The 115,343-nt window shown below is 72.8% G+C and carries 88 protein-coding genes and 1 other RNA gene (2 of these 89 cut by a window edge); 33 read left to right on the top strand and 56 right to left on the bottom strand.

The window, feature by feature from the left end; translation table 11 throughout:
* From HNP84_RS22680 to HNP84_RS22655, 6 genes are all read left to right on the top strand, one after another.
* Positions 1-854, top strand: the 3' portion of a protein-coding gene (locus tag HNP84_RS22680; protein WP_185051786.1) for a carbohydrate ABC transporter permease. 1 nt of this gene lie to the left of the window's left edge; only the last 854 of its 855 coding nucleotides appear in the window; only part of the start codon is in view: it crosses the left edge, with 2 bases visible at positions 1-2; it ends in the stop codon at positions 852-854.
* A gap of 89 nt (positions 855-943) precedes the next feature.
* Entirely contained in the window at positions 944-2,551 is a 1,608-nt protein-coding gene (locus HNP84_RS22675; RefSeq protein ID WP_185051785.1) for a serine/threonine-protein kinase, read from the top strand.
* Between the two features lie 37 nt (positions 2,552-2,588).
* On the top strand, positions 2,589-4,208 hold the full coding sequence (locus HNP84_RS22670; protein ID WP_185051784.1) for a serine/threonine-protein kinase: 1,620 nt from the start codon (positions 2,589-2,591) through the stop codon (positions 4,206-4,208).
* Positions 4,201-5,745 carry a serine/threonine-protein kinase gene (locus tag HNP84_RS22665; RefSeq protein ID WP_185051783.1) on the top strand — a complete coding sequence of 515 codons (1,545 nt, stop codon included), beginning with the start codon at positions 4,201-4,203 and terminating at the stop codon, positions 5,743-5,745. The genes HNP84_RS22670 and HNP84_RS22665 overlap by 8 nt, the downstream gene beginning before the upstream one ends.
* Entirely contained in the window at positions 5,738-7,168 is a 1,431-nt protein-coding gene (locus tag HNP84_RS22660) for a protein kinase family protein (RefSeq protein ID WP_185051782.1), read from the top strand. The genes HNP84_RS22665 and HNP84_RS22660 overlap by 8 nt, the downstream gene beginning before the upstream one ends.
* A 210-nt stretch (positions 7,169-7,378) precedes the next feature.
* On the top strand, positions 7,379-7,573 hold the full coding sequence (locus HNP84_RS22655; RefSeq protein WP_185051781.1) for a tail-anchor membrane protein: 195 nt from the start codon (positions 7,379-7,381) through the stop codon (positions 7,571-7,573).
* A 21-nt stretch (positions 7,574-7,594) separates the two neighbouring features.
* Here HNP84_RS22655 and HNP84_RS22650 read toward each other — a convergent pair whose 3' ends face one another.
* Both HNP84_RS22650 and HNP84_RS22645 read right to left on the bottom strand, forming a co-directional pair.
* Positions 7,595-7,927: a DUF3817 domain-containing protein gene (locus HNP84_RS22650; protein ID WP_185051780.1), complete on the bottom strand. Its 333-nt coding sequence runs from the start codon at positions 7,925-7,927 to the stop codon at positions 7,595-7,597.
* Positions 7,928-7,934: 7 nt separating this feature from the next.
* The gene (locus HNP84_RS22645) at positions 7,935-8,798 is read right to left on the bottom strand and encodes an SURF1 family protein (RefSeq protein WP_185051779.1); all 864 of its coding nucleotides are present in this window, start codon (positions 8,796-8,798) and stop codon (positions 7,935-7,937) included.
* Between the two features lie 112 nt (positions 8,799-8,910).
* Here HNP84_RS22645 and HNP84_RS22640 point away from each other — a divergent pair, with 112 nt between their 5' ends.
* Positions 8,911-9,081 carry a hypothetical protein gene (locus HNP84_RS22640; RefSeq protein WP_185051778.1) on the top strand — a complete coding sequence of 57 codons (171 nt, stop codon included), beginning with the start codon at positions 8,911-8,913 and terminating at the stop codon, positions 9,079-9,081.
* 959 nt (positions 9,082-10,040) lie between these two features.
* Positions 10,041-11,501, top strand: a complete 1,461-nt coding sequence (locus HNP84_RS22635) for a flavin-containing monooxygenase (protein WP_185051777.1) — start codon at positions 10,041-10,043, stop codon at positions 11,499-11,501.
* Here the strand turns inward: HNP84_RS22635 and ggt are convergent, their stop codons facing one another.
* Entirely contained in the window at positions 11,502-13,346 is a 1,845-nt protein-coding gene (gene ggt, locus HNP84_RS22630) for a gamma-glutamyltransferase (protein ID WP_246518487.1), read from the bottom strand.
* A gap of 115 nt (positions 13,347-13,461) precedes the next feature.
* Here ggt and HNP84_RS22625 point away from each other — a divergent pair, with 115 nt between their 5' ends.
* From HNP84_RS22625 to HNP84_RS22615, 3 genes are all read left to right on the top strand, one after another.
* Entirely contained in the window at positions 13,462-14,580 is a 1,119-nt protein-coding gene (locus tag HNP84_RS22625) for a sensor histidine kinase (RefSeq protein ID WP_185051776.1), read from the top strand.
* Entirely contained in the window at positions 14,577-15,239 is a 663-nt protein-coding gene (locus HNP84_RS22620; RefSeq protein ID WP_185051775.1) for a response regulator, read from the top strand. Before HNP84_RS22625 ends, HNP84_RS22620 begins: the two co-directional genes overlap by 4 nt.
* A 112-nt stretch (positions 15,240-15,351) precedes the next feature.
* Positions 15,352-16,704 (top strand): tetratricopeptide repeat protein, encoded by a 1,353-nt coding sequence (locus HNP84_RS22615; protein WP_185051774.1) that lies wholly within the window; start codon positions 15,352-15,354, stop codon positions 16,702-16,704.
* A 48-nt stretch (positions 16,705-16,752) separates the two neighbouring features.
* Here HNP84_RS22615 and HNP84_RS22610 read toward each other — a convergent pair whose 3' ends face one another.
* Complete coding sequence (locus tag HNP84_RS22610) at positions 16,753-18,096, bottom strand: M20/M25/M40 family metallo-hydrolase (RefSeq protein WP_185051773.1); 1,344 nt, start codon at positions 18,094-18,096, stop codon at positions 16,753-16,755.
* Between the two features lie 238 nt (positions 18,097-18,334).
* On the opposite strand from HNP84_RS22610, the gene HNP84_RS22605 reads away from it, so the two are divergent.
* Positions 18,335-19,729, top strand: coding sequence for an aspartate aminotransferase family protein (locus HNP84_RS22605; protein ID WP_185051772.1), 1,395 nt, complete (start codon positions 18,335-18,337; stop codon positions 19,727-19,729).
* A gap of 19 nt (positions 19,730-19,748) precedes the next feature.
* Positions 19,749-20,861 carry an alanine dehydrogenase gene (ald, locus tag HNP84_RS22600; protein WP_185051771.1) on the top strand — a complete coding sequence of 371 codons (1,113 nt, stop codon included), beginning with the start codon at positions 19,749-19,751 and terminating at the stop codon, positions 20,859-20,861.
* A gap of 15 nt (positions 20,862-20,876) precedes the next feature.
* On the opposite strand, the gene HNP84_RS22595 is transcribed toward ald, so the two are convergent.
* Positions 20,877-21,410, bottom strand: a complete 534-nt coding sequence (locus HNP84_RS22595; protein WP_185051770.1) for a cysteine dioxygenase family protein — start codon at positions 21,408-21,410, stop codon at positions 20,877-20,879.
* 75 nt (positions 21,411-21,485) lie between these two features.
* Between HNP84_RS22595 and HNP84_RS22590 the strand changes: the two genes are divergently transcribed.
* The gene (locus HNP84_RS22590; protein ID WP_185051769.1) at positions 21,486-22,406 is read left to right on the top strand and encodes a LysR family transcriptional regulator; all 921 of its coding nucleotides are present in this window, start codon (positions 21,486-21,488) and stop codon (positions 22,404-22,406) included.
* Here HNP84_RS22590 and HNP84_RS22585 read toward each other — a convergent pair.
* The 5 genes from HNP84_RS22585 to HNP84_RS22565 are packed head-to-tail and all read right to left on the bottom strand — an operon-like array spanning position 22,355 to position 28,583.
* The gene (locus tag HNP84_RS22585) at positions 22,355-23,950 is read right to left on the bottom strand and encodes an acyl-CoA synthetase (RefSeq protein WP_185051768.1); all 1,596 of its coding nucleotides are present in this window, start codon (positions 23,948-23,950) and stop codon (positions 22,355-22,357) included. The two genes, HNP84_RS22590 and HNP84_RS22585, sit on opposite strands and share 52 nt — an antisense overlap.
* 21 nt (positions 23,951-23,971) lie before the next feature.
* Positions 23,972-25,120 carry a thiolase family protein gene (locus HNP84_RS22580; RefSeq protein WP_185051767.1) on the bottom strand — a complete coding sequence of 383 codons (1,149 nt, stop codon included), beginning with the start codon at positions 25,118-25,120 and terminating at the stop codon, positions 23,972-23,974.
* The gene (locus HNP84_RS22575) at positions 25,121-26,143 is read right to left on the bottom strand and encodes a thiolase family protein (RefSeq protein WP_185051766.1); all 1,023 of its coding nucleotides are present in this window, start codon (positions 26,141-26,143) and stop codon (positions 25,121-25,123) included. It abuts the gene before it with no gap.
* A 3-nt stretch (positions 26,144-26,146) separates the two neighbouring features.
* On the bottom strand, positions 26,147-27,049 hold the full coding sequence (locus tag HNP84_RS22570) for a Zn-ribbon domain-containing OB-fold protein (RefSeq protein ID WP_312925493.1): 903 nt from the start codon (positions 27,047-27,049) through the stop codon (positions 26,147-26,149).
* Positions 27,039-28,583, bottom strand: a complete 1,545-nt coding sequence (locus HNP84_RS22565; protein WP_185051764.1) for an acyl-CoA synthetase — start codon at positions 28,581-28,583, stop codon at positions 27,039-27,041. Before HNP84_RS22565 ends, HNP84_RS22570 begins: the two co-directional genes overlap by 11 nt.
* A gap of 170 nt (positions 28,584-28,753) precedes the next feature.
* Between HNP84_RS22565 and HNP84_RS22560 the strand changes: the two genes are divergently transcribed.
* On the top strand, positions 28,754-29,569 hold the full coding sequence (locus HNP84_RS22560; protein ID WP_185051944.1) for a crotonase/enoyl-CoA hydratase family protein: 816 nt from the start codon (positions 28,754-28,756) through the stop codon (positions 29,567-29,569).
* 30 nt (positions 29,570-29,599) lie between these two features.
* Here HNP84_RS22560 and HNP84_RS22555 read toward each other — a convergent pair whose 3' ends face one another.
* The 6 genes from HNP84_RS22555 to pgfA (HNP84_RS22530) form a co-directional block, all read right to left on the bottom strand.
* Complete coding sequence (locus HNP84_RS22555; protein WP_185051763.1) at positions 29,600-30,715, bottom strand: NAD(P)H-dependent flavin oxidoreductase; 1,116 nt, start codon at positions 30,713-30,715, stop codon at positions 29,600-29,602.
* 956 nt (positions 30,716-31,671) lie between these two features.
* The gene (gene dprE2 / locus HNP84_RS22550) at positions 31,672-32,415 is read right to left on the bottom strand and encodes a decaprenylphospho-beta-D-erythro-pentofuranosid-2-ulose 2-reductase (protein WP_185051762.1); all 744 of its coding nucleotides are present in this window, start codon (positions 32,413-32,415) and stop codon (positions 31,672-31,674) included.
* Positions 32,412-33,740: an FAD-binding oxidoreductase gene (dprE1, locus tag HNP84_RS22545; protein WP_185051761.1), complete on the bottom strand. Its 1,329-nt coding sequence runs from the start codon at positions 33,738-33,740 to the stop codon at positions 32,412-32,414. Before dprE1 ends, dprE2 begins: the two co-directional genes overlap by 4 nt.
* Positions 33,737-34,702, bottom strand: a complete 966-nt coding sequence (locus tag HNP84_RS22540; RefSeq protein ID WP_376771936.1) for a decaprenyl-phosphate phosphoribosyltransferase — start codon at positions 34,700-34,702, stop codon at positions 33,737-33,739. The genes dprE1 and HNP84_RS22540 overlap by 4 nt, the downstream gene beginning before the upstream one ends.
* A complete protein-coding gene (locus HNP84_RS22535; protein WP_185051760.1) occupies positions 34,699-36,558 on the bottom strand; it encodes a hypothetical protein in 1,860 nt (619 codons plus the stop codon). The genes HNP84_RS22540 and HNP84_RS22535 overlap by 4 nt, the downstream gene beginning before the upstream one ends.
* A gap of 171 nt (positions 36,559-36,729) precedes the next feature.
* Complete coding sequence (gene pgfA, locus HNP84_RS22530; protein WP_185051759.1) at positions 36,730-37,644, bottom strand: cell envelope lipid trafficking protein PgfA; 915 nt, start codon at positions 37,642-37,644, stop codon at positions 36,730-36,732.
* Positions 37,645-37,917: 273 nt separating this feature from the next.
* Here pgfA (HNP84_RS22530) and HNP84_RS22525 point away from each other — a divergent pair, with 273 nt between their 5' ends.
* The gene (locus tag HNP84_RS22525; protein WP_185051758.1) at positions 37,918-39,123 is read left to right on the top strand and encodes an acyltransferase family protein; all 1,206 of its coding nucleotides are present in this window, start codon (positions 37,918-37,920) and stop codon (positions 39,121-39,123) included.
* Here the strand turns inward: HNP84_RS22525 and pgfA (HNP84_RS22520) are convergent.
* From pgfA (HNP84_RS22520) to HNP84_RS55140, 8 genes are all read right to left on the bottom strand, one after another.
* Positions 39,054-40,025 carry a cell envelope lipid trafficking protein PgfA gene (gene pgfA / locus HNP84_RS22520; protein WP_185051757.1) on the bottom strand — a complete coding sequence of 324 codons (972 nt, stop codon included), beginning with the start codon at positions 40,023-40,025 and terminating at the stop codon, positions 39,054-39,056. The genes HNP84_RS22525 and pgfA (HNP84_RS22520) overlap by 70 nt on opposite strands.
* On the bottom strand, positions 40,022-44,239 hold the full coding sequence (locus HNP84_RS22515; protein WP_185051756.1) for an alpha-(1->3)-arabinofuranosyltransferase domain-containing protein: 4,218 nt from the start codon (positions 44,237-44,239) through the stop codon (positions 40,022-40,024). Before HNP84_RS22515 ends, pgfA (HNP84_RS22520) begins: the two co-directional genes overlap by 4 nt.
* A 12-nt stretch (positions 44,240-44,251) precedes the next feature.
* Entirely contained in the window at positions 44,252-45,547 is a 1,296-nt protein-coding gene (locus HNP84_RS22510; RefSeq protein WP_376771935.1) for a glycosyltransferase family 4 protein, read from the bottom strand.
* Positions 45,548-45,654: 107 nt separating this feature from the next.
* Entirely contained in the window at positions 45,655-45,786 is a 132-nt protein-coding gene (locus HNP84_RS55145; RefSeq protein ID WP_281396233.1) for a hypothetical protein, read from the bottom strand.
* Between the two features lie 140 nt (positions 45,787-45,926).
* Positions 45,927-47,561 carry an MmpA family trehalose lipid delivery protein gene (locus tag HNP84_RS22505; RefSeq protein ID WP_312925490.1) on the bottom strand — a complete coding sequence of 545 codons (1,635 nt, stop codon included), beginning with the start codon at positions 47,559-47,561 and terminating at the stop codon, positions 45,927-45,929.
* A 34-nt stretch (positions 47,562-47,595) separates the two neighbouring features.
* On the bottom strand, positions 47,596-48,345 hold the full coding sequence (locus HNP84_RS22500) for an FkbM family methyltransferase (protein WP_185051754.1): 750 nt from the start codon (positions 48,343-48,345) through the stop codon (positions 47,596-47,598).
* Between the two features lie 61 nt (positions 48,346-48,406).
* On the bottom strand, positions 48,407-50,605 hold the full coding sequence (locus tag HNP84_RS22495; RefSeq protein ID WP_185051753.1) for an acyl-CoA dehydrogenase family protein: 2,199 nt from the start codon (positions 50,603-50,605) through the stop codon (positions 48,407-48,409).
* A gap of 82 nt (positions 50,606-50,687) precedes the next feature.
* Positions 50,688-51,824: a hypothetical protein gene (locus tag HNP84_RS55140; protein WP_185051752.1), complete on the bottom strand. Its 1,137-nt coding sequence runs from the start codon at positions 51,822-51,824 to the stop codon at positions 50,688-50,690.
* Positions 51,825-53,047: 1,223 nt separating this feature from the next.
* On the opposite strand from HNP84_RS55140, the gene HNP84_RS22485 reads away from it, so the two are divergent.
* Entirely contained in the window at positions 53,048-54,526 is a 1,479-nt protein-coding gene (locus HNP84_RS22485) for an AMP-binding protein (RefSeq protein ID WP_185051751.1), read from the top strand.
* Between the two features lie 132 nt (positions 54,527-54,658).
* A complete protein-coding gene (locus HNP84_RS22480; RefSeq protein ID WP_185051750.1) occupies positions 54,659-55,819 on the top strand; it encodes a S1C family serine protease in 1,161 nt (386 codons plus the stop codon).
* A 139-nt stretch (positions 55,820-55,958) separates the two neighbouring features.
* On the opposite strand, the gene HNP84_RS22475 is transcribed toward HNP84_RS22480, so the two are convergent.
* The 3 genes from HNP84_RS22475 to HNP84_RS22465 form a co-directional block, all read right to left on the bottom strand.
* Positions 55,959-57,830: an ABC transporter ATP-binding protein gene (locus HNP84_RS22475; protein ID WP_185051749.1), complete on the bottom strand. Its 1,872-nt coding sequence runs from the start codon at positions 57,828-57,830 to the stop codon at positions 55,959-55,961.
* Entirely contained in the window at positions 57,827-59,506 is a 1,680-nt protein-coding gene (locus tag HNP84_RS22470) for an ABC transporter ATP-binding protein (RefSeq protein WP_312925486.1), read from the bottom strand. The genes HNP84_RS22475 and HNP84_RS22470 overlap by 4 nt, the downstream gene beginning before the upstream one ends.
* A gap of 305 nt (positions 59,507-59,811) precedes the next feature.
* On the bottom strand, positions 59,812-60,363 hold the full coding sequence (locus HNP84_RS22465) for a GntR family transcriptional regulator (RefSeq protein WP_246518484.1): 552 nt from the start codon (positions 60,361-60,363) through the stop codon (positions 59,812-59,814).
* Positions 60,364-60,573: 210 nt separating this feature from the next.
* On the opposite strand from HNP84_RS22465, the gene HNP84_RS22460 reads away from it, so the two are divergent.
* The 5 genes from HNP84_RS22460 (at position 60,574) to fxsT (ending at position 69,107) form a co-directional block, all read left to right on the top strand.
* On the top strand, positions 60,574-60,804 hold the full coding sequence (locus HNP84_RS22460) for a hypothetical protein (RefSeq protein WP_185051746.1): 231 nt from the start codon (positions 60,574-60,576) through the stop codon (positions 60,802-60,804).
* A gap of 35 nt (positions 60,805-60,839) precedes the next feature.
* Entirely contained in the window at positions 60,840-63,074 is a 2,235-nt protein-coding gene (locus HNP84_RS22455; RefSeq protein ID WP_185051745.1) for an FxsB family cyclophane-forming radical SAM/SPASM peptide maturase, read from the top strand.
* 3 nt (positions 63,075-63,077) lie between these two features.
* A complete protein-coding gene (locus HNP84_RS22450; RefSeq protein ID WP_312925483.1) occupies positions 63,078-63,878 on the top strand; it encodes an AAC(3) family N-acetyltransferase in 801 nt (266 codons plus the stop codon).
* Positions 63,879-63,946: 68 nt separating this feature from the next.
* On the top strand, positions 63,947-65,218 hold the full coding sequence (locus HNP84_RS22445) for a TIR-like protein FxsC (RefSeq protein WP_185051744.1): 1,272 nt from the start codon (positions 63,947-63,949) through the stop codon (positions 65,216-65,218).
* Positions 65,202-69,107, top strand: a complete 3,906-nt coding sequence (fxsT, locus tag HNP84_RS22440) for an FxSxx-COOH system tetratricopeptide repeat protein (protein ID WP_185051743.1) — start codon at positions 65,202-65,204, stop codon at positions 69,105-69,107. The genes HNP84_RS22445 and fxsT overlap by 17 nt, the downstream gene beginning before the upstream one ends.
* Here the strand turns inward: fxsT and HNP84_RS22435 are convergent.
* Positions 69,076-69,978 carry an alpha/beta fold hydrolase gene (locus HNP84_RS22435; protein WP_185051742.1) on the bottom strand — a complete coding sequence of 301 codons (903 nt, stop codon included), beginning with the start codon at positions 69,976-69,978 and terminating at the stop codon, positions 69,076-69,078. The two genes, fxsT and HNP84_RS22435, sit on opposite strands and share 32 nt — an antisense overlap.
* 129 nt (positions 69,979-70,107) lie before the next feature.
* Here HNP84_RS22435 and HNP84_RS22430 point away from each other — a divergent pair, with 129 nt between their 5' ends.
* Entirely contained in the window at positions 70,108-71,082 is a 975-nt protein-coding gene (locus HNP84_RS22430) for an aldo/keto reductase (protein ID WP_185051741.1), read from the top strand.
* Positions 71,083-71,135: 53 nt separating this feature from the next.
* Here the strand turns inward: HNP84_RS22430 and HNP84_RS22425 are convergent, their stop codons facing one another.
* The 6 genes from HNP84_RS22425 to ftsE form a co-directional block, all read right to left on the bottom strand.
* A complete protein-coding gene (locus HNP84_RS22425; protein WP_185051740.1) occupies positions 71,136-71,978 on the bottom strand; it encodes a phosphatidylinositol-specific phospholipase C/glycerophosphodiester phosphodiesterase family protein in 843 nt (280 codons plus the stop codon).
* Between the two features lie 220 nt (positions 71,979-72,198).
* Positions 72,199-72,587: a transfer-messenger RNA gene (gene ssrA, locus HNP84_RS22420) on the bottom strand.
* 682 nt (positions 72,588-73,269) lie between these two features.
* On the bottom strand, positions 73,270-75,288 hold the full coding sequence (locus tag HNP84_RS22415) for a penicillin-binding transpeptidase domain-containing protein (protein WP_312925479.1): 2,019 nt from the start codon (positions 75,286-75,288) through the stop codon (positions 73,270-73,272).
* On the bottom strand, positions 75,285-75,752 hold the full coding sequence (gene smpB, locus HNP84_RS22410) for an SsrA-binding protein SmpB (protein WP_185051739.1): 468 nt from the start codon (positions 75,750-75,752) through the stop codon (positions 75,285-75,287). The genes HNP84_RS22415 and smpB overlap by 4 nt, the downstream gene beginning before the upstream one ends.
* 53 nt (positions 75,753-75,805) lie before the next feature.
* On the bottom strand, positions 75,806-76,714 hold the full coding sequence (gene ftsX, locus HNP84_RS22405) for a permease-like cell division protein FtsX (protein ID WP_185051738.1): 909 nt from the start codon (positions 76,712-76,714) through the stop codon (positions 75,806-75,808).
* 36 nt (positions 76,715-76,750) lie between these two features.
* Entirely contained in the window at positions 76,751-77,440 is a 690-nt protein-coding gene (ftsE, locus tag HNP84_RS22400) for a cell division ATP-binding protein FtsE (RefSeq protein ID WP_185051737.1), read from the bottom strand.
* A 220-nt stretch (positions 77,441-77,660) separates the two neighbouring features.
* On the opposite strand from ftsE, the gene HNP84_RS22395 reads away from it, so the two are divergent.
* Positions 77,661-77,852, top strand: coding sequence for an RING finger protein (locus HNP84_RS22395; RefSeq protein WP_185051736.1), 192 nt, complete (start codon positions 77,661-77,663; stop codon positions 77,850-77,852).
* 658 nt (positions 77,853-78,510) lie between these two features.
* Here the strand turns inward: HNP84_RS22395 and prfB are convergent.
* Complete coding sequence (gene prfB / locus HNP84_RS22390; RefSeq protein ID WP_185051735.1) at positions 78,511-79,626, bottom strand: peptide chain release factor 2; 1,116 nt, start codon at positions 79,624-79,626, stop codon at positions 78,511-78,513.
* Positions 79,627-79,788: 162 nt separating this feature from the next.
* Between prfB and HNP84_RS22385 the strand changes: the two genes are divergently transcribed.
* Positions 79,789-80,883, top strand: a complete 1,095-nt coding sequence (locus HNP84_RS22385; protein WP_185051734.1) for a DUF8094 domain-containing protein — start codon at positions 79,789-79,791, stop codon at positions 80,881-80,883.
* A 50-nt stretch (positions 80,884-80,933) separates the two neighbouring features.
* Here HNP84_RS22385 and HNP84_RS22380 read toward each other — a convergent pair whose 3' ends face one another.
* On the bottom strand, positions 80,934-85,802 hold the full coding sequence (locus HNP84_RS22380; protein ID WP_185051733.1) for an NAD-glutamate dehydrogenase: 4,869 nt from the start codon (positions 85,800-85,802) through the stop codon (positions 80,934-80,936).
* Between the two features lie 323 nt (positions 85,803-86,125).
* Here HNP84_RS22380 and HNP84_RS55135 point away from each other — a divergent pair, with 323 nt between their 5' ends.
* A complete protein-coding gene (locus HNP84_RS55135) occupies positions 86,126-87,601 on the top strand; it encodes an FAD-binding oxidoreductase (protein WP_185051732.1) in 1,476 nt (491 codons plus the stop codon).
* Positions 87,602-87,604: 3 nt separating this feature from the next.
* Here the strand turns inward: HNP84_RS55135 and HNP84_RS22370 are convergent, their stop codons facing one another.
* From HNP84_RS22370 to HNP84_RS22305, 14 genes are all read right to left on the bottom strand, one after another.
* Entirely contained in the window at positions 87,605-89,524 is a 1,920-nt protein-coding gene (locus HNP84_RS22370; RefSeq protein ID WP_185051731.1) for an acetoacetate--CoA ligase, read from the bottom strand.
* 55 nt (positions 89,525-89,579) lie between these two features.
* Positions 89,580-90,443: a serine hydrolase gene (locus HNP84_RS22365; protein WP_312925476.1), complete on the bottom strand. Its 864-nt coding sequence runs from the start codon at positions 90,441-90,443 to the stop codon at positions 89,580-89,582.
* An 86-nt stretch (positions 90,444-90,529) separates the two neighbouring features.
* Positions 90,530-91,459 (bottom strand): LysR family transcriptional regulator, encoded by a 930-nt coding sequence (locus tag HNP84_RS22360; protein ID WP_185051729.1) that lies wholly within the window; start codon positions 91,457-91,459, stop codon positions 90,530-90,532.
* 26 nt (positions 91,460-91,485) lie between these two features.
* Complete coding sequence (locus HNP84_RS22355; protein WP_312925474.1) at positions 91,486-92,262, bottom strand: HAD family hydrolase; 777 nt, start codon at positions 92,260-92,262, stop codon at positions 91,486-91,488.
* 53 nt (positions 92,263-92,315) lie between these two features.
* Complete coding sequence (locus HNP84_RS22350) at positions 92,316-92,948, bottom strand: HAD family hydrolase (RefSeq protein WP_185051728.1); 633 nt, start codon at positions 92,946-92,948, stop codon at positions 92,316-92,318.
* A gap of 50 nt (positions 92,949-92,998) precedes the next feature.
* Entirely contained in the window at positions 92,999-93,505 is a 507-nt protein-coding gene (locus HNP84_RS22345) for a DUF6912 family protein (RefSeq protein ID WP_185051727.1), read from the bottom strand.
* Positions 93,506-93,551: 46 nt separating this feature from the next.
* On the bottom strand, positions 93,552-94,202 hold the full coding sequence (locus tag HNP84_RS22340) for an HAD family hydrolase (RefSeq protein ID WP_185051726.1): 651 nt from the start codon (positions 94,200-94,202) through the stop codon (positions 93,552-93,554).
* Positions 94,203-94,275: 73 nt separating this feature from the next.
* Entirely contained in the window at positions 94,276-95,595 is a 1,320-nt protein-coding gene (gene nagZ, locus HNP84_RS22335; RefSeq protein WP_246518483.1) for a beta-N-acetylhexosaminidase, read from the bottom strand.
* 107 nt (positions 95,596-95,702) lie between these two features.
* Positions 95,703-97,385 carry a phosphoenolpyruvate--protein phosphotransferase gene (gene ptsP / locus HNP84_RS22330; RefSeq protein ID WP_185051725.1) on the bottom strand — a complete coding sequence of 561 codons (1,683 nt, stop codon included), beginning with the start codon at positions 97,383-97,385 and terminating at the stop codon, positions 95,703-95,705.
* A gap of 1 nt (position 97,386) precedes the next feature.
* Positions 97,387-97,644: an HPr family phosphocarrier protein gene (locus tag HNP84_RS22325; protein ID WP_185051724.1), complete on the bottom strand. Its 258-nt coding sequence runs from the start codon at positions 97,642-97,644 to the stop codon at positions 97,387-97,389.
* A gap of 22 nt (positions 97,645-97,666) precedes the next feature.
* On the bottom strand, positions 97,667-98,380 hold the full coding sequence (locus HNP84_RS22320; protein WP_185051723.1) for an HAD family hydrolase: 714 nt from the start codon (positions 98,378-98,380) through the stop codon (positions 97,667-97,669).
* Positions 98,381-98,394: 14 nt separating this feature from the next.
* Positions 98,395-98,844 (bottom strand): PTS sugar transporter subunit IIA, encoded by a 450-nt coding sequence (locus HNP84_RS22315; RefSeq protein WP_185051722.1) that lies wholly within the window; start codon positions 98,842-98,844, stop codon positions 98,395-98,397.
* Positions 98,845-98,905: 61 nt separating this feature from the next.
* A complete protein-coding gene (locus tag HNP84_RS22310; protein WP_185051721.1) occupies positions 98,906-99,142 on the bottom strand; it encodes a PTS sugar transporter subunit IIB in 237 nt (78 codons plus the stop codon).
* 56 nt (positions 99,143-99,198) lie between these two features.
* Positions 99,199-100,233 (bottom strand): SIS domain-containing protein, encoded by a 1,035-nt coding sequence (locus tag HNP84_RS22305; RefSeq protein ID WP_185051720.1) that lies wholly within the window; start codon positions 100,231-100,233, stop codon positions 99,199-99,201.
* A gap of 170 nt (positions 100,234-100,403) precedes the next feature.
* Between HNP84_RS22305 and HNP84_RS22300 the strand changes: the two genes are divergently transcribed.
* The 4 genes from HNP84_RS22300 to HNP84_RS53280 all read left to right on the top strand — a co-directional run bounded on the left by HNP84_RS22300 (position 100,404) and on the right by HNP84_RS53280 (position 105,065).
* Positions 100,404-101,144, top strand: coding sequence for a GntR family transcriptional regulator (locus tag HNP84_RS22300; protein ID WP_185051719.1), 741 nt, complete (start codon positions 100,404-100,406; stop codon positions 101,142-101,144).
* A 34-nt stretch (positions 101,145-101,178) separates the two neighbouring features.
* The gene (locus HNP84_RS22295) at positions 101,179-102,522 is read left to right on the top strand and encodes a PTS transporter subunit EIIC (protein WP_185051718.1); all 1,344 of its coding nucleotides are present in this window, start codon (positions 101,179-101,181) and stop codon (positions 102,520-102,522) included.
* A 111-nt stretch (positions 102,523-102,633) separates the two neighbouring features.
* Positions 102,634-104,046 (top strand): PTS transporter subunit EIIC, encoded by a 1,413-nt coding sequence (locus HNP84_RS22290; RefSeq protein ID WP_185051717.1) that lies wholly within the window; start codon positions 102,634-102,636, stop codon positions 104,044-104,046.
* 131 nt (positions 104,047-104,177) lie between these two features.
* Positions 104,178-105,065 carry an Rv3235 family protein gene (locus HNP84_RS53280; protein ID WP_312925470.1) on the top strand — a complete coding sequence of 296 codons (888 nt, stop codon included), beginning with the start codon at positions 104,178-104,180 and terminating at the stop codon, positions 105,063-105,065.
* A gap of 83 nt (positions 105,066-105,148) precedes the next feature.
* Here HNP84_RS53280 and secA read toward each other — a convergent pair whose 3' ends face one another.
* Positions 105,149-107,959 (bottom strand): preprotein translocase subunit SecA, encoded by a 2,811-nt coding sequence (gene secA, locus HNP84_RS22280; RefSeq protein ID WP_185051716.1) that lies wholly within the window; start codon positions 107,957-107,959, stop codon positions 105,149-105,151.
* A 272-nt stretch (positions 107,960-108,231) separates the two neighbouring features.
* Here secA and HNP84_RS22275 point away from each other — a divergent pair, with 272 nt between their 5' ends.
* Both HNP84_RS22275 and HNP84_RS22270 read left to right on the top strand, forming a co-directional pair.
* Positions 108,232-108,522 (top strand): HGxxPAAW family protein, encoded by a 291-nt coding sequence (locus HNP84_RS22275; RefSeq protein ID WP_185051715.1) that lies wholly within the window; start codon positions 108,232-108,234, stop codon positions 108,520-108,522.
* 173 nt (positions 108,523-108,695) lie between these two features.
* Positions 108,696-109,925, top strand: a complete 1,230-nt coding sequence (locus HNP84_RS22270; protein ID WP_185051714.1) for a winged helix-turn-helix domain-containing protein — start codon at positions 108,696-108,698, stop codon at positions 109,923-109,925.
* A 47-nt stretch (positions 109,926-109,972) separates the two neighbouring features.
* On the opposite strand, the gene HNP84_RS22265 is transcribed toward HNP84_RS22270, so the two are convergent.
* The 5 genes from HNP84_RS22265 to HNP84_RS22245 form a co-directional block, all read right to left on the bottom strand.
* Positions 109,973-110,677 (bottom strand): response regulator, encoded by a 705-nt coding sequence (locus tag HNP84_RS22265; protein WP_185051713.1) that lies wholly within the window; start codon positions 110,675-110,677, stop codon positions 109,973-109,975.
* A 152-nt stretch (positions 110,678-110,829) separates the two neighbouring features.
* Entirely contained in the window at positions 110,830-111,492 is a 663-nt protein-coding gene (gene hpf / locus HNP84_RS22260; RefSeq protein WP_185051712.1) for a ribosome hibernation-promoting factor, HPF/YfiA family, read from the bottom strand.
* Between the two features lie 1,050 nt (positions 111,493-112,542).
* The gene (locus HNP84_RS55130; protein WP_221336606.1) at positions 112,543-112,704 is read right to left on the bottom strand and encodes a helix-turn-helix domain-containing protein; all 162 of its coding nucleotides are present in this window, start codon (positions 112,702-112,704) and stop codon (positions 112,543-112,545) included.
* A 106-nt stretch (positions 112,705-112,810) separates the two neighbouring features.
* On the bottom strand, positions 112,811-113,548 hold the full coding sequence (locus HNP84_RS22250; RefSeq protein WP_185051711.1) for a ComF family protein: 738 nt from the start codon (positions 113,546-113,548) through the stop codon (positions 112,811-112,813).
* Between the two features lie 93 nt (positions 113,549-113,641).
* Positions 113,642-115,343 carry the 3' portion of an LpqB family beta-propeller domain-containing protein gene (locus HNP84_RS22245; RefSeq protein ID WP_185051710.1) on the bottom strand. The gene runs 104 nt beyond the window's last position, so 1,702 of the gene's 1,806 nt are visible here — the last part of the coding sequence; its start codon lies beyond the right edge, outside the window; its stop codon occupies positions 113,642-113,644.

Raw genomic sequence — 115,343 nt, 5'->3', positions numbered from 1 at the left:
TGACCCGGCCGGACCGCACCGGGCCGCGGGCCGTGGCGAGCACGTTCGCCGGGTACGCGGTGCTGGTCTTCTTCGCCCTGGTCTTCCTCTACCCGTTCGTCATCCAGGTGGCGAACTCCTTCAAGACCGAGGCCGACGCGGCGGCCAACGCGCTGTCGCCCATACCGTCGCCCCTCTCCCTGGCCGGCTACGAGCGGATCTTCGCCGGCACCGGCATGCCGGTCTGGCTGGCCAACTCGGTGCTGGTGGCCCTCCTGGTCACCGCGGGCCGGGTGTTCTTCGACTCCCTCGCCGGGTACGCCCTGGCGCGGCTGCGCTTCACCGGCCGCCGCGGCGTCTTCGCCGCGATCGTCGCGATCATGGCGGTGCCCGGCGTGGTGCTGCTGATCCCGAAGTTCCTGGTGCTCAACCAGCTCGGGATCTACGACAGCTACGTCGCGCTGATCGTGCCGCTGCTCGCCGACGCGACGGGCGTGTTCATCATGAAGCAGTTCTTCGAGTCGATCCCGGTCAGCGTCGAGGAGGCGGCGCGCATCGACGGCGCGGGCGCGTTCCGCACGTTCTGGTCGGTGGTGCTGCCGCTGGCCAGACCGGCGCTGATCACGCTGACGATCCTGTCCTTCCAGGGCTCGTGGAACGAGTTCCCGCACACGCTGGTCGCGGTCCAGGACCCCGCCCTGTTCACGCTCCCGCGCGGCCTGGCCGACCTGGTCAGCGGCTCCCTCGGGGCGGGCACGCAGTACCCGCTGAAGCTGGGCGCGGCCCTGCTCGCCACGATCCCGGTGGCGATCATCTTCGTGGTGTTCCAGCGCCACTTCGTACGCGGCGCGAACGAGGGAAGTGAGAAGGGCTGATCGTCCCCCTCCCACGATCCAGGTAGCCGTTGCATCGGCAAGGGACTATTTTGCTAGGCGCCGGTGGCCGACGACGAGGGGGGAGCGCTTTGATCGGCTCTCGACGTCTCGCGGGACGTTACCGGCTGCTCAACCCGCTGGGCGAGGGCGACTCCGGCACGATCTGGCTGGCCGCCGACGACGTGCTCGGCCGCGACGTGGCGGTCAAGGAGGTGCGCCTCGCGCCCGGCCTGGACGAGGCGCGCAGGCGCGAGCTGTGCGAGGCGACGGTCCGCGAGGCCAACGTCGCCGCCCGGCTCAAGCACCCCTCGATCGTCACCATCCACGACGTGATCGTCGAGGGCGGCCGTCCCTGGGTGGTCATGGAGCGGCTGAGCGGGTCGTCCCTGGAGGAGCTGGTACGCCGTCGCGGCCCGCTCCCGCCGCACCAGATCGCCCGGGTGGGCGTGAGCGTGCTGGCCGCGCTCGCCGTGGCGCACGCGGCCGGGGTCGTGCACCGCGACATCAAACCCGGCAACGTGATCCTCACCCGGACGGGCCGGGCGGTGCTCACCGACTTCGGCATCGCCGCGATCGAGGGCGAGGCGACGCTCGACCGGACGGTGCACCTGGTGGGGGCGCCGGAGTACATCGCGCCGGAACGTCTGCGCGGCGAGCCCGGCGGCCCGGCGTCCGACCTGTGGTCGCTCGGCGCCACGCTGTACTTCGGCGTGGAGGGCAGGCCGCCGCACCACGCCGACACGCCGGTGGCGGTGCTGAGCAAGGTCCTCGTGGAGCCGCCCCGGCCGCCCGAGCGCGCGGGCGCGCTCGGGCCGGCGCTGCTGCGCCTGCTCGCCCCCGAGCCCGGCGACCGCCCCGCCCTCGCCGAGGCGGCCCGGGAGCTGGAGCCCCTGACCGCCGAGCCGGTCGCCGTGCCGCAGCAGGCCCCGCCGCCCGAGCCCGTGCCCGGCGCGCCCTTCGGCCCCACCCGCACCACCGGCGCCACCGCCCCCGTTCCCGCGCGCCCGCCGCGCACCTGGCCGATCGCGGCCGGCATCGTGCTGCTGCTCGCCGTGATCGCGGCGGGCTCCGCGCTGACCGTGAACGTGGCCGCCGCCCTGACCGCCCCCGAGCCGCCCCGGCCCCGGGCCACCCCCACCCCGACCCGGCTCAGCGAGAGCCCCGGCCGCTTCGGCCTGCCCGTACGCGTGTGCGACCTGCTGACGGCCGAGCAGGTACGCCGCATGCTCCCCGGAATCGAGGACGTCAAGGGCGGGGCCACCAACCGCGAGGGCTGCTCGTGGGAGGCCGAGGGCATGGGCATCGAGGCCAACCCCGTCACGCTGCTGTCCGGCGAGGAGCACTGGGGGTCGAGCCCGCGCCGCGCCCACGAGCGTTTCGTCAACCAGCGCAACGCCACGATCCCCAGCGGCACCTTGGTGTGGTCCTGGGACGACATCGGCGCCCGGCTCCGCTCCGCGCGCAACACCGGGCCCGAACCGGTGACCGGCGTCGGCGACGAGGCGTTCGCCTACCAGGTCTACGACAACCGCAGCCACCTGAAACCGGAACAGAGCTACATCGTCTTCCGCCTGGACAACCTGGTGATGGAGGTCGGCTATACCGCGATCGACGGCAAGCTCGATGAGAAGGCCCTGCGCGACGGCGCCAGGACGATCGCCGACTGGATGGTCGCGGCGCTGAAGCGAACCGGATGAACGGGACCGACCCGACCCCCATGGACCGGAAGCACCGATGAAGGACACCTCCCTCCACGAGATCATCAGCCGGTCGGGGCCGCTGCCGCCCCGGCGGGTGGCGGCCATCGGCCTGCGGGTGCTGGCCGAGATGGCCGCGGCGCGCGACGGCACGACGGGACTCCGCGACGTCCGTCCCGACATGATCATGATGGGCGAGGACGGCCGCATCTCCGTCGCGGCGGGCCGGGCCGCCCCGGGGCCCGTCCCCGGCTTCGTCCCGCCCGAGGGCATGGCGGGCCCCGCCTCCGACCTGTGGACCCTCGGCGCCACCCTGTTCACCGCCGTCGAGGGCCACCCGCCCGCGCCCGGGTCCGTCCCCGTGCAGGCGGGCCCGCTCGCCCCGATCCTTGGCCGCCTGCTCGCCCCCGACCCGTCCGCCCGCCCCGACGCCGCCTCCCTCCGCACCCAGCTCCAGGACATCGCCCACCCCATGCACGCAGAGCCGTACCGGCCCTCCTCCACCCCCGACCACGCGGCGGAGGTCACCGCGCCCCACCCCGCCCGCGGCAGCGCCCCGCCCTGGCGCGGCCCCGCCTCGTCGCCGTTCAGCCCGAACTTCCCCGCCCCGGCCCCCGACACCCCGGCGGGCGGCGTCCCGGCCCACGCCGCCAAGCCCGCACCCGGCGCCGCCGCCCTCCAGAGCGAGGCGACCCCACCGTCGGCCCCCGCGCAGCCGCCCGCGCCGCCCTACGTCACCCCACCGCCCCATGGGGCCCCGCAGGGACAGCACGCGGCACCACAGGCCCAACAAGCGGCGCCACAGGCGCAACACATGGGGCCGCAGGGACAGCACACGCCGCCGCAGGGGCAGCACATGGCCGCGCCCCAGCCGCCGTACGGGAGCCCTCGCCCCCACGCCGCCGGTCCCGTCCCGGCCCGTCCCGAGGGCTGGGACACCACGCCGGTGGGCGCGCCTCCCGCCGGCGAGGGGCGGCCACGCGGGGTCTTCGTGCCGCGGTCGGTGATCGTCTTCGCCGGTGTGCTCGGGGTTGCCATGGCGGTGGCGATCGGGGTGCTGGCCGCGCCGCTGTTCCGCGACCCGTCCCCGGCCGCGGCGGGCGCGACGGCGAGCCCCACCCCCACGCCGTCCGGGGCGGGGGCGAAGGGCCGGTTCGCGACCACGCCGCGCGCGTGCAGCCTGCTGAGCGACGAGCTGGCCGCCGAGCTGGTGCCCTCGCTGCGCAGCTCGGAGGTCTCGACCGGCGAGTGCAACTGGCTGACCCAGGACTACCGGCTGGCCAACGCGCAGAAGTACGACCTGCGCCTGCGCATCACGGCGTACAAGCAGGACGGCACCGAGATCACCAAGGCCAAGGAGCACCTCAGCGGCAAGAAGGCCGACTTCGCCGCCAAGCTCCGGTACGCCACCCCCACCCCGGCGCCGCCGCGCGATCTGAGCGGCATCGGCGAGGAGTCCTTCTCCTTCCTGGACTACAGCAGCATCAACATCTACGGCGGCTCCGCCAAGATCATTATGGTCACCCGGGTGAGCAACCTGGTCTTCGAGATCGAGTACGAGCGCGGCGGGGCGAAGGACGACGCCGACGGCCGGCTCCTCGCCGGGGCCCAGAAGGCCGCCCGCGAGGTCGTGGAGGCGCTGAAGACCTATGGATGACCCCCGCTCGCTCCCCCTCCTCGCCGGCCGTTACCGCGCCGTCGAGCGCCTCGGCGCGGGCGGCATGGGCGTGGTGTGGCGGGCCCGCGACGAACTGCTGCACCGCGAGGTGGCGATCAAGGAGGTACGCCTCGACGCGCACCTCCCCCAGGCCCAGCGCGCGGAGGCCCACGAGCGGACGATGCGCGAGGCCCGCGCCGCCGCCCGGCTCGGCCACCCGGCCATCGTCGCGGTGCACGACGTGGTGGCCCAGGAGGGCCGGCCGTGGATCGTCATGGACTACGTACGCGGCCGGTCGCTGGACAAACTGGTCAAGGACGAGGGCCCGCTTCCCCCCGAGCGGGTGGCCGCGATCGGCCTGGCCGTCCTCGACGCCCTCGCGCTCGCGCACCGCCACGGCGTCATGCACCGCGACGTCAAGCCGCCGAACATCATGATCGCCCACGACGGCGCGGTGCTGCTGACCGACTTCGGCATCGCCACCATGGACGGCGACGGCGAGCTGACCAAGCCCGGCAAGCTCGTCGGCTCCCCCGGCTACATCGCGCCCGAGCGCCTGCGCGGCGAGGAGGACGGCCCCGCCGCCGACCTGTGGTCCCTGGGCGCGACCCTCTACGCCGCGGTGGAGGGCCAGGCCCCGTTCCACCGCGACATGCCGATGGCCACGCTGGGCGCGGTCCTCACCCAGGACACGCCCCCGCCGTCCCGCGCGGGTCACCTCGGCCCGGTGCTGCTGGCCATGCTCCGCAAGGACCCGCGCGCCCGTCCGGGGGTTCCGGAGCTGCGCGCCGCCCTGCAACGGGTCGCCCAGGGCCTGCCCGCCCCGGTGGCCCCGCCGCCCCAGGCGGCCCCGCCGCCCCAGGCGGCCCCGCAGGCCCCCGCCGCGCCCTCCAGGCGCCGTACGCCGCTGATCGCCGCGGCCGTCGCCGCACTCGCGGTGGCCGGGGCGGCGACGGCGTACGCGCTGACCCGTGACGGGGCAGACCCCGAGCCGACGACGACGCCGGTGGCCGCCGCCCCGACCCCGACCGCCGCCACCGCCGGCGCGGGCCGCTTCCCCACACCGCCCGACCCCTGCGAGCTGCTGACCGCCGAGCAGAGCGGGGCGCTGGTGCCCGGGGTCGCCCCCGAGCTCGACAGCAAGGAGGGCGCCTTCTGCGACTGGGGCGGCTCCTCCGACCCGGGCTGGCTGCGGGTCACGCTGGTCCACTACGCCCCGCGGCAGGGCCGCGCCGCGCCCGAGGTCGCCCAGGCGTTCCTGCTCGCCCGCCGCGAGAAGCTGAACGCCGACACGGGCACGAGCCCGTGGGGCCGGGTGGACCCGGTGCGCCCCGTCAGCGGCGTCGGCAAGGACGCCTTCACCTACGACTCCACCAGCCTGAGCGACAGGGCCTACAACACGATCGTGTTCCGGTCGAGCAACCTGCTGGTGACCGTGGAGTACTCCGAAAAGGCGAAGCGGACCGACCAGAAGATCAGGACCACCGCGCTCACCGCCGCCCGGTACGTCGCCGAGGAGCTCAACAGCCGTGGCTGACCCGCGAGGCGCGCACCTGCTGGGCGGGCGCTACCGGCTGCTGGAGCGCCTCGGCACGGCGGGGTCCTCATGGCGGGCCCGTGACGAGCTGCTGCACCGCGAGGTGGCCGTCACCGAGGTCCCGCTGCCGCCGCCGGGACCGTACCGGGAGCCGGTCGTCCGGGTCGTACGCGCGGCGGCGGCGCTGCGGCACGCGGCCGTCCCCACGACCCACGACGTGATCGCCGCGGGCGACCGCATGTGGATGGTGCAGGAGCTGGTCGAAGGCCCGACGCTGGCCCAGGTCCTCCGTACCCGGGGCCCGCAGCCCCACGAGCGCGTGGCCGCCATCGGCCTGCGGGTGCTCGCCGCCCTCACCCACGCCCACGCGCACGGCGCCTGGCACGGCGCGCTCGGCCCCGAGTCGGTCGTCCTCGGCGCCGGCGACCGCATCGTGGTGACCGGCTTCGGCACCGGCCTGTTCACCGGCGAGCCCCCGAGCATGGCCCAGGAGCTGCGCGACCTGGGGGTCGTGCTCTACACCGCCCTGGAGGGCCACGCGCCCGGCCAGCAGGGCCGGCCGGTGTCCATGGGCGGCATGCCGCTCAGCGCGCCGGAGACGGCCGAGACTCCGTCGGGCCCCCTCGCGCCGCTGCTGTCCGGGCTGCTCGACGACGACCCGGCCCACCGGCCCGCCCCGGAGGCGGTGGCGATCACGCTGGAACGGCTCATGCCGCTCCCCTCGCGCCCCCGCCGTCGCCGCCGGCTCGCACTGGTGACGGCGGGCGTCACCGTCGTCGCGCTCGCCGCCGCGGCGACCGTGACCGCGGTGCTGTCCCGCGGCTCCGCCGAGCCCGCGCCCTCACCCACGGCCACGACGGCGGCCCGGTCAACGCCCCCGTCCGCGCCGCCGTCCTCGCGCCCGTCCCCGCTGCCGACCGCGTTCGCCACCGCACCGGACCCGTGCAAGCTGATCACCCCCGAGCAGGCCGCCACGCTGAGCCTCGCAGCGATCCCCTCCCCCACCTCCCAGGGCATCTGCCACTGGGGCGAGGCCGACGACAACGCCCCGACCAATCTGAAGTACACCCTCAACGTCCAGGTGGTGCGCTACGTCCCCAAGTTCGGCGACACGGCGGTCGAGCGGGCCGAGGCCAACTTCGCGCGCTGGCGCGCACAGGACGAGAAGGCCGACGAGACGGCAGCGGGCGTGCCACTGATCAAGACCGTGCCGCCGCGCGACCTGCCCGGCCTGGGCGACGAGGCGTACACGCTGGAGCAGACCAACGGCCTCACGTACCTCACCCAGATCGTGATGCGGGTGGCCAACCTCAACATCGCCGTGCAGTACCAGCGCCAGATCCCCGTGGACCGCGAGGGCCGCGCCCGCGCGGGCGGCCACATGGCCGCGCGGTACGTCCTGGACGCGCTCCGCAGCCGGTGACGCGCAACCAGAACCCGCCGCCCAGACCAAGCCGACCAACCCCACCAAGCACCCCAACCCCGGAGAACGCCCCGCACGAGACCCCGCTCACCACCCCCGCCATGACGGGCCGGGACAGGACATGGAACCGGGAGCGGGTGCTCGCGCGTTCTCCTGGCGACGCAGAATGACCGTACGGGGCGCGTGCTCCGTAGGACGAAAGGCCCCACCATGTCGCCACTCGGCAAGTACTACATCGGCGCGGCTGTCGTTTCCGTGGTCGCCCTGCTGCTCCCGATCCCGTCGCTCCTCTCCTGGCTGATCGTGCTCGGCGTGCTGGGTGCGCCGGTGGTGGCGTACTTCATGCTCGACGAGTCGCAGCGCAAGCGCCTGAAGCGGGTGCGGCGCCGCGGGATCGGCCGCTGACCCGCGGGGCGGGGCGAACGGTCAGGCCGGGGCGGTCTGGCCCTCGCCCTGCTGGGCGGCGATCTGGTCGCGCACGCGCTGGGTGACCTTGCGCTCGATGAAGAACGACAGGAACGGCACCGTGCCCGCCAGCAGCACGCCCAGCGTGTACGGCCACGTCCAGCGGGCCTTGAGGCCGAGGTTGAGCGCGGCGACCAGATAGATCATGTAGAGGAACCCGTGGGTCGGCGAGATGATCGACCCCGGCTCGGGGATGTCGAAGCCGTACCTGAGCACCATGCCGACGATGAGCAGCAGCAGCATGACGCCCACGATGTAGGCGAGCACCCGGAAGGGCTTCAGAGCGGATTCCACGGTTGACTTACCTCGTCTGGGATGGGGACAGGGCTACGTTATCCGGCGCCGGCGACTGCTCGGGCTCGCCGGCTCCTGGGCCGCCTTCCGAGCCGCCCCCGGAGCCGCCGTCGAGACCGCCTTTCGAGCCGCCTTCCGGCTCGTTCCGGCCGGCGCGAGCGGTCGTGACCGCGTCGCGCACGAAGTGGAACCACATGAACACCGCGAACGCCGCGAAGATCCACCACTGTGCGGCGTAGGCGAGGTTGCGCCAGGTGAACCCCCCGGGCACGGTCGGCGGATCGACGTGTACGGGCGTGAGCGGCGCGGCGTCGGGCGGGTTCTGCCCGGTGGCCACCACGTAGCCGTCGCGCAGCCGCAGCCCGGACCACACGTTGATCAGCTCCGCCGTGGACACCGTGAGCACCTGCCCCTCGGGGAGCGAGCGCACGCGCCGCGGCACGCCGTCCACCTGCTCTGAGGGCCGCAGCCTGCCCGTGACCGTGACCTTGCCCTGCGGCGCCGCCTTGGCGGCGGGGTCGGCGGCGTCGGTGATCCGGCCGCGCACCACCGGGATCGCGGTGCCGTCGCCGAGGTCGAGCGGGGCCAGCACCCAGAACCCGCCGTCGCGGCCGGCGACGAGGAGCTGCCTGCCGAGGTCGTAGGTGCCCTCGGCGGTCACCCGGCGGCTCACCGCGTCGGTGGTCATGTGCCGCCCGGCCTGGGTCAGGGTGCTCACCGCGACCGGTGCCGGGTCGGCGGCGACCCGTGGCCGCCCGGAGTCCTCGAACACGCCGAGCTGCCACCGCCCGAGCAGCCCGAAGGACACCAGCACCACGACGAGCAGCAGGTGCAGGGCGACCAGCCGGGGCGAGAACACGGTCCGCAGCATGCCTCCACGCTATCCGCCCGGTGGCGCGGTCCCTTCCCCGGCCATACCCGTCACCCTTCAAATAGGACAAAGAGGTGTCGGGGACAGATCGGGACTCGTTAGAGTCGTCACCATGTCTGAACACCAGATCGACCCGGCGGGCAACACCCAGCAGTTCAAGGCCTTCGCCCAGCAGAACGAGCAGGCCGCCGCCGAGCAGAAGCGCTCCTACGCCCTGCCGATCACCATCGCGGTGGTCCTCGTCGCGATCGTGGCGGTCGCCGCCTACCTCCTGCTCCGCTAGAGGCCGGCCCGCACCTCGCCCCACCACCGGACGACGCCGCTCCCCCCGGCGGCGCCCTTCCGGGGGCCGGCAGCCCCACTCTGCCCGCCCAACACCCCCTCCCCCCAGCGCCGCCGCGCCCCCGCCGCGGCGCTCCCCGCGCATCCGGGATCTCCCCCCGCCCTCCCGCCCCCGCACATGCACCCCACCGCCGTCGCGCGCCGTTCACGGGCTGAGCAGTGCACCGCAAGCGGCGCAGGAGCACCGGTCGTGGTGATCGGCGCCAGACCGGCAGGCTTGACCACCGCCGCACACCCCGGCCCGGCACCACCCCCATCACCGCCACGCACCCCCCGGCACCATCCCCATCACCGCCACGCACCCCCCGGCACCATCCCCATCACCGCCAGGCACCTCAGGTGGCACCACCGCTCATCGCCGCCAAGCGCCGCTCGCCACCACCTGCTCTGGGCGGGGTGTGCGGGGGGAGGTGTGTCACCGTTCGGGAGGAGGCGGCCGGAGGGCGTCGCGTTTCCGAAAGTTCCGGCATCCACCCCCATCCCGTCGGGCGCAAGATCCACCGTTGCCCGGATACTCCCCGGGGGGAGTCTTCGCCCGTCGCCGGAGAGGGGGGTGTGTCCCCGTTCGCGCGGAGATGGCGGGAGGGGGTCGCGTTTCCACAGGCTCTGGCATCCACCACCATCCCGCTTTGCGGAAGATTCACCGTTGCCCGGACACACCCGAGAGGGGCCGGGTGAGGCCGGGTGAGGCCGGGTAGGGCCGGGTGAGGCCGGGTAGGGCCGGGTGAGGCCGGGTAGGGCCGGGCACGCGTTCGGCTTGGTGGGGTCGGGCTGGGCTGTGGCGGGGGGGCCGGGCCTGGGGCCGTTGCATTCCAACCGGTCGGTATTACGCTGCACAACTATGGACCGCGCAAGGGCCGGTCACTACATTGGACCGCGAATCCAATACAGGGGATCGAGGTGGCGCCGGTGCCGGGGATCGTGGTGATTGGGGCGGGGTTCGCCGGGTTGTGTATGGGGATCAAGCTCAAGGAGGCCGGCTACCACGACTTCGTGATCCTGGAGCAGGCGGACGATCTCGGCGGGACCTGGCGGGACAACACCTATCCCGGGTGCGCCTGTGATGTGCCCTCGCCGCTCTACTCCTTCTCCTTCGCGCTCAACCCCGGGTGGACTCGGTTGTTCGCGCCGCATGCGGAGATCTTGGACTACCTGCGGCGGTGTGCGGACGCGTACGGGCTGGGGCCGCATCTCCGGTTCGGGAAGCGGGTCGTGGGGCTGGAGTACGACGATGAGGCGGTGCGGTGGGCGGTCTCGACCTCGGACGGGGAGACGCTGCGGGCGCACGCCGTGGTGTCGGGGATGGGGGCCCTGCATGTGCCGAAATTTCCGGGGATAGTGGGGAGAGAGGGGTTTCGCGGGGCCTCGTGGCACTCGGCCGAGTGGGACCACTCCTACGATCTGACCGGCAAGCGCGTGGCCGTGATCGGGACCGGGGCCTCGGCGGCGCAGTTCGTGCCGCGGATCGCGGAGCGGGTGGAGCGGCTGTACGTGGTGCAGCGCACGCCGCCGTGGGTGCAGTCCAAGCCCGACGTCGAGATCCCCGACGGGCTGCGGCGCACCCTGCGTGCCTTCCCGCCCGCCCGGCGTGCCCTCCGCGGCGCCGTGTACTGGTTGCTGGAGACGCGGGCGCTCGGGTTCGCGGTGCACCCGCGGCTGATGCGGGGGCACCAGGAGGCCGCGCTGCGCCACCTGCGGCGGCAGGTGCCCGATCCGGAGCTGCGCGCCAAGCTGACCCCGGACTACACCATCGGCTGCAAGCGCATCCTGCTGGCCGACGACTACTACCCCGCGCTCTGCCGCGACAACGTGGAGCTGGTGACCGACCCGCTGACCCGGATCACCGAGACCGCGATCGTGGACGCCACCGGGCGGGAGCGCGAGGTGGACGCGATCGTCTACGGCACCGGGTTCAAGGTGGTGGACGCGCTCCAGGAGTGGCGGATCACCGGCAGGAAGGGGCTCACGCTCGCCGACGCGTGGCGGGACGGTGTGGAGGCGTACCTCGGGGTCGCCACGGCCGGGTTCCCGAACCTGTTCTTCCTGCTCGGGCCGAACACGGGGCTGGCGCACACCTCGGTGGTGTTCATGATCGAGGCCCAGGTCCGGTACGTCATGGACTGCCTGCGCCTGCTGTCGCGCACCGGGGCCCGTGGCCTGGACGTGCGGGCGGAGGCGCAGCGGGAGTTCAACCGGGGGCTCCAGCGGCGGCTGGGCAGGCGGGTGTGGTCCGAGGGCGGCTGCGATAGCTGGTACCTGGACGCGCACGGCGTGAACCGCACGATCTGGCCCGGTTTCACCTTCGAGTACTGGGCCCGTACGCGGCACGCCCGGCGCACCGCGTACGAGCTGATCTACTGATCACTTCGCCGGAGCGACCACCAGGGCGCTGCCGCCCCCGCGCCGGACCGGTTCGGCGACCGCCTGCACCTTGCCACCGCCCAGGAACTCCAGCGCGGTGGCCGCGCCGATCTCCGCGATCGGCGCGAACTGGTGCCCCAGGGCCGTCAGCTCCGCGCCGTACCGGTTCAGGAAGCCCTGCTCCGCCTGGGTCTGCGCGGTGTTGCGCTGGGTGGCGCGGGGCGCGGCCAGGGCCTCGGGGAGCGGCATGCCGAACTCGTAGCGGTTGACCAGGATCTGCAGCACCGTCGTGATGATCGTCGAGCCGCCCGGGGAGCCGACCGCCAGCACCGGCCGGCCGTCGTCGAAGACCAGCGTCGGGGCCATGGACGAGCGCGGGCGCTTGCCCGGCGCGGGCAGGTTGGGGTCACCGGGGGCGGGGCCGAAGGTGAAGTCGGTCAGCTCGTTGTTGAGCAGGAAGCCACGCCCCGGCACCACGATGCCGTTGCCGCCGGTGGACTCGATGGTGATGTTGTAGGCCACCACGTTGCCCCAGCGGTCGGCCACGACGAGGTGGGTGGTCTCGGGGCCCTCCTTCGCCGGGCCGGCCTCGGGCGAGGACGGCGGCGGGGTGGCGGCGCAGGGGGCGTAGTCGCCGTCGGGCGAGCCGGGCGCGGCCGGGTGGGGCATCGCGCGCTCGCCGACCAGGCAGGCCCGCTCCTTGGCGAACCCGTCGGACAGCAGCTCGCGCAGCGGCACGTCCACGTAGCGGGGGTCGCCGACGTACTTGCCCCGGTCGGCGAAGGCCAGCCTGGACGCCTCAAGGTACTCGTGCAGGCCGGGGTCGGGCAGCGCGTCGATGATGTTCAGCGCCTCGCCGACGGTGGACCCGCCGGAGGACGGCGGCGCCATGCCGTAGACGTCGAGGCCGCGGTAGCCGACCTTGGCCGGCGGGCGCTCGACCGCGCGGTAGGCGCGCAGGTCGTCCAGGCTCATCAGGCCGGGCCTGACGTTGCGGGTGGCGCCGGGCGCGACCGGCGGGCGTTTGACCGTGGCCACGACCTCCTCGCCCAGCCTGCCGCCGTAGAGCCAGGACGGGCCGCGCCTGCCCAGCTCGCGGTAGGTACGGGCGAGGTCGGGGTTGCGGAAGGTCGAGCCGACCGGCGGGGGCGCGCCCCCGGGCAGGAACAGCGCGGCCGTGGAGGAGATGTCCTTGAACCGGGCGGCGTTGGCGGCGGTCTGGTCGTGGAAGGTCTGATCGACGGTGAACCCGCGCTCGGCCACCTCGGCGGCCGGGCGCAGCGCCTGCTTCAGGCTCAGCGTGCCGAACCGGCGCAGCGCGAGCTCCCACTGCGCGACGCTGCCCGGCACCCCGGCGGACAGCCCGCTGGTGACGGCCTCGTCGAACGGGATCGCGGCGCCGTTCTCCTGGAGGGAGGTCTCGGTCATCGCGGCCGGGGCCTTCTCGCGGCCGTCGATGGTGAACACCTTGCGCCGCTCGGCGTCGTAGTAGACCAGGAAGCCGCCCCCGGCCAGGCCCGCGGAGTAGGGCTCGGTCACGCCCAGGGTGGCCGCGGCGGCGACGGCGGCGTCGATGGCGTTGCCGCCGCGGCGCAGCACCTCGACGGCCACCTTGCTCGCGTCGAGGTCGACGGTGGCGACCGCGCCGCCGTAGCCCTCGGCGACCGGCGCCTTGACCGGCTCGGGCGCGGGCCCCGGCCGCGCGTACGCGGGCGGGACCAGCAGCGACGCGCCCAGGACGGCCGTCGCGAACGCGGCGAGCGTGAGGCGGGCGCGCCTCATGGAGTTCCCCGTGGTCATCGTCATCGCGACCTCCCGGCACTCGATCATCCCAGCATGACTCATCGAGTTGACCTTCTCAACAGCCGGGCGTGCGCCGCGGCGTACACCGGCAGGGGTACGCGCGGATGCGCCGGGGGGACGACGCGGGCGCGGGCGGCGTGGCATACGGTTTCCTCCCGTGAGGACGCGGTGCGGACGGGCCGATCTAGTGACGTCCGGGGTGGCGGCGCTGTTGCAACTCGGCATCACCCAGTCCGCCTCGAACGGCCAGGGCGACCGGCTGCCGCCCGACGCGTTCTCGATCTCCCTGCTGCTCATCGGCCCGGCCCTGCTGCTGGTACGCAGGCGGTGGCCGGTGCCGGCGCTGCTGGGCACGGTGCTGGTGACGTGCGTGTACATCGTCGCCGGATACGCGTACGGGCCGCCGTTCCTGAGCGCGATCATCATGCTCTACACCGCGATCAACGCCGGGCACCGGCTGGTGGCCTGGCTGACGAGCGCGGGCTTCTTCGCGTTCATCGTGATCTACATGACCTGGATGGCGCCGGTGGCCTCGCCCGGCGCCTTCCACAACCTGGCCGTCGGCGCGATGATCCTGGTCGTCCTGACCATCTCGGAGGTCGTGCGGGCACAGCGCGAGCGGGCCGCCGAGCGCCGCCGCGTCGCCGAGGAGGAGGAGCGGCGCCAGGCCAGCGAGGAGCGTCTGACCATGGCGCAGGAGCTGCACGACGTGCTGGCGCACAACATCTCGCTGATCCACGTGCAGGCGTCCACGGCGCTGCACCTGATCGACGACCATCCGGAGCAGGCGCGTACGGCGCTGGCCACCATCAAGCAGGCCAGCAAGGACGTCCTCGGCGAGATGCGCTCGGTGCTCAACGTGCTGCGCGAGGGCGCCCCCCGCTCCCCCACCGCCGGGCTGGACCGGCTGGACGACCTGGTCGAGCGCACCGGCCTGCCGGTCACCAGGCGTACGACCGGCCGGGTCAGGCCGCTGCCGCCGGGGGTCGAGCGGGCGGTCTACCGGATCATCCAGGAGAGCCTGACGAACGTGGCCAGGCACGCGCCGGGCGCGGCGGTGACCCTTGCGACCCACTACGGCGAGGCGGAGCTGAGGCTGACCGTCACCGACGAGGGCTCGCCCGAGCGGGGCTCCCTGGCCGACGCCGGGGGCGGCAACGGCATCCCCGGCATGCGCGAGCGCGCCACCGCCCTGGGCGGCACGCTCACCGCAGGTCCCCGCGGCCGGGGCTTCCAGGTGGAGGCCCGGCTGCCCCTACCCGAGGAGAACGCGTGATCGACGTGGTGCTCGCCGACGACCAGGCCCTCGTACGCGGCGGGTTCCGCGCGCTGCTGGACGCGCAGGAGGGCATGCGCGTGGTGGCCGAGGCCGCCGACGGCGCCGAGGCCGAGCGGCTGGCCCACGAGCACCGCCCCCACGTCGTGCTGATGGACGTCCGCATGCCGGGCACCGACGGCCTGACCGCCACCCGCCGCATCGCCGCCGACCCCGGCCTGCGCGACGTCCGGATCATCATCCTGACCACGTTCGAGCTGGACGAGTACGTCTTCGAGGCGCTGCGCGGCGGCGCGAGCGGGTTCCTGGTCAAGGACACCGAGCCGGCCGAGCTGATCCAGGCGGTCCGGGTGGTCGCGGCGGGCGAGGCGCTGCTGTCGCCCAGCGTCACCCGCCGCCTGATCGCCGAGTTCGCCTCCCGGGCCAAGGAGCCGGTGCTCGCCCGCGAGCTGGACCTGCTGACCGAACGCGAGCGCGAGGTCCTGTCGCTGGTCGGCACCGGCATGACCAACGAGGAGATCGCCCAGCGCCTGTTCATGTCACCCGCCACCGCCAAGACCCACGTCAGCCGCACGATGATGAAGCTGCGCGCCCGCGACCGCGCCCAGCTCGTGGTCATCGCCTACGAGTCGGGCCTGGTCAAGCCGGGCTGGACCTGACGCCTCGGCGGGGATGTCCACCGGGGTCATCGATTTCACCCGACTGATCCGGCGGAAGGCCCGGCAAGGACTACGCTCCGTTGTCGTACGGTCACGCGGTCAAGGAGGGTCCATGCGGTGGTGGCAGGAGGACGCCGGCGTCGCCCCGCGCAGCAAGCACAGTGAGGCCGATCTCGCCGCCGCGGCGCGGGCCGGCGACGTGAACGCCGCGCACCAGCTCGGCAGGCTGCGCGCCCAGCGGGGCGACCGCGAGGGCGCGCGGCACTGGTGGGAGCGGGCCGCGGCGGCGGGCAACCTCGACAGCGTGTTCAACCTCGGGGTCTGGCACGAGAAGCACGGCGGCCTCGACGACGCCGTGCGGTGGTATGAGCTGGCGGCGGGCCTGGGCGATCTGGAGGCGGCGATCAGCCTGGCCACGCTGCTGCTGGACCGGCGCGGCGACCGCGCGCGGGCGCGGTGGTGGTTCGAGCAGGCGGCGCGCGGGGGCGCGCACCGGGCGGCCCGGCCGCTGGCGCTGCTGTACGAGGACGCCGCGGAGCTGAAGTGCGCCCGCGAGTGGCACCGCAGGGCCGCCGCGAGCGGGGATCTGTGCTCGGCCGACGACCTGGGCTTCCTCGCCTACGCGGCGGGCGAGGAGGAGGAGACCCTGCACTGGTGGGAGTTCGGGGCGCGGGGCGGCCATCCGGGCTCGGCGTACCACCTGGGGCTGCTGCTCCAGGCCGGCCGCGACCCGGAGGGGGCCGAGGCGTACTACCGGCTGGCGGCCAAGGCGGAGCATCCGGGGGCGGCGTCGTGGCTGGGCGCGATCGCGCTGTCGCGGCGCGACCTGCGCGGGGCGCGGGCGTGGTTCGAGCGGGCGGGCGAGGCGGGGCGGCTGGGCGACCAGCGGATGGCCGGGTTCGTCTGCGTGGAGCTGGGCGACCCGGGGGCGGCGGCCCGCTGGTGGGAGCGGGCCGCGCGCGGCGGTGACACTGAGGCGGCCTACCACCTGGGGCTGCTGCTGATCGCCGAGCGGGGCGACCTCGACGCGGGCCGCCGCTGGTTCGAGGAGGCGGCCCGCCGGGGGCATCGGCGGGCCGCCGAGGAGCTGGGCACGCTGCTCGGCCGCGAGCCGGCCGCCGAGCCCGCGGCCGAGGAGGTCCCCGGGGTGCCCGCCGAGCCCGAGCTGCTGGCGCGGGCCGAGCTGACCGCCGCCGCGACCGGGCGGCGGGGCGAGCCCGGCCTCGACGCCGACGCGCTGGCCGAGATCCTGGGCACCTGGGATCTGGTCACCCGCCCGCTGCTGGACCGCGGCGACGTCGTCGGCTGGCTCACCGAGCGCAGCGGCATGCCGCGGCCCTCGATCGAGCACCTCGCCTCGGTGCGCGCGGCCATCCTCCGCCCGGGGACGACCCCGTGGCCGAGCACCACCGAGACGCTGCTGGTCCGGGGCACCGCGCGCACCCTGCGCTCGCGCCTGTGCTGACCCGCCTCACGCGCCGATACAGCCGTGAGCCGATACAGCCGTGCGCCGTTACAGCGCGGTGGCGTACTCGTGCAGGAACAGCGCCTCGGTGGTGGCGGTGCGGCGGAGCTCTTCGAGGTTGACCCGCTCGTTGGGGGCGTGGATGGCGGCGGCGTCGTCCTCCGCGCCGAACAGCAGGATCTCGGCGGCGGGGAACTGGCGGACCAGGGTGGAGACGAGCGGGATCGAGCCGCCGGCGCCGATGTCGCGCGGCGGGCGGCCGTAGGCGCGCTCCATGGCGCGGTTGAGCGAGGCGCGGGCGATGCCGCCGGAGGCCGCCAGGAAGCCGGAGCCGACCACGATGTCGGTCACGGCGATCCGGACGTTCCAGGGGGCGACCTGGTGCAGGAAGGTGATCACGGCGTCCAGGGTGGACTTGGGGTCGCCGGCGGGGGGCACCCGGACCGTGACCCGGGCGCGCGCCACGGGCTGCACCGCGTTGACGGCGCCGGAGACGGTCGGCACGTCGAGGCCGGTGACCGTGATGGCGTACGACGCCCACAGGCGGTCGGCGATGGAGCCCGAGCCGGTGAGCGACACGCCGTCCAGCACGCCGGCGCTCGCGCGGAACTCGTCCTCCGTCGGGCCGGTGCCCAGGAAGGCGCCGCGGGGCAGGCCGGGCACCCGCAGGTCGCCGTTGTCGTCGTGCAGCGCGGCGAGCATGCGGATCAGCGCGGCCAGGGCGTCGGGGGCCGGGCCGCCGAACTGGCCGCTGTGCACGGCCTCCTTCAGGGTGCGCACCTCGATGGTGAAGCCGCCCATGCCGCGCAGCGAGGTGGTCACGGAGGGGTCGCCGACGCGCGGGTTGCCGGTGTCGGCCACGACGATCGCGTCGGCGCGCAGCAGTTCGGGGTTGCGCTCGACGAACTCCTCCAGGCGCTCGCCCGCGTACTCCTCCTGGCCCTCGATGATCACCTTGACGCCGACCGGCGGACGGCCGCGGAAGGCGCGCAGCGCGGTCACGTGCGAGATGACGCCCGACTTGTCGTCGGCGGCCCCGCGGCCGAATAGGTGGCCGTCGATGAGGGTGGGCTCGAACGGGTGGGTGCGCCACAGGGAGAGGTCGCCGGGCGGCTGCACGTCGTAGTGGGCGTACAGCAGCACGGTGGGGGCTCCGGGGGGCGCGGGGGCCTCGGCGTACACGGCGGGGAAACTGCCTGGTACGGGGATCTGCCGCACGTGCGGCAGGCCGGTGCTGCGCAGCAGTTCCTCGGTCAGCGCCGCGGCGGCGAGCACCGGCTCGTCGGGGTGCCCGGGGAAGGCCACCGACGGGATCGCGACGAGCCGTCTGAGGTCCTCCACCGCCTGAGGCATGGCCGCCGCGACGGCGCTCTCTATCTGGTCAGGAGTCACGTCGTCCCCCGCCTCTCCACATGCTGGTGTTCGTGCATCTAAGGCGCACAGGCTACCGTGCCGGGGATTTCCGGGGCCGAGTGCCGTCCGTCCCCCGAAAGTGGGCACGGATTTCGTCGGCGTTACATATCGATATCGCGGATTCCGAAGTTCTGTCACTGTGCAACCACGCTTTCACTTGGCAGCGGCGGGCAGGTGTGTGCACACTGTGGGGAGCCGACGAGCGAGGAAGACAGCGATGACGCACCAGGAAGACACCGACGTGACCTCGGTCCTCAAGGCCGCTCAGGACAACCTGTGGTTGCACTTCACCCGCCACAGCGCGCACGAGGGCGGCGAGGTGCCCACGATCGTGCGGGGCGAGGGCGCCTACATCTACGACATCCACGGCAAGCGCTACCTCGACGGGCTGGCGGGCCTGTTCGTGGTGCAGGCCGGCCACGGGCGCAGCGAGCTGGCCGAGGCCGCCGCCAAGCAGGCGCAGGAGCTGGCGTTCTTCCCGCTGTGGTCCTACGCCCACCCCAAGGCCGCCGAGCTGGCCGCGCGCCTGGCCTCGCTCACGCCGGGAGACCTGAACCGCGTCTTCTTCACCACCGGCGGCGGCGAGGCGGTCGAGAGCGCCTGGAAGCTCGCCAAGCAGTACTTCAAGGCCGTCGGCAAGCCGCTCAAGCACAAGGTGATCAGCCGCCAGATCGCCTACCACGGCACGCCGCAGGGCGCGCTGTCGATCACCGGCATCCCGGCGTTCAAGGCGCCGTTCGAGCCGCTGGTGCCCGGCTCGATCCGGGTGCCCAACACCAACTACTACCGCGCCGAGGAGATCAGCGGCGTGGCCGGCATGACGCCGGAGCAGTACGGCCGCTGGGCCGCCGACCGGGTGGCACAGGCCATCGAGATGGAGGGCCCCGAGACCGTGGCCGCCGTCTTCGTGGAGCCGGTGCAGAACGCCGGCGGCTGCTTCCCGCCGCCGCCCGGCTACTTCCAGCGGCTGCGCGAGATCTGCGACGAGTACGACGTGCTGCTGGTCTCCGACGAGGTGATCTGCGCCTACGGCCGGCTGGGCACCATGTTCGGCGCGCAGAAGTTCGACTACGTGCCCGACATCATCACCTGCGCCAAGGGCCTGACCAGCGGCTACTCCCCCATAGGGGCGATGATCGCGCAGGAGCGGCTGTTCGAGCCGTTCAGGTCCGGCACCGAGATGTTCGCCCACGGCTACACCTTCGGCGGCCACCCGGTCTCGGCGGCGGTGGCGCTGGCCAACCTGGACATCTTCGAGCGTGAGAACCTGCTCGGCCACGTGACCGAGAACGAGCCGGTCTTCCGCGCGACGCTGGAGAAGCTGCTCGACCTGCCGATCGTCGGCGACGTGCGGGGCGCGGGCTACTTCTACGGCATCGAGCTGGTCAAGGACAAGGCCACCAAGGAGACGTTCAACGAGGAGGAGTCGGAGCGGCTGCTGCGGGGCTTCCTGTCCAAGGCCCTGTACGACGCCGGGCTCTACTGCCGCGCCGACGACCGCGGCGACCCGGTGATCCAGCTCGCGCCGCCGCTGATCGCCGGTCCCAGGGAGTTCGACGAGATCGAGTCCATCCTGCGCTCGGTGCTCACCGAGGCGGGGAAGCGCCTGTAATCCCAGGAAGGAACCCACCATGAAGATCGGCGTGCCCGCCGAGGTCAAGAACCACGAGTACCGCGTGGCCGCCACGCCCGCGGGAGTGCACGAGTTGGTCCGCCACGGCCACGACGTGTACGTCCAGCGCGGCGCGGGCCTCGGCTCGCACATCACCGACGAGGACTACCTGGGCGCCGGCGCCAAGATGCTGGACGGCGCCGAGGCCGTGTGGGCCGAGGCCGAGATGATCCTCAAGGTGAAGGAGCCGATCGCCGAGGAGTACGACCGGATGCGCGAGGGGCAGGTGCTGTTCACCTACCTGCACCTCGCCGCGTCCCGTCCGTGCACCGACGCGCTGCTGGAGCGCAAGGTGACGGGCATCGCGTACGAGACCGTGCAGGTGGGCCGGTCGCTGCCGTTGCTGGCCCCGATGTCGGAGGTGGCCGGGCGGCTGGCCCCGCAGGTGGGCGCCTACAGCCTGATGCGCTCCAACGGCGGGCGGGGCGTACTGCCGGGCGGCGTGCCCGGCGTGCCGCCGGCCAGGGTGGTGGTGATCGGCGGCGGCGTGTCGGGGCTGAACGCGGCGCAGATCGCGGTGGGCATGGGCGCCGACGTGACGATCCTCGACGTCAACGTCGACCGGCTGCGCCAGATCGACGCGATCTACCAGGGCCGGCTGAAGACCGTGGTCTCCACGGCGTACGCGATCGAGCAGGAGGTCCTGGGGGCCGACCTGGTGATCGGCGCGGTGCTGATCCCGGGCGCGAAGGCGCCGACTCTGGTCTCCAACGACCTGGTGGCGCGGATGAGGCCGGGCTCGGTGCTGGTGGACATCGCGATCGACCAGGGCGGCTGCTTCGAGGACTCCCGGCCGACCACGCACGACGACCCGACGTTCACCGTGCACGACTCGATCTTCTACTGCGTGGCGAACATGCCGGGCTCGGTGGCCAACACCTCGACGTACGCGCTGACCAACGCGACCCTGCCGTACGCGGTGAAGCTGGCCGGGCTGGGCTGGCGGGAGGCGCTGCGCGCCGACGCCGGGCTGGCGCTGGGGCTCAACACCCACGACGGCGCGCTGACCAGCGAGCCGGTCGCCGAGGCGCACGGCCTGCCGTACGTGCCGGTCGCGCAGGTGCTCGGCTAGCGAACAGCCACTCCGCTAGCGCACCGGCAGCGTGTACGCCCGGCGCACGCTGCTGCCCAGGCGGGCCAGGTCGGCGCCGTAGACGTGCAGCGACACGCCGGTCTCGCCGCTGGTGTTCCTGACGCTGTGGATGTCGCCGGGCGGGGCGAAGCCGCTCACCTCGCCGGGCCGGTTGGCCACCCGGCCGATCTCGGTGAGGTGGGTGCCGTCGGGGGCCAGCCGGTACAGGGTCTCGTACTCGATGCCGCTCAGGACGCCGAACACGCACCAGGCCACGTGGTCGTGGATGGCGGTCTCCTGGCCGGGCCGCCACACGACGGCGGCGATCGAGAAGGACTCCTCGGTGTGCAGCACGTGCACCACGTAGCCGTCGGGGCTGCCGAGCCGTTCCTCCTCGCTCAGGATGTCCGGGCCGGGCAGGTTGGCCCGCAGGTGGCCGGCCACGGCCCTGGCCGTGTCGGCCGGCGGGGTGCCGAGCCCGGCGAGGGCGCGGATGCCGGTGACGAGCGGCGCGAGCCCGGGGCGGGCGATCGTGGTCGTCTGGTTCATGCTTCCAGCCTGGGTCAGCGCCTCTTATCACGTCCAATGCCTATGTTCGGGGACATCCATAGATACGATTGATATGTGCTGGATGTCGTGCGGCTTCGGGTCCTGGTCGCGGTCGCGCGCACCCGGTCGGTGACGGCCGCGGCGCGCGAGCTGCACTACTCGCAGCCCTCGGTGAGCCACCACCTGGCCAGGCTGGAGGCCGAGACCGGGGCCAAGCTGGTGCAGCGCGCCGGGCGGGGCATCCGGCTGACCGAGGCCGGGCGGCTGCTCGCCGAGCGGGCCACCGAGATCATCGGCCGGCTGGACGCGGCGGAGACCGAGCTGGCCGCGCACGTCGGCCTGCGCGCGGGCCGGGTGCGGCTGGCCGCGTTCCCCTCCGCGCTGGGCACGTTCGTCCCGGCCGCCGCGGCGCGGCTGGCGCGGGAGCGGCCCGGCCTGGATCTGCGGCTGTCGGAGGCCGAGCCGCCCGAGGCCGTACGCATGCTGCGCGCCGGCTACGTGGACATGGCGGTGATCTTCCGCTACGACGACACGCCCGACGAGGAGAACGGCGTGCGGATGACCCCGCTGCTGGACGACCCGAGCCACCTCGTCACCCCGCCGGACGTGCCGCCGGGCGCCCTGGCCGGCCACCGCGACGCCCCCTGGATCGCGGGGTGCGACCGCTGCCGCAGCCACCTGCTCGACCTGTGCCAGGCGGCCGGGTTCGAGCCGCGCGTCGCCTTCACCAGCGACGACTACGTGGCGGTGCAGAAGATGGTGGCCGCGGGCATGGGCGTGACCGTGCTGCCCGCGCTGGCCCTGGCCGCCCACCGCGACCCGGCCGTGCGCACCGTGCCGCTGCCCGGCTCGACCCGGCACGTCCTCGCCGCGGTGTACGGCGACCCGCCCGACCCGCCCGCCACGCGGGCGCTGCTGGCGGCGCTGGTGGAGGAGGCGCGCGCTCAGGAGGACGCGGCCGCGGCGGCCTCGGCCGTGGCCCTGGCCCAGCGGTAGTCGGCCTTGCCCGCCGGGGAGCGCACCATCTCGGTCACGAACGCGTACGTCCGCGGCACCTTGTAGCCGGACAGCCGCTCCCGGCAGTGCGCGTCCAGCTCGGCGGCGGTGAGCGAGGCGCCGGGGCGGGGCTCGACCACGGCGGCGACCCGGCTGCCGAAGCGCTCGTCGGGGATGCCGGTCACCACCGCGTCGAACACCGCCGGATGGCCCTTCAGCACCGCCTCGACCTCCTCGGGGAACACCTTCTCGCCGCCGGTGTTGATGCACACCGAGCCGCGGCCGTACACCGTGATCGTGCCGTCGTCGCCGACCGTGGCCAGGTCGCCGGTGAGCAGCCAGCGCGTGCCCGCCGCGTCGGTGACGAACGTGCGCGCGGTCTTCTCCGGGTCGTTGTAGTAGCCGAAGGCGATCCGGCCCGAGCGGGCCACGACGCCCAGCTCGCCCGAGCCCGGTTTGACCGGGTTCAGCGCGTCGTCCAGCACCGCCAGGTCAACGGTGGAGTTGGGCCGGTACCTCAGCCCCGACTCCGGCGACGATCCGGCGACCCCCGAGGCGGTGTAGCCCGACTCGGTGGAGCCGAAGTTGTCCAGGATCATCCGGCCGGGCAGCAGCTCCTCCAGCCGGGCGCGCACGGCGCCGGTGAGGATCGCGCCGGTCGAGCTGATCACGAACAGCGAGCCCAGGTCGTACCGGCCGGTGGCGATCTCGTCGGCGAGCGGGATCGCCATCGCGTCGCCGGTGATGTTCATGGTGAACACCTTCTCCCGATCCACGGCGCGCAGCACGTCCACCGGGTCGAACTTGCGCACGAACACCATGGTGGCGCCCATGCACCAGGTGATGAACGTGGCCATCTGCGCCGCGCCGTGCATCAGCGGCGGCACGGCCATCATGACCATCGGCCCGGCCGACCGGGCCGCCTCGATCACCTCCTGCGGCGTCTTGCGCGGCTCGCCGCCGGGGTTGCCGCCGCCGAAGCCCATGAACAGGTCCTCGCAGTGCCACATGACGCCCTTCGGCATCCCGGTGGTGCCGCCGGTGTAGATGATGTAGACGTCCTGGCCGGAGCGGGCGGGGAAGCCGCGGGTCTCCGGCTGGTCCGCCAGCGCCCGCTCGTACGCCGCCGCGCCCGCGACCGCCGGCTCCCCGCCGACGGCGATCAGGTGCCGCAGCTCCGGCGCGCCCTCCGCCGCGACCGCCACCCGGGGCTCGAACTCCACGTCGTACAGCAGCGCCACGATGTCGGAGTCGCGGTAGAGGTAGAGCAGCTCGGCCTCGACGTAGCGGTAGTTCACGTTCACCGGCACGGCGCGGATCTTCAGCGTGGCGAGCAGCGCGGCGGCGTACTCGATGCCGTTGTAGAGCTGCATGCCCACGTGCTGCCCCGGCCGCACCCCCTTGGCCCGGAGGTAGTGCGCCAGCCGGTTGGCGTGCGCGTCCAGCTCGGCGTACGTCAGCCGCCGCTCACCGCACACCACGGCGACGCGGTCCCCGATCGCGTCCGCGAGCCCCTCGAACAGGTCGGCGTGGTTGAACTCCATCGGGGCGCTCCAATCAAGGGGTCAGGGTTTGTCGCTTCCGACGATCCACATGGCGAAGAACTGCGCTCCGCCGCCGTACGCGTGGCCCAGCGCCCGGCGCGCGCCGTCCACCTGGTGCTCCCCCGCCATGCCGCGCACCTGGAGCGCGGCCTCGGCGAACCTGATCAGCCCCGACGCCCCGATCGGGTTGGAGGACAGCACGCCGCCCGAGGCGTTCCACGGGATGTCGCCGTCGAGCGCGGTCGCGCCCGACTCGGTGAGCTTCCACCCCTCGCCCTCGGCCGCGAAGCCCAGGTTCTCCAGCCACATCGGCTCATACCAGGAGAAGGGGACGTAGACCTCGGCCACGTCGAGGTCACGGCGCGGGTCGGCGATCCCGGCCTGGCGGTAGACGTCGGCGGCGCAGTCCTTGCCGGCCTGCGGGCTCACGGTGTCGCGGCCGGCGCGCGACATCGCCTCCGAGCGCATCGCGGCGCCGTGCACCCAGGCGGGCGTGCCGCTGACCTTGGCCTCGGAGCTGAGCACCATCGCGCAGGCGCCGTCGGAGGACGGGCAGGTCTCCAGGTAGCGGATCGGCTCCCAGAGCATCGGGGTGGACTCGACCATGGCCCGGTCGATGCCCGGGATCTTCAGGTGGGCGTAGGGGTTCTTCAGCGCGTTGAGCCGGTCCTTGACCGCGACCAGCGTGCCGATGTGGCCGGGCGCGCCGGTGCGGCGGATGTACTCGCGGATGTGCGGCGCGAAGTAGCCGCCCGCGCCGACGACCAGCGAGGCGTTGAACGGCGGGTGGGTGGACAGGGCCCAGGTCGCGTTGGACTCCGACTGCTTCTCGAAGGCCACCACGAGCACCCGGTCGTGCACCCCGGCCTGGATCAGCGACGCGCCGACCAGCGCGGTCGAGCCGCCGACCGACCCGGCCGTGTGCACCCGCATCATCGGCTTGCCCGCCGCGCCGAGCGCGTCGGCGAGGTACGCCTCCGGCATCATCACGCCCTCGAACAGGTCGGGCGCCTTGCCGATGACCACCGCGTCGATGTCCCCGAAGGTCAGCCCGGCGTCCTCCAGCGCCCGCAGCGCGGCCTCGCGGACCAGCCCGGCGATGGACACGTCCTGCCGCTTGGTCTGGTACTTCGTCTGGCCGACCCCGACGACCGCGCACCTGTTGCCCATTCAGCCCTCCAGCACTGCGACGAGGTTGTGCTGCAGACACGGCCCGGACGCGGCGTGCGCGACCGCCCGCGCCGCCCGTCCCTCGGTGATCCTGCTCGCGGCCTCGCCGATCCTGATCAGCCCGGTGGCCATCACCGGGTTGGCGGCCAGCGGGCCGCCGCTCGGGTTCACCGCCGTGCCGTCCGGCAGTTCCAGGGCCCGGCGCAGGATGATCTCCTCGTGGCTGAACTGGGCGTGCAGCTCGGCCACGTCCACCGGGCCCTTGCCGACCCCGGCCGCGCGCGCCGCGTCGGCGGCGGAGGCGGAGGCGGCCAGGTCGCGCATGCCGAGGTAGTGCGGCTCGATCCGGTGCGCGATCCCGGTGATCCAGGCGGGCCGCTCGCACAGCTCCCTGGCCCGCTCGCCCGCGGCGAGCACGATCGCGGCGGCGCCGTCGGTGATCGGCGCTGCGTCGTACGCGCGCAGCGGGTGCACCCCCGGCCCCTCCTCCTCCGAGGGGTCCGGCAGGTCCAGCGCGCAGGGGTTGGCGCGGCCGTCGGCGCGGCTGCGGCGTACGATCGCGTCCAGCTCGGCCCGGTCGGCGCCCAGCGCGGCGGCCTGGAGCGCGGCGTAGGAGACCTGGTCCAGGCCGAGCGGCGCGAGGTAGTACGGGTCGAGCTGCACCGACATGATCTCCCGCAGGTCGCCCTGGGAGGACTTGCCGAAGCCGTACACCAGCGCGGTGTCCACGTCGCCATGCTGCAACCGGACCCACGCCTCGTACAGGGCCCAGGCGGCGTCCATCTCGACGTGGCTCTCCGAGATCGGCGGCCAGGCGCCGATGGCGTCCAGCGCCGAGACGAACGAGAACGGCGCCCCCGCCAGGTAGTCGCAGCTCCCCGAGCAGGTGAAGCCGAACTCGCGCAGCCCGGTCCGCTCGCGCACCTCGTTGATCAGCGGGCCGACCAGCTCGGGCTCGGCGAGCCCGGCGTCGTGGCCGGTGTGGACGGTCTGGGCGAAGGCGATGACCGCGACCTCACGCATCGGCTACAGCTCCACGTCCGGCTCGCCGGTGGGGGCGAACCACTTGATGTTCGTCATGGACAGGGTCCGCTCCTCCTCCGGCACCCACACGGCGCGCACCCGCATGCCCTGCCGCACCTCGTGCGCGGGCACCCCGCCGACCAGCGCGATCATCGGGGTGTCGGCCCCGTCGAGCAGGATGTACGCCGAGACGAACGGCACCTCGGGGGCGCGCGGGTCGGGCAGGTTGTTGATCGCGAAGGTGGTGACCGTGCCGGTGCCGGGCAGCTCGACCTCCTCGCTCACCGGCGTGCCGCACTCGGGGCAGGAGGTGCGGTACGGCACGTAGACCTTGCCGCAGGCGCCGCAGCGGCAGCCGATGAACCGGCCGTCGCGCACGCCCTCCAGGAACCGGGTGAGCGCCTGCCCCGGCCGCAGCCGGTAGTGCAGCCGCACCGGCGCGGCCATCATGGTCACCTCGGGCACGAACGCCTCGATGTCGGTGATGTGGCCGGTACGGGCGTCGCGCCAGCGGGGGCGTACGCGCAGGCCGGGGCGCATGGCCTTGACCTCGCCCGCGTCCACCGCGTGCACCAGGTCGGTGTCGGCGCCGTCCAGGCGGATCAGCGCCCAGGCGAAGGGGCGGTCGAGCGGGTGCCCCGGGCGGGGCTCGGCGACCCAGGCCCAGGTGCGCACCGTCCCGGCGGGGCCGACCTCGGCGTACTCGCCGGTGACCGGCTCGCCGGTGCCGGGGTCGTACTCCAGCGGCGGCACCAGCACCCGGCCCTGCGCCGTGCGCACGCCGACCAGGCGGCGCTCGCGCAGCTCGGTGAGGAACCGGCCGATCACGGGCCCGGTCGTGCGGGTGTAGCCGCCGGGGAACTCCAGTACGTGATCGGCGACGAGGTCGGATGGCTCAGATGGCACGGTCACGGCCCTCCCAGTACGGGTCGCGGAGCTTGCGTTTGAGCAGCTTGCCGTTCGGCTCGCGGGGCATCTCGGCGATGAAGTCGATCGAGCGCGGCCACTTCATCTTCGCCAGCCGGCCGCGCAGCGACGCGAGGATCTCCTCGGCCAGCTCCGGGCCGGGGGTGACGCCGGGGGCGGGCTCGACCACGGCCTTGATCTGCTCGCCCCACTCCTCGTCGGGGATGCCGAACACGGCGACGTCGGCGACCTTGGGATGGACCATGATCTCGTTCTCGATCTCGGCCGGGTAGATGTTCGCGCCGCCGGAGATGATCATGTCGGACTTGCGGTCGCACAGGAACAGGAAGCCGTCCTCGTCGAGATAGCCGATGTCGCCGACCGTGAAGTGGTCGCGCAGCCGGTTCGCCGCGGTCTTGGCCGGGTCGCCCTTGTACTCGAAGCTCGCCCCGGCCATCTTCATGTAGATCGTGCCGGGCGTGCCCGCCGGGACGGGGTTCAGCTCGTCGTCCACGATCAGGATCTCGCTGATCGGCCACGCCTTGCCGACCGTGCCCGGGTGGGCCTTCCAGTCCTGCGGGGTGGCCAGGGTGCCGCCGCCCTCGGTGGCCGCGTAGTACTCGTACACGCACTCGCCCCACCAGTCGAGCATCGCCCGCTTGACCGGCACCGGGCAGGGGGCGGCGGCGTGGATCATCCAGCGCAGCGACGACAGGTCGTACTTGCCGCGCACCTCCTCCGGCAGCGCCAGCAGCCGCTTGAAGTGGGTGGGCACCATGTGCGAGTTGGTCACCCGGTGCCGCTCGCACAGCCGCAGCATCTCCTCGGCGTCCCAGCGGTCCATGTAGACCAGCGTGTGGCCCATGTGCAGCGCCGTGCCGCCGAACTGGGTGACGGCGGTGTGGTAGCTCGGCGAGGTGACCAGGTGCACGTTGGGGCGGCCGGGGGTGATGCCGAACAAGGAGAGCAGGAACGTCATCAGCTCCGCGCCGTCGTCGGGGTCGATGCCGCTCAGCGGGCGGCGTACGCCCTTGGGCCTGCCGGTGGTGCCGGACGTGTAGTGCATGGTGGCCCCGAAGGTGCGCCCCTCGGGGAGCGTGCCGGGCCGCCCGTCGGTGAGGTCGGAGACGGGCCGGAAGCCGGGCACGTCGCCGAAGGCGAAGCGGCGGTCCGGCGCGATGGGCTCGGCGCCGCGCGTGCCCTCCTCGGCGTACCGCTCGTGCACGAAGAACGCCTTGGCCTCGCTGTCGGCGACGATGTAGGCGATCTCGGGCCCGGTGAGGTGCCAGTTGACCGGGGTGTAGTACCAGCCGGCCTGGAGCGCGGCGAGGTAGAGGACGAGGCCGTCCGTGCCGTTCGGGGTCAGGCCGCAGATGCCGTCACCGGGTTGGAGGCCCAGCGCGCGCAGCCCGTGCACCAGGCGGTTCGCCCGTGCCAGCAGATCGCCGGCGCGGTGGCCGGTCCCGTCGGGGTCCACGGCGGCGATCCAGCCGGGATCGGCCTGAGCCAGTCGCCAGAAGCCGAGCGTGCCCATCTCCAGCTCCCTCCGCGAGGGCGAACAGGAATCTGTTCTAGTACGCTCCCGGAACCCTAACCCGGGTCGGCGATGCCGAGCAAGCGCTTGATATAGGAGCCTGTGCGGCGCCTACAGTAGGGGCGCGACCAGAACGTGTTCCAGTGATCCGTACCCCTCCGGAGGCGTCCGTGGAACTCCTGCCGATCAGCACCCCGCACTGCCGCGTCGAGCGCGACGGCCACATCGTGATCGTGACCATGGACCGCCAGGAGGCGCGCAACGCGCTGTCCACCGACATGCTGGTCGGGCTGGCCGACGCGTGGGCGTACATCTCGGCCGAGCCCGGGGTGCGGGTCGGCATCCTCACGGGGGCCGGCGGCACCTTCTGCGCCGGCGCCGACCTCAAGGCCATGGGCACCCCCTCGCAGGACCCGCGCGTACGCGAGCGCGCCGCCGAGATCCCCGACTTCCACTGGAAGGGCCTGCTGCGCGACAGCGACGCCCTGCCCACTAAGCCCATCGTGTGCGCCGTCGAGGGGTACGCCGTCGCGGGCGGCACCGAACTGCTCGTCGGCACCGACCTGCGGGTGGTGGCCGAGTCGGCCACGCTCGGCCTGTACGAGGCCAGGCGCGCCCTGTTCCCGATGGGCGGCAGCGCGATCCGGCTGCCCCGGCAGATCCCGTACGCGTTCGCCATGGACATCCTGCTCACCGGCCGCGCCGTCACCGCACAGGAGGCGCTGGCCATGGGTCTGGTCAACAAGGTGGTGCCCGACGGGACCGCGCTCGCCGCGGCCCGCGAGATCGCCGAGCAGGTCGCGGCGTGCGGGCCGCTGGCCGTGCAGGCGATCCTGCGGACCTACCGCGAGACCGTCGGGGTGCCCGAGCGGGAGGCGCTGAAGATCTCCGACGCCATCGGCTGGCCGGTCATCGGCTCCGAGGACGCCAAGGAGGGCTCCCGCGCCTTCCGCGAGAAGCGCGACCCGGTCTACCGCGGCGAATGAGCACGGTCACCGGGGCGTGCGCCACACGGCTCACTCCCCGGTGAGCCGCCCCAGCCGCTCCATCGTCTCGACGTACTCCTCGACCAGCCCGAACACGACGTCGCGCGCCGGGCGTACCGAGTTCATCGCGCCGATGATCTGACCGGCCGGGAACGTGGCCAGCTCGGCCGCGTCGGACCTGCCGATCCGGCGCAGCGCGTCGGAGACCAGCATGAACTGCAGCGGCATCGGCAGCGTGCCCGGCGAGTCGGCCGCCTCCCAGGCGTCGGTCCACTCGTTCTTCAGCAGCCGCGCCGGCTTGCCGGTCCAGGATCGCGAGCGGACGGTGTCGCGCGAGGTGGCCTCCAGGATGCGCCGCCGGGCCATCTCCGGCGTGTCGGCCTCCTCGACGGTGAGCCAGATCGAGCCGGTCCACACGCCCTCGGCGCCCAGCGCCATGCCCGCGGCCATCTGCCTGCCGTTGCCGATACCGCCCGCGGCCAGCACCGGCACGTCCACCGCGTCCACGACCTGCGGGATCAGCACCATCGTGGAGATCTCGCCGGTGTGCCCGCCCGCCTCGGTGCCCTGGGCCACCACCACGTCCACGCCGACCTCGACCTGCTTGATCGCGTGCCGCGGCGTGGAGGCCAGCGCCGCCACCTTCACGCCGTGCGCGTGCGCCTGCTCCACCACGTCCGCGGGCGGCGGCCCCAGCGCGTTGGCCAGCAGCGCGATCGGATGCCGCAGCGCCACCTCCACCTGCGGGCGCGCCGTCGCGTCGGTCCACCCGAGCAGCGCCCGCCCCGCCTCCCCGCCGGCGGACAGCGGCGGCACGCCGTGCTCTTCGAGCAGCTTGTCGACGAACGCCCGATGCCCGTCCGGGATCATCCCCTGCAGCCTGGCCAGCAGGTCCTCCGCCGAGTCCACCCCGAGGTCGGCCCCGGCGTAGGAGGCCGGCATCACCACGTCCACGCCGTACGGCCGCCCGTCCACGTGGTCGTCGATCCACTTGAGCTCCATTTCGAGCTCTTCCGGAGTGAAGTAGAGCGCCCCCAGCACGCCCATCCCCCCGGCCCGGCTGACCGCGGCGACGACGTCCCTGCAGTGACTGAAGGCGAAGATCGGAAATTCGACCCCGAACATGTCGGTGACACGAGTCCGCATGCCCAGAACGTAAGCCGCCACCCCAGAAACTGCAACACGTTCTACCTCTAGAACTTCCGCTCTGTTATGAAACATCCACACCCCACCCCCTGGACCAGGACACCCGTGGCCAGATGCGGACACCACCCCCCGCACCCCCACGGCCCCGGTGGGCACCTCCCCGGACTGCGCCCGCCCCCTTCCGGCACCGCGCCCCCTCCCACCGCCCTTCCGGCACCGCACCTCGCCCCCTCGCGCCGCCCCCTCCGGGACCACACCACCCACCCCCTCCGACCGCCACCCTTCGCTTGGGCGCGCCCGCCGCCGCTGTTCCGGGATGTGTCCCGGTTCGGGGGAAGTGGCGGAAGGGCGTCGCGTTGCCGCAGGTCCCGGCATCCCTCCCATCCCGCCTTACGGGAGATCACCGTTGCCCGGACACTCCCCTGTTCCGGGACGAGGTGTCCGGGGGCAGCGGTGGATCTTTCACAGGCGGGATAGGGCAGATGCCGGGACCTGCGCGAACGTGACGAACTCCCGCCGACTCCCCCGAACGCGGACACACACCCTCCGGGACTGCTCGCCGCGTGGCCATCCAAGGGAGGCGATGGTGCAAGGGCCGGTGGCGCAGACGAATGCGCGTGGGACGGCAGGGCATGCTCGCGAGCACCTCACGTCCCGCCGGGGGACGGGCGTCGCGGCAGGAGGCCGTGCGCCCCCGCAGGTGGAGGGGCGGTGCGGGAGGGGCCCCCATGGGAAGCAGGGGACCGGAGCGGGCGCACCGCGCAGGAGAGGCACCGGCGCGAGGGGGCCCCACGCAAGGGAAGCAGGGCACCGGGAACGGGCGCACGCGCGGGAGGGGCGCGGGGCGGGAGGGCGTGCCCTCGCGCGGGGGAAGCAGGGGCCGGAGCGGGCGTACCGTGCCGGAGAGGCGCGGGGCGGGAGGGTGTGTGTTCGCTCTGCGTGCTGGTGGGGTGGGGTCAGCGGGGGATGCGGCGCCAGAGGGGGCGGGGGAGGTGGCGGAGGAGGGTGAAGGCGTACCTGAGGATGCCGGGGACCCAGACGATGTGGGTGCCGTCGCGCAGTGCCGTGGCCACGGCGTCGGCCACCGCGGCGGGGGTGGTGGCGAAGGGGGCGGCGGGCATGCCGGCGGTCATGCGGCCGTGGACGAAGCCGGGGCGGACGACCATGACCTGTGCGCCGGTGCCGTGCAGGGAGTCGCCCAGGGCGCGGGCGAAGCCGTCGAGGCCGGCCTTGGCGGCGCCGTAGACCATGTTGCCGCGGCGCACGCGTACGCCGGCCACCGAGGACAGCACCACGAGGGTGCCGTGGCCCTGCTCGCGCAGGCGGCGGGCGGCGTACAGGCCGGTCGAGACGTGGCCGCCCAGGTTGACCGCGATCGACGCGGCGGCGGAGGCCGGGTCGCGGTCGTAGGCGGCCTGGTCGCCGAGCACCCCGAAGGCGGCCACGATGACGTCGAGGTCGCCGGCCAGCTTGACCGCCTCCTCGATCACCTCGCCGTGGCCATCGGGGCGGGTGGCGTCGAAGTCGATCAGGTGCACCTCGGCGCCCCGGAGGGCGGGCGGCTCGCCCAGCGGCGCCCGCGCGGCCAGGACGACCTTGCGCGCGCCGTCGCGTACCAGCCGCTCGGCGACCGCCAGCCCGATCTCGCTGCGCCCGCCCAGCACGAGGACGGTGTCCACACTGCCCAGCGCGTTCTTCACAGGTCAAGCCTCCTGGCGAGGTCGGAGCGGAAGACGCCGCCGGGGTCGGCGGCGGCGCGGAGCTCGCGCCATTCGTCCAGGCGCGGGTACATCGCGGCCAGGGTCGTCGCGTGCAGGCGGGAGTCCTTGGCGAGGTAGACCCGGCCGCCCGCCTCGGCCACCTGCTCGTCGAAGCCGCGCAGCAGGGCGGCCAGGCCGGACTGGCCGGTGGGGATGTCCAGGGCCAGGGTCCAGCCGGGGATCGGGAACGACAGCGGCGCGGGGGTGCCGGGGCCGAAGCGCTTGAGCACGGTGAGGAAGGACACCACGCCCCGGGCCGACAGGGTGGCGACGATGCGGCGCAGGGTCGGCTCGGCGCCGAACGGGACCGCGAACTGGTACTGCACGAAGCCGCGCGGGCCGTACATGCGGTTCCAGCCCCTGACGCCGTCCAGGGGGTGGAAGAACGGCGCGATGCCCTGCATCAGGCCGCGCCGCTCGCGCGGCGCCCGGCGGTACCAGACCTCGTTGAAGGCGCGGACGGTGAGCGGGTTGAGCAGGCCGCCGGGGGCCCAGGGCGGGGCCGCGAGGCGGGTGGCCGGGGCGTACGCGAGCGGGTCGCCGTGGCCCGGCAGTTCGCCCCGCCGCGCGTGGTCGCCCCGGGTCAGGACGCCGCGGCCGGTGCGCGCGCCCCGGGCGAGCAGGTCGATCCAGGCGACCGTGTAGCGGTAGCGGTCGTCGGTCCTGGTCATGACGTCGAGCGTGTCGTCCAGGTCGGCGGTGCGCTCGATGTCCACGCGCATGCGCGAGGTCTCGACCGGCACGCAGGAGAAGGTGGCCTCGGCGATCACGCCGGTCAGGCCCATGCCGCCGACCGTGGCCCAGAACAGCGGGTCGGGCGGCGCCAGCACCCGCGCCCCGGCGGGGGTGACCAGGGTCAGCGAGCGGACGTGCGCGCCGAAGGAGGAGTCGCGGTGGTGGTTCTTGCCGTGCACGTCGGCCGCGATGGCGCCGCCGACGGTGACGTACCGGGTGCCGGGGCTGACCGGGACGAACCAGCCGCGCGGGACGAGCGTGGCCATCAGGTCGTGCAGGCTCGCCCCGCCGCCCGCGGTGACCAGGCCGCTGCGCTCGTCGAAGGTCCAGTGGCGAAGGCGGGTGCAGTCGAGCACCAGGCCGCCCGCGTTCTGCGCGGCGTCGCCGTAGGAGCGGCCGAGGCCCCGGGCGACCACGCCCCGCCCGGACGCCTTGGCGACCAGCGCCGCCAGCGCCTCGGCGGTGCGGGGGCGTACGACGGTCGCGGGCGTGGGGGCGGTGCGGGCCCAGCCGGTCAGCGGCGTGGTCATGTCGCGTAGATCCCCACGACGAGCAGCGCGAGCTGCATGCCGATGAAGACCTGCAGCGGCCGGTCGCGCAGCGCCAGTTCCTCCGGTTCCTCCCCGATCCCGCGGTCCACGAGAAGATTGTGCCGCAGGACGACCAGCACGAACGGCACGATGCTCAGGCCGTAGAAGGGGCCGGGGTGGTCGTCCAGCGCCCACAGGCAGTACGTCACGATCATCGCGCCGGAGCACATCGTCCTGACCTGGGCCAGGTAGGCCCGCGAGTACGCCCCGAGCGTCGCCCTGGTGCCCGTGTCCGCGCCGTGCGCGCGCAGCTCGGCCTCCCGCTTGCCCGCGATGAGCTGCAGCGAGCCGAGCGAGATCACCACCAGGAACCAGCTCGTCACCGGCACGCCGACCGCGACCGCGCCGGCGTAGGCGCGCAGCACGTGGCACCCGGCCACGGCGACGAGATCGACCACCGGCCGGTGCTTCAGCCAGGCGGTGTAGCCGAAGGTGAGCGCGAGGTATCCGGCCACCACGGCGGGCAGCTCCCAGCGCCCGGTGAGCGCCGCCACGGCCGGGGCCGCCAGGACCAGCGTCACGCCGGCGATCCGCGCCGCGCGCACGGAGAGCGCGCCGGAGGCGATGGGCCGCCGCCGCTTGCGCGGGTGCAGCCGGTCGGCCTCGGCGTCGGCGGCGTCGTTGAGCAGGTACGCCCCGCCCGCCGCCAGGCAGAACGCGACGAACGCGATCAGCGCCCCGCGCGCCCCCTCGGCGGTGTCCAGGACGCCCGCCGCGGTGGGCGCGGCCAGCACCAGCCCGTTCTTCAGCCACTGCCGCGGCCTGACCGCCCGCACCAGCGCTCCCGTCCGCGTCCCGTGCAGCCAGGCCCGCAGGAGCCGGGCCGGGCCGCGCGGCGTGGGGGACGCCGGGGGCGGCGCGGGCTCGGCCGTGGGGGCGCGTACGTCGTCGGGGGCGGTCACCGGGGGACGACCGTTCCGTTGACGGCGGCCGTCACGCAGACGGCGGCCTCGGGGGTGAGGACCTCGATCCGGATCTTCTTGCTCTCGGGCCCGGAGAGAGGCAGGTAGATCTCGTGCTCGCCCTGTTCGAAGGAGATCTCGGTCTCGCCCTCCCCCGGCGCGGCGCCCTGCGGGCGGACCAGGGCGGCGGTGGGCAGGCTCGCGCGGTAGGTCAGCTTGAGCACGTCCAGGCGGTCGCCGTGGGCGAGCGGGAGCTCGATGACGCCGCCGTCGGCCGGGAAGCAGGCCGTGCCGCGCGGCACCGCGAAGCCGCCCATGACGGTCGCGGGCACGAGCCGCCGCGCGGTGGCGTCGAGCACCATCGGACGGCTCGTGGGCCGGGGGTGGCGCATCAGCGCGGCCAGCTCGGGCGGGGCCAGCGGGCTGATCGTACGGTGGCTGAAGTCCTCGTCCAGGAGTCCGAAGACCAGCACCGAGCCGGGCAGGCGCTGCGGGTACAGGTCGGTGCCCGGCGGCGCGGCGGCGAGCGTGGCCCTGGCGGCGGTCAGGTAGGACTCGACCGGGACCCGCTCCCGGGCCAGGCCGGTGACGTACCGGTTCGCGGAGAGGGCGGAGAACGCGGCGAAGGCGGTCACCGCGAGCGCCAGCGCGGCGTACCCGGCCCGTGCGAGCGCGGGGCGGGGCGGGGCCTCGCGCCGGTACGGGCGGGTCTCGCCGGACAGCGGGAGCGTAGCGAGCGCCAGCACCAGGGCGAGCACCGGCGCGGAGTCGGCGAGGTAGCGCACCTCGCGGGCCAGTTCCAGGACCTCGCCCCGCCCCAGCACGACCGGCGCGAGATCCACCAGGGGCAGGTACAGGGCGAGCAGCAGCCACGCCCGCCACGAGCCGCGCCGGGCCCACAGCGTGCCGAGCACCAGCGCGGCGATGACCGTCCAGGCCAGCGCGATCAGGGCGGGCGGCGGGCTGGCCATGACGGAGAACCACGAGCCGGGCCCGCCGACGGCCACGGTGGGGAACGTCACGCCGAGCAGCCCGGCCGCGAACGAGGCGAACTGCTCCCCCGACGGCGCCCTGGCCTCCTGGGTCACCTCGCCGAACTGCACGATCAGCAGCAGGCTGTAGAGCACGGGCAGCAGCGCGTACGCCGCCAGCGCCCGCGCGTCGCGGCGCAGGGCCCGCAGCGGCCGGCCCCGGGCGAAGTAGAGCAGCGTGATGCCGAACAGCACCAGCGGGATGGCCAGGGCGGCCTTGACGTGGAAGGAGCCGAGCCCGAGCAGGAACCAGGCGCAGGTGGCGACCGCGTCGCGGGCGCGCCGCCGTCTGAGGTAGGTCACGTGCGAGGCCACCGACATGGCGATGGCGGCCTGGAACGGCAGGGTCTGGATGCCGGCGGCCCACCAGTGGAAGGCGGGCACGGTCAGCGGCGTGAACAGGTACACCGCGTACGGCACCAGCAGGCCGGGGCGGCGGCCGAACACCACCGTGAGCATCCGCCACACCGCGAGCGACGCGCCCGCCTGCATCAGCACCAGTGAGGCCGCGGCCAGGGTCCAGTTGTACGGGTCGAGCGCGGTGACGATCCACACCACGGCCAGCGACACCGGCATCACGTGGACGGCGTGCGGGTGCAGCAGGTACTCCAGCGTCAGGCCCGTGTCGGCGGCCTTGCCGGTCAGGGTGAGGTCGTCGCCGAAGAAGTACGCGTCGCGCAGCAGCCACGCGCGCCAGGCGAGCTGGACGAGCACGAGCAGCAGGGCCACGGCGAAGACCGCCGGGGCCCGGCGGGCGCGGGGCGCGGGGGCGGGCTCGCCGCCCCGCTCGTCGCTGCGGGCCTCGGCGACCTCAGGCGGGTGCATCGGTCTCCTGACTTCTCGGGTACGCCCCGGTTCTAGCTGAAGTGACCGGTAACGTGCCACCCGCCGGACCCACCCCGCCATCGACCAGAACGTGTTCTAGTTCGGTCCCGGAACGGCGGAGAAGGCCGCCGGGCGACCCGGCGGCCTTCTCTCGGGGCGCGCGAGGCGCGATCACGCGGGGCGGCGCCGGGCGGTCAGCACCGCGCCGGCCACCACGCACACCAGGCCGACGACCAGCAGCACGAGCGGGATCGTGGTCTTCAGCAGCGTGATCTGGCTCTTGGCCTCCTTGGCCGATTCGACCAGGTCGCTGACGGTCTCGGGGGTCATCTTGGCGGTGGCCACGAAGGCGACGGAGCGCTCGACGCCGTCCTGCGTCTTGAGCACCTCGTGCCGCTGCTGCTCCTGCTTGACCGGAGAGCCGCTCACCGGCTCGATCCAGTACGTGTTCACGCCGTCGTACACCCGGTCCACCTGCACCTCGCCGGAGTCCTCCAGGCCGATGACGTCGCCGGGCGCGGTCAGGGTCTCGGTCTTGGTGGGCGGCACGGTCTGCTGGAACTTGTAGACCGGCAGCCCGTTGACGACCTCTTCGCCGACGAACTTCGTCTCGTACGCCTTGCCGGTGGTGGAGTTGAACACCTGGTAGGACTTCTTCTCCACGTTGAACGGGAACAGGTAAATCTGGCCGGAAAGCTGCACCGGCTCCTTGTCGATATTGGCGCCGCAGCAGTTCACGCCCTCGCCGGTGTATTTGTTGAACGCGCTGCGGCGCAGGGTGTAGTCGATCCCGGTCTTGCCGTTGGTGACGTCGTTCACGGCGGTGAACTCGTCCCACACGACCCGGTCGTCGTCGGCCGCCTCGACGTCGCCCCTGGTGGTGACGGTGATGTCGAGATCCCCGGTGACCACCTTCAGGTCGCCGATGCTGAAGTACTGCGCGCCGGCGGCCTCCAGCTTGCTCACGCCGTAATAGCCGGCCGGCGCCGCGATCAGGCGCTCGGCGACCTGGAACCGCACGAGGGGGGCGAGGACGACCAGGAAGGCTCCGATTCCGATCAGCACTACACCGATGACGCGACGCATCGCTCCTCCTGGGAGAGTTCCGCTGTGAAGGTGTCCCGCTCGCCTATAACAGGTTCCACTTCGCGATATGTTAGTGGCGGGTATCACCGGCGTCACCAGGGATGCGGAATAGTGACCGAAGAAAATTCTGCCATAGTTTCCGCGCCCGGCGCGGAGGACCGGTCCACAGGCCGGCGGGCGGAGGGCGAGTCGCCGGCGGCTGTCGAGTCCCAGCCCGGCGAGCGGAGGGCGGACACGCCCGCCGCGGTGAAGGCCCAGCCCGTGGGGCCTCCGGTGAGCGAGGCGCCGCCGGCCGTGGAAGGGCACCTGGACGTGCTGGACGGGGTGCGGGCGATAGCGGCGCTCGTGGTGCTCGTCTACCACGTCGCCGCGCAGACCGGGCTGTCGTTCCAGGAGGGGTTCGTCAACGGGCTGCTGTCCCGGGGCGACCTGGGCGTGCCGGTGTTCTTCCTGCTCTCCGGCCTGCTGCTGTACCGGCCGTGGGCGAAGGCCGCGATCGAGGGCACGGCCGGGCCCGGCGCCCGCCGCTACCTGCTCAAGCGGGCGCTGCGCATCCTGCCGGCGTACTGGGTGGTGGTGGCGGTCGCGCTGGTGTGGTTCCACCCCGGCGCGGCGCGCGACCCGCTGAACTGGCTGCCGCTGCTGCTGCTCGTGCAGAACTACGTGAGCGAGCCGTGGTGGGCGCCGGGGGTGGGGCCGCTCGGCCTGGGCCAGATGTGGAGCCTGTCGGTGGAGATGTCGTTCTACCTCGCGCTGCCGCTGATCGCGCTCGCGCTGCACGCGTACGCCGCGCGCGGGCCCGCCGGCCCGCCCGCCCGCGCCGTACGGCTGCTGGCCGGCATCGGCGCGCTCGCCTCGCTGTCGCTGGTGTGGACCCTGTTCATGCACGTCGGCGGCTCGCATCCCGAGTACGGCCTGTGGCTGCCGCGCCCGCTGCCCTACTTCTGCGCCGGCATGGCCCTGTCGGTGGTCGCCCTGTGGGCGCACGCCGAGCCCGATCCGGCCGCCCCGGTGCGCCGGCTGACCGCCGGGATCGCCCGGTCCTGGGTGAACTGCTGGATCATCGCCGGGCTGACGCTGGCGGTGGCGGCCACCCCGCTCACCGGCGGGCGCTTCCTGGAGGTGCAGGACCTGTGGACCGACCTGTTCGAGACGGCCCTCTACACCGCCTTCATCCTGGCCCTGCTCGCGCCGGTGGCCTTCCTGCCCGCCGGTCCCACCGTGCCCCGGGCGATCCTGGGCAACCGGGTGATGCGCTACCTGGGCCGCGTCTCGTACGGGATCTTCCTGTGGCAGTTCGTGGTGATCCTCGGCTACTGGCGGCTGGCCGGGCTGGAGGAGTTCAGCGGCGACTTCCTCACCGCTTTGGTCGTGTGCGGCGGGATCACGATCGCGCTCGCCGACCTGACCTACCGGCTGGTGGAGAGGCCCGCCCTGCGCCTCCACAGGTACGCCGGGCGGCCGTCCGGGCGGGAGTGAGCCAGCGCGCCGTAGCCGAGCGCGGCCACGCCCAGGCCCACCAGCGCGCCGGGCACGACGAGCCCGTTGAGGGTGTTCCAGCGCCGGAAGGCCGCCGCCTGCTCGGCGCTGTAGCGCTCGTCGCCCTCGGAGGTGCGCATGTCGGCGGCCAGCGCGACCACCTTGCCCTTGCGGTCGGGGGTGCGCAGCGTACGCGTCAGGTTCTCCCTGACGGCGATCACGATCCCGCTGTCCGGCTCGACCCAGTAGGTACGCGTCCCGTCCAGGTACGGCGTGGTCGGCACCTCGGCCTCGCCGCGCAGCCCGAGCACCCGGGCCGGCAGCGGCAGCCCCGGCTGGGCCATGCGCTCGTTGGCGAAGCGCTGCACGTAGCGGTACACGCGCAGGCCGCGCAGCTCCTCGATGCCGTCGAAGCGGGCGGTGACCGGCCGCCGCACCAGCAGGTCGTACACCGGGTACGCCACCGGCCGGGCGCCGAACGGCCAGCGGAAGGCCAGCCCGCGCGACCCCGGGCGGGTCAGCTCATCGACGTACGCGCCGCAGCAGTCCACCAGCTCGCCGGTGCGGCGGTCGAAGGCGACGCGGCGCTCGTGGTAGTCCAGCCGCTCGCCGGTCACCGTGGTCAGCGAGACGAACTCGGTCCACACCGCGGTGTGGGCGGTGGCGGCCAGGCCGTCGCCGTACCGGGCGATGGCCTGGTCCAGCGACACCCCGCGCCGGGTCCGCAGCCGCAGCGTGTCGAAGAACGTCGCGTCCGCGGTGCGCATGTGCACGATCCGCGACTGCTCGGCCGGGATCGCCAGCGCGCCGGGATAGACGTAGAACCGGGCGAGCAGGCCCAGCGTGACCAGGAACGCGCCGCCCGCCAGCGCGAGCACGGCCAGGTACCGCCGATCGATCACGGCACCTCCGCCCGTGGCCGCTCCTCCTCCGCCGCCGTGTCCCGGGGCTCGGCGGCCCGGTAGCGGGGCGGCGGCGCGGGCCGTACGGTGCCGATCGCCGCGAACAGCAGGCCGAGGACGGCCAGGCTCGCGACCCGGGAGAGGATCTGGCCCGGCGTGCCGTCGTAGCCGACCGGGCCGCCGGCCGCCAGGGCGACCCCGGCGACGCCCATCCCGGCGAGCACCGGCCAGGGCGAGGCGAGCGCGCGGGCCACCGCGTACGGGCGGCCCCGGCCGTGCTCGGCCGCCGCGACGCCGCGCGCCCAGAGCGCCAGCGCGGCGACCGCGCCCAGCACGACCGCGCCGCCCCAGCCGCCGACCCAGTAGCCCAGCGCGGGCGCGGCCGGCCACAGCCACGCGGCCCGCACCGCCGCCGGCGGGGCGGCGGCCAGCGGGGCGCGGGGCCGGTCGCGGATCAGGCACAGGGCCAGGACCAGCGCGACCAGCGCGAAGCCGAGCACCAGCGAGGCCCGGTAGAGCCCGTTGGGGGCGTACACGATGGTGACGGTCCCCTCGGTCCCGGCGGGCAGCCGCCACGCCTGGCGCCAGCCGTCCAGCCGCGCGGGGGCCAGCTCGCGGCCGTTCACGGTCGCCACCCAGCCCCGGTTGTGGTTCTCGTTGACCACCAGGTACGACGCCTCGCCGGCGGAGACCCGCAACCTGCGCTCGCCGGGCCCCCAGGCCAGCACCTCGGCGGGGCGCATGAAGGTCCGCCCGGCCCTCTCGCCGGCGTCCCCCTTGCCGTCCTCCTCGGCGTCTTCCTCGGCGCGCACCACCAGGGAGTCGAAGCGGAAGCCGGTGCCGGGGCGGGCGCGCACCCGGGCGGTGCCCGCCTCGATGGTGACCGGGCGGCAGGTGCGGTAGTCCAGCGGGCGGCCCGCGAGCAGGTCCCCGACCGTGCCGGAGACGATCTCGGTGCGCACCGCCGAGCCGTCCACCTCCAGCACCGGGCCGAGGCCGCACGGCACGGTGAGCGGCACGTCCTCGTACGACGGCAGCGGCTCGACGCCGGGGATGCCCACGCCCAGGACCTCGACCGGGCGGGTGCCGGCCGCGCTGAAGGTCAGCTTGATCCGGCTCGCCTTCATCGGCGCGAAGGTGATCCAGCCGTCGGGCCCGGCCCAGCCGCGCCGGGTGCCGCCGTCGGTCTCGATCGTCACCCGCACCGGGGGCGCGCCGAGCCGGGTGTCGGGGAAGTCCACCCTGATCCGGGAGAGCTGGACGGTCTTGCCCAGCTCGGCGGTGAGCCACGGGGCGAGGTCGCGGTCGGAGGCGTACCAGATGGTCCTGCGGTCGTCGTCGAAGGCCGCGTACGCGCCGGTCGCGGGCACCTCGCCGAGCGTGGAGGAGGCGGCCACGCGCGGCCACACGCCGGGGAAGGCGAGCATCCGCCCGGCCAGCGCCTGGTCCACGATCGTCACCCGCCCGCTCAGCACCTTCTCGCCCGCGGTCTCGACGGGGAAGGAGCGGTCGAAGCCGTACCCGTCGTCGCCGAGCGCGCCCAGCGCCTCACCGCAGGTCCACGCGTACGAGCCGCGCATGCAGGAGGAGATCGCGTCGGTGCGGCTGGTCACGATCACCGGGTCCTCGGCCCCGGCGAGGTCCGGCACCACCAGGGTCCGGCTCGGGGTGACGCCCGGGATCGCCACCTCGCTGATGCCGACCCGGCCGTTCGCGCCCGGGGCGACCTTGTCGATCGAGATGCGCAGGGTCCGGGTGCGTCCGGAGCGCACGTTGAGCGCCTGCCAGCCGCCGGCCGCGTTCAGCCGGGTGCGGGCGGTGCCCGCGTCGGTGCGCACCACCACCTCGGTGACCTGGGCGGCCTGCGTGGAATCCTCGAAGACCGCGCGCAGCGGCGCCACGGCGGTGGGCTCGGTGAACTCGACCTCCAGCCACTGCTCGGTGGGCGGGGTCCAGCCGGTGGAGCGCCAGCCGGTGCGCACGTCGCCGTCCACCGCGCTGTACGGCTGCCGCCCCGGGTCGCGGCTGAGCGCGTCCAGGCTCGACTCCGAGGACGACGCGCGCACCGAGGCCACCCCGCTCAGCCAGGCCACCGTCTTCGGCTGCGCCCACGCCGGATCGACCAGGTCCTCCACCGGCCCGACGCTCTCGAAGGGCTCGTCCTCGGCCAGCGTGGCGGTGCGGGAGCGGCGGATGTCGCCGATCGACATGTCGCGGCGGCGCATGGTGTCGGTGAGCACCGACTCCGTGGCCGTGCCGGGGTCGGAGCCGAGCAGCACCGGCCGGTCGTCGGTGAGCACGCCCTCCTCGGCGATGGTCAGCAGCGCCTCCGGGCCGCCGGACACGCGCACCGCCCGGTCCGGGACCGTGCCCGCGACCGGCGCCGCCCCCCTGACCTCGTAGATCTCCAGCGCCGTGTACGGCTGGTCCAGCCAGCCCGCCCCGGTCACCGACTCCGCGGCGCCCACGGCCGGGCCGAAGCCGGCGACCCGTACCAGGCCGGGCGAGCGCTCCAGCGCCTCGTGCACCCGGGCCGGCCAGGCGCCGCCGAGCGTGACCCGGTCCAGGTCGTTGCGCACGAGCAGGTAGCGCACGCCGATCCGGCGCAGCGTGTCGGTGAGCCCGGCCGAGCCGTTGCCGCTCGCGAACCGCTCGTCGATGGTGTCGATCAGCCGGGCGCCGCCGACCGACCCCCAGGGCACGTTGGTGTTGCTCGCCCAGCGGGCCTTCTTCAGCAGCGGCTGCATCGGCTCGTCCAGCGGGCGTCCCCAGGTGAACTCGCCGCGCCGGGTGCCGGGGAGCGCGAGCACCACGCCGTGCCCGGCGCGGGCGTCCAGCCAGGCGGCGGCCTGCCGCCAGTAGCCGGGCACGTCGGGGAACGCGCCGCCGGGGGCGATGCCCGCGGTCGCGATGGGCACCAGGCTGAGCGCGACCAGCCCCGCGCCGGCCGCGGCGGCGGGCAGCCGTACGCGGGCCCGCTTCAGCCCCACGTAGGACACGAACGCGGCCAGGCCGAGCGCCACCGGCAACCGGATCACCGCGTTGAACTTGTGCAGGTTGCGGAACGGCGACAGCACCCCGTCCAGCAGGTCGCGCACCGGCTCGGCGAACGGCCCGGAGTGCCCGGCGACCAGGACGAACACGCCCAGCATCAGCGTGATGACCAGGAAGGCGCGCTCCGGGGTGCGGCGCAGGGCGAGCCCGGCCAGGCCCGCCCCGGCCAGCAGCGCGGTGACCGCGATCAGCCACGGCGTGACCGCGTGCGCGTAGCCCGCCGGCAGGTACGGCCGCCCGTCCACCGGCAGGTACGCCACCCAGTCGTTGACCCCGCGCAGCACGTTGGTGAGCGAGCCGACCAGCGTCGTGGTGGTGCCGTTCTCGGTGTACTCCAGGAACGGGGAGACGTAGCGGCCGAGCAGCACCAGCGGGGCCAGCCACCACAGCGACACCGCCGCGACGGCCGGGACCCACCAGGCGATCAGGCGGCGCTTGCGCGGGCCGCCCCGGCGCGTGAGCAGGTAGACGCCGGGGACGACGAGCACGGCCAGCTCGGCGGAGGCGTTGATGCCGCCCGCGCCGACGAACGCCAGCGCCGACAGGCAGGCGGCGCGGCGCGGCGACAGCTCGCCGTCGGCCCCCTTGACCAGCGGCAGCATCATCCAGGGCAGAATCGCGCTGGGCAGGAACTCCGAGGAGTTGAAGCCGAGCAGGGTCTGGGCGTGCGGCGCGAACGCGTAGGAGATCCCGGCCACGATCCCGGCGATCGACCCGCCCATGCGCAGCGCCTTCACCAGGGCCGCGACGCCGGTGAAGGCCAGGCAGAGCACCAGCGACAGCCACAGCCGCTGGATCACCCAGGGCGGCATGCCCAGGGCGGCCCCGGCCGTGTAGAACGGGCCCATCGGGAACAGGTAGCCGTACGCCTGGTTCTGCAACTGGCCGAAGTACGACGGCTCCCACATGTGCAGCGCGCGGGCTAGGAAGCCGAGCGGGTTGACCGGCATGTCGAGCTTGGTCTCGGCGATCAGCTTGCCGGGGGCCATGTAGAACGCGACCGCGACCATGAACGCGCAGCCCGCCAGCAGCCGCAGCCGGTGCCGCAGCGTGGTGTCGGCCGCGCCCAGCTCGGCCGGGGGCGTGGTCAGCCGGCGCAGCCACGCGGGCGCGGGGCGCCCGGTCCTCGCCGGCTGCTCCGTCCGCGGATCAGAGGTCAATGCGATCGGTGCTCAGGTCAGATGTTCGGGTCGGGGGGCTGGCAGGGCCGTGGTGGCAGCTAACCGAATATTTCCGGATCGGTGGAGTTCTGCGGCTATCAGCCCGGTCATCGTAGCGCCGGCCCTCCCCCAGGTGAACTCGGCGGCCCACGCCCGGCAGGCCCGCTGGATCTCCGCGCGCCTGACCGGGTCGCGCAGCTCGCGCAGGGCCGCGTCCACCACGTCGGCCAGGTTCTCGCCCTCGCGCACCAGCCAGCCGGTCACGCCGTGGCGTACCGAGTCGCGCAGGCCGGCCACGTCGTACGCCACCGTCGGCACGCCGAGCGCGGCGGCCTCGATCACCGTCAGCCCCCAGCCCTCGAACTCCGAGGCCGTCACGTTCAGCCGGGCCGCGCCGAGCACGGCGTTCTTGGCCGGCTCGGCCAGGAAGCCGTGCAGGTGGACCCGGCCGGCCACCCCGCGCCCCTGCGCGTGCGCGGCGAGCCGGGCGTGCTCCTGCCCGCGCCCGACGACGTGCACGTGCAGGCCCGGCCAGGACTCGCGCAGGTCGGCGGCCAGGTCGATCACCCGCTCGACCCGCTTGTGCCCGACGAGCCGGCCCAGGTAGACCACGGCCGGGTCGCCGGCCACCACCACGCCGGTCGCGACGGGGCGGGCGGCCGGGCTGCCGTTCGGGATGACCTGGATCGGGGCCAGCCAGCGCAGCCGCTCGCGCAGCTCGTGCCGGGAGGACTCCGAGACCGTGACCGTCACGCACCGCCGGTAGAGCAGCCGCGCCACCGGGCCCTCGATGAAGCAGCCGATCCTGGCCGGCCAGCGCGGGAAGAAGGCGTGGAACTGCCGGTCGTGCACGTGGTGCACCAGCGAGATCACCGTCGTGCGGCGGCGTACGACGAGGGGGGCGAAGAACGGGATGCCGTTCATGCAGTCGATGACCACGTCGAAGCGGCGCCTGCGGAACAGCAGCCAGAGCGGGACCAGCAGGTAGACCAGGTACTTGCCGCCCATCCTGCGCAGCTCGATCCCGTCGCGGGTCTCCGCGCGCGCCTGGCCGGGCTCGCGTGCGGTGGCGAAGGAGACGGAGGCGCCCTGCGCGATCAGGTGCCGGCTGATCTGCCAGGCGTACTGCTCGGCGCCGCCCGCGGCCTCCTGCTGGGGCTCGCGGAAGTTCAGCACGGCCACGCGCACGCCGGGCAGCAGGGGCCGCGTACGCGCCGCGGCGTCGTCCTCCGTACGACGGCTCGCCGCGAGCCGCACTCCGGCGGGCGGGACCGGGCCGGGTGCCTCCCATGCGCCCTCGACGGCCACTGACCACTCCTTCACCGGTTCGCGGGCATGACGAACAGGACTCGTGACGGGGGCATCCGACATCAAGCGGGAAAAGGGACGCGGGGCCGGGCATGACCCCGCTCGGCTCACCTGCCGCCGTAGTTGTACAACGGCTGGTTGGGCGGCTCCGGGGTGGGAGCGGCCACGTTCACGACGGCCACCGAAGCGCCCACCGCCAGCACTGCCCCAACCGCCAGGGCGGCGATCACTCGCAACACCGAGGTTCTCCCTCCAACGCAGCGGAACGCGTAGTGGGCGTAGATTAGAACGCGTCTCACCTTTACCGCCATGGAGTTCGCCGAATCGTGATAAATGGACGCGGCGTCCAACAGGGCTTCAGAGCCAGCATATCGGCAGGTCACAGCCGCAGCAGCAGCACCTCTCGACCACCGAAGATTATTCTGGCCTCGGGCAGGCGATACAGGAACACGTTCTCGTACGGCCGCAGGATGAGGACGTACCGAATCCCCTCCGCGCGCAGCGCGGCGGTCCGCCCGCCGGGGGCGCCCAGGAGCCGGCCGACCCTGCGGGCCCGCGGGTCCTCGGCCGCCAGCCGCAGCACCCGCCCGTCGCCGAGCCGCACCGGCAGGCTGTCGTCCCGGATCACCCGGCGGGCGAACAGCTTGGTCGCCGGGTCGAGCACCACCCCGCCGCCCGGGTTCCAGCGGAACGCCCGGTACGCGCCCCACGGCAGCGTGAGCAGCGCGCCCGGGGCGGGGTCGGCGTTCACGATCGCCTGAACCCGCCGCCACTCCCCCGGGTACTCCACCGCCGTCAGCCGCCCGAACGCGCCGAACGCGAACGTCGGCAGCACCAGCACCGGCACGAGCAGCGCGGCGCCGCGCGCGGCCAGGGCCGCCGGGCGTACCGGCATGGTGATCCCGGCCACCGCCGCCCCGAACCCCAGCGCCTCCAGCAGCACCAGCGGCGCCAGGTACGCCTGGCCGTCCCGCAGCGGCCCGAACCCCGGCCACAGCCCGATCAGCGCGCGCACCGCCCCCGGCGCGAACGCCCCGGCGCACGCCACCGCCAGCCCGGCCGAGGCCGCCACCAGCAGCCCCGCCCAGTACGCCGGCCGCTCCCCGCCCGGCGCCCCCGCGCCGCCCCACCCGCGGCGCAGCGCCACGTACGCGGCCACGGCCACGGCCGCGAGCACCAGCCGGGCGGCGGCGAGCAGCCAGGACCCCTGCCCCGGCACGTCGGCCGCGGCGTTCCAGATCCCGCCCAGCGACAGCAGGCTGCCCAGCGTGCCGAACGGCCCGTCGGCGCGGGCGGCGAAGGCGTCCACGCCGCGCGGGTCGGTCGTGGCCCCCGCCAGCAGCGCCGGGACGGCCCAGGGCAGGCTGAACACCGCGAGCAGCGCCAGGCCGCGCGGCCGGCGCCACCCCGACACCGCGAGCACGGCCGGCGCGGTGACCAGCATCGCCTGGAACCCGCCCACGGCGGCCGGCAGCAGCGCGAGCGCCAGATGCCACCACCTGCCGCGCGCCGCCCGCACCGCCCACGGCAGCCCCGCCAGGCCGAGCAGCAGCGCCCACTGCCCCAGCAGCAGCCGCTGGGCCAGGTAGGCGTTCCAGGCGTAGAACGCCGCCGTGGCCAGCCGGGCGAGCACCCGGTCCCGGGGCACCAGCGCCCCCGCACCCGCCGCCCCCAGCACGAAGATCCCGAGCAGCACGCCCTTCTGCACCAGCTCGGCCGGCAGGACGGCCGCCAGCGCCGCCACGACCTGGTCACTCGGCACCGCGCGCGGGAACCCCGACGCGGGGAACACCAGCGGCGGGTCGGGCACGAACACCATGTCGTAGCGCAGCACGAACCCGGGTCCCAGCGCCGGCCACAACGCCAGCACCCCGAGCAGCGCCCCCACCGCCGCAGGCCCCCAGCGCGCCACCCGCCGCCGGACCCCACCCGCCCGGAGGACAGCGCCCCGGCCGCCATCCGCGCTCGCGTCCACGGCCCGGCCGCCCGCGCCATCCACAGCCGCCTCAGGCACGCCCGCCCTGTCCACAGCCCATCCGAGCCACGGGTCAGGGCCGCGGCCGGAAGAGCACCATGTTCACGTACTCCTCCCCCGGCCGCAGCAGGCGCGGGATGAACCCGCGGGCCACCTCGGCGGCGCGCTCGGCCTGGTGCGCGGCCAGGTCGAACCGCTCCAGCGGCACCCAGCGCCCCTCGGTCAGGACCGATCCGGAGTAGCCCCAGCCGGCCAGCAGGTCGATGACCAGCGCGATGTCCTGGTGCCTGGTCTCCAGCTCGACCAGCAGCAGCGGCCGGTCGCGGCGCACCGTGCGCTCGGCGCCGCGCAGGGCGGCCAGCTCGTGCCCCTCGACGTCCACCTTCATGAACCGGACGTCCGACAGCCCCAGCTCGTCGATCGTCACCGTACGCACCTCGACCGGCTCGCCGGCCTCGTGCACCAGCGAGGCGGTGGCCTCGGCCCCGCGCCCGCCCGGCGGCAGCCACAGCCGGGCCGTGCCGGACGCGTCGGAGGCCGCCGCCGAGACCACCCGCACGTCCGGGAACGCCGCCGCGGCCAGGGCGGCGAGGCGCGGGTTGGCCTCCACCGCCACCACCGAGCAGCCCAGGCGGCGCAGGGCGGCCGTCCACGGGCCGTACCAGACCCCGACGTCCACCGCGGTGCCGCCGCGGGGCACGAACTCCGCCGCCCGCGCCAGCTCGGCGTCCAGGCGCGGGTAGACGGCCCTGATCAGCGCGCCGAACCAGCGCAACGGCATGGCGCCGGCGACCGCGCTGCGCAGCGCGACCCCCGGCGTCATCGCGGCCGACCCGAAGAGAGCATGTCCCGCAGCCTACGCCGTGGCGGTGCCGGCCTCCCGGCTACTTCCCGGGCTCGGGATCGCGGGGCAGCCCCAGCATGCGCTCGCCGATGATGTTGAGCTGCACCTCGGTGGTGCCGCCGTAGATCGTCATCGCCCGGGTGGCCAGCACCGCCCGGTTCCAGTAGCCCGCGTCGCCCAGCTTCATGTCGGCCGCGGTGACGCCCGCCGTGCCGAGCAGGCTCACCGCGCACTCCGAGACGTGCTGGGCGTGCGAGGTGGACAGCAGCTTGCGTACGGAGGCGTCGGCGCCCGGCTCGGTGCCGGCGAGCTGCTTGAGCGTCACCCGCAGCGACAGCGCGTTGATCGAGTGCGCCTCGGCCACCACGTGCGCGAGCTCCAGCCGCTCGGCCGGGGTCAGCTCGCGGCCCAGCCGCCCGGCCAGGCCGAGCAGGTCGGGCACGGCCGCCCCGGTGCCGCCGGAGCCGGACGACAGCGACACGCGCTCGTTGGACAGCGTGTTGCGCGCGACCCGCCAGCCGTCGTCCACCTCGCCCACGACCAGGTCGTCCGGCACGAACACGTCGTCGAGGAAGACCTCGTTGAACAGGTTCTCGCCGGTCATCTCGGTCAGCGGGCGCACGGTCACGCCGGGCGCCTTCATGTCCACCAGGAAGTACGTGATGCCGTCGTGCTTGGGCTTGCCCGGGTTGGACCGGGCGATGCAGATGCCCCACTCGGCGTGGTGGGCCAGCGAGGTCCAGATCTTCTGCCCGTTGAGCTTCCAGCCGCCCTCGACCTTCTCCGCCTTCATCTGCAGCGACGCCAGGTCGGAGCCCGCGCCCGGCTCGCTGAACAACTGGCACCACATCATCTCGCCGCTCAGGGTGGCGGGCAGGAACCGCTCCTGCTGCTCCGGGGTGCCGTACACGGCGATCGACGGCACCACCCAGGCGCCGATGATCATCGCGGGCAGCCTGACCTTGGCCGCGCGCAGCTCCTGGTGGATCAGCACCTGCTCCAGCGGCTTGGCGTCGCGGCCCCACGGGCGCGGCAGGTGCGGCATGACGAACCCGCCCTCGGCCAGCGCCCGCTTCTGCGCCACGCCCTCCAGCTTCGCGATCTCGGCGATCTCCGCGCGCAGCTCGGCCCGCAGCGACTCGGCCTCCTCGGGCAGGTCGATCTCCATCTCCCGGGAGACGCCGCTCAGCGCCAGCTCCGCCACCGACCCGGCCCACTCGGCCGAGGAGCCGAGCAGCGCGCGCAGGGTCAGCGCGCGGCGGTAGTACAGGTGGGCGTCGTGCTCGAAGGTGTAGCCGATGCCGCCGAAGGTCTGGATGGCGTCCTTGGCGCACTGCACGGCCGCGTCGGGGGCCATCAGGCCCGCGACGGCGGCGGCGTACGCCAGCTCGTCGCCCTCGGCCCGGGTGGCGTCCCACACGGTGGCGCGGGCCTGCTCCAGCGCGACCAGCATCCGCGCCAGCTTGTGCTTGATGCCCTGGAACTGGCCGATCGGCCGGCCGAACTGCTCGCGCACCTTGGCGTACTCCGCCGCCGCGGTCACGCACCACGAGGCCACGCCCGCGGCCTCGGCGCCGAGCACGATCGCCGCCAGGGCCCGCACCCGGGCCCGGCCGAGCCCGTCCAGCACCCGCTCCGCGGGGACGGCGACGCCGTCCGCCGCGACCTTGGCGACGCCGCGCACCAGGTCCAGCGACTTGACCGGCGTGACCGTGACGGCCGCGGCGTCCACCGCCACCCACTCCTCGCCCCGGTCGGTGGCCACCGGCAGCACCAGCACGTCGGCGACCGCGCCCCCGAGCACGAACTCGGCGGTCCCGGCGACGGTCAGCACGCCGTCCTCGTCGCGTACGCCGGTGAGCCCGCCGCCGAGCGCCAGCGCGCCGGTGAGCGTGCCGTCGGCGAGCCCCGGCAGCAGCTCGGCGCGCGCCTTGCCGTCGGAGGCGTGGATCGCGGCGCTCGCGAGCACGGTCGGCACGAGCGGCCCCGGCGCCATGCGCTCGGCCAGCGCCTCGATCGCGACGGCCGCCTCCAGCAGCCCGTACCCGGACCCGCCGTGCTCCTCGGGCAGGTGCAGCCCGAGCAGCCCCTGCTCCGCCAGCCCGGCCCAGAACCCGGGACGCTCCTCGGTCTCGGCGGCCACGGCGGCCCGTACGACCTCGGCGGGCACGTTCCGCTCGGCCCATCCGGCCACGGACTCCCGGAGCGCCTCGTGCTCCTCGCTCAACCCGATACCCATGACGCTCCTTCGGCTGTGACGTCCACTCCCAGAATCATATTCTGGAACAAACTTCCGCCGCGACGCCACCTGTGGGGCCGGCTCAGGAGCCTCCGGGCGCGGCGGGACGGATGGAGGTCAGCACCGCGGCGATGTCGGGCCAGCGCGCCTTCTGGGTGTCGGGGATCGTGACGAACACCATGGCCGGCTTGGCCTGCCCGGTGTCCACCACGGCCACCGCCGCCTGCGACGTGCGGTTCTGCCCGCCCACCTGGTACGACACCTGGTACGCCAGCAGCCAGCCCCGGCCCGCCGTGAGCCGCTGGGAGGCCGTCCAGGTCAGGGTGCCGCCCTTGGGGTGGTGGGTCTGCAGCGACCACTTCGCCGCGCGCACCGCCGCCGCCGTGTAGTCGGCGTCGGTGTCCAGCTTCTCCGGCGCATCGCCCGGCAACAGGGCCGAGGCCACCAGCGCGTACGGCGCGCGGTACGGCCCGATGCGCAGCGCCTTGGAGAACGGCGTGGACGCCGCCGACACCCACGGCTCACCCAGGCGGGCGTAGCTGACCATGGCCCTGGTGTCGGCCACCGTGCCCACCGACGCGCTCGCCTTCCCGGGAAGGGGCGTCAGCGCCTTCTCCCGCGGCGGAGGCGGCAGCGCCGCGTCACCCGCCCCTCCGGTCGGCGTCGGCGCGGGCGTGGCCTTGGCGTCGCCGCCGTCGTCCGCACTCGGCTCCGCCGAGGAGGTCACGCCCCCGGTGCTCCCGGCCGTCGGCCGCACCGAGGCTCGGGTGTCCTGGCTCGCGTTGTCGGGCTGGTCGCCGGAGAACAGCACGAAGATCAGGAAGACGATGGCCGCGAACGCCAGCGTCGCCAGGACCGTGTAGACGAACTTGATGGGGATGTCGCCGATCCGCAGGATGATCCGCTGGAACAGCCCCGGCCGCCGCGGCCCGCCGCCCCCCTTGGCCGCGACGGGGAAGCCCAGGGGCTGCTGCTGCCCCCCGGCCCACCCCGGCGACGCGGACGGCGCGGACGGCGCCCCCGGCGGCGGGCTGTGGAACGCTCCCGCGGCACCGTGACCAGGGCCGCCCCCCGGAGCACCGCCACCGCCGGGCCCCCCGGGCCCTCCAGGACCGCCGAACCCCCCAGGCACGCCAGGCCCGCCCGGACCACCGGGGATGCCGGGAACCCCGCCCGGCCCTCGCCGGCGTACGGCGATGGTCTGGTCGGGGTCACCCACCGGAAAACCGTGCGGATGCCCGGCCGGAACAGCCGGCGCCCCCGCCTGCCCCGGGGGCTGGACCTGGCCCGGGCCGTGAGCCTGCCCGGGGGTCTGGGCCTGCCCGGGGGTCTGGGCCTGCCCGGGAGTGTGAGCCTGCCCCGGCCCCTGGGCCTGGCCAGGAGCATGAGGCCGGCCGCCCTGGGCCGGACCCGGAAAGGGCGGGCCATACCCCACCCCGCCACCGGCCGGCGGGCGCTGCGGGCCGGTCTGGGGAGACTGCCCCGGTCGCGGGTACGGCTGCGGGCGCGAGCCGGGACGCGGGCGCGGCTTGGTCTCGTCGGCGGAGGCGTCTTCGGGCCGGGCGGGGCCGTTCGGAGCGGGCGGCTGGCGCAACGGCTGGTCCTGTGGTGAGTCGGAGTGCGGACGATGGTCGGGATGCGGGCGCTGGACCCGCGAAGGCCGAGGGCCACTCGGCCCCTGCCATGAAGGCGGGGACGGCGAAGGCCCGCTCGCCCCTGTCTGAGCCGGGGTCTGAGTCGAGGGCTGAGTCGGGGTCTGAGCCGGCGGCACCACCGGCCCGGCACGAGCATCCGGAGACGTGGGCGACCCGGGCCCTCCGGGCCGCGCACCCGAAGGAGCGGACGGCGGAGGCCCGCCCACCCCCTGACGCGGCGCCGAACCCGGCGGCACCACCGACCCGCCCGGCCCTCTGGATGGGCCAGGACGCGGCCCCACAGGCGCGGACGGCGAACCGGACGATCCGGAACGCGCCCGCAGCGGTGGAGTGGCCCCGTTGTCCGGGTCCGCATGTGGTCGCGGCACGGGACGCGCATGTGGGCCCGAGGGCGGCACGGAGGTGCCGTCAGGCCGAAGCCGCGGCATAGGGGCCGTGGAGTCGTCCACGAACGGCGCGTCGGCTGCGGCCGGCGCGAAGACCCTCTCGGAGCGGTCACGGGAGGACGGGGAGCGCGGGCCGGGCGCGGGGGTGGCGGCGGCGTCGGGCGTGGGGGCGTCCGGTGGGGGTTGGGGGGTGGGCGTGGCGGGGTCGGGGCGCCTGGGGTCCGGGCGTCCCGTGGGCCTTTTACCGAGCTCCGCCATGCCGCAACGCTACGTCACAACGGCCGTCGGCGCAGCCCGACATCTGCTTACGAAACCATGTCGTTGCAGGTCAACCGCTTGGGCCTGGCTATAACAGAACCTCCTTCTGGGATTATAGAATCGGATTCTGTAATCTCGTCCGCATGAGGGGCTTCTACGAGATCGCCGCCGCCGATCCGGGGCGTCCGGCCGTCGTCGCGGACGATCCGGCCGGGAATCTGACGTACGGCGAGTTGCTCGCGCTCGCCAACCGCGCCGCCAACGGGTTGCTCGGCATCGGGTACGCGCCCGGCGACACCGTCGTGACCGTGCTGCCCAACGGGCCCGACGCCGTCGCCATGATGCTCGCCACGTACCAGATCGGCGCCTACATCGTGCCGGTGAACTGGCACTACACCGCGGACGAGATCGGCTACATCGTCGCCGACTGCGGGGCGAAGGCCGTGGTGGCCGCCCCCGCGTACGCCGAGGCCGTCCCCGCCGGGCCCCGCGCGTACACGGGGGTCGCGGAGCTGGCGGACGGGCAGCCCGACGGCCCGCCCGCGCACCGCCGCGCCGGCTCGATGATGCTCTACACCTCCGGGACCACCGGCAGGCCCAAGGGGGTGCGCCGCCGCCTGATCGACCTGTCGCCGGAGGACCTCTACCCCATCCTGATGCGCAAGAGCTGGCGGCACTTCCGGCTCCCGGAGGGGCACGGCGTGCACCTGGTGACCTCGCAGCTCTACCACTCCGCGCCGTACGGGCAGGCGATGATGGCGCTGCAGTTCGGGCACACGGTGGTGGCGCCCGAGCGGTTCGACCCGGTGCGCACCCTGGAGCTCATCGAGCGGCACCGGGTGACCAACACGTTCATGGTGCCGACCATGTTCCACCGGCTGCTCGCGCTGCCGGAGAGCACGCGGGAGGCGTACGACCTGTCCTCGCTGACCCACCTCTACCACGGCGCGGCGCCGTGCCCGCCCGCGACCAAGCAGGCGATGATCGACTGGCTCGGGCCGGTGCTGTGGGAGTACTACGGCTCCACCGAGGCCGCGGTGGCCACGATGGTGTCGTCGCAGGAGTGGCTGGCCAAGCCGGGCACGGTGGGCCGGGCGCTGGACGGGATGTCGTTCACGATCGTCTCGGAGGACGGCGAGGAACTGCCCCCGGGCGAGCCCGGCCTGGTCTACATCGGCGGGATCAACCGGTTCGAGTACCACAAGGACCCGGACAAGACCGCGGCGGCGATGCGCGGGCGGGCGTACACGCCGGGCGACATCGGCTACCTGGACGAGGACGGCTACCTGTTCCTGCTCGACCGGCGCACCGACCTGATCATCTCGGGCGGGGTGAACATCTACCCGGCCGAGATCGAGGCGGTGCTCCAGGAGCACCCGGCGGTCGCCGACGTGGCGGTGATCGGCGTACCCGACCCGGAGTGGGGGCAGAAGGTGGTCGCGCTGGTGCAGCCTGCGCCGGGGGCCACGCCGGGCCCGGAGCTGACCCGGGCGCTGCTCGACCACTGCGCGCCCCGGCTGGCCCGGCTCAAGCACCCCCGCACGATCGAGTACCGGGAGCGGCTGCCGCGCACGCCCACGGGCAAGCTCAGCCGCGCCGACCTGCGCGCCGCCTACACGTAGCAGGCCGGACGACGCCCCACACCGCCCGGCAGCGCGCCTGGCGGCCGGACGGGACTTCGTCCGACGACGGGACTACGGGCCGCGACCGGGCCATGACGCGTAGCCGGTGGCGTCGCGGGAACATCTCCTCGCATGGGCATTCATCCACGCCGCGCCGGGGCGGCTCTGGTGGCCGCCGCCGTCCTGGCGACGACGGCCGGGGCGTGCGGTGCCCTCGGTACGCCGGGCGGCTCCTCACCGACCCCCGCGTCCCCGGCGCCGCCCGCCACCACGGCCACAGCCTCCCCTGCGACCTCGCCGGGCTCGCCGGCCCCGGGGACCGGGCAGCAGGGGCCGCCGGTGACCCCGCCCGCCGGGGCCCTGGCGATGGAGCAGGCGTACAGCCAGGTGATCCGGACGGTGCTGCCGTCGATCGTGCAGATCACGACCCGCACCGGCCTCGGCTCGGGGATCATCTACGACACGCAGGGGCACATCATCACCAACGCGCACGTCATCGGCGACGAGGACGCGTTCGAGGTGACCCCGGCGACCGGTGGCTCACCGCGGCGGGCGCGGCTGGTGGAGTCGTTCCCGGCCGGCGACCTGGCGGTGATCAAGGTGGACGACCCGTCGAGGCTGCCGCCTGCGCGCTTCGGCGACTCCAGCAAGGTGCAGGTGGGCCAGGCGGTGCTGGCCATGGGCAATCCGCTCGGGCTGTCCGGCAGCGTCACCAACGGCATCGTCTCGGCGATCGGGCGTACGGTGTCGGAGCCGCAGGAGCGGGGCTCGCCGGGCGCCACCATCCCGAACGCGATCCAGACCTCGGCGGCGATCAACCCGGGCAACAGCGGCGGTGCGCTGGTCAACCTGTCGGGCGAGGTGATCGGCATCCCGACGCTGGCCGCGACCGACCCGGCGTACGGCGGCGGGGCCGCGCCCGGGATCGGGTTCGCCATCCCGAGCAACACCGCCACCGACATCGCCGGCCAGATCGTGCGGACCGGCAAGGTCACCAACACGCACCGGGCGGCGCTCGGCATCTCCGCCGGGGTGGCGATCGGCCCCGACGGCCGGCCGGAGGGCGTCAACGTCGTGTCGGTCACCCCGAACGGCGGCGCGGCCAAGGCGGGCATCAGGCCGGGCGACGTGATCGTGTCGGTGAACGGCGTCAGGACGCCGACCACGGTCGCGCTGGCCGAGGTGCTGGCCGGGCTCAAACCGGGCGACCGGGCCAAGGTCGAGATCGTACGGGCCGACGGCTCGGAGGCCACCGTGACCGTGACGCTGGGCGAGCTGCCCAGCGGCGAGTAGGCCCACGCGATCGTACGCCCACGCGATCGTAGGCCCTTGCGAGCGTAGGCCCACGCGATCGTAGGCCCGCGGGGCCGCGGCGGGACGCCCGTGCCCGCCGCGACCCATCATGCCGCGTACGAGGGTGTGGTGGGCCGGGTCAGGCCAGGCTGTCCAGCCAGGCGCGGTGCAGCCCGGCGAAGCGCCCCTCGCCCGCGATCAGGGCGTCGGGCGGGCCGTCCTCCACCACCCGGCCGCCGTCCATCACCAGCACCCGTTCCGCGATCTCCACGGTGGACAGGCGGTGCGCGATGATCAGCGCGGTCCGGTCGGCCAGGATCGTGCGCAGGGCGCGCTGCAGCAGCCGCTCGCTGGGCACGTCCAGCGAGGAGGTGGCCTCGTCCAGGATGAGCACGGCCGGGTCGGCCAGGAACGCCCGCGCGAACGCCACGAGCTGGCGCTGCCCCGCCGACATCCGGCCGCCCCGCTTGCCGACCTGGGTCTCGTACCCTTCGGGCAGGCCGGAGATGAACTCGTGCGCGCCGATGGCCTCGGCCGCGGCCATCACCTCGGCCATGGACGCCTCGGGCCTGCCGAACCGGATGTTCTCCGCGACCGTGCCGGTGAACAGGAAGTTCTCCTGGGTCACCATCACCACGGCGCGGCGCAGGGTGGCCTCGTCCAGGTCGGGCAGGGGCACCCCGTCGAGCAGCACCCGCCCCTCGGTCGGGTCGTAGAAGCGGGCGATCAGCTTGGCCAGGGTGGTCTTGCCCGCCCCGGTCGCGCCGACCACGGCGACGGTCTGCCCGGCCGGGATCGTCAGGGTGAGGCGGCGCAGGATCGGCACGTCGGGCACGTAGGAGAACGCCACGTCCTGGAAGCGGACCTCGCCCCTGGGCCGCTCCAGCGGCACCGGGTGCTCGGGCTCGGCGACGAGGGGCCGCTCCTCCAGCACGCCGGACAGCTTCTCCAGCGCCGCGCCGGCCGACTGCAGGGTGTTGTAGAACTGGCTGATCTCCTGCATCGGCTCGTAGAACTGGCGCAGGTAGAGCAGGAACGCCGCCAGCACGCCGACCGTCACCTCGTCCCGGAAGGCCAGCCATCCGCCGTACAGCAGGACCGTGGCGACGGTGACGTTGCCGATCAGCTTGATGCCCGGCATGAACAGCGCCACCAGCCGCATGCCGCGCATGTTGGCGGCGCGGTAGCTCTCGTCCAGTTCCTCGAAGATCTCCTGGTTGCGGGGCTCGCGGCGGAACGCCTGCACCGCGCGGATGCCGGTCATCGACTCCACGAAGTGCACGATCACCAGCGCGACGGCCTCGCGCGTACGCCGGTAGACGACGCCCGACTCGCGCCGGAACCAGCGGGTGAACAGGTACAGCACCGGCAGCGGCACCAGGGCGGCCAGGCCGAGGTGCACGTCCAGGACGAGCAGCAGGACCGCGGTGCCGAACAGCGTGAGCACCGCGGTGACCAGGCTGTCGAAGCCCGACTGCAGCAGCTCGGCGATGGCCTCCACGTCGGAGGTGAGCCGGGAGATGACCCGGCCCGAGGTGTACTTCTCGTGGAAGGACAGCGACAGCCGCTGGAAGTGGTCGAAGACCCGGCGGCGCAGCTCCAGCAGGATGTCCTGCCCGATCCGGCCGCTGAGCTTGAGGAACACCCGGCGCGTGAACGCCTGCGCGAGCGCGGCGCCGAGGATCGCGGCGACGATCAGCAGCAGGGCGCCGGCGCCGCTCCCGGCGAGCATCGGCGGGATGCCGGAGTCGATGCCCACCTTGACCAGGAACGGGATGGACAGCCCGGCCGCGTTGCTGACCACGATGATCACCACGAGCAGGGTGATCTGGCCGCGGTGCGGGCGCAGCAGGTCGCCGAGCAGCCGCCGCGAGCGGGCGCGCAGGAGCAGCGAGACCTTCTCCGGCAGCTCGTCGCGGTCCTCGGCGGCGACGCCGCGCCAGCGCCGGCTCTCCTGCGACTCGTCCGTGACGCCGGTGGTGGCGGTGGTGGTGGTGCCCTCGGTGCTCATCGCAGGGCCCCCTCCGGGTCGAGGTCGTCGAGGTCGGCGTCCTGGGCCAGCAGCTCGCGGTACTCCGGCACCTCGGCCAGGAGCTCCTGGTGCGTGCCGACGTGGGTGATGGTGCCGTCGCGGAGCAGCGCCACCTTGTCGGCGAGCAGGACCGTGGACGCGCGGTGCGCCACGACCATGCCGGTGGCCTCGCGCAGCACGTGCTTGAGCGCCTCCTCCACCAGCGCCTCGGTCTCCACGTCGAGCGCGGAGAGCGTGTCGTCCAGCACCAGGATCTTGGGCTTGCTGAGCACCGCCCTGGCCAGCGCGAGCCGCTGCCGCTGCCCGCCCGACAGCGACATGCCCTGCTCGCCGATCCGGGTGTCCAGGCCCCAGGGCAGGTCGTAGACGAACCCGGCCTGGGCGACCTCAATCGCCTCGCGCATCTCGCGCTCGGTGGCGTCGCGGCGGCCGAGGGTGAGGTTCTCGCGCACGCTCATCGAGAACAGCGTCGGCTCCTCGAAGGCGGTGGCGACCACCGAGCGGAGCTGGGCCAGGGACAGGTCGCGCACGTCGTACCCGTCGATGGTGACCCGGCCGCCGGTGACGTCCATCAGCCGGGGCACGAGCGCGGTGAGGGTGGTCTTGCCGGAGCCGGTCGCGCCGACGACGGCGACGGTCTCGCCGGGACGCACGTCGAGCCACACGTCGTGCAGCACCGGGCGCTCGGCCCCCGGGAAGCGGAACTCCACCCCCTCGAAGCGCAGGTGGCCACGCGGCTCGGGGATGACCGCGGCGCCGTCCACGATCGCGGGCGGGGTGTCCAGCACCTCGGTCACGCGGTCGGCCGCGGTGATGGCCTCCTGGCCCATCGCCAGGATGTAGCCGAGCGAGGCGATCGGCCAGACCAGCGAGAGCATCAGCGTGGTGAACGCCACCAGAGTGCCCAGGGTCAGCGCCCCCGACCCGACCGCCAGCGCGCCGAGCAGCAGCACCAGGCCGAGCGTGACGTTGGGGATGACCTCCAGGAAGGTGAAGAAGCGGGAGGCGAGGACGACCTTGTCCATCGAGGTGGCGTGCACCTTGCGCGCCGACTCGTCGTAGGTCTCGTAGACGTGCCGCCTGCGGCCGAACGCCCGGATGGTACGGATGCCGAGCGCGGCCTCCTCCACCAGCGTGGCCAGGTCGCCCTGCTCGTCCTGCACCTGCCGCGAGATGCGCATGTAGCGCCGCTCGAACCGCAGCGAGATCACGATGATGGGCGCCGCGGACGCCGCAACCAGCAGGCCCAGCGGCCAGTACATGTTCAGCAGCACCACCGTCACCGTGATGAGCTGCAGGATGTTCATCACCAGGAACAGCAGGCCGAAGCCGAAGAACCTGCGGATGGTGGACAGGTCGGTGGTGGCGCGCGAGAGGAGCTGCCCCGACTGCCACTCGCCGTGGAAGCTCATCGGCAGCCGCTGGAGGTGGCGGTACAGGTCGTCGCGGATCGCGGTCTCCAGGCCGAGCACCGGGTGCGACTGGTGCCAGCGGCGCAGGTAGGTCAGGAACGCCTCGACGACGCCGAGCGCGAGCGCGAGGAGCCCGAGCGGGACGAGCGCCCCGGGGTCGCGGCGGGCGATGGGGCCGTCGATGATCTCCTTGCCGACGAGCGGGATCGCGATGCCGGCGCCGATGCCCAGGATCGCCGACACCCAGATGAGGGCGAGTCGCCCGAGGTAGGGCCGCAGGTAGGAGCGTAACCGCCACAGGGAGAGCGCGGAAAGCCGCTTGCTCCGGGGGATTTTTCGGGATTCGAGGGGATATTGGGGGTCGGAGGAGGATGAACCTGAGTCATCCGGGGAGGCTGGGGGACCGGCGGTGGAACCAGATGTGCTGCTGCTGTCTGGACTCATCGTCGAAAGGGCACTCCTCACACGCTGGAGAGATCATCCTTGGTGTGCCCTTCTAGGGTATTACTGCCCTTCAATCCATTTTCGGTGGCGAGAACCTGGAACTCCTAGAACTCGTCGGCGCCGCCCGGCTGCGTGATCGTGAAGACATGCCTGGTGGCGGCACAGACGGTCTCCAGCACATGCACCGGCGTGTCACGGGTGTCATAGCTCGCCCGCAGCACCTCCACCACCCACTCCCCCGGGTCCAGCTCCAGCACCTCCGCCTCACCCTCCCGGGGCGGCCGGGCGATCAGCTCCTCCTCGGCCCGCCCGAAACGGTGCCCGAGCGCCTCGATGCCCGCCTGGAGGCTGGGCCGTACGAAATCGGGCGCGGCCAGCGGAGTGTCCCCGAACAGGTCGGCCCGGAAGAAACTGGTCGCCACCCGCACCGGCACGTCCCCCGCCAGCAGCAGCTTCCGCCGTGCCAGTACCTCCGCCCCCACATCCACCCGCAACGCCCGCGCCACCCGCTCCCCCGCGGCCTCCACCCCCACGAACAACATCCGCCGCCCCGGCGCGATCCCCTGCCGCACCGCCTCGGCGAAGAACAACGACTCCGACCCCCGCACCGCAGGCTCGGTAGGCAACGCACGCCGCACCAGTACGCGAGATCTCATCCCCCCACTATCCCAGCCACACCCCCTCTCCCGGAGACCACCCGGCCGCCGGCCCCAGCGAAGGAGGGTGGGCCGGAGGCCGGATCGGGCGGGCGGTGGGCCCTTTGCGGGGGGTCCGGACAACCGAAACCTCTTTAAATTGCTCATCCCATGCCGTACCGCTAACTTGAGCTCACCAAAGACCGGGTAATGGTAGTACTGTCACGAGCTGTGATGGCGGCGATGCGCAGCGTCAGAAAAGCGTCACGCCGACCTGCACCTGAATTGATCGGATTGGGTGAAATGACGCAAGACACCGAAATCACCTCGGAGGTCTACGACCTTCGCAATATTCCCCTCGATGAGATGGGGAGCGAAGGCGATGCCATCCTGAGCAATCTGGCGCGGGTCAACCCGGCCGCGGCGCGCGTTCTGGTGGCGGCCTTCCAGTCTTCGGTCTAGGTCGCGGACGGGCGCGGAAACCGAGGGGGCGGCTCGTGACCGGGTTGGCCATTCCGTTCCGCCAGGTGGTCCTGAAAGTGCACAGCAGGTGTGATCTCGCCTGCGACCACTGCTATGTCTTCCAGCACGCCGACCAGTCGTGGCGGGGCCGTCCCAGGGTGATGCCGGCCGAGACCGCCGCGCGGGCCGCGTACCGGATCGCCGAGCACGCCGCGGCCCACGACGTGAGGCGGGTGCAGGTGGTGCTGCACGGTGGCGAGCCGCTGCTCGCGGGCCACCGGCACCTCGCCCTGATCGCGGCCGCGCTGCGCGACCGGCTCGACCCCGTGTGCGAGCTGGATCTGCGCATCCACACCAACGGCGTCAGGCTGGACGAGCGGTTCTGCGACCTGTTCGCCGCGTACGGGATCAAGGTCGGCGTCTCCCTCGACGGCGACCGCGCGGCCAACGACCGCCACCGGCGCCACGCCGACGGGCGCAGCAGCTACGACGAGGTGATCCGGGCGCTCGGCCTGCTCGCCGCGCGCCCGGAGCTCTACGCCGGAATCCTGTGCACGATCGACGTCGCCAACGACCCGATCGCCGTCTACGAGGCGCTCGCCGCGCTGCGTCCGCCCCGGGCGGACCTCCTGCTGCCGCACGCCACCTGGGACTCGCCGCCACCCCGGCCGTCCGAGACCGCCTACGCCGACTGGCTGATCGCGATCTTCGACCGCTGGCGGGCCGACGGCGCTCCGATGCCGATCCGGCTGTTCGACTCGCTGATCCGCACCGCTCACGGCAGGCCCAGCCTCAGCGAGGCGGTGGGGCTCGAACCGAGCACGGTCGTGGTGATCGAGACCGACGGCTCCTACGAGCAGGTCGACTCGCTCAAGGTGGCCTACGACGGCGCGCCCCAGACCGGTTTCGACGTCTTCCGCCACTCCCTTGACGACGTGGCGGGCCACCCCGGCATCCGGGCCAGGCAGCGCGGCGCCGAGGCGCTGGCCGAGGAGTGCCGGCGCTGCCCGGTCGTGAGCAGTTGCGGCGGCGGGCTGTTCACCCACCGCTTCGGGGCCGGGTCCTTCGACCACCCGAGCGTCTACTGCGCCGACCTGTTCAAGCTCATCCACCACATCCACCGCGAGACTCCGATGCCCACCTCGCACGCCCTTCCGCGCGCCACCGTCGACGCGCTCGCCACCGGCTTCGGCTCCGCGCCGGAGCTCGACCGGCTCGCCCAGTCGCAGCTCAGCCTGCGCCGCGCGCTGCTGGCGGCGCAGCGCGCCCAGGCCCCGGCGGCCTGGGACCTGCTCGTGTCGCTCGACCGCGACCACCCCGCCGCGCTGGCCGAGGTCCTGCTCCACCCGTACGTACGCGTCTGGGCCGTCGGCCGCCTGCGCGGCGAGGGCGACGCCGCCTACCTCGCCAACATCGCGGCGGCGGCGGCGATCCGGGCCGGGGCCGAGGTGAAGATCCGCGTGTCCGTCACGGCCGGCTCGATCCACCTGCCCACCCTGGGCTCCCTGGACGGCGTGTCCGGCGACGACGCCGTCCTGCTGGCCGACGCGAGCGGGGTGCGGGTGGACGGCCAGGAGACGACCTGGCGCGAGGCCGTCCGGCTGACCCGCGGCGACTTCTCGGTGCTGCTGGAGGACTCCGATCCGCACCGCGACTGCCATCAGTGGCCGGCCTCCGGACGCCTGCGCGATGAGGAGATCGCGCAGTGGCGGCGGGCGTTCGAGGCCGCGTGGGACCTGATCGCCTCCGACTACCCGAGGTACGCGCCGGGGCTGCGGGCCGGCCTGACCACGATCACGCCGCTGATGACGGCGCCGTCGAGCCGCCCCGTCAGCTCCACCGCCCGCCACGCCTTCGGCGCCGTGGCGGCGGCCCTGCCGGCCGACCCGGCCACCCTGGCCCTGCTGATCCTGCATGAGTTCCAGCACGTCAAGCTGGGCGCCGTACTCGACATGTACGACCTGTACGACGAGTCCGACACCACGCTGTACCACGCGCCCTGGCGCGAGGACCCCCGGCCGCTCGAAGGGCTGCTGCAGGGCACGTACGCCCACATCGCGGTCAGCGACTTCTGGCGCGTCCGCCGCCACGCGGTCGAGGGCGAGGCGCGGCAGGAGGCGCAGGAGAACTTCACCCGCTGGTGGTCGCACACCGCGGCGGCGGTCGAGACGCTCACCGGCTCGGGGAAGATGACCCCGCTCGGCATGCGGTTCGTCTCCGCGATGCGCGAGACGCTTGCCCCGTGGGGGGACGAGCGGGCCCTGGTGTGACCCGTGGCGGCACCAACGCTCGTCCGCCCCCGCGACCTGGCCCGTCACCTGCGCGATCTGGGGGTACGCCGCGGCCAGACGCTGCTCGTGCACGCGTCCATGAGCAGCGTCGGCTGGGTGGAGGGCGGCGCCGCCGCGATCGTCGCCGTGCTGCGCGGCCTGCTCGGGCCCGAGGGCACGCTGGTCGTGCCCACGCTGACCACCGGCAACTCCGACACCTCGCCGGAGTACCTGCGCGCCATCGCGGGCATGGGGCCGGACGAGGTGGCCGCCTACCGGGCCCGGATGCCCGCCTTCGACCCCGCCACGACGCCTTCGACCGGCATGGGGCGGATCGCCGAGGAAGTACGCACCTGCCCGGGGGCGTACCGCAGCGCCCACCCGCAGTCGTCCTTCGCCGCGGTGGGGCGGCGGGCCGGGGAGCTGATGGACGGGCACGCCCCCGACTGCCACTACGGCCCCCGCTCGCCCCTGGCCCGGCTGTACGAGACGGGCGCGCACGTGCTGCTGCTCGGCGTGGGATTCGACAGGTGCACCGGATTTCACCTGGCGGAATACCGTTACACCGAAAATCCGCCGACGCGATCATATCGGTGTGTGGTCGATTTCGGCACCGGGCCAATGTGGTGGGAGTACCAAGACGTGGTGCTCGACGACCGGGATATGGGCCGGCTGGGCGCGGACTTCGAGAGGACCGTAAAGATACGCCGCGGCCGAGTCGGCAATGCCGATACCCGTTTGTTCCCTCTGGCATCGGCCGTGGACTACGCTATATGTTGGTACGCATCCCGCAGAAAACCTTAGGAGCCACCCCGGCGACTTCTCCGTCCCATCCTGCGTTCTATTGATACGCTGCGGGAGGAAGGTGGCCGATGTCAGTCAGCCCGGCTTCCGAACCGGCCCCGCAGGTGCCGTACTTCTTTCTCAGTTACGCCCATACCCCGCTGCTCAGCTCGCGGCGCGGCGCGAACATCAATCTGTGGGTGGAGCGGCTGTTCGACGACCTGTGCGGTCACCTCCTTGCCTGGACGGCGCTCAGGCGCGACTCCGACGCGGGATTCATGGACCGCGACATCCGTTCCGGGGACCGCTGGCCGGACCAGCTCGCCGAGGCCCTGGCCACCTGCCGGGTCTTCGTGCCCCTCTACTCACCGCGCTATTTCGCCAGCGTCGAGTGCGGCAAGGAGTGGAGCGCGTTCCAGCAGCGCCTGGACCTCCACCCGGAGGGAGGCGCCCCCACGGCGATCGTCCCGGCCCTGTGGTCGCCGATGCGCGAGCCCGGCGGCCTGCCCGAATGCGCGCACGACATCCAGTACGACGACGCCGCCTTCGGCCCGCGATACCGCCAGGAGGGCTTCTACGGGCTGATGAAGGTGACCTCGATGCGCAGCCACTACCAGCGGGCCACCCTCGCGCTGGCCCGGCGCATCATGGAGGCGGCCGAGCGGCTGCCCCCGGTGCGCCCGAGCGCGCCCCCCGACTACGCCTCCCTGACCAGCGCGTTCCACGGCGAGGGCGCGCCCCGGAGCGACAAGACGGCCGCGCGCCGGCTCAGGCTCACCATCGCCGCCCCCGACCTCTCGCACCTGCCGGCCGACCGGCGGACCGAGCCGTACGGGCACACGCCGCAGGAGTGGAACCCGTACTACAGCGAGGACGGCGGCCGGCCGCTGGCCATGCACGCGATGGAGCTGGCGCTGAGCCACGGCCTGCTGCCGGAGATCGGCTCGCTCAGCGACCACGCCGACCGCCTGGCCGACGGCGGCGCCCAGGACGCCCCCAGCGTGATGATCGTCGATCCGTGGATCACCGCGCACGCCGACTCGAAGGCCAGCCTGGGCCGCATCGGCAGGCTGGACCGGCGTCCCGTCCCGGTCGTGCCGTGGAACCTGGGCGATCCCCAGACGGCGGGCGCCGAGCACGAGCTGAAACGCAACCTGCGCGACACCCTTCCCGACCGCACCGGGCCCCAGTCGGTCAGCCACGTGACCTCGCTGGAGCAGTTCCGCCGCAACATGCCGAAGATCCTCGGCAGCGCCACCAGGAATTTCTTCCGTACCACCCCCACCTATCCCCCACCGGGGACGCCGGAGCCGAGGCCGAGGCTGAAGCACACGGAGGAGACCGATGACAAGCGCCCATGACACCGGCCAGATCATCGCCTTCTACTCCTACAAAGGCGGCACCGGGCGCACGATGGCCCTGGCCAATACCGCATGGATCCTGGCGAGTAACGGCCTGAAAGTGCTCGCCGTCGACTGGGATCTCGAATCCCCCGGCCTGCACCGTTTCTTCCATCCGTTCCTGGACGAGAACACGGTCAGTTCGACCACCGGCGTGGTGGACATTATCAGCGACTACATGTGGGCGACCGCCAAACCGCACGACGACCAGGATTGGCATCTGCAATACGCGCGGGTGCTGCCGCACGCGGTGTCGCTGAATTGGCGGTTCCCGGGCGAGGGCACGCTGGACTTCGTCTCGGCCGGCCAGCAGAACCGCGACTACTCCGCGATGCCGTCGATCTTCGATTGGGACAACTTCTACGAGCGGCTGGGCGGCGGCCAGTTCATCGCGGCGCTCCGCGCCGACATGAAGGCGAACTACGACTACATCCTGATCGACAGCCGTACCGGTTTGAGCGACATCGCCGACATCTGCACCATCGCGCTGCCGGACATCCTGGTCGACTGCTTCACCATGAGCGACCAGAGCATCAACGGCGCCGCCGAGGTGGCCAGGCACATCGACGCCCGCTATCCGGACAAGCGGATCAGGATCCTGCCGGTGCTGATGCGGGTGGACGACGGGGAGAAGAAGAAGGTCGACACCGGGCGGCTGCACGCGCGAAGCATGTTCGAGGGGTTCCCGAAGGGCCTCACGGCCGAGGAGACCAGCGCGTACTGGGGGTCGGTCGAGATCCCGTACAAGCGGTTCTACGCCTTCGAGGAGACACTGGCCACCTTCGGCGACGAGCCCGGCTCCCCCGGCTCGATGCTCGCCGCCTTCGAACGGCTCACGGCCGCGATCACCGGCGGCGTGGTCTCCGCGTTCCCGCCGCTTGAGGACGCGGTGCGTACGCGCTGGCTGGACATGTTCACCCGGCGGCAGCCGGCCCGGCAGCCGGACGTGCTGATCAGTTACGCCCCCGAGGACCGGATGTGGGCCGACTGGGTGGCGGCGCTGCTGGAACAGGCGGGCTTCCGGGTGACCGTGCACGCCCTGCACGAGCCCGACATCGCCGACGACGTGGAGCACGCGCGGTTCACCGCCACGATCGCGATCCTGTCCGCCGCCTACGCCCGCGCGTTCCACTCGTGGGCCTCGGTGCAGGAGCCGGCGGCCGACGGGCCGTCCGACATGATCGTGCTGCGGGTCACCGACGTACGCCTGACGCCGCCGTTCAACCTCCGGCCGCCCGCCGACCTGGTACGGCTGGGCCAGGACGACGCGATCGAGGTCGTGCTGCGGGCGGTGAGCCGCCTGCGCAGCGGCCACGACCTGCGGGTCGCGGCCGACAGCCTCAGCGTGCGCTACCCCGGCACCGCCCCCACCCTGTGGAACGTCGGCACCCGCAACGCGGCCTTCACCGGCCGCAACGCCACCCTGGAGACGTTGCGCAACGAACTGCTGGGCAGCAACAAGGCGGTCGTGCTGCCCCAGGCGCTGTACGGCCTGGGCGGCGTCGGCAAGACCCAGGTGGCGCTGGAGTACGCCCACCGGTTCGCCGCCGACTACGACGTGGTGTGGTGGATCTCGGCCGAGCAGCGCGACCTGATCAGCCCGCAGCTCGCCGAGCTGGCGCGGCAGATGGGGCTGCCCGTCACCGACAGCGTCGTCGAGACCGCCGAGGCGGCCCGTGACGCGCTGCGGCGCGGCGAGCCGTGGTCCCGCTGGCTGCTGATCTTCGACAACGCCGAGGACCCGGAGGACATCGAGCCCTTCCTGCCCGGCGGCGGCTTCGGCCACGTGATCGTGACCTCCCGGAACCAGCTCTGGTCCAGCGTCGCCTCCCCGCTGGAAGTGGACGTCTTCAGCCTGGACGAGAGCGTGGAGCACCTGATCCGGCGCGTGCCCAGGCTGAGCAGGGCCGAGGCGGAACAGGTCGCCGAGGCGCTGGGCAACCTGCCCCTCGCCGTGGAGCAGGCGGCGGCGTGGCTGTCGGAGACCGGCCTGCCGGCCTCGGAGTACGTCTGGGAGCTGCAGACCCAGGCCCACACGATCCTGTCGCTGAACAAGCCGGGCGGCTACCCCGAGCCCGTGGCCGCCACCTGGAAGATCTCCCTGGAGCAACTGCGCCGGCGGTCGCCGGCGGCCGAGCGGCTGCTCCAGCTCTGCGCGTACCTGTCGCCCGACCCGATCTCGCTCACGCTCATCTACAGCGACGAGATGATCCGCGCCCTGCTGCCGTTCGACCCGAGCCTGCGCGGCGAGAAGCTGGTGCTCGGACGGGTGATCAGGGAGATCGGCAGGTTCGCCCTGGCCAAGATCGACCAGGGCAGCAAGACGTTGCAGGTGCACCGGCTCGTCCAGGCGGTGATCCGCGACCAGATGAGCGAGGAGGACGTCGAGACCGTATCCCACCAGGTCCACCACATCCTGGTCGCCGCCCGCCCCACCACCGGCGAGGTGGACGACCCGGAGAACTGGCCGCAGTACGACCTCATCTGGCCGCACCTGCTGCCGTCCGACGCGGAGAAGTGCGTGGAGGAGGAGACCCGCCAGCTCCTCACCGAGCGCGTCCGCTACTGGTGGAAGCGCGGCGAGTACGACCGGGCGCTGCAGCTCGGGCAGCGGCTCGCCGACTACTGGGAGACGAAGTTCGGGCAGTTCGAGCGGCAGCGGCTGCACATGCTGTTCAACGTCGCCAACGTCATGCGCTCGCTGGGTCGGTTCAAGGAGGCCCGGGAGCTCGACGAGTGGGTCAGGGACCAGCAGATCGAACTGCTGGGCGACGACCACCCGCACACGCTCATGACGATCAACGGCCTGGCCGCCGACCTGCGGGCGCTGGGCGACTTCCAGGGCGCGCTGGCCATGGACAAGATCAACTACGAGCAGTGGAAGGAGGTCTTCGGGGAGGACTACGCCCGTACCCTGAACTCGGCCAACAACCTGGCCATCTCCTACCGCCTCGTCGGCGACTGGCGCAACGCCAAGGACCTGGCCGAGGAGACCTTCGCCAGGATGACCGTGGTGTTCGGGGCCGGCCATCCGAACACCCTGGGCGCCGCGCAGAACCTGGCCCGCGACCTGCGCGAGGCGGGCGAGTACAGCGCGTCCGTCGAACTGCTCCGGCGCACCCTGCGCGGCTACGCCGAACTCCACTTCGACGACTACCCCGAGGCGCTGCGCGCCGCCAAGAGCCTGGCGGTCTCACTGCGCAGGTCCGGAGACCTGGACGAGGCGCTGCGCCTCGCCCAGGACACCTACGACCGCTACCAGCGCCTGTTCCCCGCGCACCCGGAGTCCTGGGCGGCGGCGCTCGAACTCGCGTGCTGCCTGTCGGCCCTCGGCGACGAGGACGGCGCCCGCGACATGGCCGCCTCGGTCCTGGAGGACTACAGCCACCGGCTCGGCCCGCAGCACCCGTACACGCTGGTCGCGCGGAACAACCTGGTCACGTACCTGCGGGGCACCGGAGACCCCGGACGCGCCAGGGACATGGCGCAGGACACGCTGGCGCAGCTCCGCGAGCGATGCGGCGACACCCACCCCTTCGCGCTGTCCTGCGCGATCAACCTGGCCAACTGCGCGGCGGACCTGGGCGACCACGCGACCGCGGAGACGCTGGAGCGGCAGTCGCTGACGGCCCTGCTCACCACGCTCGGCCGCGATCACCCCGACACGCTGGCCTGCCAGGCCAACCTCGCCATCACCCTGCGCTCGCTCGGCCGGGTCAAGCAGGGCGAGCAGCTCAAGGAGGAGACCCTGGCGGCGCTGGGCATGCGGCTGGGCGATCGGCACCCGAGCATACGCGCCCTGCACGACGGCATCCGGGTCAACCGAGACCTTGAGCCTCAGCCGATCTGACCGCGGCCCCGGAGGCGACCCAGGCCAGGATCTCGGGCATGGCCTTCAGCGCGCCGAAGTGCGCCGCCCCGCGCTGGATGCGCACGGTGGCGTTGCGGATGCGCTTGGCCAGCCAGCGCGTGTGGCTCACGGGCGAGTACACGTCGTTCTCGCCGTGCCACAGCAGGGTCGGAGCCTCGATCGCGGCCACGTCGAACCCCCACGGGGCGGTGAACGCGAGCACGTCGTCCACCCAGCCGTCCTCCGAGACGCGCAGCCCCTCGGCGAAGTTGCGCTCCAGCATCCTGCGGATGCCGTGGTCCCCCACCACCTGGCGGTCGGAGTCGGGCACCTGAGCGCAGATGTTCAGCACCTTGCTCGCCGGATCGGCGCGGATCTCGTCGGCCGCGGCCCGGAGCCGGGACGCCACGACCCGGTGCCCGGCGCGCGCGGCGACGTACTCCGCCACATTGGCCTCGATCATGCCGTCGAACCAGTCGAGCCCTTCGGCGAGACGCGGCGCGAGCCCCACCAGCGCGGCCGCCCGGATCGTCCGGTCACCGAGCACCGCCGCGCACGCCAGCGCATGCGGGGCGCCCCCCGACCTGCCCACGACCGCGAACCGGCCCAGCCCCAGCGCGTCCGCGATGTCCTCCACATCCTCGGCCGCGTCGGCCACCACCCGGTTGATCCTGCGGTCGGAACCCCCATAGCCGGGCCGGTCGAAGCTGATCAGCCTGATGCCGAGCAGGTGCAGCGTCTTGGCCCGCGGGCGCGGCTGGAACCTGCCCCCCGGCGTTCCGTGCAACAGGAAGACGGGCGTCGCGTCAGGCTGCCCCCAGGTCTCGACCGCCAAGTTCCGGCCGTCACGAGCGACGACGACTCGGGTCAACAGATCCTCCCAGAGGTCTCCTCACCAATGACGGTCACCGAAGAACACGCGCGTTGTCCAGAGCCGGATCGCCAGCACCATGTACACCCCCGCTCGGCCCGCGTTCTCCGGCAGGAGAGGATGAAGGCCATGGAATACACACGATTGGGTTCGACGGGCATGCGGGTGTCCAGGATCTGCCTGGGCATGATGAGCTACGGTGATCCGGCTCAGCGGCAGTGGTTCCTCCCCGAGGACCAGGCGGAGCCGATCGTACGCCGTGCGGTGGAGGCCGGCGTGACCTTCTTCGACACCGCCGACATGTACTCGACGGGCGTGAGCGAGGAGATCACCGGCCGGCTGCTGGACAAGCTGTTCCCCTCGCGGGACGACTACGTGCTGGCCAGCAAGGTGTACTTCCCGATGGGACCGGGCGAGAACGACAAGGGCCTGTCGCGCAAGCACATCATGGCCTCCATCGACGCCTCGCTGCGCCGCCTCGGCACCGACCACCTCGATCTGTACCAGATCCACCGCTGGGACTACGAGACGCCGATCGAGGAGACCATGGAGGCGCTGCACGACGTGGTCAAGGCGGGCAAGGCCCGCTACATCGGGGCGTCCAGCATGTACGCCTGGCAGTTCGCCAAGGCGCAGCACGTCGCCGAGCGCAACGGCTGGACCCGGTTCGTCACGATGCAGAACCACTACAACCTCGTCTACCGCGAGGAGGAGCGGGAGATGATCCCGCTGTGCCAGGACATGGGCGTGGGGCTGATCCCGTGGAGCCCGCTGGCGCGCGGCCTGCTGGCCCGGCCGCGTACGGCGGAGGGGGCCACGACCAGGGCCGGCAGCGACGCGTACGCCGACGCGCTCTACAGCGACCTGGACACCCCGGTGGTGGACGCGGTGCACGAGGTGGCCGGCGAGCACGGCCTGCCTCCGGCCCGGATCGCGCTGGCCTGGCTGCTGGCCAAGCCCGCCGTCAACGCCCCGATCGTGGGCGCGACCAAGATCGGCCACCTGGAGGACGCCATCGCCGCCCTGGACGTCAGGCTCTCGGACGACGACATCGCCCGCCTGGAGGCCCCGTACCGGCCGCACCCGGTCCTCGGGCACGAGTAGCAGCCGGCCGGGCCGCCGGCCCCGCGCGGCCGGCGGCCCGGTACGGGGGGAACTCAGGCGGCGGCGCGCTCGGCGTCGTTCCGCAGCAGGAACTGCCGCAGGCCCGCCAGGTCGTCGGTGTTGATGTGGTCCACGTCCGCGGCGACCAGCTCCCGCCAGATCGCCTCGCGGGCGGGCCCGGCGGCGTCCGGGGTGGCCCAGAAACGCACCCGCTGTCCGTCGCGGTGCGCGGTCGCGATGATCTGACGGAGCTTGTCCCGCTCCGCCTGCGGCATCTCGCCCTCACCGCGCCAGGTGAAGTGGTTGGTCCAGTTGTCGCTGATGAGCGGGATCAGGGACGCGCCGCCCTGCCCGAGGTCCGACAGCCGCCCGTCGTAGAAGGCGTACCGCCGCTCCTGCGCGGCCATCAGCGCCCGCGGCCGGTCGCCGCTGATCACCACGGTGATCGCCCCCGGCTTGACCCGGCCCTTGTGGTAGGTGGTGAGCATCTTGCGGTACTCGTGCAGCACCCGGTCCAGCTCGGTGTACGTGGCCGCGCCGGTGTTCTTGATGTCCACCAGGAGCTGGAGCTGCTGCCTGCTGCGCGGGAAGACCCACCCGTGCCCCTCGTGTACGCGCTGGGCCAGCGGGTCCAGGTACAGCGACTGCAGCGTACGTCCGGGCCGGAGGTCCTCCGGGTCGTGCCCGACGCGCAGCTCCCCGTCGACCAGGTAGATATCGGCCTCGACGCTGGTGAACCCGTGGTCGAGGGCGTCCAGCAGCGGCCGGGGGTGCTCGTAGTCGTTGTGCGCGTGGGCGCGGGGCAGCGGCTCGACACCGCTGGACGCCACCGCGGGCGCGGCCACCAGCATCATCGCTCCCGCGGCGACCAGCGCACCCAGGACTCGGCGGAACATCGCATCTCCTCAGGGGTCGGGGATGACGGAGATGCCCGCCACGCTAGGGGGGCAAGATGTGACGAAAGTGACGAATCCCCTAATACAGGGGATCGACTCCAGAGCACCCGGCCCCCCATCGGGACCTGCACGGAGACACGGGACCTGCACCGAGACGCGGGACCCGCACCGAGACACGAAGAAGCCCGCGCGGTAGGTCTACCGCGCGGGCTCCTGCGACGAGTGGAGGTGGCGGGAATCGAACCCGCGTCCTTCAACCCCAAGCCAGGGATTCTCCGAGCGCAGCCTGCTGTGAGTTTCTCGGCCCCGGCGATCACGCAGGCAAGTCGCCGACGGGCTCAGCTACTGTTTGATTTCCCGATCCTCCCCGTAGCCGGTCAGATCGGTTGAGCCTCCTAGCGATGCCGGATCTCGGGCCGGAGGCGCTCCCGAGCCGACAGAGATGTTCGCTACTTAGGCAGCGAGGCCCAGGGAAGCCTGGGCGGGCATCTCAGCGTGCTTCTTATTGGCACTTATTTTTCGCGGTCACAGGATTAACGAGGTTATGTCCGCCGTCCTCGGCTCGCTTCCCACTGTCTTGCAAGGCCAAAGTCGAAACCGGTCACCCCCAGGTCTGTTCACTCATCCCGAAGATACTACCTACAACACCCCCCACGCCAACCGAATTCCCCGCCCCCCGCCCCTCTTCAGCGCCCCCTCCCGCCCGCCCCGAGCCCGGTGAGCCACACCGTCTCGGCGCCGTCTCGGCGCCGTCCCGGCGTTGCTCGGCCTCACCGCTCGCCCTGCGCTGGTGGCGCCCTGCGCGGTGGCGCCCTGCGCCGCCCTGCGCGGTGGCGCCCTACGTCACACCGCCCTACCGGTCCCCAGCCGTGCTGCCTCTGGGCTCGCAGGTGTCCCAGGGCCACCACCACCCATTCCCAGCCCCGCCACGCGCCGCGCTGAGCACATCCCGGCCTCGACACTCCCGCATGTGGCCGCCACGCCTACCCGCCCCTGCGGGCGCGCCGCTCTCGGCCGCCCGTCGGGCGGCATCACTCCCGTACGGCCGGGGTGGTCGCGCACATCGGTACGCGGGCTCTGGGCGTACATATGAAACCGGGATCGCGGCGCTTGGCACGCGATCCCGGTGACCGGCAGGGTGTCGCCGGTCTGGACGGCAGGGCTTCCCCCGAGATGAGGCCCTGTCTCGTCACTCGACTGGGGCCGCAACCCCCCAAGCGGCCCAGTCATATAGAGAGACGCCGGGAGGGGGCACCATGGTTGCGCAGCGTGATGACTTTTTCGCTGTGCGTCACGAGGTGGAGTGGGCGTTGTGGAAGAAGCGGCCCGCGACCGCCGCCGGGTCGGTGCCGTTGGCCATGACGGCGATCGCCACGTCGCCCTGCCAGCCGATGAACCAGGAGATGTTGTCGGTGGGGGTGGAGGCGATGCCGTAAACCGGGGCGCCGGAGGCGTTGGCGGTGGCGGCGGAGCCGGAGGTGACGCCCATGCGCATCATGGTGCGGAGCTGGGCGACGACCTTGGAGTCGAGGCGGATGGGGGTGGGCTGCTGGACCGGGACGACCTCGGCGGTGGGGTCGGGGGACGCGGGTGAGGTGACCAGGGTCGGGGGGTGCCAGGTGCCGCTCTTGACCGCGCCCGCGACCAGGGCCATGGTGAGCGGGCTGACCTTGACGTTCTGGCCGACCACGGCCTTGGCCTTGCCGGCGTCGGTGAGCATCTTGGGCATCTGGCCGGTGTAGGACCGCAGCGGGAGCTGCCACTTGCTGCCGATCCCGTACGCCGCCGCGCTCGCGGCCAGGGCAGAGGCGTCCACGCGGCGGGCCATGGCGGCCAGGGCGGTGACGCAGCCCATGGCGAAGGCGCCGCGCACCGTGGTGGAGGCGGTGCGGGCGGACTGGGTGGTCTGGCCCGTCGTCTGCCCCGTGGTCTGGCCGGTGTTCGGGTCGGCGTTCGGGGTGGAGTTCGGGTCGGCGTTCGGGGTGGTGGTCTGGCCGGTGGTCGTGGTCTGGCCGGGGATCGTGGGCTGCTGGAACCGGGCGCCGCCGACCGTGCGCTGCGGCGGGCAGGGGACCTTCTGCTTGGGATCGACGCCCGCCTTGAGCATCGCGTCGGCGGCCACCACCGAGAAGGCGCTGCCGGCCGGGAACTTGCCGGCCAGGGCGTCCTTCTCCTGGTGGTAGTCCTTGGTGGCGACGGCGTAGATCTCGCCGGTGGACGCCTTGACCGCGACCAGGGCGACCGGCCGGGTGCCGGCGACCGCCAGCTCGGCGGCCTGCTGCAGCCGGGAGTCGATGGTGGTGGCCACGGAGGCGGTGGCGCGGCCGGGCCACTTGGCCAGCTCGGCGACCTCCTGGTCGGTCTTGAGGTCCAGGGTGATCACGCGGGTGCCGGTGGCGCCGGTGAGCTGGTCCTGGTAGGCCTTCTGCAGGCCGTTGAGCCCGATGGAGTCGCCGGCGCGCTGCGGGCCGCCGAGCTGCTGCTCGCTCTCGGGGGTGACCGCGCTGACCGTGCCGACGATCTGGCGCGGCGCGTCGGGCGCGACCGGCTCCTCCTGCGTGTCGATCTTGATGCCGTCGATGGCCTCCAGCTTCGCCTGAAGCTGGGCGAACTTGCGGCGTCCGAAGGTGACCAGGGGCACGAACGAGCTGGGCGGGGCCGACTGGATGCGGCTGAGCAGCCGGTCCTGGGCGAACCCGGTGACCCGCGACAGCTCCTCGCAGACGCGCGCCGCGTCCTTCACCGTGGCGGGGGTGACGCCCGCGACGTACAGGGTGGCGTTGCGCTGGAGGGGATCGCCGTTGCGATCGACGACCGGCTGCCGGCCGTCGGAGGTGGGATCGACGGCGAAGCGCTGCCCCTCCTTGAGCTGCGGGTGCAGCACGCTGGGCGACCAGCGCACCTTCCACTCGCCGCCGACGAGGTGCAGCGGCAGCTTGCCGTCGTAGACCCACAGCGGGTTGTTCTCGCCGAGGTCCACCTCGGCCCGGAAGCCGGCGGTGGACGCGTTGCCCTGCCGGGTGATCCCGGTCAGGTTGAACCGGAACGACGCGGCGTCGAGCTGGAGGCGTACGTCGGCCAGGGCCTTGGCGACCGCCTTGGGGTCGCCGTCGGTACGCCGTGCGGCCAGCGTGTAGTCACCCGACTGCCAGCCCACGAGGAAGTCACGTACGGCCTGGTGGGCCGTGGGCTCCTCGAAGCAGGCGGACAACATCGGCGCCGTCACGGCGAACGTGAGCGCCGCCGCGACCGTCCTCCTGCCCCGGCCCACGGCCCTTCCGGCCCGTCGTACGACCGCCGACACGATCACCTGTTCCTGTACCGCAGCGCGCGGGCCATCTCCCGCTTGGCCTGCTGCTCCATCAGAGTGTGCCGCTTGTCCCAGTCCTTCTTGCCCCGCGCGAGCCCCAGCTCCACCTTGGCCCGCCCGTCCTTGAAGTACAGCGAGAGCGGGACCAGGGTGAGGCCGCCCTCCTTGGTCTTCTGGACGAGCTTGTCGATCTCCTTGCGGTGCAGCAGCAGCTTGCGGGTGCGCCGGGCGGCGTGGTTGGTCCAGGTGCCCTGGGAGTACTCGGGGATGTGCACGTTGATCATCCACACCTCCCCGTCCTTGACCGTCGCGTAACCGTCGACCAGCGAGGCCCGGCCGGCCCGGAGGGACTTCACCTCGGTGCCCTGCAGCACGATGCCCGCTTCGTAGGTGTCCTCGATGTGGTAGTCGTGGCGGGCACGCTTGTTCTGGGCGATGAGCTTGCGCCCGGTCTCACGTGGCATGCTTCCGAGCCTACCGGCGTCTCGGAGGGTCCGCCGCTACGAGCGGCACGGGGTCACACCCTCAGGTAGCGGCGGAGCGTCACGAACGAGGCGAGCACGCAGATCACCACGCCGACGATCATCGTCAGCGTGATCACCGAGGCGACGTCGTCCCAGCCGAGCTGGCTGTTGCCCGGCAGGTACGCCTGCACGCTCTCGAACAGGAACACCTTGGAGATGATCAGCAGGGTGGCCGCCACCACCCCGCCGATCAGCCCCGCGATGACGCCCTCCATCACGAAGGGGAGCTGGATGTAGAGGTTGGAGGCGCCGACGAGGCGCATGATCCCGGTCTCACGGCGCCGGTTGTACGCCGAGAGCCGTACGGTGTTGCCGATCAGCAGGATGGCCGCGAACACCAGGATCAGCGCGATGACCAGGGCCGCCCAGCGCAGCCGCTCCAGCAGCCCGAAGAACCTCTCCAGGATGTCCTGCTGGTTGACCACGTTGGACACGCCGGGCGCGCCCCTCAACTGTTCGATCACCGAGCCGTACGCCTCGGGGTCCTTCAGCTTGACCCGGAAGGACTCCGGCATGTCCTCGACCTTGACCGCCGAGACGAGCACGGAGTCGGCGCCGTACTGGGCTTTGAAGTTCTCGTAGGCGGCGGCCTGGTTCTCGAACGTGACGTTCTCGACCTGGGGCAGCGACTTGATCTGGGCCAGGAGCGTCTGCTTCTCCTGCTCGTTGACCCCGCCGCTGTTCTTGCAGGCCGGGAACGGGTCGTCCTTGCCGCACAGGAAGACCGAGACCTCGACCTTGTCGGACCAGAAGTCCTTCATGTTGGAGACCTGGGCGTTGATCATCAGACCGACGCCCAGCAGCGCCATGCCGATGGCAACCGTGACGACGACGGCGATGGTCATCGTGAGGTTGCGGCGGAGGCCGATCCAGACCTCGGAGAAGATGAAGTTCGCCCGCATGCTCTTCCTGTTGCTCTCGTCCCGGGTTCTGGTCGGTCAGTATGCCTGTCCGTAGACGCCGCGCGACTGGTCCCGGACGATTTTGCCGTCCTCTAGCTCGACCACGCGCTTGCGCATGGAGTCGACGATCGCCGCGTCGTGGGTGGCCATGACGACCGTGGTGCCGGTCCTGTTGATCCGGTCGAGCACCTTCATGATGCCGATGCTCGTCGCGGGGTCGATGTTGCCGGTGGGCTCGTCCGCGAGGAGGATCATCGGCCGGTTGACGAACGCGCGGGCCATGGCGACCCGCTGCTGCTCGCCACCGGAGAGCTCGTCCGGCATGCGATGGGCCTTGCCCTCCAGGCCGACCAGTTCGACGACCTCGGGCACGACCTTTCGGATGAACCGCCGCGGCTTTCCGATGACCTCCAGCGCGAACGCGACGTTCTCGTAGACGTTCTTGTTCGGCAGCAGGCGGAAGTCCTGGAAGACGCAGCCGATGCGGCGGCGCAAGTGGGGGACCTTGAAGTTGGACAGGCGGGAGAGGTCCTTGCCGGCCACGTGGATCGAGCCGGAGTTGGGCTTCTCCTCCTTCAAGATCAGGCGCAGGAAGGTCGACTTGCCGGACCCCGAGGGGCCGACGAGGAACACGAACTCGCCCTTGTCGACATCGACGCTTACGTGGTCGAGCGCGGGGCGGTTCTGGTTCGCGTAGACCTTGGAGACGTTATCGAAATGGATCACGGGCGCATCACGGCATGCCAGTCTAGGGGGTAGGACGGTCGCGGGGGTGGTAGAGGCCACTTCCCGCCGCTCGCCCGCCGGGAGCGCAGATCTTTACCCTTGATCGACGTTCCGGTTGGCCAGAGCACAGTCTAGGGGGAACACTGGCATGGAACGTCCATAACGGAAACAAAACAATCGGCGGTCGTCACAGGTACGGCAAAGCTGAGGGGAGCGCGGCATGAGCTGCGAACACTTGATCTGTGCCCAGTGTGCCGGGCCGGTGGTCGAGGGGCGGTGCCCGGTGTGCCGGGCGGGACGCGAGAAACTCCACGACCAGGGATGGGGCGGGATCTCCCCGGCACTTGTGGTCATGGTGCTCATCGCCCTGCTCTTCCTCACCCTCGCCCTCAAGCACCTCGCCGGAGGCTGAGCCCGGGGCCGCCCACGGCGGGCGAAGGCCGAGGCTGGGCCTGCCCATGGCTCGGCGCAGGCCAGGGCTGCGGCTGCACGACGGTGGCCGAGGCTGAGTCTGGACGGCGGTGACCGAGGCCGCATGGGACGGCCGGAGCCGAGCGGGACCGGCACGGAGGCTGCGCGCGCCCGGCCGGGGTGAGGCGAGACCGGCGGGTCCAAGCCCGCGCCGGGACCGGCGACGGCCGGGTGCGCGGATGCCGGGCGGGACTGGCGGGGACTGGGTGCACAGGCGCCGGGCTCGCCCCCGGGGAGCTGGGCGCGCGGGGGTTGAACGGAACCGGCGGGAGGCCGGGCGCACCGCCGCCGACCGGGATCGGCGGGGATTCGGTGCACCGGCGCTGGGCGGGGAACCGGGCGGGAGATTTGGTGCACGGGCCTCGGCGCGACCCCAAGGGGCGAGGCGCGCGAGGCTCAGCGGGACCGGCGGGGGCTGGATCCACGGGTGCTGAGCGGGACCGGCGAGGGCCGTGCGCGGGGGTGAGCGGGATGGCGCGTGGGCACGCGGACCCGTGCCCCGGCCGCTCACTGCCGGCCGATCCAGACCGAAATGGTCTGGCCGACCTGGCCGATCCGGAGGGTCCGGCCGATCCGGCGGATCAAGCCGACCCGGCGGATCAGTTCTGGCCGGCCTCCTGGCGGCGCATCCAGCGGATCTCGGCCTCGATGAACTCGTCGAGTTCGCCGTCGAGGACGGCGCCCGGGTTGCCGGCCTCGACGTTGGTGCGCAGGTCCTTGACGATCTGGTACGGGTGCAGGACGTAGTTGCGGATCTGGGTGCCCCAGGAGGTGGTGGCCTCGCCGCGCAGCTCCGACATCTTCTCGGCCTCCTCCTGGCGCTTGCGCTCCAGCAGCTTGGCCTGGAGGACCGCCATCGCGGTGGCCTTGTTCTGGAGCTGGGAGCGCTCGTTCTGGCAGGAGACCACGATCCCGGTGGGGATGTGGGTCAGCCGGACGGCGGAGTCGGTGGTGTTGACGCCCTGGCCGCCCGGACCCGAGGACCGGTAGACGTCCACGCGGATGTCGTCCTCGTTGATGTCGATGTGGTCGGTCTGCTCCACGACCGGCACGACGTCCACGCCGGCGAAGGAGGTCTGGCGGCGGCCCTGGTTGTCGAACGGGCTGATCCGCACCAGGCGGTGGGTGCCGTGCTCGCCGCGGAGGGTGCCGTAGGCGTACGGCGCCTTGACCGTGAACGTGGCCGACTTGATGCCGGCCTCCTCGGCGTAGGAGGTCTCGTAGACCTCCGTGGCGTAGCCCTTGCGCTCGGCCCACCGCAGGTACATCCGCAGCAGCATCTGCGCCCAGTCGGCCGCGTCGACGCCGCCCGCCTGGGAGTTGATCGTGACCAGGGCCTCGCGCGCGTCGTACTCGCCGGACAGCAGGGTGCGGACCTCCAGCGCGCTCACGTCGGCGCGCAGGGACGCCAGCTCGCGGTCGGCCTCCTCGCGCGTGTCGGCGTCGTCCTCGGCCTCGGCCAGCTCGTAGAGCACCGCGAGGTCCTCCAGCCTGCCGGCCAGGCCGTCTACGCGGTTCAGCTCCGCCTGCATGTGCGAGAGCCTGCTGGTGACCTTCTGCGCCTGCTCGGGGTCGTTCCAGAGGTCGGGCGCGGCAACCTGCTCCTCCAGCTCGGCGATCTGCTTGCGCATAGCGTCGAGGTCGAGCACGTCCTGAACGCCCTTCAGCGTGCTTCTCAGCTCGTTGATCTCTTCTGCCGGGTCGATGGCTGCCACGGTTGCAAGCGTACGCGACCTCTGACCCCTGTCAGGCACCACGCAGGGCTTAACATGAACCCCCGCGGGGTGATACGGGGGTACGACCCGGACAATGGACGCTCCCGTGCCGGATATTCGGCTACAAACGCCAAGAAAACGTGAGCGTAGGACGGAGGCGGCGTGCGAGCTTGCGGTCGGCGGCGGGCGTTCCTGCCCGCCGTGATCACCGTGGTCGCGGCCGTCCTGGCCGGTCTCACCGGGTGCACCGGCTCCTCCGGGCCGCCGGGCCGCGGCAGCCCCACCCCGGTGGCGGCCACCACCGCGCAGAGCGCGAGCCCCTCGCCGTCCCCGGGCCCCGCGCTCACGCAGGAAGAGGCGCGCGAGGCCGTCGAGCGCTACCTCGCCACCGACGACGTGCTGCGCGCGGGCGGCGATCTGCGCATGGCGCTGTCGCTGGCCCGCGACGGCCAGGCGGCGCTGACCATCGCGGCGTACCGTTCCACGGGCCTGCGGCCGGCCCGCTACGCCTGGCAGGTGGAGGACGTGTACGTGCCGCGGCTGGAACGCGCGCCGTACTGGTTCACCGCCGTCGTGCGGCGCACCGGCCGTGAGGCCGAGGGCGGCTCCGGGGCCGCGGGCAAGGCGGTGCGCGGCTCGGAGTCCCGTACGGCCCTGCTCACGCTGATGAAGCAGGACGACGAGGCGCGCTGGCAGCTCAGCTTCGGCTCCCTGCTGCTGGACGGCGCCGACCCGCCCGAGGTGGCCCTCGACGCCGACGGCTACGCCACCGCGCTGCCCAGCCGTGACGAGACCATCGGCGTCAGCCCCCAGCTCATGCCGCCGCTGCACGCCACCGTGGCCGAGGAGGGCTCCAAGGGCTTCTCGGCCGGCCTGATCGAGCCGGGCCCCTACACCACGGGCTACTCCGACGAGATCGCCGAGGAGAAGCAGCAGGCCCGGCACGACGGCCTCGACTACGACTCGATCTTCAGCGCCACCCAGTCGCCCATCTTCGCCCTGCGCACCGAGGACGGCGGCGCGCTGGTGTCGTACGAGATGACCCGCACGACCACCCTCACCGCCCGCCTGCCCAGCGCCCCCTGGATCGAGGTCCCCGAGAACGCCCGCTGGGCCGCCAACGACCAGGCGGTCTCCAACGAACTGCGCATCATCGAGACCCACCAGTACGCCAGCCTGGTCCCGCCCCGCGACAAGCACGAACCGGCCGAGGTCATCGCCTACGAAGGCGCGGTCACCAGGGTCACCGGCCGCTAGCCGGGTTCCTGGGCGAGCGGGGCTCGCCCAGGAACGGCGCTGCGACGGCTTCAGGCGGGCAGGCTGCTGCTGCTCACCAGGGTGCGGATGGCGCGGAGGGCGACCGACAGGGTGGCCAGGTCGAAGGTGTCGCTCTCCCAGATCTCCGAGAGGGTCTGGCGGGAGCGGGCCACCGCGGCCGAGTTGGCCTCGGTCCAGTGGGCCAGGCGTTCCTCCGGGGCCACGCCCGGCTTGCTGTGGGTCAGCACGTCGCGGGTGAGGGCGGCGTGCGCGGCGTACAGGTCGTCGCGGAGGGCGGCCCTGGCCATGGAGTTCCAGCGGTTGTCGCGCGGCAGGGCGATGACCCGCTCGCGCAGGCGGGAGAGCTGGAGCCGGGCGGCCAGGTCGAAGTAGACCTCGGCCACCTCGGTGACCGGGCGGCCGGTGTGGGAGGCGATCTCGACCAGGTCGAAGGTGGAGTAGGCCGGGACCATGGCGGCGGTGCGCTCGGCCAGCTCCTCCGGGACGCCCTGCGCGACGAAGGAGTCTCTGCGCTCCTCGAAGGCGGTCAGGTCGGGCCCGGCGAGCAGCTTGGGCAGGTGGGGCAGCAGGCCGTTCATGCCCTCGGCGAAGAAGGTCACCGTGGAGGCCAGGTCGAGCGGGGGGCGGCGGTTGCCGAGCAGCCACCGCGCGCCGCGTTCGATGAGCTTGCGGCCTTCGAGGAGCATGCGGAGCTGGGTCACGGTATCGACCTTGTTGTCCAGCCCTTCGACGGCCCGCCAGAAGCTGGGCAGGTCGAACACCTCGCGCGCGACGAGGTACGCGCGGGCGATGTCGGGCGTGGACGCGCCGGTCTCCTCGGCGATCCGGAACATGAACGTGGTGCCGCCGGCGTTGACCAGGTCGTTCACCACGCCGGTGGTGATGATCTCGCGCCGCAGCGGGTGGGCGTCCATGTACGGGCGCAGCCGCTCGCGCAGCGCCGACGGGAAGTACGACACCAGCCACGACGCGAGGTACGGGTCGTCGGGCAGGTCGGAGGCGAGCAGTTCGGCGTCGGCGACCAGCTTGGTGTAGGCCAGCAGCACGGCGAACTCGGGCCCGGTCAGGCCCAGCCCGGCCTGGCGCCGCTCGGCCAGGACCTTGTCCGAGGGCAGGTGCTCCAGCTCCCGGTTCAGCAGCCCGGCGCGCTCCAGCTTGCGCAGGTAGCGGGCGTGCACGTGCAGCATGGACGACGCCTGCTTGCGCGCCGCCGCCAGCACGACGTTCTGGGCGTAGTTGTCGCGCAGCACCAGCTTGGCCACCTCGTCGGTCATGTCGAGGAAGAGCTGGTTGCGCTGCTTGTCGGTCAGCTCGCCGTCGCGCCGCACCCGGTCCAGCAGGATCTTGATGTTGACCTCGTGGTCGGAGGTGTCCACGCCGGCGGAGTTGTCGATGAAGTCGGTGTTGATCAGGCCGCCGTTGCGCGCGAACTCGATCCGGGCGAGCTGGGTCAGGCCGAGGTTGCCGCCCTCGCCGACGACCTTGCAGCGCAGGTCGGCGGCGTTGATCCGCAGCGCGTCGTTGGCCTTGTCGCCGGCGTCGGCGTGGGTCTCGGAGGTGGCCTTGACGTAGGTCCCGATGCCGCCGTTCCACAGCAGGTCCACCGGGGCCTTGAGGATCGCGCTGATCAGGTCGTTCGGGGCCATAGCGGTCACGCCGTCGGCGATGCCGAGGGCGGCGCGGGCCTGGGCGCTGATCGGGATCGACTTGGCCGTACGCGGCCAGACGCCGCCGCCCGCCGAGATCGCCGAGGCGTCGTAGTCGGCCCAGGAGCTGCGCGGGAGCGCGAACAGCCTGGAGCGTTCCGCGTACGAGCGGGCGGCGTCGGGGTCGGGGTCGATGAAGACGTGCCGGTGGTCGAACGCGGCCACGAGCCGGATGTGCTCCGACAGCAGCATGCCGTTGCCGAACACGTCGCCCGACATGTCGCCGATGCCGACAACGGTGAAGTCGGTGGTCTGCACGTCCACGCCCATGGTGCGGAAGTGGTACTTCACCGACTCCCACGCGCCGCGCGCGGTGATGCCCATCGCCTTGTGGTCGTAGCCGATGGAGCCGCCGGAGGCGAAGGCGTCGCCGAGCCAGAAGCCGTAGTCCTGGGCGACCTGGTTGGCGATGTCGGAGAACGTCGCGGTGCCCTTGTCGGCCGCCACGACGAGGTAGGTGTCGTCGCCGTCGCGGCGCACCACGTCCTTCGGCGGCACCACCTGGTTGTCCACCAGGTTGTCGGTCAGGTCGAGCAGGCCGGAGATGAACATGCGGTAGCAGGCGATGCCCTCGGCCAGCACCTCCTCCCGCGAACCGGACTCCGGCGGACGCTTCACAACAAATCCGCCTTTAGACCCAGTAGGCACGATGACGGTATTTTTCACCATCTGCGCCTTGACCAGCCCCAGGATCTCGGTGCGGTAGTCCTCCATCCGGTCCGACCAGCGCAGCCCGCCCCGCGCCACCTTGCCGAAGCGCAGGTGCACGCCCTCGACCCGCGGCGAGTACACGAAGATCTCGAACTTGGGCCGCGGCAGCGGCAGCACGCTGATCGCCTCGGGGTCGAACTTCAGCGCCAGGTACGGCTTGCGCCGCCCCGCGCCGTCGCGCTGGAAGTAGTTGGTGCGCAGCGTGGCCTGGATCATCTCCAGGTACGCCCGCAGGATGCGGTCCTCGTCCAGCGACGCCACGTCGTCCAGGGCGCTGAGGATCTCCTCGGTCAGCGCCTCGCACAGCTCGTCGCGCACCTCCTCGCCCCGCTTGGGGTCGAGCCTGGCCTCGAACAGCCGCACCAGCAGCCGCGCCAGCCGTACGTTGCCGAGCAGGACGTGCTGCATGTACTGCTGGCTGAAGGTCGTGCCGGCCTGGCGCAGGTACTTCGCGTACGCCCGCAGGATGCCGGCCTCCTCCCAGGTGAGCCCGGCCGCCAGCACCAGCGCGTTGAACCCGTCGGGCTCCACCTCGCCGCGCCACAGCGCCAGGAACGCGTCCTGGAACAGGCCCTTGAACTCCTCCTTGGGCACCTGCTCCGAGGGCTTGTAGCGCAGCCCGAAGTCGTAGATCCAGGCGTTCTTGGTGGCCGGGTCGTTGTCACGGTCCACCTCGTACGGACGCTCGTCCACGACCTCGACGCCCAGCCGCTGCAGCAGCGGCAGCACGTGGGACAGCGAGATCGGCCGCTCCAGCCGGTAGATCTTCAGCCGGCGCTCGCCCTCGACGGCGTCGTACGGCTCGTACAGGTTGAGCGCGATCTCGTCGGGCGTGCCCGCCAGGGCCTCCAGCTTGCGCAGGTCGGCCACGGCCATGCGGGGCGGGAAGTCGGCCTTGTACCCCTCGGAGAAGGCCGCCTGGTAGCGCCGGATGAGCGCGGGGGCCTCCTCCTCCGAGCACAGCTCGGTGATCGCCTCGACCAGGTCGTCCTCCCACGAGCGGGTCGCCCGCGCCAGGCGTACCTCCAGATCCTCCAGGTCCACCCCGGTGGCGGGCAGCGGCCGGCCGCGCTCGCCGCGGATCATCACGTGCAGCCGCGCCAGCGCTGACTCACCGATCATGGCGCTGTAGTCGAGCGTGGACCCGCCCAGCGCGCTCATCAGGATCTCCTGCATGCGCAGCCGGATCTTGGTGGTGTAGCGCTCGCGCGGCAGGTAGATCAGGCAGGAGATGTAGCGGCCGTAGTCGTCGCGGCGCAGGAACAGCCGGAGCTGCTTGCGCTCGCGCAGCCGCAGCACGCCGCGCGCGATCGGCAGCAGCTCCTCCACCGAGATCTGGAACAGCTCCGAGCGCGGGAACGACTCCAGCTCCTCGATCAGGTCCTTGCCGTCGTGGCTCTCGGGGGTCAGGCCGGCCGCCGCCAGCACCCCGGCCAGCTTGCGGCGCAGCACCGGGATGCGGGAGATCGACTCGTTGTAGGCGACGTGCGTGAACAGGCCCAGGAAGCGCCGCTCCCCCACCACCTCGCCGTCGGCCCCGAACACCTTCACGCCCACGTAGTCGAGGTACGCCGGGCGGTGCACGGTGGCGCGGGTGTTGCCCTTGGTGATGATCAGCATCTGCTTCTCGCGGGCCTTGGCGCGCAGTTCGGCCGGCATGGCGGCGAAGCTGTCGGAGCCGGCCTTGTCGGCGCGCAGGATGCCGAGCCCGGTGCCCGGCACCGCGCGCAGCGTCTCGCCGTCCTGCGACTGCTCCAGCCGGTACTCGCGGTAGCCCAGGAAGGTGAAGTGCCCGTCGGCGAGCCAGCGCAGCAGGTCGAGGCTGTCCTCGACCTCGGCCGGCTCAAGCGGCGGCGGGTTCACCGAGGCGTCCTCGGCCGCCTGGAGCGCCAGGGCCCGCATCTTGGGGAAGTCCTCGACCGCGTAGCGCACGTCGGCCAGCACCCGCTGCAGGTCGGACTCCAGCCGCTTCAGCACCTCGCCGTCGGCCTGCCTGTCGATCTCCAGGTGCATCCACGACTCGGCCGTGATCTGCCCGGTCACGTCGTCCTGGCCGGGGCCGAGCATCTTGCCGGTGATGTCGCGGCGTACCCGCATCTGGGGGTGCACGACCAGGTGGGTGCCGATCTGGTGCCGGTCGAGCTCCATGGTCACCGAGTCGACCAGGAACGGCATGTCGTCGGTGACGACCTCGACCACGGAGTGTCCCGGGTCCCAGCCGTTCTCCTCCAGGGTGGGGGTGTAGGCGCGCACCAGGGCCCGGCCCTGGGGACGGTGCTCGGCGAGCTGGCGGTGCGCCATCGCCGGGCCGTAGACGTCCACGGGATTGCGGTCGAGCAGATCCTCCGGCGCGACATGCCGATAGTACGTGCGCAGGTAGCCGAGCGCCTCCTCCACGCCCACGTGCTCGCTGCCGGGCGTCTGCGCGCACATCGTGGCCGCGCTCCGCAGCAGCTCGTCCTTCGCCTCTTCGAGGGGCATGTCGCTCTCACTCCTTTGTGAGGGATGTCGCCTTGTCATCGGGTGTGTTCCTCGCGCGCCCGCGCGCGACGATCACGGCGCGGAGGGGAGGAGGGGGCATCGGCCACGGTCATGATCCCGTGCCGGACCACGGCGAGTCCACCAAGTAGCCCCCCAATCGGTCCCGGTCGCCCTTGACCGGGTTGTTCGCCGTACCGATATCACCCGAAATCAAGGACGCCGTCAACGTGACCCGTCTCCCAGAGGTGACGGATCTGTGACCAACCCGGCGTCGCATCCGTACGTCTCACCATGCGGTGTCACTGTCCTTTGGGGAGCCCTTCATGCCGTCCGACCGCCGCGATTTCCTCCGCCTCACCGCGTTCGCGCCCCTGGCGGCGGCCTTACCTCTCGGCGGCGGCCCCCTGGCGGCCCTCAGCGCCCCCAGACCGGCCGACTGGGCCGCCCTGGGCCGAGGACTCGACGGGCGCCTCGTCCGCCCCGGAGACGCCTCCTACGGCGCCGCGCGGCGGCTGTACAACCCGGCCTTCGACGACGTGCGCCCGGCCGGCATCGCGTACTGCGCGAACGACGCGGACGTGGCCGAGTGCGTGCGCTTCGCCACCCGGTACGACGTGCCGCTCGCGGTCCGCTCAGGCGGCCACTCCTACGCGGGCTGGTCCACCGGCACCGGCCTGGTGATCGACGTCTCCCCCATGCGCTCGGTGCGCCACTCCTCCGGCCGCGCGGTGGTCGGCGCCGGGGCCAAGCTCATCGACGTCTACGACCGCCTCGCCGCCTCGGGCGTCAGCATCCCGGCGGGCTCGTGCCCCACCGTCGGCGTCAGCGGCCTCGCCCTGGGCGGCGGCATCGGGGTCGTGTCCAGGAAGTACGGCCTGACCTGCGACGTGCTGGAGTCGGTGCGGATCGTCACCGCCTCGGGCGCCACGCTCACCTGTGACGCGAACCACAACGCCGACCTGTACTGGGCCTCGCGCGGCGGCGGTGGCGGCAACTTCGGCGTGGCGACCTCCTTCACCTTCCGCACCCACCCGATCCGCGAGGTCACGGTCTTCTTCCTGCGCTGGCCCTGGGCGAAGGCCCGCAAGGTGGTGGCCGAGTGGCAGAAGTGGGCTCCGGCGGCCCCCGACGCCCTGTGGTCCAACCTGCACCTCACCCGCGAGGGCGGCGGCCCCGCGGTCCAGGTCGGCGGCCTGTACCTGGGCGGCAGGGCGGCCTGCGAGAACCTGCTCGACCGCCTGGCCGGCCGCATCGGCGCCACCTCCAGCCGCTACGTCCGGGCGACCTCCTACCGCCAGGCGATGATGATCATGGCGGGCTGCTCGTCGTACTCGGTCTCCCAGTGCCACCTCCCCGGCTCCCTGCCCGGCCAGACCCGCGACGGCAGGCTCGTCCGCGACACCTTCGAGGCCAAGTCGCACATCGCCTACCGCCCCCTGTCGTCCGCCGGGATCGCCACCCTGGTCGCCAAGGTCGCGGCCCCCGGCGACCACGCCGTACTCCTGGACGCCCTCGGCGGCGCGGTGGGCCGGGTCGGGCCGCAGGCCACCGCCTTCCCCCACCGCGCCGCCGTCTTCAGCGTCCAGTACTACGCCCACCGGGCGGGCCGCGCCGCCTGGCTCCGCGACGCCCACGCGGCCATGACCCCGCACTTCGGCCACCACGCCTACGTCAACTACATCGACCCCAAGCTGACCGGCTGGCGCACGGCGTACTACGGGCCGAACGCGCCCCGCCTCGCCCGGATCAAGGCGAAGTACGACCCGGCCCGCCGCTTCCGCTTCCCGCAGGCGATCTGAGGGCTACTCGGGGACGAAGTGGGTCAGGACCTCGGGGTTGGCCATGGCGTCGGGGTTGGCGGCCTTCTCCACGGGGGTGCCCTGGAGGATCTTGCGGACGGGGACCTCCAGCTTCTTGCCCGACAGGGTGCGGGGGATGCCGGGGACCTCGCGGATCATGTCGGGGACGTGGCGGGGGGACAGCTCCGTGCGCAGGGCCGTGCGCAGGGCGGCGACGAGGTCGTCGGTCAGGGCGGCGCCGGGGGCCATGGCCACGTACAGCAGCAGGCGGCCCTCCTGGCCGAGCTGGCCGGTGTCGATCACCAGGCTGTCGGCGATCTCCTCGAACCGCTCGACGACGCGGTAGAACTCGCTGGTGCCCATGCGGACGCCGCCGCGGTTGAGGGTGGAGTCGGAGCGGCCGTAGATCACGCAGCCGCCGTCCGGGAGGATCTTGATCCAGTCGCCGTGCCGCCACACCCCCGGGTACTCGGCGAAGTAGCTGTCGCGGTAGCGCTCGCCCTCGGGGTCGTTCCAGAACATGACCGGCATCGACGGCATCGGGGCGGTGATGACCAGCTCGCCGACCTCGCCGATCAGGGGCTTGCCCGCCGGGTCGTACGACTCGACACTGGCGCCCAGGCAGCGGCACGGGATGACGCCGGAGCGCACCGGCAGCAGCGGGACCGCGCCCACGAAGCCGGTGCACACGTCGGTGCCGCCGGAGAACGAGCCGAGCTGGACGTCCGGCTTGACGTCGGAGTACACCCAGTCGAAGCCCTCGGGCGGCAGCGGCGAGCCGGTGGAGCCGAGGCCGCGCAGGCGGTCCAGGCCGCTGGGCTTCAGCCCGGCCTTCATGGACGCGGTGATGTACGGCGCGCCGGTGCCGAAGTAGGTCACGCCCTCCTCGGCGACCAGGTTCCACAGCACGTCGGTGCCGGGGTGGTTGGCGCTGCCGTCGTACAGCACCACGGTGCAGCCGACCAGCAGGCCGCCGATGAGGTAGTTCCACATCATCCAGCCGGTCGTGGTGTACCAGAAGAACACGTCGTCGGGGCCGAGGTCCTGGTGGAAGGAGATCGCCTTGAGGTGTTCCAGGACGATGCCGCCGTGGCCGTGCACGATGGGCTTGGGCAGGCCGGTGGTGCCGCTGGAGTAGACGATCCACAGCGGGTGGCCGAACGGCACCCGCTCGTAGGCCATCGGCGCGCTCTCGGCACGCAGCTCGGCCCAGGTCGCGGCGTCCTCGGGCAGCTCGGCGCCCACGCGCGGGATCCAGACCGTGGTGCGCAGCGAGGGCAGCTTGGCGGCGATGTCGCGGACGGCCTGGGTGCGGTCGTAGACCTTGCCGTTGTAGCGGTAGCCGTCCACCGCGATCAGCACGACCGGCTCGATCTGGCTGAACCGGTCGGTGACGCTGGGCGCGCCGAAGTCGGGCGAGCAGGAGGACCAGATCGCGCCGAGCGAGGACACGGCCAGGAACGCGATCAGCGCCTCGGCGATGTTGGGCACGTACGCGGCCACCCGGTCGCCGCGGCCCACGCCGAGCCGGACCAGCCCGGCGCGCACCCGCGCCACCTCCTCGCGCAGCTCGGCGAAGGTGAGGGTGCCGCGGGCGCCGTCCTCGCCGCGGAAGACCACCGCCGTACGGCCGGGAGTGGCCTCGGCGTGACGAAGCGCGTTCTCCGCGTAGTTGACGGCCGATCCGGCGAACCATTCGGCCTTCGGCATCGTCCCATTGAGGACGGGCCCGTCACCACGCTCGCCGGCGACGTCGAAGTAGTCCCAGATGGAGCTCCAGAAGTCCGCGGGGTTGGCCACGGACCACTCCCACAGGTCCTCGTAGCCGCCGGTGCGGCCGAGCCATGCCATGTAGCTGGTGATCTTGGAATTGCGGACGACCTCGTCGGTCGGTTCCCACAGCAGCGCGCCTTCCTCAGCCATGCCCCCATCTTTGTGTGAGGCCGGACGGAAGTCACCATCGGCCCCCCTGTGTGGACTATCCCCGCAGGCGATCGACCGCCATGCGGGCGGCGGTGCCGATCACCGCGTCGGCGCGCGGCTGGTTCAGGGCGGGGCTGAAGGAGCGGGTGAAGACGGCCACGGCGTACCTGCCGCCGTCGGGGTACTCGACGACGCCCACCTCGGCGCGCAGGGTGGGCAGGGTGCCGGTCTTGCCGCTGACCGACACGTCGTCGTAGGGGAAGCCGGACGACAGCCGGTGCGGCCACACCTGGAGGCCGAGCAGCCGGCGCATCCACGCGCACGACTCCGGGCCGGCGGCCTCGTCGCGCCAGATCATGGCGAGCAGTTCGGCGGTCTCCCTGGGGGTGCTGCGGTTGGTGCGGGCCGGGTCGAGCACCCGCAGCCGGGCGATCACATCGGGGTCGGTGACCGGCCACTCGCCGCCGGTGTCCTCGGCCATGCGCGCGAACATGCCGGCGCAGTCGTGCTCGACGACCGTGCGCCGCAGCCCGAGGTCGGCGAGCGCGGCGTTGACCGCGTCCAGGCCCACCCTCGCGACCAGCGCGTCGGCGGCCGTGTTGTCGCTCACCGCGATCATCAGGTACGCCAGGTCGCGCAGGCTCATGGTCACGTCGTCCAGCATCGCCGAGATGCCGGTGGGGCCGAAGACGCGCGCGGCGGCCGGCACGGTGACCCGCTCGGCCGGATCGAGCCGGCCCGCGTCGGCCGCCCGGCAGAAGGCGACGAGCAGCGGCAGCTTGAACACCGACGCGGTCGGCACCGGCACGTCGCCGCCCGACTCCACCACCCGCCCGGTGTCCACGTCCAGGGCGTGCAGCCACCCGGTGACCCCGGCCGCCCGGAACAGCGCGTCGAAGCCGCCCTTGCCGGCGCTCACGCCGGGAACGGGGACGGGGCTCGCGCCGGGGCCGGCGCCGGGAACAGGGCTCGCGCCGTGGACAGGGCTCGCGCCGGGGCCGGTGCTCATGCCAGGAACCCGGTGGCGGGGCGGAGGGCCGTGACGCGCCTGGGCGGCGCGGCGCCCTCGTCGGTCATTCCGGCCTCCTCCTTCAGCACGCGCTGCGCGACCGCGGCGAACGCCGACACCGCCTCGTTCCGGGTCCGCCACGCGGCCGAGACCCGCCAGGCGATCGGCGCGCCGAGCAGCGGGCGCCAGCGTACGCCCGCCAGCTCGGCCGGCGGGCCGAGCGCGACCGCCGACCCGGCCAGCACCAGGCCCAGCGTGACGCCGTCGTGCACGACCTCCGGCACGTAGCCGTGGCGGCGGCACTCGGCGACGGTCTCGGCGTGCGCCCCGGGTTCGCCGTCGCGCGGGAACAGCACCAGATCGCGCCCGGCGAGGTCGGCGAGGTGCACGGTGGACGCGGCGGCCAGGGGGTCGTCCTCGGGCAGGATCACGCCGGGCGTCTGCACCAGCACCGGGCCGAAGGCCAGGCCGGGCGCGGTGACCGGGTGGCGTACCACGCCGACGTCGAGCGCGCCCTCGGCCAGCGCGGTCACCTGGTCGGCGGTCCACATCTCGGCCGGCGCCAGGCGTACGCCGGGCGCGGCCTCCCTGAAGCCGGCCACCAGCGCGCCGATCACCGGCGCGCCCAGGTCGGGCGGCACCGCGGCCCGCAGCGCCGCGCCCGCCGCGCCGTCGCGGGCCAGGGCGCGCAGCCGCTCCACGCGGGCGACGATCTCGCGGGCCTCGCCGAGCAGCAGCCGCCCGGCCTCGGTCAGCCGGACCTGGCGCCCGGAACGGTCGAACAGCCGTACGCCCAGCTCCTCCTCCAGCCGCTTGATCCGCTGGCTGAGCGGGGGCTGGGCCATGCCGAGCCGGACGGCGGCGTTGCCGAAGTGCAGCTCCTCGGCGACCACGGTGAAGTAGTACAGGTGCCGCACCAGGTCCACAACCGGCCACGATAGCGGCGCGGGGGTCAGCCCGTGCCGACCTGGGTGCCGGCGGCGGTCAGGCGGGCTATCGCGGCGACCACCTCGGAGGGGTTGGCCAGGTCGCGCAGCACGATGTCGGCCCCGGCCTCGGTCAGCTCGGCCGGGGTGGACCGGCCGGTGGCGACCGCGATCATGCCGGCGCCGCCGATGCGGGCGGCCTGCACGTCGCGGGTGGAGTCGCCGATCAGCACGGTGTTGGCGGCGGTGAACGCGCAGCCGTACTTCTGCTTGGCCCGGCCCTGGGCGACCTGGAGCAGCGTCGCCTTGGGGTAGACCTCCTCGCCGTAGCCGCCGATCTCGAAGTCGACGTGCTTGTCCAGGCCGAACGCGGCCAGCTTGTGCACCGCGTTGCCCTTGATCGTGCCGGTGAGCACCGACTGCACCACGCCGTCGAGGCGGGCCACGGCCTTCAGCGCGTCCTTGGCCCCGGGCATCATCCGGCCCTCGCGGTCCAGCCGCTTGCGCCGGGCGGCGAAGGCGGTGGTGAGCGCGGCGATGAACGCGGGCAGGTGCTCGTCCTCCGCGACGATGCCGTTGACGGCCAGCGTCTCGAAGATGATCTCGGAGTCGGGACGGCCCATGGCGGGCGCGAGCTTCACCAGCGGGCGCCCCGTCACCTGGCGGAACGCCTCGGCGTACGCGTCGCGGGTGACGATGGTCACATCGACCAGGGTCAGGTCGATGTTCCACAGAACCAGACGGCGGTCGATGGCGGGCCTCCGGGGGGTGCGGCCGGCGTGCGCGGGCACGCCGGTGATCACGCGCTCAGCGTACCGGGCGCGGCGCCCGCGGTCGCGCCACAGACCGGTATCCGTCAGGCGTGGTCGAGGGCCTCGGTCAGCGTGTCCACCACCGGCACGCCCAGCGCCTCCAGGTCGGCGCGGCGGGTCATGCCGCCGGTGTAGAGCACGGCCCGCGCGCCGACGTGCATGGCGGCGTGCGCGTCGTCCACGCTGTCGCCGATCACCAGCACCTCGGCGGGATCGACGTCGAGCGCGGCGAGGTGGGCCACCATGTGCTCGGCCTTGTGCCCGCCGGAGGCGGAGCGCAGCCCGTCGATCCTGGTGAAGTGGACGTCGATGCCGAACTCGGCGACCTTGGGCACCAGCCGCTCGTGGCCCCACATGGACAGCAGCGACTGCGTGCCGCCCGACCGCTCCCAGGCGGTGAGGCTGGGGCGGCTGTCGGCGGCGAGGTCGCACTCCAGCATGAGCCGGTGGTAGTGCTCGTGGAAGCCCTCGTCGAGGTGTTCCCACTCGCCCTCGTGCAGCGGGCGGCCGAGCATCCGCTCGTAGGCCACCCAGATCGGCCGCGTGTACACCTCGCGGAAGCCGTCGGTGGTGATGGCGCCCAGCCCGTACGGGCGGAACACCTCGTTGGTCGCTCCCACGACGGCGTCGATGTCGTGGAAGAGCGTGCCATTCCAATCCCAGACAATGTGCGTCATATCGCCGTCAAGCCTAGCTATCGCGAACGACATGCGCGTTAACGGCGGGACTACGAAAGCAGATCGGGGATCTCCTGTGTGGCGTACCACATCAGCTCGTGCGCCTCGGCGCCGTCCACGGTGAACTGCGCGTCGTCGTCGCCCTGGTCGGCGGCGGGCAGGGCCGCGATGGCCGCCTCGATGTCGGCCGCGGCCTCCTCGTCGTCCACGTGCACCGAGGCCATCGTGGCCAGCGGCACCGGCTGCGACAGGCGCACGCGGGCGCGCTCCTCAAGGTCCTGCCCCACGCTGACGGCGGAGTCGGGCACCTCGGCCGCGACCACGACCCGGCGCGGGGGCACCGGCACCCCGTCGGCCCGGTCGACCGCCAGCATCCGCAGGGACGCCCTGGCGGCCTCGGTGAGCGCGACGTACTCCAGTTCCTCGGTGTCACCCGAGACATACCACTCGATCAGGGACGGCGTGACCGCGAAGCCGGTCAGCGGGGCCGGACCCAGCTCACCGGCCTTGGCCACGCGGGCCAGCCCCGGCAGCGTGGACGGCAGATAGACGCGCATGATTCCTCGTTCTGAAGGTGCTCAAGGGCACACAGTGTGCCAGCCCTCAGGGTCGCGCGAGTGCGATCCCGAGCAGACTCTCCAACGCGGGGATGGTCTCGGCGGGGTCGCGGTGGTGCACCCCGGTTATGCCCAGCGCCCGCGCGGCCACGATGTTCGCCTCGATGTCGTCGATGAACACGCACTCCTCTCCGGGGAGCCCGACCTGCTCCAGGGCGTACCGGAAGATCCGCTCCTCCGGCTTGCGCATCCCCACCTCGCCGGAGATCACCACCGCGTCGAAGATCTCGTCCCAGTCGTCGCGCGGGTACTCGTTGGCCCAGGAGTTCGACACCAGGCAGGTACGCAGCCCGCCCGCGCGGGCGGCCCGCAGCATGTCGTACATGGGCTCCACCCGCTTGAAGCCGGAGAACATCCGGGTGAGCATCCCCTCGGCCACCGGCCGCCCGCCGTCCAGGGTGACCAGCCGCGCCGCCAGGTCCCGTTCGAAGGTCAGCGCGTCGATCTCGCCGCGCTCCAGCGCGTGGATCGGGTTCTCGCCGTCGCGCGCCCCGTCGTAGGCGTGGTCCACCATCTCGCGCATGACCTGTCCGTACCGCACCGCGTCGATCCGCTCCGCCGCGATCCACTCCGCGACCGCCCCCGAGAGACTGGTCGTCAACACCCCGGCCCAGTCGATGAGAACACCCTTGAACATGCCGCCTCCAGCCGCCAACTCCCCCCAAGAGTAGACATTTCTGGATGTGCGGCATTCGTCCGGGGAGGAGCGATCAGGAGCCCGCCTTCTCCTCGATCTCGCGGGCGACCTCGCGGTGGGCCGGCGAGTTGATCAGCTTCTCGGCGGCGGCGGCGTCGGCCACGGGGGCCTCGCGCAGCAGGCCGCGGCGGTCCTTCAGGGTCAGGATGCGGCGCACCGACTCATCCAGGCGGGCCTGGCTGATGCGGCCCGACTTGACCGCGGCCATGACCGCGCCATGGGCCTTGGGGAAGTCGGGGGGCATCAGCATCATGTCGGCCCCGGCCAGGATCGCCCGCACGGCCACCTCGCCGTCGCCGTACTTCTTGCGGACGCCCGCCATGTCGAGCGCGTCGGTGAAGACGACGCCCTCGAAGCCCAGGCGCTCGCGCAGCAGGCCGGTGAGGATCTTCTTGGACAGGGTGGCCGGGTCGCCGGAGGGGTCGAGCTCGGGCATGACCACGTGGGCGCTCATGATCGCATCGACGCCCGCCTCTACCGCGGCCTCGAACGGCGGGGCGTCCAGCTTCGCCCACTGGGTCCGGGTGTGGTCGATGACGGGCAGGCCGGTGTGGCTGTCCACCGTGGTGTCGCCGTGGCCCGGGAAGTGCTTGGCGGTGCTGGCCACCTTCGCGTCGTGGAAGCCGCGCACGGCCGCCGCCACCATGGCCGCGACCTTCTTGGGGTCGTCACCGTACGAGCGGGGGCCGATCACCGGGTTGCGCGGGTTGACGTTGACGTCGGCGACCGGCGCGAAGTCCAGGTTCACCCCCAGCGCCAGCAGCTCGCTGCCGGTGACCTCGGCCGCCCGCCTGGCCAGCGAGGGCTCGCCGGTCCTGCCGATGGTCGAGGCCCCGGGCAGCACGGTGATCAGCGGCGCGAGCCGGGACACGCGCCCGTTCTCCTGGTCGGCGCCGATCAGCAGCGGAATCTCCGGCGAGGCCTTCTGCAACCCGTTGGTGAGCGCCACGACCTGCCGCACGCTCTTCACGTTGCCCGCCCACGGGAACAGGATCACCCCGCCCGGCCGGTACTTGGCGATGGCCTTGGCCGCGGTGCCCACGCCGTAACGGGCCTGGTTGTCGCCGGAGACGGTGTCGGCGGCCTGGCCGTACAGGACCGGCATGAACAACTGCCCGACCTTCTCGGCCACGCTCATCTTGGCGATCATCGCGTCGATCTCGGCCGCCGTCGCGGTGGCCTTGGGGGTGGGGGTCGGGCTCTGCGCCTGCTGCGGCTTGTGCGAGACCGGCCGCGGCGAGGACCCCTTGGCCGCCTGGCCGGACCCCGCACAACCCGCCGCCATACCCAGGATCATCAGGATGCCCGCCGCTCGTGTCGTCCACCGCACCATGAGACCCACGGTATCCGGATACCGGACACGACACGCCCGCCATAGCCCGGCCCGGCACACCCCCTGAGCCACCGTTTACGACCGCGCCCGCTCACGACGCGCCGCCCTCACAACCCCAGGTCGGACAACCCGGGGAGGTGGGCGCGGGCCGCCGCGCGGGCCTCTTGGGCGGTCGGCGCCGCGCGGGCGGCGGTGGCGGCCACCTCGCACTGCTCGCGGGTGTGGCGGGCCAGCGTCGCGCGTACGGCGGGCAGGGCGGGGGCGCCCATGGACAGGGAGGTGACGCCCAGGCCGACCAGGACGCAGGCCAGCACCGGGTCGGCCGCCGCCTCGCCGCACACGCCGCAGCCCTTGGCCTGGGTCCGCGCGCCGGTGGCGGCGAGGTGGACCAGGTCGAGCAGGGCGGGTTGCCACGGGTCCTGGAGGGACGCCAGCGAGGCGAGCTGGCGGTCGGCGGCGAAGGTGTACTGCGCCAGGTCGTTGGTGCCGATGGAGAAGAAGTCGACCACCCGGGCCAGGTCGGCGGCGCGCAGCGCGGCCGCCGGGATCTCGATCATGATCCCGGCCTCGTGCAGCCCGGCCTCGTGACAGGCGCGGACGAACCACTCGGCCTCGGTGGTTCCGGCCACCATCGGGGCCATGACCTGGAGCTTGGCCCGGGAGCCCGCCGCGGCCCTGGCCAGCGCGCCGAGCTGGGCCGACATCACCTCCTGGTGCACCCGGAACATGCGCAGGCCGCGCTCGCCCAGCGCCGGGTTGGGCTCCTCGCCGGGGGGTGGCAGGAACGCCAGCGGCTTGTCGGCGCCCGCGTCGAGGGTGCGCACCACGACCCGGCCGCCGGGGAAGGCGTTCAGGACCGCGCGGTACGCGGCCTCCTGCTCCTCGGCGCCGGGCGGCTCGGCCCGGTCCAGGAACAGGAACTCGGTGCGGTACAGCCCGACGCCCTCGGCCCCGTTGGCCAGCGCGGCCTCCAGGTCCTTGGGGCCGCCGACGTTGGCCAGCAGCGGCACCAGGTGCCCATCGGCGGTCCTGCCGGGGCCGGTGGCCGCGGCGAGGAGCGCCTGCCTGGCCGCCGCCGCGTTGCGCGCGGTGGTGATCTCGTCCTCGCCGGGCGACAGCCGTACGACGCCGGACGCGCCATCGACCAGCACCCGGGTGCCGGGCGCGATCCGGGTCACGCCGGGACAGGCCACGACCGCGGGCACGCCGAGCGCGCGGGCCAGGATGGCGGTGTGGCTGGTCGGCCCGCCCTCCTCGGTGACGAACGCCGCCACCACCTCGCGCGAGAGCACCGCGGTGTCGGCGGGGGCCAGGTCGCGGGCGATCAGGACGTACGGCTCGTCGGCCGCCGCGGGCACGCCCGGCATGGGCAGCCCGGACAGCACCGCGATCGTGCGGTCGCGGATGTCGTCGAGGTCGGCCACCCGCTCGGCGAGGTAGCCGCCCGCCCCCGCCAGCATCTCGCGGTAGCCGGCGAACGCCTCGTACACGGCGCGGGCCGCGGCCATGCCCCCGCCGACCAGCTCGGCCACGCTCTCGGCCAGGCCCGGATCGCGGGCCATCATGGCCTGGGCCTCCAGGACGTCCTGCGCCTCGCCGCCCGCCTTGGCGCCGCGCGCCTCCAGGTCGGCGGCGACCTGCTCCAGAGCGTCGTACGCGCGGGCCTTCTCGGCCTCGGCGTCGCCGTCGTGCCGGGCGCCGGGGGGCGGCTCGGGGATCTCGGCGAGGAGCACGTGCGCGGGCCCTAGCCCGATGCCGGGGCTCACCCCGGCGCCGTTCAGCGTGTCCACGTCACGGCGCCGAGGCTATGGCGGCGAGCTCGTCGAGCAGTTCCTCCGCACCCTCGCCCTCGGCGCTGATCACGACGTTCTCGCCCTGGCGGACGTCGAGCGCCAGCACCGAGAGGATGCTCTTGGCGTTGACCGGCTCGCCGCCGCCCTTGGCCACGGTGACGGCGATCGGGGCCTGGGCCGCCCTCTGCACGAACGTCGCCGCCGGGCGGGCGTGCAGCCCCACCTCCGCCTGGACGGTCACCCTGCGTTCTGGCACGGTTCCTCCTTGGTTCGCCCTGTCATCTGCGCCGGCTGCCCCGGCGTTGCACCAGCCACTCTGGGGGATCACCCCATCGTCCCCTTCTGGGGCGCGGGTGTTCGAGTGGCCACTCCAGCTCGCTGAGATCCATCACCACGCGGTCGGCCTCGGCGAGCAGGTGGTCGGGGTGGGTGGTCGCGACCCCGACGCAGGCCATGCCCGCCTTCTTGGCCGCCTTGACCCCCGCCACGGAGTCCTCGAACACGACGCAGTCGGCCGGATCGACCTCCAGGCGCTCCGCGGCCAGCAGGAATCCGACCGGGTTGGGCTTGCCCTCGAAGACCTGCTCGCCGGTGACCACCTCGGTCGTGAGGTGCCACACGTCGGCGACCTCCATGTAGTGCCACGTCCACCAGGTGTAGGAGGAGCTGACCACCGCGGTCTTGGTGTAGCTCTCGTGCACCCGTTTCATGAACGCCACCGCGGTGGGGATGGGCTTCACCGGGGGCAGTTTGACCTTCGGGTCCTCGTACACGTCGAGCAGGTCGCTCAGGATGGTCTCGACCGACCTGCCCCGGAAGTAGCGCGGAGCCCGCTCCTTGAGCACGTCCTCGCCGCGCCGGCCGAGGAAGCCGCGCAGCAGTCCGTCGTTGTGGAAGACCTGGTATCGCTCGCACAGGACCCGCCACGCGGCGAGGTGACGCGTCTCGGTGTCGATGAGGGTCCCGTCCAGGCTGAACAGTGCCGCCGTCACGCTTCGAAGTCATATCATCTCCACGTGTAAAGCGGGGCCCCCACGGACACACTGCCTGCGGCGATGCCGGAAACGTCCGCAGATGCGGCGTCGAGCGCGACCACCGGGCAGATCGGGGAGCGGCCGGTGGCCTCGATCCCGGCCGGGTCCCAGGCCACCACCGGCCAGCCGGCGCGCACCCGGTCGCCCTCGGCGGCCAGCAGCTCGAACCCCTCGCCCTTGAGCTGGACCGTGTCGATGCCGAGGTGGACCAGCACGCCCCGGCCGTCGGCGCCGACGATGACGAAGGCGTGGGGATGCAGCTTCATGATCTTGCCGTCCACGGGCGCGACGACCGGGCCCGCCCGGCGCTCGGGGTCGATCGCGACGCCGGGACCCACCATGCCCGCGGAGAAGACGGGGTCGGGCACCTCGGCCAGGGCCAGCGCGGTGCCCGCCACCGGGGCGAGGACGATCGTGCTCATGACACCCCCTTGTCCGGCCGCGCCGGGCCCGTCCGGGGCCCGGCCGGCTCCGCCGGTGACCTCAGCCGATGATGTCCTCGATGTCGCTGGCGATGGTGTCGGCCTCGGGGCCGACCACGACCTGCACGATGTTGCCCGCCGCCATCACGCCGTGGGCGCCGGCCGCCTTGAGCGCGGCCTGATCGACCTTGGAGGCGTCGTGCACCTCGGTGCGCAGCCGGGTGATGCACGGTTCGATCTCGATGATGTTGTCGGCACCACCGAGACCGGCGATGATCGCCTCTGCGTCTGCCGCCATGTCTCCTCCAGTCTCCAGCACCCCTGTGACCAGGCTAAACGACGTCCCGCGCGGGCCTAGTCGGTCTGGGTGACCTTCTTCAGGCCCCGCGGCGCGTCGGGATCGATCCCCAGCCTGCGCGCAAGCGCCTCGGTGAGCAACTGTCCCGGCACGATCAGGCCGAGCGGGGCCACCCACTCGGGAAGGTCGGGCCCGTTCAGGGAGGCGGTGGACACGGCCGCGAGCCCGGTGCCCCCGCCCACGCCGTACGCCGCCGCGCCCGCGCCGGTGACCCGCTCGGCCAGCGCGATGGTGCCGGGCAGGGTCGGCCCCTCGCCCGCGGCCACCAGGATGGCCGGGGTGTCGGCGTCCACGACCGCGATCGGGCCGTGCAGCAGGTCGGCGTACGACAGGCCCATGGCGTGCATGTAGCACGCCTCCTTGAGCTTCAGCGCGAGTTCCAGCGCGGTCGAGAAGGCCATGCCGCGGCCGGACACGACCACGCCGGGCTTGCCGGCCAGGCCCTCGACCACCGCGTCGAGGTCGCCCGGGTCGTGGATCAGCTTCTCCACCGCGTCGGGCACCCGCTGCAGGTCGGCGGGCTCGACGTCCGCGCCCAGGCCGAGCGCGAGCACGGCGAGCGCGGCCAGCGCCGTGGTGTACGTCTTGGTGGCGGGCACCGCCTTCTCCTCGCCCGCCTCGGTGCACAGCGCGAGGTCGGCGGCCTGCGCGAGCGGCGACTCCGGCCCGCCGTTGGTGATCGCGACGGTCCTGGCCCCGCAGTCGGCGGCCCAGGTCAGCGTCTCCACGATCTCCTCGGTGCGGCCCGACTGCGACAGCGCGACCGCCAGCACGCCGTCCAGGTCGAGCTTGCGCCGGTAGGTGGTGGCGATCGACGGGGCGGCCAGCGTGGCGAGCCGGCCGGTACGCGCCTCGGTCAGATAGCGGCCGTACACGGCGGCGTTGTCGGACGTGCCGCGGGCGATGAACAGCAACTGGCGGGTCTGGTCGCCGAGCCGCCGCACCTCGTCCACCCGCGGGAGGAGGGCGTCTAGCGTGGCGCGCAACGCCGTCGGCTGCTCACCGATCTCGCTGCGCATTCTGGTCGTCATCAGGCGCTCTTCCTCCGACTCGCAGGCGGGACCGCAGGCGGCGGCCGGTTGGCCGTACCGTTACCGACTCGTCTCCTACCCGAACGTTGACACCCATTTCCGGCCTGTGGTCTAGTCCGGACTAGACCAGTACGAACCATAACCCATCCGACCCACGGGAAGGGAGGACCGTGGCACAGATCGACCCGGACAGCCCGGTGCCCAAGTACTTCCAGCTCCGCGAGATCCTGCTCGACCTGATCGAGAGCAACGAGCTGAGCATCGGCGCCGCGATCCCGTCCGAGCGCGAGCTGTGCCAGCGCTTCGGTCTGTCCCGGATGACCGTGCGCCAGGCGGTGGACCACCTCGTCTCCGAGGGACGGCTGCACCGGGTCGCGGGCAAGGGCACCTTCGTGGCCCGGCCCAAGATCGAGATGACGCTGCGGCTCACCTCCTTCACCGACGACATGCGCGCCCGCGGCCTGACCCCCGGCTCGCGCGACCTCGACCGGCGGATCGTGCGGGCCAGCGCGCACCTGGCGCGCGAGCTGGGCATCCAGCCCGGCGACGAGGTGCACTTCATCGAGCGGCTGCGCACCGCCGACGGCGAGCCGCTGTGCATCGAGCGCGCCCACATCCCGGTCGCGCTCGCCCCCGACCTGTCCGCCCACGACCTCACCGACCGCTCGCTCTACGGCCTGCTCGAATCCCGCTACGGGCTCGTGCTCGACGCCGGCGAGCTGACCATCGACGGCGGAGTCGCCGACCCCGGCGACGCCGACCTGCTCAAACTGCCCCGCGGCGGCGCGGCGCTCCTGCTGCAACGCCGCTCGTTCGCGGCGGGCGTGTGCGTGGAGCTCGGCGTCTCCACCTACCGCGCCGACCGCTACCAGCTCCGCACGGTCCTGGAGATACCGCAACGACGTAGCTGACTCCTCCCCTCACACCCCCCTGGAGGAATGCCCGATGAGTTCCACCTCAGCGGACGCGGGCCTCCCCGCGGCACCCAAGTCCCAATCGGCCGTCATGGCGGTGCTGTCGCGCATCGGCCGGTCGCTCATGCTCCCGATCGCGGCCCTCCCCGCGGCCGCGCTGCTGCTCCGCATCGGCCAGGACGACCTGCTCGGCCGCACGGACAACGTCACCCTGGACCGGGTCGCCGCGATCGTCGGAGGGGCGGGCGGCGCCCTGTTCGACGCACTGCCGCTGCTGTTCGCGGTGGGCGTGGCGATCGGGTTCGCGCGCAAGGCGGACGGCTCCACGGCACTGGCCGCCGTCGTCGGCTATCTGGTCTGGGACCGGGTCACGCACCTGATGTTCTTCAACTCCGACCTCAAGGGGCAGGTCTCGCAGAAGGTGGTGGGGGCCGACGGCACCGCCGTCGACATGATCAATCTCGCCTCGGCCAACCCCACGCGGGTGCTCGGCGGCATCCTCATCGGCGTCGTCACCGCGCTGCTGTGGCAGCGGTACTACCGGATCAAGCTGCCCGCCTGGCTGGCGTTCTTCGGCGGGCGCCGGTTCGTCCCCATGGTCACCGCGCTGGCCGCGCTGGTGCTGGGCGTGATCTTCGGGCTGATCTGGCCGCCGATCGGCCAGGGGCTGAGCGACTTCGGCGACTGGCTGGCCACCCACTCCACCATCGGCGCCGGCATCTACGGCGTGGTGAACCGGCTGCTGATCCCGCTCGGCCTGCACCACTTCGTGAACTCCATCGTCTGGTTCACCGTGCCCGAGTGCACCGCGGGCGTGAACGGCGCGACCACGACGGCCGCGGGCGACCTGAACTGCTACTTCGCCGGCAACATGGGCTCGGGCGAGTTCATGGCCGGGTTCTTCCCGGTGATGATGTTCGGCCTGCCCGCCGCCGCGCTGGCCATCTGGCACGCCGCGCCGCCGCACCGCCGCGCCGCCATCGGCGGCATCATGTTCTCCGCGGCGCTGATCTCCTTCGTCACCGGCATCACCGAGCCGATCGAGTTCGCCTTCATCTTCGTCGCCCCGGTGCTGTTCATCGTGCACGCGCTGCTCACCGGCGCGGCGCTGGCGATCACCGCGGCGATGGACGGCTGGCTCGGCTTCGGGTTCTCGGCCGGGCTGATCGACGCGGTGCTGAACCTGTCCAAGTCCAACACCAACAACTTCTGGCTGATCATGGGCTTGGGCGTGATCTACGCGATCCTGTACTACGTGATCTTCAGCTTCCTGATCAGGCGGCTGAACATCATGACCCCCGGGCGCGAGCCGGAACCCGACGTGGACTCCGGCGAGAGCACCCCGGCCAAACCCGGGGCCTCCGCGGCGACCTAGCCGGACGCGTACGGCCCCGGCGGCCTGCCCCGCCGGGGCGTACACGCCGGCGATCCGTGGTAGGAACACCGTGCCTCCCCCCGGCGAGGGCGTATGGGGAGCGAGGGACGGATGGGCACGACGGCCGCCGAGGGCACCGCCGGGGGCGGCTCGATCTGGTCGGCCGCGTTCGCGGTGCTGCAGCGTATCGGGCGCTCGCTGATGCTCCCGATCGCCGTGCTGCCGGCCGCCGGGCTGCTGCTGCGCTTCGGCCAGGACGACCTGCTGGGACGCACCGACAGCGCGTTCCTGGACCGGGTCGCCGGGATCTTCGCGGCGGCGGGCGGCGCCCTGTTCGACAACCTGCCGCTGCTGTTCGCGGTCGGCGTGGCCATCGGCTTCGCACGCCGCGCCGACGGCTCCACGGCCCTGGCCGCGCTGGTCGGCTACCTGGTCTTCGACCGGGTCAGCAAGGTCATGTTCTTCGACGCCCCGCCCCAGAGCGCGGTCCACAAGAAGGTCCTGATCACGGCCCTGGACCCGGACGGCCGGGCCGTGGCACAGCTCAACCTGGGCGCGCAGAACCCGACCGGCGTGCTCGGCGGCATCGTGATCGGCCTGCTCGCCGCGCTGCTGTGGCAGCGCTACCACCGGATCAAGCTGCCCTCCTGGCTGGCGTTCTTCGGCGGGCGCCGGTTCGTGCCGATCGTGACCGCGGTGGCGGCGCTGGCGCTGGGCGTCGTCACCGGCCTCGTCTGGCCGCCGATCGGCGACTGGATGAGCGGGGCGGGCGACTGGCTGGCCGAGCACGGCACGATCGGCGCCGGCGTGTACGGCGTCGCCAACCGGCTGCTGATCCCGCTCGGCCTGCACCACTTCATCAACACGATCGTGTGGTTCACGATCCCCGAGTGCACCGCCGGCGTGGAAGGCGCGACGCGCACCGCGGCGGGCGACCTGAACTGCTACTTCGCCGGCGAGCAGGGCGCCGGGATCTTCATGACCGGATTCTTCCCGATCATGATGTTCGGCCTCCCGGCGGCGGCGCTGGCCATCTGGCGCGCGGCCCCACGCCACCGCCGCCCCGCCGTCGGCGGCATCATGATCGGCGCCGGGCTCACCTCGTTCGTCACCGGGATCACCGAGCCGATCGAGTTCGCCTTCATCTTCGTCGCCCCGGTGCTGTTCGTCGTGCACGCGCTGCTGCTCGGCTCCTCCATGGCGCTGCTGTCGGCCCTGGACGCCAGGCTCGGCTTCAACTTCTCCGCGGGCGCGATCGACATGCTGCTCAACGCCGGCAAGTCGAACACGCACGGGCTGGGGCTGATCCTGGCGTTCGGCCTGCTGTACTTCGTGATCTACTACGTGGTCTTCAGCGTGCTGATCAGGACGCTGAACATCCCCACCCCCGGCCGCGAGCCCGAGGAACCGGACGCCGGCGAGCCCGCCCGCCCCGCCCGGCCCCCTTCCGGACGCCCCGAGCGCCCCGGCGACCGCCGCCGAAACCCACCGGAACCTGGCACCCGCCGCCCCAACCGCGGCTGACCTTTCCCCCCGAAGCCGCCCGCATGGGGACGCCGGCGCGGGAAGCTGGCGCGCGCGGTATCCGGAGAGGGGCCCGAAAACTCTTGATCACGACGAACACGACACGCCCCCGCACGAAACGGAGCCCCACGGTGCCCCCCGCCCCGCGCCCCAGCCACACCCCACCCCAGCCCACCACCAACCCACACCCGAACCTCACCCCACCCCAGCCCACCGCCCACCCACACGGGAACCACAACCCACCCCAGCCCACCGCCGACCGGCACCCGAGCCACAACCCGCCCCAGTCCACCACGGGCCCGAACCCGAGCCTCACCGCGCCCCCACCCACCGACCCGCACCCGAGCCAGACTCCGCCCCGGCGCGCCGATGCACCCCCGATCGTCACCCCACCCCCGGCCACCGGCACGCCCCTCAACCTCACCCCACCCCCGGCCACCGGCGCGCGCCCGAGCCACAACCCGCCCCCGGGCGACAACGCACACCCGCGGCTGGCCACCTCCAAGGCCGCAGCCTCCGCCGGCGCGCATCCGAGCCTCGCGCCGCCTCCGCCCGCCGACCCGCCCTATGACGACGAGGGGCGCCGTCCCGCGCCGACCGCGCCGGTGGCGTACGTCCAGGGGGCGCTGGCCCTGGACGCCGCGCCACCGCCCGAGCCCCGCCGCCACCTGGCCGCGGTCCCCGATGAGGCGGGCGCGGCGGGCCCGGAGATCCCCGGGGAGCGGCGGCTGCGGCAGCTCGGCCAGGCGTTCGCCGAGGTGCTGGCCGGGCGCCGCCCGCCCGCCAGTGTGGCCGCCCACGTCACCGACGCCGCGTACCGCGAACTGGTCCGCACCGGCACGGTGATCCGCGCCGACGGCCCGCCCTTCGTGGCGGCGCCCCACGTCCACATGCCCGGCGGAGACGCCATCGAGATGTGCCTCCTGGTCCACTGCGGCGACCGCCACCGCGTGCTGGCCATGCGCCTGGAACTGTACGGCCGGCGCTGGTTGTGCACCGACTTCGAGACCACGCCCTGACCCGTTCAGGCCCGCGTCCGTACCCCCGGACGCGAGAGAGCCCCCGCCGTGTCGTACGGCGAGGGCTCTCCTCGGGTCTGGCCTCAGGCGTCCGCGTGCTTCGGGTCGCCGTGGCAGCGCTTGTACTTCTTGCCGGAGCCGCACGGGCAGGGCGCGTTGCGGGAGACGTCGCCGTACGCCGCGCGCTGTTCCGGGGTCGTGCTGACCCGGGTGTGCTCGACCTCGCCGGTCTCGCCCGGAGCGGTGTACTCAAGCTGCGCCGGACGCTCGGGGCCGCGCAGGCCGCGGGCGATGATCGAGCGCGTCTCGGCGATGGCGGCGTCCTCGACGGCGTCCTGCTGCTCCTCGACGATCGGGTTGGTCTGGACCTCGACCTCAAGGTTGAACAGGTAGCCGACCGACTCCTCCTTGATGCCGTCGAGCATCGCGGAGAACATCTCGAAGCCCTCGCGCTGGTACTCGATCAGCGGGTCCTTCTGCGCCATCGCGCGCAGGCCGATGCCCTCCTGGAGGTAGTCCATCTCGTAGAGGTGCTCGCGCCACTTGCGGTCGAGGACCGACAGCACGACCCGGCGCTCCAGCTCGCGCATGGTGTCGGCGCCGAGCTCCTCCTCACGCCGCTCGTACGCGGCCATGGCGTCGGCCTTGATCCGCGTGTTGATCATCTCGGGGGTGAGGTCCTCGCGGTTGCCGCCCGCCTCCTCCTCGATGAGCTGCTCGATCGTGATCGAGATCGGGTAGAGCTGGCCGAACGCCTTCCACAGCTTGTCGAGGTCCCACTCCTCGGCGAAGCCCTCGGCGGTGGCCGCGGCGACGTACTCATCGACGACGTCGGCGACGAAGCCGCGCACCTGGTCGCGCAGGTCGGCGCCCTCAAGCACCCGGTGGCGCTCGGCGTAGATCACCTTGCGCTGCCGGTTCATGACCTCGTCGTACTTCAGGACGTTCTTGCGGATCTCGAAGTTCTGCTGCTCGACCTGGTGCTGGGCGCTGGCGATGGCCTTGGAGACGATGCCGGACTCGATCGGCACGTCGTCGGGGATGTTCAGCCTGGTCATGATCATCTCGACGCGGGCCGAGTTGAACAGGCGCATCAGGTCGTCCTCAAGGGACAGGTAGAACCGGGACTCGCCCGGGTCGCCCTGACGGCCGGAACGGCCGCGGAGCTGGTTGTCGATGCGCCGCGACTCGTGCCGCTCGGTGCCCAGGACGTACAGGCCGCCGATGGCGGTCACCTCGTCGTGCTCGGCGGCGACCGCGGCCTTGGCCTTCTCCAGGGCCTCGGGCCAGGCCTTGTCGTACTCCTCGCGCGACTCGACCGGGTCGAGCCCGCGCTGGCGCAGCTCGGCGTCGGCGCGGAACTCGGGGTTGCCGCCGAGCATGATGTCGGTGCCGCGGCCGGCCATGTTGGTCGCGACGGTGACCGCGCCCTTGCGCCCGGCCTCGGCGACGATCGCCGCCTCACGGGCGTGGTTCTTGGCGTTCAGCACCTCGTGCGGTACGCCCTGGTGGCGCAGCATCCGGGAGAGCCGCTCGGACTTCTCCACCGAGGTGGTGCCGACCAGGACCGGCTGGCCCTTCTCGTAGCGCTCCTTGATGTCCTCGACCACCGCCTGGAACTTGGCGTCCTCGGTCTTGTAGACGACGTCGGGCTGATCCTTGCGGATCATCGGCTTGTTGGTCGGGATCGGCACGACGCCGAGCTTGTAGGTCTGGTGGAACTCGTTGGCCTCGGTGGCGGCCGTACCGGTCATGCCGGCGAGCTTGTCGTACAGGCGGAAGTAGTTCTGCAGCGTGACCGTGGCGAGAGTCTGGTTCTCGTCCTTGATCTTCACGCCTTCCTTGGCCTCGATGGCCTGGTGCATGCCCTCGTTGTAGCGACGGCCGTGCAACACGCGCCCGGTGAACTCATCGACGATCAGGACCTCGCCGTCGACGACGATGTAGTCCTTGTCCTTCTTGTAGAGCTCCTTGGCCTTCAGCGCGTTGTTCAGGAAGCCGACCAGGTGGGTGTGCTCGGGCTTGTACAGGTTGTCGATGCCGAGCCAGTCCTCGACCTTCTCGACGCCGGACTCGAAGATGCCGACCGTGCGCTTCTTCTCGTCCACGGCGTAGTCGCCGGTCTGCTCCTGGCCGTCCTTGCCCTCGGTGCCGCGGCGCAGCCGGGGCACGATCTTGGCGAACTCCTGGTACCACTTGCCGGACTGCTCGCCGGGGCCGGAGATGATCAGCGGCGTGCGGGCCTCGTCGATCAGGATCGAGTCGACCTCGTCGACGATCGCGAAGTAGTGGCCGCGCTGCACGCACTCCTCCAGCGACCACGCCATGTTGTCGCGGAGGTAGTCGAAGCCGAACTCGTTGTTGGTGCCGTAGGTGATGTCGGCGTTGTACTGCTTGCGCCGCTGGTCCGGGGGCATGTTGGCCAGGATCACCCCGACCTCCAGGCCGAGGAAGCGGTGCACCCGGCCCATGGTGTCGGCGTCGCGCTTGGCGAGGTAGTCGTTGACCGTGACGACGTGGACGCCCTTGCCGGAGATCGCGTTGAGGTAGGCCGGGAGGGTACAGGTGAGCGTCTTGCCCTCACCGGTGCGCATCTCGGCGATGTTGCCCATGTGCAGCGCCGCGCCGCCCATGATCTGCACGTCGAAGTGCCGCTGGCCGAGCACCCGCCGCGCCGCCTCGCGCACCGTGGCGAACGCCTCGGGGAGCAGGTCGTCGAGCGACTCGCCGTCGGCGTACCGCTGCTTGTACTCGTCGGTGAGCGCGCGGAGCTCCGCGTCGGACATGCTCTTGAAGTCGCTCTCGATCCCGTTGACCTGGTCAGCGATCCGCTTGAGCCTACGCAGGATCTTGCCTTCGCCTGCGCGAAGAATCTTGTCGAGAATGGCAGCCACTGTATGTAAAGCTCCTCGCAGGTCTACCCCGGCCGGGCTGACGAGACACGCGTCTCCGGTGCCATCGTAGGCGCTTCCACCACCTGACACAGCCACCGTCAAGAACGCCGTTGCGGCGTGTGCAGTTCCCCGGATGGGTATGTCCGCCGCGACAGGGTATGTCGCTTGCTACCGCGCATGAGGTCACGTACGCCCGCCGCGGAGCCGGTGGCGCGCTTGCGATCGTGGCCTTCGCGTGGCCCTTGTGACCAATCTAGCGCCAGGGAGGGACGATGGCCGAGACCGAACACCATCAGCAGAGCCATGGAGGCCGCGCGTCCTCGTGGCTGGCGGTCACCGTGACCCTGATCGGATTCGTGCTCGGCGGCGTGGCGCTGTGCATCGGGCCGAACTGGTTCCTGTTCTGGCTGGGCGCGGGGATCGTCGTGCTGGGCGGGGTGCTGGCCCTGGTCTTCGACATCTTCTCCGACGTCATCATCGACGCGCCGCGCGTCATCGTCCCGCCCGATCGCGAGGTGGCGGAGGCTCCAGGGCAGGGCGAGCGCGACCGCGCCGAACACTGACGCCATACGAGCGGCGGACCCACCCCGAACACCGACCACCGACCGCGCCCAGTGCCCCCGGGCCCGGTGCCGACTGAGCCGGGCACCGGCGGACGCGTACCGGAACAGGTCCGCACTCCCCGGCCGCAACCGGCGTAGCCCTTTTGTCGGTGACGGTCGCTACCATCGTGGGCATGGTGACCTCCCTGACCCCCGAGGAGGCCCGGCGGATCATCTTGCGCGCGCAGGGGTTCCTCGGGTCCGACGCCCGGCGCGGCGGTGTGCCGGCCACGCTGCGCAGGCTCGGCGCCGTGCAACTCGACACGATCTCGGTGCTGGCGCGCTCGCACGAGCTGGTCGCGTACGCGCGGCTGGGCGCCGTCGGCAGGCAGGCCGTGGAGCGCGCCTACTGGAGCGGCGGCGCCTTCGAGTACTGGTGCCACGCCGCCTGCATCCTGCCGATCGAGGACTGGCCGCTGTACTCGTTCCGCCGCCGCGCCTTCCGCGAGCGCCGCTACCGCTGGCACGAGGTCCCGCCGGTGGTGGACAAGGTCCTGGAGCAGGTGCGCGAGAGCGGGCAGGTCACCACGACCGACCTGGGCGGGGCCAAGAACGGCGGCCCGTGGTGGGACTGGTCCGACGTCAAGATCGCCGTCGAGTGGCTGCTCGACATCGGCGAGGTCGTGTGCGTACGCCGCGTCGGCTGGCGGCGCGTCTACGAGCCGGCCGAGCGCGCCGTGCCCGCCGAACTGCTCGCCCAAGACCTGTCCGACCAGGAGTGCGTGGCCCGGCTGGCCCGCGTGGCCGGGCGCGCCCTGGGCGTGGCCACCCGCGCCGACCTGGTCGACTTCATCCGGGTCAAGGGCCCCCACGCGGCCATGCTGGACGAGGCTTTGGCGAGCGGGGCGGCCGGCCTCACGCCGGTGCACGTGGCGGGCTGGCCCGCCCGCCGGTCGGGCGGCGGGTCCGGTGGGTCCGACGCGTCCGGTGGACCGGCCAACGCCTGGGCCGACCCGGCGGCGCTCGACGGCGAGCCGCGCGGCCGGCACCGCACCACGCTGCTGTCGCCGTTCGACTCGCTGGTGTGGGACCGGGCGCGCACCGAGCGCGTGTTCGGCTTCAACCACCGGCTGGAGGCGTACGTGCCGAAGGACAAGCGGGTGCACGGCTACTTCGCCATGCCGGTGCTGGCCGGGGGGCGGCTGGTCGGCCGGGTCGATCCCGCCCGCGACGGCGCCACGCTGGTGGCCCACCACGTCAGCGTCGAGCCGGGGCCGGGCATGCGCAAGCGGGTCGAGTCGGTGGCCGAGGCGCTGTGGTCGGCCGCCGAGTGGGTCGGCTGCACCGAGGTGCGCGCGGAGCGGGTCACCCCGCCCGCCCTGGCATCGCCACTGCGCGAGGCCCTGGCCACCCACCCCGCCTGACCGGCGAGCGGTTCAGACGGGGCCGGGGCGGACCGGGCGCGCCGCGATCAGGTGATCTCCAGCATGCGCTCCCGCACGGCGTACACGACCGCCTCCATGCGGGAGTGGAGCTGGAGCTTGTCCAGGATGTTGCGCACGTGGTTCTTGACCGTGTTCTCGGAGATGAACAGCTCCTTGGCGATCTCGCGGTTGTTCATGCCCTTCGCGACGAGCCGGAGCACCTCCATCTCGCGCTCGGTCAATCTGGGGACCGGGAGCTGCGGCGGACGCTCGGCCTCCTTGCGGCTCATGTTCGCGAACTCGTTGATGAGCTTCGCGGCCATGGCCGGGTTGATCAGCGACTGCCCTTCGTGGACGCCACGGACGGCGTCGGGGACCTCATCGAGCTGCACGTCCTTCAGCAGGTAGCCGGTGGCGCCCGCCTTGATGGCCTCGAACAGGTCCTCTTCCTCGTCGCTCACGGTCAGCATGATGATCCGCGTGCTGGGCACCGACGCCTTGATGCCCCGGGTGGCCTCGATGCCGCCCTGACGGGGCATCCGGACGTCCATCAGCACGACGTCCGGGAGGAGGCGGTCGGCGAGTTCGACCGCCTCCTGCCCGTCGCTCGCCTCGCCTACGACCTCGATATCCGCCTCCGCGGCCAACGCCAGCTCCAGGCTGCGGCGGATCAACGCGTGATCATCGACGATCAGCACGCGGATCGGCTCGTTCTGCCGGGACTTGCGGCCCGCGTCATCAGGCTCCGTCACACAACCTCCTTCTGGGGCAATGCGACGGGCGCGCCGCGCCAAAGGGCTCGCTCGCTCACGTCTCCTCCTCGTGGGGGCCAGAGCCTCTGAACCGCCATGATTACACGGGTTTCGCGGTCCTCGGGCTGGTCGAGGCGATCATGCTGGGGCGGTCAGCGCTCTACGAGTCGCAGCACGCCGTAGTTGTATCCGCGCCGGCGGTACACGACGCTCGGCCGGCCGCTCTCCTTGTCGCGGAACAGGTAGAAGTCGTGCCCGACGAGCTCCATCTCCAGCAGGGCCTGGTCGATGGTCATCGGATCGGCCTCGTGGAACTTCTCTCGCACCACGAGCGGGCCCTCGCCGTCCATCTCGATCGGGACGATCGGTTCCTTGTAGGTCTCGTCCTCCGCGGCCTCGGCCGGGATCTCGATCTCCTCCGGCGCCTCGGAGACGGGCTCGACCGGCGCCGCCGGGGCCGGAGGCGGCGTCGCGGTCAGCTCGGCCAGCGAAGGGGGACAGTGGCTGCCGTGGTGGACCTTGCGCCGGTCGCTCAGGCGGCGGAGCCTGCCTTCCAGCTTGGTGAGCGCCAGGTCCAGGGCGGTGAAGCGGTCGTCGGCGGACGCCTCGGCGCGGATCGCGGGGCCACGCGAGTGGATGGTCAGCTCCACCCGCTCACGCTGGTCGCTGATGCGCGGATTCCGCTCCTTGGACACCTCCACATCGACTCGAATGAGCTTGTTGTTCAGACGCTCGATCCTGGCCAGCTTGGTGTTCACGTGATCCCGGAACCGGTCACTCACACCGGTGTGCCGCCCTTTGACGATGATGTCCATGCAACAGCCCCCCTTCGCATCTCGACAGTGGTGTTGCACCCGGCGGGAAGGCCGGGTTCGGGGCGCCACGACAGCGGGATCGCCGCGGCGCCTCTGGTGGTCAAATGGATGGCTCCTCCTCCTTCCGCGACTGCGGGGCGCCGGGTAAGGCGCCCGGCCATGGCGTCACTCCGACGCCTTCCCCCGATCCGGCGGTTCGTACCGGACACATGGGACGGCACCCGTCCGGCCGACCTGGTCTTCGTCCCCACATCCGCCTGCTGAGGGTCTCGCGGCTCCTTGCCACTACTGCCCTTCTCCTCTGGCGAGGGGTATCCGACCCCTCGGGAAGGCAGGACTTACTTCTAAGCCGCACCGTGATCGATCGACAAAAAGTCGTCTTACGTGGACCGTTTCGCCTGCGGCTGGCATCGGCTAGCAGAGCCGGGAGCCCCGGCTCTGCGCAACCACGGACCCGAACGGGTGCCATGCTCGAACGCTATCCGGAACAGGCCCGAATGTCAGCCGGGGCGACGGCCGGTGGATCACGTTGCGTGATATCAGAGCCGCCAGAGACCGGCACACATGCCCGTGTTGTCCGGGAGATATCCCTTATGCGAATCGATCTCATATCCACTGAGCAGCACAGCTCGACGAATGGGGCAACCAACATGTCACCATCCGGTAACAGGACCTTGGTCCCATCCTCGCTCACTGTCGGTAGCCGCAGACGTTACGGCCGGATTTTCGGCCCTCCGGCGTGTCGCGCCCCGACCGTAACCCCGCCCCTCGCCCCCATCACCGCCACCGCCACAACCCCGCCCCCCGCCTCGATCACCATCGCCGCCATAACCCCGACCACCGTCGCCCCGTAACCCCGATCAACGCCCCCAACCACCGTCACGCCCATAACCCCGGACCTCGCCACCGATCGCCGCCACCGATCGACCACGAGAACCTCGCGCCCGCTGAAGACGGCCAGTTCCACGTTCTCGTTGACCTCGCGGGCCAGCGAGGCCAACCGGGCGCGGTTGGCCGCCGGCAGCCGAAGGTGCGCGTTCATGCCGAAGTTCAGCAGGCCGGGCCGAGCACGTAGCCGGGGCGCTCGGGCACCCGGACGACGCGGGCCGGCGTGGAGGACAGCGTGGAGCTGGGCCTGGAGTACAGCTCCTCCTCCAGCGCCCGGATCACCCGGTGCACGGTGGAGCGGGGCAGCCGGGTGCGCGCGGCCAGGTCGGTCCAGCGTCAGCGGCCCGCCGCTCTCGGCGATGGCGTCGAGGAGCGTAACCCGGATCACCCCCACCGGTCGCCGTCACCGAGGTGCCCCCATCCACTCCCGTCACCGCGCCGCCCTCGCCGGCCGTACGGCGCCGATCCCCGCCCCGTGATCGCGCCGACCGGCGCCGTCCGCACGGCGGCGTGAGGTGGCGGCGATGGTGGCGGCATGCGTGGCCTCGACACCCGCACGGCGCAGCGCCGCGGCCAGCTCGGCCAGGGTCACCCCCGTGGTGACGACGTCGTCCACCAGTACGACCCCGCCTGCGCGGGCGCACACGGCCCGCAGACGCGCGGCACGGGCGGGCGGCACCCGGAAGACGCCCGCGAGATTGGCGGCCCGCTCCGGCGCGCTCAGCCCCGCCTGGTCGTCCACGGCCCGCACCGCCTCCACCGCCCCGGTGACCAGACAGGCCCCCGGCACACGGCGTACGGCGTGCCGGGCCAGCGCCCGCACATGATCGTGCCCCCGCCGCCGCGAGGCCGGAGACCCCGGCACCGGAACCACCACCACCGGCCGCCGCGGACACGCCGCCGCCACCACCGCCCCGAGGACGCCCCCGAGCCGGGCCGCGAGCGAGACCCGCCCCCGCTCCTTGTAACCCACGATCGCCCGCCTGGCCACGCCCCCGTACTCGGCCGCCGCCCAGCACTCCGGCAACCCCTCCGGCCCCGGCACCGGCCCCCGCCGCCCCACACCCGCCCGCAGCCCCTCGGCACAGGCGCCGCACAGCCCGTCCCCGTCGCGCCCGCACCCCACACACACCTGGGGCAGCAGGAACTCCAGCAGTCCCCCCGACACGCCCCCGAGCGTCCCACACCCGACCGACATTTCCCGGCTGGCAGGGGAGGCGAAAGCGCCCATCGCGCCCGGCCTGGGAGTGCGGGAGCGGGGTCAGTCCAGGGGGAGGAGGGGGGTGGTGGCGGGGGTTTTGGTGAGGGGGGTCCAGGTTTGCTTGACGGGGTCGAGGTAGAGGAGTTCGGGCTCGTCGTCGCCGGTGTCCTCGGCGCCGGCGAGGATGCGGTCGGCGAGGGCGGTGATGGAGGTGATGCGGGCGTCGGCCTTGATGGACTCGGAGGTGCCGTCGGTGACGTCCACGGCCAGGACCTCCTTGCCGGCCTTGCTGCCCGTCAGGACGAGGAGGGTGGTGGAGTCCTGCCAGGCGATGTCCACGATCTGCTGGCCCTCGACCGCGGTCACCAGGGGCTCGGGGTCGGCGATCGTGGTCTCGCTGCCGTTGACCGTGATCGTGCTGACCTGGACCTCGGTGCCCGTGTCGGTGGTGACGACGGCGGCCAGGCGTACGCCGTCGCGGGCCACGCGCATGTCGCGTACCTCCACCGACTCCAGTCCGGGGGCCGAGACCTTGGTCTGGGTCTTGCCGTCGAAGCGCAGGACGCGGGACGCGCGCGGGCCCACGCGGTCCACGGTCCAGATGTTGTCGTAGCGGTCCCAGGACGGGCGGGTGAGGTTGGTGCCGGTGATGCGCTGCTCCCAGTGGGAGCCCTCGGCGAGGGGGGCGGTCGCGATGGCGCTGCCGCCCTTGGTGAGGGTCGCGAGGACGGGGCGGGCGCCGCCGGAGACGGCCGGTTCGGTGTGGTCGGCGCCGGGGTGGCCGGCCACGCCGGGGACGGGGCTGGGCTCGCCCTCCTGGTTGAGCGAGTGCAGGGCGCCCTTGTCGAAGAAGTACGTGGCGGTGCGGCCGGGGTTGAGCCATTGGTCGAAGGAACCGTACCTGTCGAAGCCGACCCGCAGCGCGCCGCCGTCCTGGTAGTACGGCTCGCCGTTGACCCGGATCTCGACGTCCCAGCGCTCGGTGAGCTGGTCGAGCGTCCAGCCGATCTGGGCCGCCATGGCGCTGACGGCGTCGCGGTCGGGACCCGTCGAGATCGCGTTGGTCGCGGCCTCGTTCAGGTTGACTATGATCTTGTCGTCCTCGGTGGAGATCCCGAGCAGGCGGGTGCCGGCGGGCAGCGCGTTGCTCACGGCCGACTTCAGTCCCGACGTCGGGCCGCGCAGCAGCCGCTGCAGCATGGTCTCGGCGAAGTCGGAGGACGGGTCCACCCGCACCCGCACCTGGTCCACGACCAGGCTCTTCTGGAGGTGATCGAGGTAGTAGAGCTTGACCGGGCGGTAGCTGCGCCTGATGTCGTCCTCGGTCAGCAGCAGGCCGTCGGGGAAGTCCTTGATCCGCCAGCCCTGCGGGGTCTTGACCAGCCGGAAGTCCTTCAGGGTGTCCTCGGCGCCCTCGACCGCGCGGTACTTGCCCTCGGGGTCGATCGTGCCGGTGATCATGCCCTTGAGCATGATGCCGGTCTCGGTGGCGTCCTTGGGCGGCGGGGGCGCGTTGCCGAGCACGCCCTTGTCGTAGACGGTGACGGTGCCGTCGGGGCGCCAGGTCTGGGCGGCGGCGCCGTAGAGGTACTGCCGGGCCACGGTGTAGCCGGGGTCGTCCACGCTGGCCATGGCCGACAGGAAGCCGGTCACGACCTGCTTGGGGGTCCACTCCGGGCGCGGCGGCACGGCCACCACGCGGACGTACGGCTTGCGCAGCGGGTCGCCCTTGACGATCTCCCGGTAGGACGCCGGGTTGCCG

It is taken from the genome of Thermocatellispora tengchongensis (assembly GCF_014202315.1).
Lineage (GTDB): Bacteria > Actinomycetota > Actinomycetes > Streptosporangiales > Streptosporangiaceae > Thermocatellispora > Thermocatellispora tengchongensis.
The sequence above is the reverse complement of the archived record's forward strand: the minus strand, read 5'-3'. Positions and strand labels throughout refer to the sequence as shown.

Bases quoted from the DNA above. Each gene is read 5' to 3' on its own strand.
- HNP84_RS22670 (WP_185051784.1), top strand. From the start codon at position 2,589: ATGAAGGACACCTCCCTCCACGAGATCATCAGCCGGTCGGGGCCGCTG.
- HNP84_RS22665 (WP_185051783.1), top strand. From the start codon at position 4,201: ATGGATGACCCCCGCTCGCTCCCCCTCCTCGCCGGCCGTTACCGCGCC.
- HNP84_RS22655 (WP_185051781.1), top strand. From the start codon at position 7,379: ATGTCGCCACTCGGCAAGTACTACATCGGCGCGGCTGTCGTTTCCGTG.
- HNP84_RS22645 (WP_185051779.1), bottom strand. From the start codon at position 8,798: ATGCTGCGGACCGTGTTCTCGCCCCGGCTGGTCGCCCTGCACCTGCTG.
- HNP84_RS22640 (WP_185051778.1), top strand. From the start codon at position 8,911: ATGTCTGAACACCAGATCGACCCGGCGGGCAACACCCAGCAGTTCAAG.
- ggt (WP_246518487.1), bottom strand. From the start codon at position 13,346: ATGAGTCATGCTGGGATGATCGAGTGCCGGGAGGTCGCGATGACGATG.
- HNP84_RS22615 (WP_185051774.1), top strand. From the start codon at position 15,352: ATGCGGTGGTGGCAGGAGGACGCCGGCGTCGCCCCGCGCAGCAAGCAC.
- HNP84_RS22605 (WP_185051772.1), top strand. From the start codon at position 18,335: ATGACGCACCAGGAAGACACCGACGTGACCTCGGTCCTCAAGGCCGCT.
- ald (WP_185051771.1), top strand. From the start codon at position 19,749: ATGAAGATCGGCGTGCCCGCCGAGGTCAAGAACCACGAGTACCGCGTG.
- HNP84_RS22595 (WP_185051770.1), bottom strand. From the start codon at position 21,410: ATGAACCAGACGACCACGATCGCCCGCCCCGGGCTCGCGCCGCTCGTC.
- HNP84_RS22585 (WP_185051768.1), bottom strand. From the start codon at position 23,950: ATGGAGTTCAACCACGCCGACCTGTTCGAGGGGCTCGCGGACGCGATC.
- HNP84_RS22580 (WP_185051767.1), bottom strand. From the start codon at position 25,120: ATGGGCAACAGGTGCGCGGTCGTCGGGGTCGGCCAGACGAAGTACCAG.
- HNP84_RS22575 (WP_185051766.1), bottom strand. From the start codon at position 26,143: ATGCGTGAGGTCGCGGTCATCGCCTTCGCCCAGACCGTCCACACCGGC.
- HNP84_RS22565 (WP_185051764.1), bottom strand. From the start codon at position 28,583: ATGGGCACGCTCGGCTTCTGGCGACTGGCTCAGGCCGATCCCGGCTGG.
- HNP84_RS22555 (WP_185051763.1), bottom strand. From the start codon at position 30,715: ATGCGGACTCGTGTCACCGACATGTTCGGGGTCGAATTTCCGATCTTC.
- dprE1 (WP_185051761.1), bottom strand. From the start codon at position 33,740: ATGACCACGCCGCTGACCGGCTGGGCCCGCACCGCCCCCACGCCCGCG.
- HNP84_RS22535 (WP_185051760.1), bottom strand. From the start codon at position 36,558: ATGCACCCGCCTGAGGTCGCCGAGGCCCGCAGCGACGAGCGGGGCGGC.
- pgfA (WP_185051759.1), bottom strand. From the start codon at position 37,644: ATGCGTCGCGTCATCGGTGTAGTGCTGATCGGAATCGGAGCCTTCCTG.
- HNP84_RS22500 (WP_185051754.1), bottom strand. From the start codon at position 48,345: ATGACGCCGGGGGTCGCGCTGCGCAGCGCGGTCGCCGGCGCCATGCCG.
- HNP84_RS22495 (WP_185051753.1), bottom strand. From the start codon at position 50,605: ATGGGTATCGGGTTGAGCGAGGAGCACGAGGCGCTCCGGGAGTCCGTG.
- HNP84_RS22485 (WP_185051751.1), top strand. From the start codon at position 53,048: ATGAGGGGCTTCTACGAGATCGCCGCCGCCGATCCGGGGCGTCCGGCC.
- HNP84_RS22480 (WP_185051750.1), top strand. From the start codon at position 54,659: ATGGGCATTCATCCACGCCGCGCCGGGGCGGCTCTGGTGGCCGCCGCC.
- HNP84_RS22475 (WP_185051749.1), bottom strand. From the start codon at position 57,830: ATGAGCACCGAGGGCACCACCACCACCGCCACCACCGGCGTCACGGAC.
- HNP84_RS22465 (WP_246518484.1), bottom strand. From the start codon at position 60,363: ATGAGATCTCGCGTACTGGTGCGGCGTGCGTTGCCTACCGAGCCTGCG.
- HNP84_RS22445 (WP_185051744.1), top strand. From the start codon at position 63,947: ATGTCAGTCAGCCCGGCTTCCGAACCGGCCCCGCAGGTGCCGTACTTC.
- fxsT (WP_185051743.1), top strand. From the start codon at position 65,202: ATGACAAGCGCCCATGACACCGGCCAGATCATCGCCTTCTACTCCTAC.
- HNP84_RS22430 (WP_185051741.1), top strand. From the start codon at position 70,108: ATGGAATACACACGATTGGGTTCGACGGGCATGCGGGTGTCCAGGATC.
- HNP84_RS22425 (WP_185051740.1), bottom strand. From the start codon at position 71,978: ATGTTCCGCCGAGTCCTGGGTGCGCTGGTCGCCGCGGGAGCGATGATG.
- smpB (WP_185051739.1), bottom strand. From the start codon at position 75,752: ATGCCACGTGAGACCGGGCGCAAGCTCATCGCCCAGAACAAGCGTGCC.
- ftsX (WP_185051738.1), bottom strand. From the start codon at position 76,714: ATGCGGGCGAACTTCATCTTCTCCGAGGTCTGGATCGGCCTCCGCCGC.
- HNP84_RS22395 (WP_185051736.1), top strand. From the start codon at position 77,661: ATGAGCTGCGAACACTTGATCTGTGCCCAGTGTGCCGGGCCGGTGGTC.
- HNP84_RS22380 (WP_185051733.1), bottom strand. From the start codon at position 85,802: ATGCCCCTCGAAGAGGCGAAGGACGAGCTGCTGCGGAGCGCGGCCACG.
- HNP84_RS55135 (WP_185051732.1), top strand. From the start codon at position 86,126: ATGCCGTCCGACCGCCGCGATTTCCTCCGCCTCACCGCGTTCGCGCCC.
- HNP84_RS22370 (WP_185051731.1), bottom strand. From the start codon at position 89,524: ATGGCTGAGGAAGGCGCGCTGCTGTGGGAACCGACCGACGAGGTCGTC.
- HNP84_RS22350 (WP_185051728.1), bottom strand. From the start codon at position 92,948: ATGACGCACATTGTCTGGGATTGGAATGGCACGCTCTTCCACGACATC.
- HNP84_RS22345 (WP_185051727.1), bottom strand. From the start codon at position 93,505: ATGCGCGTCTATCTGCCGTCCACGCTGCCGGGGCTGGCCCGCGTGGCC.
- HNP84_RS22340 (WP_185051726.1), bottom strand. From the start codon at position 94,202: ATGTTCAAGGGTGTTCTCATCGACTGGGCCGGGGTGTTGACGACCAGT.
- nagZ (WP_246518483.1), bottom strand. From the start codon at position 95,595: ATGGTGCGGTGGACGACACGAGCGGCGGGCATCCTGATGATCCTGGGT.
- HNP84_RS22315 (WP_185051722.1), bottom strand. From the start codon at position 98,844: ATGAGCACGATCGTCCTCGCCCCGGTGGCGGGCACCGCGCTGGCCCTG.
- HNP84_RS22310 (WP_185051721.1), bottom strand. From the start codon at position 99,142: ATGGCGGCAGACGCAGAGGCGATCATCGCCGGTCTCGGTGGTGCCGAC.
- HNP84_RS22305 (WP_185051720.1), bottom strand. From the start codon at position 100,233: ATGACGACCAGAATGCGCAGCGAGATCGGTGAGCAGCCGACGGCGTTG.
- HNP84_RS22295 (WP_185051718.1), top strand. From the start codon at position 101,179: ATGAGTTCCACCTCAGCGGACGCGGGCCTCCCCGCGGCACCCAAGTCC.
- HNP84_RS22290 (WP_185051717.1), top strand. From the start codon at position 102,634: ATGGGCACGACGGCCGCCGAGGGCACCGCCGGGGGCGGCTCGATCTGG.
- HNP84_RS22275 (WP_185051715.1), top strand. From the start codon at position 108,232: ATGGCCGAGACCGAACACCATCAGCAGAGCCATGGAGGCCGCGCGTCC.
- HNP84_RS22270 (WP_185051714.1), top strand. From the start codon at position 108,696: ATGGTGACCTCCCTGACCCCCGAGGAGGCCCGGCGGATCATCTTGCGC.
- hpf (WP_185051712.1), bottom strand. From the start codon at position 111,492: ATGGACATCATCGTCAAAGGGCGGCACACCGGTGTGAGTGACCGGTTC.